At 70.6% G+C, this 114,067-nt stretch carries 96 protein-coding genes, 1 tRNA gene and 4 pseudogenes (1 of these 101 cut by a window edge); 53 read left to right on the top strand and 48 right to left on the bottom strand.

Features of this window, described 5'->3' with window-relative positions; translation table 11 throughout:
* Positions 1-108 precede the first annotated feature (108 nt).
* From ACZ4RZ_RS14610 to ACZ4RZ_RS14595, 4 genes are all read left to right on the top strand, one after another.
* The gene (locus ACZ4RZ_RS14610) at positions 109-903 is read left to right on the top strand and encodes an MIP/aquaporin family protein (protein WP_467744640.1); all 795 of its coding nucleotides are present in this window, start codon (positions 109-111) and stop codon (positions 901-903) included.
* 112 nt (positions 904-1,015) lie between these two features.
* Complete coding sequence (gene glpK, locus ACZ4RZ_RS14605) at positions 1,016-2,554, top strand: glycerol kinase GlpK (RefSeq protein ID WP_467744638.1); 1,539 nt, start codon at positions 1,016-1,018, stop codon at positions 2,552-2,554.
* 8 nt (positions 2,555-2,562) lie between these two features.
* Positions 2,563-4,179 (top strand): glycerol-3-phosphate dehydrogenase/oxidase, encoded by a 1,617-nt coding sequence (locus tag ACZ4RZ_RS14600; protein ID WP_467744637.1) that lies wholly within the window; start codon positions 2,563-2,565, stop codon positions 4,177-4,179.
* A 216-nt stretch (positions 4,180-4,395) separates the two neighbouring features.
* Positions 4,396-5,067: a FadR/GntR family transcriptional regulator gene (locus ACZ4RZ_RS14595; protein WP_399076672.1), complete on the top strand. Its 672-nt coding sequence runs from the start codon at positions 4,396-4,398 to the stop codon at positions 5,065-5,067.
* A gap of 33 nt (positions 5,068-5,100) precedes the next feature.
* Here the strand turns inward: ACZ4RZ_RS14595 and ACZ4RZ_RS14590 are convergent, their stop codons facing one another.
* Genes ACZ4RZ_RS14590 through ACZ4RZ_RS14575 form a run of 4 tightly spaced genes read right to left on the bottom strand, consistent with a single transcriptional unit; the run spans position 5,101 to position 9,986 of the window.
* Positions 5,101-6,120, bottom strand: a complete 1,020-nt coding sequence (locus tag ACZ4RZ_RS14590) for an ABC transporter permease (RefSeq protein ID WP_467744635.1) — start codon at positions 6,118-6,120, stop codon at positions 5,101-5,103.
* Positions 6,117-7,640: a sugar ABC transporter ATP-binding protein gene (locus ACZ4RZ_RS14585; protein ID WP_467744633.1), complete on the bottom strand. Its 1,524-nt coding sequence runs from the start codon at positions 7,638-7,640 to the stop codon at positions 6,117-6,119. Before ACZ4RZ_RS14585 ends, ACZ4RZ_RS14590 begins: the two co-directional genes overlap by 4 nt.
* Positions 7,641-7,644: 4 nt before the next feature.
* A complete protein-coding gene (locus tag ACZ4RZ_RS14580) occupies positions 7,645-8,676 on the bottom strand; it encodes a sugar ABC transporter substrate-binding protein (protein WP_467744631.1) in 1,032 nt (343 codons plus the stop codon).
* The gene (locus ACZ4RZ_RS14575; protein WP_467744629.1) at positions 8,673-9,986 is read right to left on the bottom strand and encodes an enolase C-terminal domain-like protein; all 1,314 of its coding nucleotides are present in this window, start codon (positions 9,984-9,986) and stop codon (positions 8,673-8,675) included. Before ACZ4RZ_RS14575 ends, ACZ4RZ_RS14580 begins: the two co-directional genes overlap by 4 nt.
* A 270-nt stretch (positions 9,987-10,256) precedes the next feature.
* Here ACZ4RZ_RS14575 and ACZ4RZ_RS14570 point away from each other — a divergent pair, with 270 nt between their 5' ends.
* Entirely contained in the window at positions 10,257-11,345 is a 1,089-nt protein-coding gene (locus tag ACZ4RZ_RS14570; protein WP_467744628.1) for a PAC2 family protein, read from the top strand.
* 54 nt (positions 11,346-11,399) lie between these two features.
* On the opposite strand, the gene ACZ4RZ_RS14565 is transcribed toward ACZ4RZ_RS14570, so the two are convergent.
* Positions 11,400-12,335: an SMP-30/gluconolactonase/LRE family protein gene (locus ACZ4RZ_RS14565; RefSeq protein ID WP_467744626.1), complete on the bottom strand. Its 936-nt coding sequence runs from the start codon at positions 12,333-12,335 to the stop codon at positions 11,400-11,402.
* Between the two features lie 376 nt (positions 12,336-12,711).
* Between ACZ4RZ_RS14565 and ACZ4RZ_RS14560 the strand changes: the two genes are divergently transcribed.
* Together ACZ4RZ_RS14560 and ACZ4RZ_RS14555 are read left to right on the top strand one after the other, a co-directional pair.
* Positions 12,712-14,463: a S8 family peptidase gene (locus ACZ4RZ_RS14560; RefSeq protein ID WP_467744624.1), complete on the top strand. Its 1,752-nt coding sequence runs from the start codon at positions 12,712-12,714 to the stop codon at positions 14,461-14,463.
* A gap of 75 nt (positions 14,464-14,538) precedes the next feature.
* Positions 14,539-15,198 carry a hypothetical protein gene (locus ACZ4RZ_RS14555; protein WP_467744622.1) on the top strand — a complete coding sequence of 220 codons (660 nt, stop codon included), beginning with the start codon at positions 14,539-14,541 and terminating at the stop codon, positions 15,196-15,198.
* A gap of 95 nt (positions 15,199-15,293) precedes the next feature.
* Here the strand turns inward: ACZ4RZ_RS14555 and mshC are convergent, their stop codons facing one another.
* The 4 genes from mshC to ACZ4RZ_RS14535 form a co-directional block, all read right to left on the bottom strand.
* Complete coding sequence (gene mshC / locus ACZ4RZ_RS14550) at positions 15,294-16,523, bottom strand: cysteine--1-D-myo-inosityl 2-amino-2-deoxy-alpha-D-glucopyranoside ligase (protein WP_467744620.1); 1,230 nt, start codon at positions 16,521-16,523, stop codon at positions 15,294-15,296.
* 240 nt (positions 16,524-16,763) lie between these two features.
* Positions 16,764-17,582: an SCO1664 family protein gene (locus tag ACZ4RZ_RS14545; protein ID WP_467744619.1), complete on the bottom strand. Its 819-nt coding sequence runs from the start codon at positions 17,580-17,582 to the stop codon at positions 16,764-16,766.
* Entirely contained in the window at positions 17,546-18,136 is a 591-nt protein-coding gene (locus ACZ4RZ_RS14540; protein ID WP_189187836.1) for a DUF3090 domain-containing protein, read from the bottom strand. Before ACZ4RZ_RS14540 ends, ACZ4RZ_RS14545 begins: the two co-directional genes overlap by 37 nt.
* Before the next feature lie 121 nt (positions 18,137-18,257).
* The gene (locus ACZ4RZ_RS14535; protein WP_467744617.1) at positions 18,258-18,944 is read right to left on the bottom strand and encodes a histidine phosphatase family protein; all 687 of its coding nucleotides are present in this window, start codon (positions 18,942-18,944) and stop codon (positions 18,258-18,260) included.
* 62 nt (positions 18,945-19,006) lie between these two features.
* On the opposite strand from ACZ4RZ_RS14535, the gene corA reads away from it, so the two are divergent.
* The gene (corA, locus tag ACZ4RZ_RS14530; RefSeq protein ID WP_467744615.1) at positions 19,007-20,005 is read left to right on the top strand and encodes a magnesium/cobalt transporter CorA; all 999 of its coding nucleotides are present in this window, start codon (positions 19,007-19,009) and stop codon (positions 20,003-20,005) included.
* 58 nt (positions 20,006-20,063) lie between these two features.
* On the opposite strand, the gene ACZ4RZ_RS14525 is transcribed toward corA, so the two are convergent.
* Both ACZ4RZ_RS14525 and ACZ4RZ_RS14520 read right to left on the bottom strand, forming a co-directional pair.
* A complete protein-coding gene (locus tag ACZ4RZ_RS14525) occupies positions 20,064-20,852 on the bottom strand; it encodes a ferritin-like domain-containing protein (protein ID WP_467744614.1) in 789 nt (262 codons plus the stop codon).
* Positions 20,853-21,081: 229 nt separating this feature from the next.
* On the bottom strand, positions 21,082-22,137 hold the full coding sequence (locus ACZ4RZ_RS14520) for an LLM class F420-dependent oxidoreductase (protein WP_467744612.1): 1,056 nt from the start codon (positions 22,135-22,137) through the stop codon (positions 21,082-21,084).
* A 151-nt stretch (positions 22,138-22,288) separates the two neighbouring features.
* Here ACZ4RZ_RS14520 and ACZ4RZ_RS14515 point away from each other — a divergent pair, with 151 nt between their 5' ends.
* Both ACZ4RZ_RS14515 and ACZ4RZ_RS14510 read left to right on the top strand, forming a co-directional pair.
* Entirely contained in the window at positions 22,289-23,272 is a 984-nt protein-coding gene (locus ACZ4RZ_RS14515; protein WP_467744610.1) for an aldo/keto reductase, read from the top strand.
* Entirely contained in the window at positions 23,269-25,482 is a 2,214-nt protein-coding gene (locus ACZ4RZ_RS14510; protein WP_467744608.1) for a helix-hairpin-helix domain-containing protein, read from the top strand. The genes ACZ4RZ_RS14515 and ACZ4RZ_RS14510 overlap by 4 nt, the downstream gene beginning before the upstream one ends.
* 178 nt (positions 25,483-25,660) lie before the next feature.
* On the opposite strand, the gene ACZ4RZ_RS14505 is transcribed toward ACZ4RZ_RS14510, so the two are convergent.
* Complete coding sequence (locus ACZ4RZ_RS14505) at positions 25,661-26,347, bottom strand: hypothetical protein (RefSeq protein ID WP_467744606.1); 687 nt, start codon at positions 26,345-26,347, stop codon at positions 25,661-25,663.
* Positions 26,348-26,394: 47 nt separating this feature from the next.
* On the opposite strand from ACZ4RZ_RS14505, the gene ACZ4RZ_RS14500 reads away from it, so the two are divergent.
* Positions 26,395-26,583 carry a DUF5703 family protein gene (locus tag ACZ4RZ_RS14500; protein ID WP_467744604.1) on the top strand — a complete coding sequence of 63 codons (189 nt, stop codon included), beginning with the start codon at positions 26,395-26,397 and terminating at the stop codon, positions 26,581-26,583.
* A 103-nt stretch (positions 26,584-26,686) separates the two neighbouring features.
* Here the strand turns inward: ACZ4RZ_RS14500 and ACZ4RZ_RS14495 are convergent, their stop codons facing one another.
* The 3 genes from ACZ4RZ_RS14495 to ACZ4RZ_RS14485 all read right to left on the bottom strand — a co-directional run bounded on the left by ACZ4RZ_RS14495 (position 26,687) and on the right by ACZ4RZ_RS14485 (position 29,392).
* Positions 26,687-27,484, bottom strand: coding sequence for a chaplin (locus ACZ4RZ_RS14495; RefSeq protein ID WP_467744602.1), 798 nt, complete (start codon positions 27,482-27,484; stop codon positions 26,687-26,689).
* A 149-nt stretch (positions 27,485-27,633) separates the two neighbouring features.
* A complete protein-coding gene (gene chpH / locus ACZ4RZ_RS14490; protein ID WP_467744600.1) occupies positions 27,634-27,867 on the bottom strand; it encodes a chaplin ChpH in 234 nt (77 codons plus the stop codon).
* A 199-nt stretch (positions 27,868-28,066) separates the two neighbouring features.
* Complete coding sequence (locus tag ACZ4RZ_RS14485) at positions 28,067-29,392, bottom strand: M20/M25/M40 family metallo-hydrolase (protein WP_467744598.1); 1,326 nt, start codon at positions 29,390-29,392, stop codon at positions 28,067-28,069.
* 186 nt (positions 29,393-29,578) lie between these two features.
* Here ACZ4RZ_RS14485 and ACZ4RZ_RS14480 point away from each other — a divergent pair.
* From ACZ4RZ_RS14480 to ACZ4RZ_RS14465, 4 genes are all read left to right on the top strand, one after another.
* Positions 29,579-29,663, top strand: a tRNA-Leu gene (locus tag ACZ4RZ_RS14480).
* 353 nt (positions 29,664-30,016) lie between these two features.
* Positions 30,017-33,892 (top strand): Pls/PosA family non-ribosomal peptide synthetase, encoded by a 3,876-nt coding sequence (locus ACZ4RZ_RS14475; RefSeq protein WP_467744596.1) that lies wholly within the window; start codon positions 30,017-30,019, stop codon positions 33,890-33,892.
* A 77-nt stretch (positions 33,893-33,969) separates the two neighbouring features.
* Positions 33,970-35,349, top strand: a complete 1,380-nt coding sequence (locus ACZ4RZ_RS14470; protein WP_467744594.1) for a M1 family metallopeptidase — start codon at positions 33,970-33,972, stop codon at positions 35,347-35,349.
* 22 nt (positions 35,350-35,371) lie between these two features.
* A complete protein-coding gene (locus ACZ4RZ_RS14465; protein ID WP_467744592.1) occupies positions 35,372-35,749 on the top strand; it encodes a YchJ family protein in 378 nt (125 codons plus the stop codon).
* A 3-nt stretch (positions 35,750-35,752) separates the two neighbouring features.
* Here ACZ4RZ_RS14465 and ACZ4RZ_RS14460 read toward each other — a convergent pair whose 3' ends face one another.
* Entirely contained in the window at positions 35,753-36,454 is a 702-nt protein-coding gene (locus tag ACZ4RZ_RS14460) for a FadR/GntR family transcriptional regulator (protein ID WP_399096665.1), read from the bottom strand.
* A 130-nt stretch (positions 36,455-36,584) separates the two neighbouring features.
* On the opposite strand from ACZ4RZ_RS14460, the gene ACZ4RZ_RS14455 reads away from it, so the two are divergent.
* From ACZ4RZ_RS14455 to ACZ4RZ_RS14435, 5 genes are all read left to right on the top strand, one after another.
* Entirely contained in the window at positions 36,585-37,112 is a 528-nt protein-coding gene (locus tag ACZ4RZ_RS14455; RefSeq protein WP_467744590.1) for a gluconokinase, read from the top strand.
* A 54-nt stretch (positions 37,113-37,166) separates the two neighbouring features.
* A complete protein-coding gene (locus tag ACZ4RZ_RS14450) occupies positions 37,167-38,564 on the top strand; it encodes a GntP family permease (protein ID WP_467744588.1) in 1,398 nt (465 codons plus the stop codon).
* A gap of 10 nt (positions 38,565-38,574) precedes the next feature.
* Entirely contained in the window at positions 38,575-39,333 is a 759-nt protein-coding gene (locus ACZ4RZ_RS14445) for an SDR family oxidoreductase (RefSeq protein ID WP_467744587.1), read from the top strand.
* Between the two features lie 13 nt (positions 39,334-39,346).
* A complete protein-coding gene (locus tag ACZ4RZ_RS14440; RefSeq protein ID WP_467744585.1) occupies positions 39,347-40,372 on the top strand; it encodes an L-idonate 5-dehydrogenase in 1,026 nt (341 codons plus the stop codon).
* A gap of 378 nt (positions 40,373-40,750) precedes the next feature.
* Positions 40,751-42,397 (top strand): adenosine deaminase family protein, encoded by a 1,647-nt coding sequence (locus ACZ4RZ_RS14435; protein ID WP_467744584.1) that lies wholly within the window; start codon positions 40,751-40,753, stop codon positions 42,395-42,397.
* A gap of 436 nt (positions 42,398-42,833) precedes the next feature.
* On the opposite strand, the gene ACZ4RZ_RS14430 is transcribed toward ACZ4RZ_RS14435, so the two are convergent.
* The 5 genes from ACZ4RZ_RS14430 to ACZ4RZ_RS14410 form a co-directional block, all read right to left on the bottom strand.
* Complete coding sequence (locus ACZ4RZ_RS14430) at positions 42,834-43,469, bottom strand: cytochrome b/b6 domain-containing protein (protein WP_467744582.1); 636 nt, start codon at positions 43,467-43,469, stop codon at positions 42,834-42,836.
* A complete protein-coding gene (locus tag ACZ4RZ_RS14425) occupies positions 43,453-44,184 on the bottom strand; it encodes a molybdopterin-dependent oxidoreductase (protein WP_467744580.1) in 732 nt (243 codons plus the stop codon). Before ACZ4RZ_RS14425 ends, ACZ4RZ_RS14430 begins: the two co-directional genes overlap by 17 nt.
* Before the next feature lie 242 nt (positions 44,185-44,426).
* Entirely contained in the window at positions 44,427-45,992 is a 1,566-nt protein-coding gene (locus ACZ4RZ_RS14420) for an APC family permease (RefSeq protein WP_467744578.1), read from the bottom strand.
* A gap of 71 nt (positions 45,993-46,063) precedes the next feature.
* Positions 46,064-47,014 carry a hypothetical protein gene (locus ACZ4RZ_RS14415; protein ID WP_467744576.1) on the bottom strand — a complete coding sequence of 317 codons (951 nt, stop codon included), beginning with the start codon at positions 47,012-47,014 and terminating at the stop codon, positions 46,064-46,066.
* A 173-nt stretch (positions 47,015-47,187) separates the two neighbouring features.
* Positions 47,188-48,843 (bottom strand): FAD-binding dehydrogenase, encoded by a 1,656-nt coding sequence (locus tag ACZ4RZ_RS14410; RefSeq protein WP_467744574.1) that lies wholly within the window; start codon positions 48,841-48,843, stop codon positions 47,188-47,190.
* A 311-nt stretch (positions 48,844-49,154) separates the two neighbouring features.
* Between ACZ4RZ_RS14410 and ACZ4RZ_RS14405 the strand changes: the two genes are divergently transcribed.
* A complete protein-coding gene (locus ACZ4RZ_RS14405) occupies positions 49,155-50,048 on the top strand; it encodes a DMT family transporter (RefSeq protein WP_467744572.1) in 894 nt (297 codons plus the stop codon).
* A 66-nt stretch (positions 50,049-50,114) separates the two neighbouring features.
* The gene (locus tag ACZ4RZ_RS14400; RefSeq protein ID WP_467744570.1) at positions 50,115-50,672 is read left to right on the top strand and encodes an NUDIX hydrolase; all 558 of its coding nucleotides are present in this window, start codon (positions 50,115-50,117) and stop codon (positions 50,670-50,672) included.
* Here the strand turns inward: ACZ4RZ_RS14400 and ACZ4RZ_RS14395 are convergent.
* Complete coding sequence (locus tag ACZ4RZ_RS14395) at positions 50,654-51,442, bottom strand: hypothetical protein (RefSeq protein ID WP_467744569.1); 789 nt, start codon at positions 51,440-51,442, stop codon at positions 50,654-50,656. The two genes, ACZ4RZ_RS14400 and ACZ4RZ_RS14395, sit on opposite strands and share 19 nt — an antisense overlap.
* A gap of 65 nt (positions 51,443-51,507) precedes the next feature.
* On the opposite strand from ACZ4RZ_RS14395, the gene ACZ4RZ_RS14390 reads away from it, so the two are divergent.
* Positions 51,508-51,900 carry a YidH family protein gene (locus ACZ4RZ_RS14390; protein ID WP_467744567.1) on the top strand — a complete coding sequence of 131 codons (393 nt, stop codon included), beginning with the start codon at positions 51,508-51,510 and terminating at the stop codon, positions 51,898-51,900.
* Positions 51,897-52,223 (top strand): DUF202 domain-containing protein, encoded by a 327-nt coding sequence (locus ACZ4RZ_RS14385; RefSeq protein WP_467744565.1) that lies wholly within the window; start codon positions 51,897-51,899, stop codon positions 52,221-52,223. Before ACZ4RZ_RS14390 ends, ACZ4RZ_RS14385 begins: the two co-directional genes overlap by 4 nt.
* 43 nt (positions 52,224-52,266) lie before the next feature.
* On the opposite strand, the gene ACZ4RZ_RS14380 is transcribed toward ACZ4RZ_RS14385, so the two are convergent.
* Positions 52,267-53,202, bottom strand: coding sequence for an NADP-dependent oxidoreductase (locus ACZ4RZ_RS14380; protein WP_467744564.1), 936 nt, complete (start codon positions 53,200-53,202; stop codon positions 52,267-52,269).
* Between the two features lie 114 nt (positions 53,203-53,316).
* On the opposite strand from ACZ4RZ_RS14380, the gene ACZ4RZ_RS14375 reads away from it, so the two are divergent.
* From ACZ4RZ_RS14375 to ACZ4RZ_RS14365, 3 genes are all read left to right on the top strand, one after another.
* Positions 53,317-53,613 carry a hypothetical protein gene (locus tag ACZ4RZ_RS14375; protein ID WP_467744562.1) on the top strand — a complete coding sequence of 99 codons (297 nt, stop codon included), beginning with the start codon at positions 53,317-53,319 and terminating at the stop codon, positions 53,611-53,613.
* Between the two features lie 137 nt (positions 53,614-53,750).
* Entirely contained in the window at positions 53,751-54,773 is a 1,023-nt protein-coding gene (locus ACZ4RZ_RS14370) for a phosphotransferase family protein (protein ID WP_467744560.1), read from the top strand.
* Positions 54,774-54,779: 6 nt separating this feature from the next.
* A complete protein-coding gene (locus ACZ4RZ_RS14365; RefSeq protein WP_467744558.1) occupies positions 54,780-55,994 on the top strand; it encodes an acyl-CoA dehydrogenase family protein in 1,215 nt (404 codons plus the stop codon).
* Between the two features lie 174 nt (positions 55,995-56,168).
* Here the strand turns inward: ACZ4RZ_RS14365 and ACZ4RZ_RS14360 are convergent, their stop codons facing one another.
* The 3 genes from ACZ4RZ_RS14360 to ACZ4RZ_RS14350 form a co-directional block, all read right to left on the bottom strand.
* Positions 56,169-56,762 (bottom strand): TetR/AcrR family transcriptional regulator, encoded by a 594-nt coding sequence (locus tag ACZ4RZ_RS14360; protein WP_189187803.1) that lies wholly within the window; start codon positions 56,760-56,762, stop codon positions 56,169-56,171.
* 80 nt (positions 56,763-56,842) lie between these two features.
* A complete protein-coding gene (locus ACZ4RZ_RS14355) occupies positions 56,843-58,504 on the bottom strand; it encodes a class I adenylate-forming enzyme family protein (protein WP_467744556.1) in 1,662 nt (553 codons plus the stop codon).
* Positions 58,501-59,265, bottom strand: coding sequence for an SDR family oxidoreductase (locus ACZ4RZ_RS14350; RefSeq protein WP_467744555.1), 765 nt, complete (start codon positions 59,263-59,265; stop codon positions 58,501-58,503). The genes ACZ4RZ_RS14355 and ACZ4RZ_RS14350 overlap by 4 nt, the downstream gene beginning before the upstream one ends.
* A gap of 213 nt (positions 59,266-59,478) precedes the next feature.
* On the opposite strand from ACZ4RZ_RS14350, the gene ACZ4RZ_RS14345 reads away from it, so the two are divergent.
* A complete protein-coding gene (locus tag ACZ4RZ_RS14345; RefSeq protein ID WP_467744554.1) occupies positions 59,479-60,717 on the top strand; it encodes an exo-beta-N-acetylmuramidase NamZ family protein in 1,239 nt (412 codons plus the stop codon).
* 93 nt (positions 60,718-60,810) lie between these two features.
* Positions 60,811-62,133: a serine-threonine protein kinase gene (locus ACZ4RZ_RS14340; RefSeq protein WP_467744552.1), complete on the top strand. Its 1,323-nt coding sequence runs from the start codon at positions 60,811-60,813 to the stop codon at positions 62,131-62,133.
* Positions 62,134-62,244: 111 nt separating this feature from the next.
* Here the strand turns inward: ACZ4RZ_RS14340 and ACZ4RZ_RS14335 are convergent, their stop codons facing one another.
* Complete coding sequence (locus ACZ4RZ_RS14335) at positions 62,245-65,040, bottom strand: penicillin acylase family protein (RefSeq protein ID WP_467744550.1); 2,796 nt, start codon at positions 65,038-65,040, stop codon at positions 62,245-62,247.
* Positions 65,041-65,324: 284 nt separating this feature from the next.
* On the opposite strand from ACZ4RZ_RS14335, the gene ACZ4RZ_RS14330 reads away from it, so the two are divergent.
* The 3 genes from ACZ4RZ_RS14330 (at position 65,325) to ACZ4RZ_RS14320 (ending at position 67,987) form a co-directional block, all read left to right on the top strand.
* Positions 65,325-65,927: a hypothetical protein gene (locus tag ACZ4RZ_RS14330; RefSeq protein ID WP_467744548.1), complete on the top strand. Its 603-nt coding sequence runs from the start codon at positions 65,325-65,327 to the stop codon at positions 65,925-65,927.
* A 137-nt stretch (positions 65,928-66,064) separates the two neighbouring features.
* Complete coding sequence (locus ACZ4RZ_RS14325) at positions 66,065-66,793, top strand: 3-keto-5-aminohexanoate cleavage protein (protein WP_467744547.1); 729 nt, start codon at positions 66,065-66,067, stop codon at positions 66,791-66,793.
* A gap of 126 nt (positions 66,794-66,919) precedes the next feature.
* Entirely contained in the window at positions 66,920-67,987 is a 1,068-nt protein-coding gene (locus ACZ4RZ_RS14320) for an RNA ligase (ATP) (protein WP_467744545.1), read from the top strand.
* 73 nt (positions 67,988-68,060) lie between these two features.
* Here the strand turns inward: ACZ4RZ_RS14320 and soxR are convergent, their stop codons facing one another.
* Positions 68,061-68,570 (bottom strand): redox-sensitive transcriptional activator SoxR, encoded by a 510-nt coding sequence (gene soxR, locus ACZ4RZ_RS14315; protein ID WP_467744543.1) that lies wholly within the window; start codon positions 68,568-68,570, stop codon positions 68,061-68,063.
* 107 nt (positions 68,571-68,677) lie between these two features.
* Here soxR and ACZ4RZ_RS14310 point away from each other — a divergent pair, with 107 nt between their 5' ends.
* Entirely contained in the window at positions 68,678-69,139 is a 462-nt protein-coding gene (locus ACZ4RZ_RS14310) for a MaoC family dehydratase (protein ID WP_467744541.1), read from the top strand.
* Positions 69,140-69,281: 142 nt separating this feature from the next.
* On the opposite strand, the gene ACZ4RZ_RS14305 is transcribed toward ACZ4RZ_RS14310, so the two are convergent.
* The 3 genes and pseudogenes from ACZ4RZ_RS14305 to ACZ4RZ_RS14295 all read right to left on the bottom strand — a co-directional run bounded on the left by ACZ4RZ_RS14305 (position 69,282) and on the right by ACZ4RZ_RS14295 (position 71,455).
* On the bottom strand, positions 69,282-69,908 hold the full coding sequence (locus ACZ4RZ_RS14305) for a TetR/AcrR family transcriptional regulator (protein WP_467744539.1): 627 nt from the start codon (positions 69,906-69,908) through the stop codon (positions 69,282-69,284).
* Between the two features lie 77 nt (positions 69,909-69,985).
* Positions 69,986-70,201: pseudogene (locus ACZ4RZ_RS14300) on the bottom strand (YiaA/YiaB family inner membrane protein); the annotation flags it as partial.
* A 102-nt stretch (positions 70,202-70,303) separates the two neighbouring features.
* On the bottom strand, positions 70,304-71,455 hold the full coding sequence (locus tag ACZ4RZ_RS14295) for an acyl-CoA dehydrogenase family protein (RefSeq protein ID WP_467744538.1): 1,152 nt from the start codon (positions 71,453-71,455) through the stop codon (positions 70,304-70,306).
* 125 nt (positions 71,456-71,580) lie between these two features.
* On the opposite strand from ACZ4RZ_RS14295, the gene ACZ4RZ_RS14290 reads away from it, so the two are divergent.
* From ACZ4RZ_RS14290 to ACZ4RZ_RS14280, 3 genes and pseudogenes are all read left to right on the top strand, one after another.
* Complete coding sequence (locus ACZ4RZ_RS14290; protein ID WP_467744537.1) at positions 71,581-72,222, top strand: TetR/AcrR family transcriptional regulator; 642 nt, start codon at positions 71,581-71,583, stop codon at positions 72,220-72,222.
* Positions 72,223-72,449: 227 nt separating this feature from the next.
* Positions 72,450-73,175, top strand: coding sequence for an ArsR/SmtB family transcription factor (locus ACZ4RZ_RS14285; protein WP_467744535.1), 726 nt, complete (start codon positions 72,450-72,452; stop codon positions 73,173-73,175).
* A 150-nt stretch (positions 73,176-73,325) separates the two neighbouring features.
* Positions 73,326-74,292 (top strand): annotated as a pseudogene (locus ACZ4RZ_RS14280) (DMT family transporter).
* Positions 74,293-74,314: 22 nt separating this feature from the next.
* Here the strand turns inward: ACZ4RZ_RS14280 and ACZ4RZ_RS14275 are convergent.
* From ACZ4RZ_RS14275 to ACZ4RZ_RS14225, 11 genes and pseudogenes are all read right to left on the bottom strand, one after another.
* Positions 74,315-75,640: an MFS transporter gene (locus ACZ4RZ_RS14275; protein ID WP_467744533.1), complete on the bottom strand. Its 1,326-nt coding sequence runs from the start codon at positions 75,638-75,640 to the stop codon at positions 74,315-74,317.
* Positions 75,641-75,832: 192 nt separating this feature from the next.
* The gene (locus ACZ4RZ_RS14270) at positions 75,833-76,915 is read right to left on the bottom strand and encodes a Zn-dependent alcohol dehydrogenase (RefSeq protein ID WP_467744532.1); all 1,083 of its coding nucleotides are present in this window, start codon (positions 76,913-76,915) and stop codon (positions 75,833-75,835) included.
* Positions 76,916-76,931: 16 nt separating this feature from the next.
* Positions 76,932-78,320, bottom strand: a complete 1,389-nt coding sequence (locus ACZ4RZ_RS14265) for an aldehyde dehydrogenase family protein (RefSeq protein WP_467744530.1) — start codon at positions 78,318-78,320, stop codon at positions 76,932-76,934.
* A 125-nt stretch (positions 78,321-78,445) separates the two neighbouring features.
* Entirely contained in the window at positions 78,446-78,901 is a 456-nt protein-coding gene (locus ACZ4RZ_RS14260; protein WP_467744529.1) for a DUF3574 domain-containing protein, read from the bottom strand.
* A gap of 20 nt (positions 78,902-78,921) precedes the next feature.
* Positions 78,922-80,265 carry an ABC transporter ATP-binding protein gene (locus ACZ4RZ_RS14255; protein ID WP_467744527.1) on the bottom strand — a complete coding sequence of 448 codons (1,344 nt, stop codon included), beginning with the start codon at positions 80,263-80,265 and terminating at the stop codon, positions 78,922-78,924.
* Positions 80,266-80,538: 273 nt separating this feature from the next.
* A pseudogene (locus ACZ4RZ_RS14250) lies at positions 80,539-80,874 on the bottom strand (sortase domain-containing protein); the annotation flags it as partial.
* A 103-nt stretch (positions 80,875-80,977) separates the two neighbouring features.
* The gene (locus ACZ4RZ_RS14245) at positions 80,978-82,213 is read right to left on the bottom strand and encodes an MFS transporter (RefSeq protein ID WP_467744525.1); all 1,236 of its coding nucleotides are present in this window, start codon (positions 82,211-82,213) and stop codon (positions 80,978-80,980) included.
* Between the two features lie 167 nt (positions 82,214-82,380).
* Positions 82,381-83,808, bottom strand: coding sequence for a CitMHS family transporter (locus ACZ4RZ_RS14240; protein ID WP_467744523.1), 1,428 nt, complete (start codon positions 83,806-83,808; stop codon positions 82,381-82,383).
* A gap of 121 nt (positions 83,809-83,929) precedes the next feature.
* Positions 83,930-86,197 (bottom strand): molybdopterin oxidoreductase family protein, encoded by a 2,268-nt coding sequence (locus ACZ4RZ_RS14235; protein ID WP_467744521.1) that lies wholly within the window; start codon positions 86,195-86,197, stop codon positions 83,930-83,932.
* 135 nt (positions 86,198-86,332) lie between these two features.
* Positions 86,333-86,950, bottom strand: coding sequence for a TetR/AcrR family transcriptional regulator (locus tag ACZ4RZ_RS14230; protein ID WP_369245479.1), 618 nt, complete (start codon positions 86,948-86,950; stop codon positions 86,333-86,335).
* Positions 86,947-87,546, bottom strand: coding sequence for a hypothetical protein (locus ACZ4RZ_RS14225; protein WP_467744519.1), 600 nt, complete (start codon positions 87,544-87,546; stop codon positions 86,947-86,949). The genes ACZ4RZ_RS14230 and ACZ4RZ_RS14225 overlap by 4 nt, the downstream gene beginning before the upstream one ends.
* Positions 87,547-87,763: 217 nt before the next feature.
* Between ACZ4RZ_RS14225 and hmgA the strand changes: the two genes are divergently transcribed.
* The 3 genes from hmgA to ACZ4RZ_RS14210 are packed head-to-tail and all read left to right on the top strand — an operon-like array spanning position 87,764 to position 91,088.
* The gene (gene hmgA, locus ACZ4RZ_RS14220) at positions 87,764-89,092 is read left to right on the top strand and encodes a homogentisate 1,2-dioxygenase (RefSeq protein ID WP_467744518.1); all 1,329 of its coding nucleotides are present in this window, start codon (positions 87,764-87,766) and stop codon (positions 89,090-89,092) included.
* 49 nt (positions 89,093-89,141) lie between these two features.
* Positions 89,142-89,891 (top strand): GntR family transcriptional regulator, encoded by a 750-nt coding sequence (locus tag ACZ4RZ_RS14215; protein WP_467744516.1) that lies wholly within the window; start codon positions 89,142-89,144, stop codon positions 89,889-89,891.
* Between the two features lie 12 nt (positions 89,892-89,903).
* On the top strand, positions 89,904-91,088 hold the full coding sequence (locus tag ACZ4RZ_RS14210; RefSeq protein ID WP_467744514.1) for a type ISP restriction/modification enzyme: 1,185 nt from the start codon (positions 89,904-89,906) through the stop codon (positions 91,086-91,088).
* On the opposite strand, the gene ACZ4RZ_RS14205 is transcribed toward ACZ4RZ_RS14210, so the two are convergent.
* The gene (locus tag ACZ4RZ_RS14205) at positions 91,085-91,798 is read right to left on the bottom strand and encodes a TetR/AcrR family transcriptional regulator (protein WP_467744512.1); all 714 of its coding nucleotides are present in this window, start codon (positions 91,796-91,798) and stop codon (positions 91,085-91,087) included. The two genes, ACZ4RZ_RS14210 and ACZ4RZ_RS14205, sit on opposite strands and share 4 nt — an antisense overlap.
* Positions 91,799-91,861: 63 nt before the next feature.
* Between ACZ4RZ_RS14205 and ACZ4RZ_RS14200 the strand changes: the two genes are divergently transcribed.
* Together ACZ4RZ_RS14200 and ACZ4RZ_RS14195 are read left to right on the top strand one after the other, a co-directional pair.
* Positions 91,862-92,830 carry an ATP-binding cassette domain-containing protein gene (locus ACZ4RZ_RS14200; RefSeq protein WP_467744510.1) on the top strand — a complete coding sequence of 323 codons (969 nt, stop codon included), beginning with the start codon at positions 91,862-91,864 and terminating at the stop codon, positions 92,828-92,830.
* Complete coding sequence (locus ACZ4RZ_RS14195) at positions 92,827-93,609, top strand: ABC transporter permease (RefSeq protein WP_467744509.1); 783 nt, start codon at positions 92,827-92,829, stop codon at positions 93,607-93,609. Before ACZ4RZ_RS14200 ends, ACZ4RZ_RS14195 begins: the two co-directional genes overlap by 4 nt.
* Positions 93,610-93,651: 42 nt before the next feature.
* Here the strand turns inward: ACZ4RZ_RS14195 and ACZ4RZ_RS14190 are convergent, their stop codons facing one another.
* A complete protein-coding gene (locus tag ACZ4RZ_RS14190; protein WP_467744508.1) occupies positions 93,652-93,903 on the bottom strand; it encodes a hypothetical protein in 252 nt (83 codons plus the stop codon).
* Positions 93,904-94,354: 451 nt separating this feature from the next.
* Here ACZ4RZ_RS14190 and ACZ4RZ_RS14185 point away from each other — a divergent pair, with 451 nt between their 5' ends.
* Positions 94,355-95,563, top strand: a complete 1,209-nt coding sequence (locus ACZ4RZ_RS14185) for a CaiB/BaiF CoA transferase family protein (RefSeq protein ID WP_467744506.1) — start codon at positions 94,355-94,357, stop codon at positions 95,561-95,563.
* Positions 95,564-95,740: 177 nt separating this feature from the next.
* On the opposite strand, the gene ACZ4RZ_RS14180 is transcribed toward ACZ4RZ_RS14185, so the two are convergent.
* The 3 genes from ACZ4RZ_RS14180 to ACZ4RZ_RS14170 form a co-directional block, all read right to left on the bottom strand.
* The gene (locus tag ACZ4RZ_RS14180) at positions 95,741-96,010 is read right to left on the bottom strand and encodes a hypothetical protein (RefSeq protein WP_467744505.1); all 270 of its coding nucleotides are present in this window, start codon (positions 96,008-96,010) and stop codon (positions 95,741-95,743) included.
* A 115-nt stretch (positions 96,011-96,125) separates the two neighbouring features.
* On the bottom strand, positions 96,126-96,914 hold the full coding sequence (locus ACZ4RZ_RS14175; protein ID WP_467744503.1) for an anti-sigma factor: 789 nt from the start codon (positions 96,912-96,914) through the stop codon (positions 96,126-96,128).
* On the bottom strand, positions 96,911-97,453 hold the full coding sequence (locus ACZ4RZ_RS14170) for a sigma-70 family RNA polymerase sigma factor (RefSeq protein WP_189191544.1): 543 nt from the start codon (positions 97,451-97,453) through the stop codon (positions 96,911-96,913). The genes ACZ4RZ_RS14175 and ACZ4RZ_RS14170 overlap by 4 nt, the downstream gene beginning before the upstream one ends.
* A gap of 289 nt (positions 97,454-97,742) precedes the next feature.
* Here ACZ4RZ_RS14170 and ACZ4RZ_RS14165 point away from each other — a divergent pair, with 289 nt between their 5' ends.
* The 4 genes from ACZ4RZ_RS14165 (at position 97,743) to ACZ4RZ_RS14150 (ending at position 104,316) form a co-directional block, all read left to right on the top strand.
* The gene (locus ACZ4RZ_RS14165; protein ID WP_467744501.1) at positions 97,743-99,281 is read left to right on the top strand and encodes a DUF4331 domain-containing protein; all 1,539 of its coding nucleotides are present in this window, start codon (positions 97,743-97,745) and stop codon (positions 99,279-99,281) included.
* A gap of 134 nt (positions 99,282-99,415) precedes the next feature.
* Complete coding sequence (locus ACZ4RZ_RS14160) at positions 99,416-100,909, top strand: tetratricopeptide repeat protein (RefSeq protein ID WP_467744500.1); 1,494 nt, start codon at positions 99,416-99,418, stop codon at positions 100,907-100,909.
* On the top strand, positions 100,906-102,630 hold the full coding sequence (locus ACZ4RZ_RS14155; RefSeq protein WP_467744499.1) for a nickel transporter: 1,725 nt from the start codon (positions 100,906-100,908) through the stop codon (positions 102,628-102,630). The genes ACZ4RZ_RS14160 and ACZ4RZ_RS14155 overlap by 4 nt, the downstream gene beginning before the upstream one ends.
* Positions 102,631-102,675: 45 nt before the next feature.
* On the top strand, positions 102,676-104,316 hold the full coding sequence (locus ACZ4RZ_RS14150; protein WP_467744498.1) for a serine/threonine-protein kinase: 1,641 nt from the start codon (positions 102,676-102,678) through the stop codon (positions 104,314-104,316).
* Positions 104,317-104,324: 8 nt separating this feature from the next.
* Here the strand turns inward: ACZ4RZ_RS14150 and ACZ4RZ_RS14145 are convergent, their stop codons facing one another.
* Positions 104,325-105,134, bottom strand: a complete 810-nt coding sequence (locus tag ACZ4RZ_RS14145) for an SGNH/GDSL hydrolase family protein (RefSeq protein ID WP_467744496.1) — start codon at positions 105,132-105,134, stop codon at positions 104,325-104,327.
* Positions 105,135-105,430: 296 nt separating this feature from the next.
* Here ACZ4RZ_RS14145 and ACZ4RZ_RS14140 point away from each other — a divergent pair.
* The 7 genes and pseudogenes from ACZ4RZ_RS14140 to ACZ4RZ_RS14110 form a co-directional block, all read left to right on the top strand.
* A pseudogene (locus ACZ4RZ_RS14140) lies at positions 105,431-105,667 on the top strand (S8 family serine peptidase); the annotation flags it as partial.
* Positions 105,668-105,843: 176 nt separating this feature from the next.
* Positions 105,844-106,269 carry a hypothetical protein gene (locus tag ACZ4RZ_RS14135; RefSeq protein WP_467744494.1) on the top strand — a complete coding sequence of 142 codons (426 nt, stop codon included), beginning with the start codon at positions 105,844-105,846 and terminating at the stop codon, positions 106,267-106,269.
* Position 106,270: 1 nt separating this feature from the next.
* On the top strand, positions 106,271-107,365 hold the full coding sequence (locus tag ACZ4RZ_RS14130; RefSeq protein WP_467744492.1) for a GNAT family N-acetyltransferase: 1,095 nt from the start codon (positions 106,271-106,273) through the stop codon (positions 107,363-107,365).
* Between the two features lie 373 nt (positions 107,366-107,738).
* Positions 107,739-108,557, top strand: coding sequence for a glycosyltransferase family 2 protein (locus ACZ4RZ_RS14125; protein WP_467744491.1), 819 nt, complete (start codon positions 107,739-107,741; stop codon positions 108,555-108,557).
* Complete coding sequence (locus ACZ4RZ_RS14120; protein WP_467744490.1) at positions 108,554-109,558, top strand: glycosyltransferase family 2 protein; 1,005 nt, start codon at positions 108,554-108,556, stop codon at positions 109,556-109,558. Before ACZ4RZ_RS14125 ends, ACZ4RZ_RS14120 begins: the two co-directional genes overlap by 4 nt.
* Positions 109,555-110,352 carry a polysaccharide deacetylase family protein gene (locus tag ACZ4RZ_RS14115; protein WP_467744488.1) on the top strand — a complete coding sequence of 266 codons (798 nt, stop codon included), beginning with the start codon at positions 109,555-109,557 and terminating at the stop codon, positions 110,350-110,352. Before ACZ4RZ_RS14120 ends, ACZ4RZ_RS14115 begins: the two co-directional genes overlap by 4 nt.
* Positions 110,345-114,067, top strand: partial view of a lipopolysaccharide biosynthesis protein gene (locus ACZ4RZ_RS14110; RefSeq protein WP_467744487.1) — the 5' portion only. It continues 117 nt past the right edge of the window; the window shows 3,723 of its 3,840 coding nt (coding positions 1-3,723); the start codon lies at positions 110,345-110,347; its stop codon lies beyond the right edge, outside the window. The genes ACZ4RZ_RS14115 and ACZ4RZ_RS14110 overlap by 8 nt, the downstream gene beginning before the upstream one ends.

Below are 114,067 nucleotides of genomic sequence, written 5' to 3'. Positions count from 1 at the left end.
GAGTGTGCAAAGCCAAGGGGCCGATATCGCTCTCACTCCCCGAGAGCACGAACCACCGGAGGGACCCGGGGTTCGGCTTCCCCTGGACGAAGGACAAAGGAGTCGCGGGTGTCCAGCTCCGACATCTTCATCGGCGAGACCATCGGTACCGCCGTACTCATCCTGCTGGGCGGTGGCGTGTGCGCCGCCGTCACACTGAAGGCCTCCAAGGCGCGCAACGCCGGATGGCTCGCCATCACCTTCGGGTGGGGCTTCGCGGTACTGACCGCGGTCTACATCTCGGCGCCCCTCTCGGGTGCGCACCTCAACCCGGCCGTGACGCTCGCGCTCGCGATCAAGGACAACGACTACAGCAACGTCGCGACCTACTTCGCCGGTCAGCTGCTCGGCGCCATGATCGGTGCCGCGCTGGTCTGGGTCGCCTACTACGGTCAGTTCCACGCGCATCTCACCGACCGCGAGATCGTCGGCGGTCCGGGTGCGCAGGCCACCAAGACCAAGGCCGTCGAGGCCCAGGAGACCGGCGCGGGCCCCGTGCTCGGCATCTTCTCCACCGGCCCCGAGATCCGCAACGTGCTGCAGAACCTCGCCACCGAGATCATCGGCACCATCGTGCTCGTTCTCGCGGTCCTCACCCAGGGCCTGAACGACAACGGCAACGGCCTGGGCACCCTGGGCGCCCTGATCACCGCCCTCGTGGTGGTCAGCATCGGCCTCTCGCTGGGCGGCCCGACGGGCTACGCGATCAACCCGGCCCGTGACCTCGGTCCGCGCATCGTGCACGCCCTGCTCCCCCTGCCCAACAAGGGTGGTTCCGACTGGAGCTACGCCTGGATCCCGATCGCCGGTCCGCTCATCGGCGGCGCGGTCGCAGCAGGCATATACAACGTCGCCTTCGCCTGAGAGCAACCGCTGAGAGCAAGGCCTCCCCAAGCCGTACGCCTCACAGCACGACTCCTCACAGCACAGCGCCGTAAATAGAGCCCCTTTCATACGGAACTACCAGGAGCACACCGTGACCGACGCACACACCGCCGGCCCCTTCATCGCCGCGATCGACCAGGGCACCACCTCGTCCCGCTGCATCGTCTTCGACCGCGACGGACGCATCGTCTCCGTCGACCAGAAGGAGCACGAGCAGATCTTCCCGAAGCCGGGCTGGGTCGAGCACAACGCCGCCGAGATCTGGACCAACGTCCAGGAGGTCGTCGCCGGAGCCATCGAGAAGGCCGGCATCACCCGCGACGACATCAAGGCCATCGGCATCACCAACCAGCGTGAGACCACGCTGCTGTGGGACAAGAACACCGGTGAGCCCGTCCACAACGCCCTCGTCTGGCAGGACACCCGCACCGACGCGCTCTGCAAGGAGCTCGGCCGCAACGTCGGCCAGGACCGCTTCCGCCGCGAGACGGGCCTCCCCCTCGCCTCGTACTTCGCCGGCCCGAAGGCACGCTGGCTGCTGGACAACGTCGAGGGCCTGCGCGAGCGCGCCGAGGCCGGAGACATCCTCTTCGGCACCATGGACACCTGGGTCATCTGGAACCTGACCGGTGGTGTCAACGGCGGCAAGCACGTCACCGACGTGACCAACGCGTCCCGCACCATGCTGATGAACCTGCACACCATGGAGTGGGACGAGAAGATCGCCGAGTCCATCGGCGTCCCGCTGGCGATGCTGCCGGAGATCCGCTCCTCCGCCGAGGTGTACGGCGAGATCACCGGCGGCAAGCTGGGTGACCTGCTCGGCGGCATCCCGGTCGCCTCCGCGCTCGGCGACCAGCAGGCGGCCCTGTTCGGCCAGACCTGTTTCTCCGAGGGCGAGGCCAAGTCCACGTACGGCACCGGCACCTTCATGCTGATGAACACCGGCGACAAGATCATCAACTCGTACTCGGGCCTGCTGACCACGGTCGGCTACCGCATCGGCGACCAGGCTCCGGTCTACGCCCTCGAGGGCTCGATCGCCGTCACCGGTTCGCTGGTGCAGTGGATGCGCGACCAGATGGGCCTGATCAAGTCCGCCGCCGAGATCGAGACGCTCGCGTCCTCCGTCGAGGACAACGGCGGCGCCTACTTCGTGCCGGCCTTCTCCGGTCTGTTCGCCCCGTACTGGCGCTCCGACGCCCGCGGTGTGATCGCCGGTCTGACCCGGTACGTCACCAAGGCGCACATCGCGCGCGCCGTCCTGGAGGCCACCGCCTGGCAGACCCGTGAGATCACCGACGCCATGACGAAGGACTCCGGCGTCGAGCTCGCGGCCCTCAAGGTCGACGGCGGCATGACCTCCAACAACCTGCTGATGCAGACCCTGGCCGACGTCCTGGACGCCCCCGTGGTGCGCCCGATGGTCGCCGAGACCACCTGCCTCGGCGCTGCCTACGCCGCCGGTCTCGCCGTCGGCTTCTGGTCCAACACCGAGGACCTGCGCGCCAACTGGCGCCGGGCCGCGGAGTGGACCCCGAACATGGCCGCGGAAACCCGCGACCGTGAGTACAAGAGCTGGCTCAAGGCCGTCGAGCGGACCATGGGCTGGATCGAGGACGAGGAGTAAGAACCCGCATGACCAGTCAAGCCACCCTGCAGTCCGTGCCTGCCCTCGGTACGCACCCGGCCTCCGGCTCGAACCCGAGCCGCGCCGAGACCCGGGAGCAGCTTTCCAAGGCGACGTACGACCTCCTCGTCATCGGCGGCGGCATCCTGGGCATCTCCACCGCCTGGCACGCCGCGCAGTCCGGGCTGCGGGTGGCTCTGGTCGACGCCGGCGACTTCGCCGGCGCCACCTCTTCCGCCTCCTCCAAGCTTCTCCACGGCGGTCTGCGCTACCTGCAGACCGGCGCGGTGAAGCTGGTGGCGGAGAACCACTTCGAGCGCCGTGCGGTCTCCCGCCAGGTGGCCCCCCACCTGGCGAACCCGCTCACGTTCTACCTCCCTGTGTACAAGGGCGGGCCGCACGGCGCTGCGAAGCTCGGAGCGGGCGTCTTCGCCTACTCCGCCCTGTCGGCGTTCGGCGACGGCGTGGGTCACCTGCTCAGCCCCTCGAAGGCCGCGCAGGACGTGCCCGAGCTGCGCACCGACAACCTGAAGGCCGTGGCCGTGTACGGCGACGACCAGATGAACGACTCCCGGATGGCCCTGATGACGGTCCGCGCGGCGGTCGAGTCCGGCGCCGTCGTCCTCAACCACGCCGAGGTCACCGGCCTGCGCTTCACCAAGGGCCGGGTCACGGGTGCGGACCTCAAGGACCGCACCAACGGCGAGGAGTTCGGCGTCAACGCGCGCCTCGTGCTCAACGCCACCGGCCCGTGGGTCGACCACCTGCGCAGGATGGAGGACCCGAACTCGGCGCCGTCCATCCGCCTCTCGAAGGGCGCGCACCTGGTCCTGAAGCGCACCGCCCCCTGGAAGGCCGCGCTCGCCACCCCGATCGACAAGTACCGGATCACCTTCGCCCTCCCGTGGGAGGACATGCTGCTGCTCGGCACGACCGACGAGGAGTACGAGGGCGACCCGGGCGAGGTCGCGGTGAACGAGAAGGACATAGCCCAGATCCTGGACGAGGCCGCGTTCTCCATCCGGGACCAGCAGTTGTCGCGTGACCTGATCACGTACTCCTTCGCGGGTCTGCGGGTGCTGCCGGGCGGTCCCGGCGACACGTCCAAGGCCAAGCGCGAGACGGTCGTCACGGAAGGCCGTGGCGGAATGCTGTCCGTCGCGGGCGGCAAGTGGACCACCTTCCGGCACATCGGCCGTACGGTCATGAAGAAGCTGGAGTCGCTGCCGGGCCACCCGCTGGGCGAGGACTTCGAGCCGATCTCCGAGCTGCCGAAGAAGCTCCCGCTTCCCGGCGTCGCCAACCCGCGCGCGGTCGCCCACCGGCTGCTCGTCGACGGCCCGGCGCCCGGCCCGCGCATGGCGGCGGACACCGCGAAGCACCTGGCCACGCACTACGGTTCGCTGGCCTTCGACATCGCCCGCCTGGCGAACGAGAACCCGGAACTGGGCGAACGCGTCCACCCGGACGCGCCCGAGATCTGGGCGCAGGTCGTCTACGCCCGGGACAACGAGTGGGCCCAGACGGCCGACGACGTGCTGCGTCGCCGTACGACGCTGACGATCCGCGGGCTCGCCACCGACGAGGTACGGGGCAAGGTGCAGGACCTGCTCGACAAGAAGTAGGCATCCGGCGGCACTGGAGGGGCGGTTCCCACGGGGGGGAGCCGCCCCTCTCGCGTGTCCGGGCACCTGGGGAGGCCGGACACTTCGCCCCCTCCGCCGCTGCCCCGGCCTCACGGCCCTCACCTGAGCAAACATCGGCTTCTCCGCCCCGTTCAGCCCACTGAACCCCCATAATGGCGTGAGACATCGGATGTCTGAGCGACAAGGAGGCCCTCCATGGCAGTCACCGATGAGGCGATCGAGAAGATCAAGGGAATGATCGTCTCCGGCGCGCTGCGCCCCGGCGACCGACTGCCCAAGGAGAGCGAGCTCGCGGCCGAACTGGGACTGTCCCGCAACTCCCTGCGGGAGGCCGTACGCGCCCTGTCGCTCATCCGCATCCTGGACGTACGGCAGGGCGACGGCACCTATGTCACCAGCCTGGATCCCCAACTCCTGCTGGAGGCGCTGAGCTTCGTCGTCGACTTCCACCGCGACGACACCGTGCTGGAATTCCTCGCGGTGCGCCGGATCCTGGAGCCCGCCGCCACGGCGATGGCGTCCTCGCGCATCAGCGAGCAGCAACTGGACGCGCTGACCGCCCAGTTGGATGCCCTCGGCGCGGCACCCTCGGTGGAGGAACTCGTCGCCTGCGACCTGGAGTTCCACCGGGGCATCGTGCAGAGCTCCGGCAACTCGGTGCTGTGCTCCCTCCTCGACGGGCTGTCCGGGCCCACGACCCGGGCCCGCATCTGGCGCGGCCTGACTCAGGAGGACGCGGTCAGCCGCACCCTGCACGAGCACCGGGCGATCATCGCGGCCCTGCGGGACCGCGACGCGGAGGCGGCCCGCTCCTGGGCCACCGTCCACATCGCCAGCGTGGAGCAGTGGCTGCGCTCGACGCTGTAGTCCCCGGGGAAGGCTCGTGGTCCGCTGGAAGCCTCAGTCCTGCTTCTCGCCGCTCGCGAACCGCGAGATCACCAGCGCCACGATGATGATCGCCCCGTTGAGGAACTGGTTCCACAGCGCGGGCACTCCGCCCAACGTCATGACGTTGACGACGAGTTGCAGGGTCAGTACGCCGGTCAGCGCGCCGAAGAGGGTGCCCCGGCCGCCCTTCAGACTGATCCCGCCGATCACCGCCGCGGCGAAGACCTGGAAGATCCAGCCGTTGCCCTGCGTCGCCGCGACCGAGCCGTAGTGTCCGGTGTAGAGGACGCCGGCGAAGGCGGCGAGCAGGCCGCCGACCCCGAGGACGATCCAGGTGATGCGGTCGACCCGGATTCCGGCCGCGCGGGCGGCCTCCGGGTTGCCGCCGATCGCGTACAGCGCGCGCCCGTGCCGGAACCAGGCGAGCGCACAGCCACCGACCGCGAAGAGCGTGAGACAGATCCAGACGGCGGCGGGCGCCCCGAGCCAGTCCGTCTTGCCCAGGTACCGGAAGGATTCGGGCACATCGGTGATCGACTTGCCCTCGGTGATGCCGATGTGGAGGCCACGCAGCATGGTGAGCATGCCGAGCGTGGCGATGAAGCCGTTGACGCGCAGCTTGAGCATCAGAAAGCCGTTGACGCAACCGATCAGCAGACCGGCGAGCAGACAGACGGGAATGGCCGTCCAGACCGGGAGCAGGCCGAGCCCGGCGAAACGGCCCCCGTGCGTCGGCAGCACCAGCCACATGGCGATGACCGGGGCGATGCCGATCGTCGACTCCAGGGAGAGGTCCATCCGGCCGCAGATGAGGATCAGCGCCTGACCGAGCACGAGCAGGCTCAGCTCGCTCGACTGCTGTACGACGTTGATGAGGTTCGTGGAGGTCAGGAAGACCGGCGAGACGATGTAGCCGATCACCATCAGGACGAGGATCACCGGGACCAGCGAGAAGTCGCTCCAGCGCACGTACCGTACGAACTGCAGAGATCGTTCCTTGGCGGCGGTCGGCGGCCGCAGGGTCTCCGTCATGCTCCCTCTTTCTGCCCGGCCACAGGGGACTCCCGTTCGCCCACACCCTCCATGGCGGTCACCAGCTCCCGGTCGGTCCATCCGGCGCCGTACTCCCCCACCACCCGCCCGTGGAAGAGCACCAGCAGCCGGTCGCAGACCCGCAGATCGTCCAGCTCGTCGGAGACGATCACCGCCGCCCGTCCCTCGTCGGCTACCCGTCGTACGACGGAGAGCAGGGCCTCCTTGGAGCGGACGTCGACCCCGGCGGTGGGGCGCAGCGCCACCAGGGCGTGCGGGCGGCGGGCCAACGCCCGTGCCACGACGACCTTTTGCTGGTTGCCGCCGGACAGCCCCGACACGGGCTGGTCGGGTCCGCGGGTCTTGATGTCCAGCGAGCGGATCATGGAGGCCGCGAACTGCCGGGTACGGGACGGGAGTACGGTCCCCCAGGGGCCCAGCTGGTCGGCGACGGTGAGCGTGGCGTTCTCGGCGACACTGCGGCCGGTGACGAGTCCCTGACGGTGCCGGTCCTCGGGGATGTAGCCGATGCCCGCCTCCAGGGCGTGCGGCACGCTGCCGGCCCGGATCGCCCGTCCACGGACGCGGATCGCGCCCGCCGTCGGCGTCCGCATGCCCACCAGCGTCTCGCCGAGCGCGGTGCACCCGCTGGCCGCCGCTCCGGCGAGACCGAGCACTTCACCGGGGCGCACGGTGAAGCCGACGGGCTCGAACTGGCCCTCCAGGGCGAGCCCTTGCGCCTCGAGGAGCGGCTCGACATCGGCGCTGCCCGTCCGTCGCGGCTCCCAGTCGGCCACGGCCGACGCCTCCTGCCCCGTCATCGCCGCGACCAGGTCCGCCTTGCCCAGGCCCGCCACCGGCGCCGTCAGCACCCGACGGGCGTCGCGCAGGACCGTCACGGTGGAGCAGAGCTCGTACACCTCCTGGAGATGGTGCGAGATGTACAGGAACGCGACCCCGTGCGCCTGGAGGTCGCGGAGCTTGTCGAACAGACGCTGGATGCCGTGCGCGTCCAGCTGCGCGGTCGGCTCGTCGAGGATGATGAGCCGGGCGCCGAAGGAGAGCGCCTTGGCGATCTCGACGAACTGCCGCTGTTCGACGGTGAGTTCCCTGGCCCGCGCGCCGGGGTCCACATCCACCCCGTACTCGGCGAGCAGCGCCCGGGCGCGGGAGCGCAGCCGCGGCCACCGGATGAACCGCTCGGCGAACCGGTTGAGGAACAGATTCTCCGCGACGGTGAGTTCCGGCACGACCATCGACTTCTGGTAGACACACGCCACCTTGGACTGCCAGGCCGCCGTGTCCCCGTACGGCGGCGCCGGCTCCCCGTCGAAGCGGACGGTCCCGGCGTCCGGGCGGTGCAGCCCGGTCAGCACACTCACCAGTGTCGACTTGCCCGCGCCATTGCGCCCGACGAGCGCGTGCGACTCGCCGGGCCGTACGGTGAGGTCGACGCCGTCGAGCGCGAGGGTCGGCCCGAAGCGCTTACGGACGCCCTGCGCGTGAACTGCCGCCGTCACCACGCTACTTGCCCAACTGGTTGGCCCAGAGCTTCGGATCGTCCACGTTGTCCTTGGTCACCAGCGGCGCGGGCAGCTGGTCCTCGTACCCGTTGGGGATCTTGATGATCGTGGAGTCGTGGTCGGTCCCGCCCGTCTTCACCTTGACGCCGTCCAGGGCCTGCTTCGCCCAGTAGAGCGCGTACTTGGCGTACAGGTCGGCGGGCTGCGAGACGGTCGCGTCGATCTTTCCGGCGCGGATCGCGTCCAGCTCCTGCGGGATGCCGTCGTTGGAGATGATCGTGATGTGGCCCTTGGTCCCCGCGGACTTGAGCAGCTTCTTCTGTTCCAGCAGGGCCAGGGTCGGCTCCAGGAAGACACCGCCGGCCTGCATGTAGATCCCGCTCAGATCCGGGTTGGCGGCCAGCGTCGACTGGAGTTTCGCCGAGGCGACCTCGCCCTTCCACTCCGTGGCCAGTTCGAAGACCTTGATCTTCGGATAGTTCTTGGTCATGCACGACTTGAACGCCTCGGAGCGGTCCCGCCCGTTGATGGACGCCAAGTCGCCCTGGAACTCCGCGACTTTGCCCGTCCCCTTCAGCTGCTCGCCGAGATACTCGCAGGCCTTCTCACCGTAGGCGCGGTTGTCGGCCCGTACGACCATGTAGACCTCTCCCTTGTCGGGACGGGTGTCGACGCTGACGACCGGGATGTTCTTCTCCTGAAGGGTGTTGAGCGTCTCGGCGACCGCGCCGGTGTCCTGCGGGGCCATGATCACGGCCTTGGCGCCCTGGTCGGTGAAGGTCTGGACGTTGGCCGCGAGCCGCCCGATGTCGTTCTGGGAGTTGGTCAGCGGCAGCGTGGAGAGCTTGTCGGCCTTGATGTCCTTCTTCACATAGTCCTGGTAGGAGTTCCAGAAGTCGCTGTCGTTGCGGGGCATGTCGATGCCGATCTTGTCGCTCGAAGAGCCGCCGCCCGAGTCCCGGTTGCAGGCGGCGAGCACGGTCGAGGCCAGCAGGGCGACGCAGGCCAGCGTGGTTGTCGTACGCAGTCTCATCGGGTGCCACTCCCTTTCGACGTCTGCCAGACGGGCCCGTCCGGATAGGAATGCGCGGCGATCGACTCGGGTCGCATCCGGGCCGAGAAACCGGGGGCGCTCGGCGCCCTGTAGCGGCCCGCCACGACGACCGCCGGGTCCGTGAAGTGCTCGTGCAGATGGTCGACGTACTCGATGACCCGGTCCTCGCGGCTGCCGGAGACCGCCACGTAGTCGAACATCGCCAGGTGCTGGACCAGCTCGCACAGCCCGACCCCGCCCGCGTGCGGGCAGACGGGGACCTGGAACTTGGCGGCGAGCAGCAGGATCGCGAGGTTCTCGTTGACCCCGGCCACCCGGGCCGCGTCGATCTGCACGAAGTCGACGGCGCGGGCCTGCAGAAGCTGCTTGAAGACGACGCGGTTGGCGACGTGCTCGCCGGTGGCGACACGCACCGGCTGCCCGTCGCGGACGGCCGCGTGGCCGAGTACGTCGTCGGGGCTGGTGGGTTCCTCGATCCAGTACGGCTCGTACGGGGCCAGGGCCGCCATCCACCGGACCGCCTCTCCGACGTCCCAGCGCTGGTTGGCGTCGACCGCGATCCGCACGTCCGGACCGACCGCCTTGCGGGCCAGGCGCATGCGCCGGACGTCCTCCTCGATGTCCACGCCGACCTTCAGCTTGATCTGGGTGAAGCCGTCGGCGACGGCGTGCTCGGCGAGGCGGACCAGCTTGGCGTCGTCGTAGCCGAGCCAGCCGGGGGTGGAGGTGTACGCGGGATAGCCGTCCTCGATCAGCTGCTCCGTCCGCAGGACGCGGCCGGGCTCGGCGGCCCGTAGGACGGCCAGCGCCTCGTCCGGGGTGAGGGCGTCACTGAGGTAACGGAAGTCGACCAGCGAGACCAGTTCCTCGGGGGTCATGCCCGCGAGGAAGCGCCACACGGGCAGTCCCGCGCGCCGGGCCGCGAGGTCCCAGGCGGCGTTGATCACCGCGCCCGCCGCCATGTGCATGACCCCCTTTTCGGGCCCCAGCCAGCGCAGCTGCGAGTCATGCGTGACCGCGAGATGGACGGCGGCGAGATCGGCCGCCGTACGAGGGACCGGACGCCCGACTACATAGGGGCGCAGCGCCTCGATCGCCGCGGCCACGACCTCGTTGCCGCGGCCGATGGTGAAGCAGAAGCCGTGGCCCTCCGATCCATCGGAGGTCTGCAGGACCAGATAGGCGGCGGAGTAATCCGGATCCGGATTCATCGCGTCCGAGCCGTCGAGCTGCTCCGAAGTGGGAAACCGGATGTCGTGCACCTCGAAGCCGGTGACGGTCTCGTCCATGCGTGCCCCTTGTCGCCCACTGAACATCGGACCTCTCGCGGTCATCCGACGTATAGCGCGGCCGCACGACAACGTCCAGGGTCCTCGGTGAAGTTGACCAAGGACAGCTCGGATGACTGCGGGGTGGCCCGGGGTGGCGATCAAGAGTGTTTCCGGGCCCTCGGCGGGGCAGTGATCCGTTCACTCCCCCGTGCAAGGGGGCTGCGGAGGCCCCCTTGGAACGCCGTAAGGTTGGGGCGTACGCGAGGGCACGTCGGAAGGAGGCGCTGGGTGATCGAGCTGGAGGGGGTTCCCGAGCTGATCGACCCAGTCATGGTGGCCGCGTTCGAAGGCTGGAACGATGCCGGCGACGCCGCCTCCACCGCGGTCGCGCATCTGGACAGGGAGTGGAAGGGCGAGGTGTTCGCGGCGCTGGACGCCGAGGACTACTACGACTTCCAGGTGAACCGCCCCACCGTGTGGCTGGACGCCGGTGTACGCAAGATCACCTGGCCGACCACGCGGCTGTCGGTGGTCCGGGTCGGCGGCGAGAAGCCGCGCGACCTGGTGCTGGTCCGCGGTATCGAGCCGTCAATGCGCTGGCGCTCGTTCTGCAACGAACTGCTCGGCTTCGCGCACGAGCTGGGTGTCGAGCTGGTGGTGATCCTGGGCGCCCTGCTCGGCGACACCCCGCACACACGTCCGGTGCCGGTCAGCGGGGTCACGTCCGATCCCGATCTGGCCCGCACCATGGACCTGGAGGAGACCAAGTACGAGGGCCCCACGGGCATCGTCGGCATCCTCCAGGAGGCGTGCACGCACGCGGGCGTACCGGCCGTGTCGCTGTGGGCGGCCGTACCGCACTATGTCTCGCAGCCGCCCAACCCGAAGGCGACGCTGGCCCTCCTCAACCGCCTGGAGGACCTCATCGACCTGCGCATTCCGCTGGGCGAGCTGCCCGAGGACGCGCGCGCCTGGCAGCTCGGCGTCGACCAGCTGGCCGCCGAGGACAGCGAGGTCGCCGAGTACGTGCAGACGCTGGAGGAGGCCCGGGACACCGCCGAGCTGCCCGAGGCGTCCGGCGAGGCGATCGCCCGCGAGTTCGAGCGCTATCTGCGCAGACGGGACGGCGGGGGTCCGGCGGCGGGGGCCGGGGGCCACGCCACGGAGAGCGGCGACACCGCCTCGTACCTCCGCGACAGCCCCAGCGGCCGCACCAGGCCGCCGAAGCCGCAGCGGCCGGAGACGGACGCCGGATCCGGGTCCGGTGTCGGACCCGATGCCGAGGCCGACACCGGACCCGGCATCGGGCCCGATGCCGACACCGGGCCCGATGGCGACGGCCGGGAGAGCTCCTCCGAGGACTCCTCGGAGGACTGAACCAGCAGGGGCGGTACGCACGACGCGTACCGCCCCTGAATCATCGGAGGCCCATCAGTCCCGGTCCACCGCCACCACGTCGTACTCCGTGTCGGGCGTCGGCTCGGCGTCGAAGCGGGCATTCGGCAGATACAGCCGGTCGTCCCACGCCGCGACCGTCGTCGGGATCCTGAAGCGCGGGTCGGTGATCCGGGCGATCGCCTTGCCCTTGGTGCCGGAGGCGTTCAGGCGGAAGACGTCGATCAGGTTCTGTTGCTGCTGAACGGCGTAGAGGGTGCGGCCGAGGAGCAACAGGCCGTCTCCGTTGGGGAGTCGGGAGGCTCCCAGGTCCACGGCGGTGGCCACCCCCGTACGCGGGTCGACCCGCATGAGTCCGCCGCCGCCCGCGACCGTGTTCACCACGAGCAGCGCGCGGCCGTCGGGCGTGCGCTCGATGCCATTGGCGGTGAAGTCCGGTCCCTGCTCCCAGTCGCCGCTGAGCGGCACGGTCGTGACGGGCCCGGGCTCACCGTGACTGCCGAGCGCGAGCCGGTAGAGCCGCGCCTGGTAGGAGTCGGTGAACCAGGCGGCGTCCGGCGTGAGGATCACGTCGTTCACGAAGGTGCCCCCGACGGCGTACACCTTCTCGATCTCGCCGCTGCGGGCGTCGACGGTACGCAGCTCGCCGCTGCCGCCGCCGGCGAGGAAGAGCCTGCCGTGGCGGCCGATCTTGAGGCCCACGGTGGGGTGTTCGGCCCCGAGGCCCTTGCTGATGATGCCGCCGCGCCCGGTGTTCAGGCTCGCGCGGTAGATGTCTCCGTTGGCGAGCGATCCGAAGTACGCGAACGGGGCGGAGCCGATGGTGATGCCTTCGGGCTGGAAGCCGTTCGGCAGAGGGAACTGAGTGGGCCGACGCTGTTCGGCCGCGTGGGCGGTACCGCCCAGCAGTGCCGCTCCTCCCAGCGCGGCGGTCCCGGTGAGCAGTCTTCGACGTGCGAAGGAACGGTGCATGGAACGTCCTTCCGCGGGGGCCGGCTCGGGCCGGCCAAGGGGTCAACAGCCGCTGCCACCCCATCACATGACATACGCCTCCGCAGCCTTTGGCCGGATTGCGACGTGACATCTGTTTCAAGACGGATTGCACAGGGTTCCCCATTCAACTTGTTTTCAAACCAAGTTGGCGAAGACGGGGTGGACGAGTCGCCGCAGCCGTGCCAGGTTGTGCTCCGAAGGCGCGGCCCGGGGACGGGACATGGCAGCGCGTCGTCCCGCGGCACAGCGCCGCAAGGATTCAAGGCACGGCAGTGGACAGGGCACGGCAGTAGACAGGCACGGCAGAGCACACGCATGGACCGGCACCCGCATGGACCGAAGGGAGCGGTACGCGATGACCGACCAGGTACAGCCGACGCAGGGCCCGGGAACGTCCGGGCCGGGGCCCGACGGAGCGGGATTCACCTACCGAGGAGCCGAGCAGGAGCTGATCGTCGTCGCACGCCCCGAGGCCCGGCTCCGCGCCCGGGCCGAGGGCGTCCGCTCGGCGGTGGGCGCCGACGTATCGGCCCTCAACATGTTCCTCAGCGACGAACAGCTCACCCTGGAACCGCTGTTCGGCAGCGAGGAGCGACTCCAGCAGTCGCAGCAGCAGTCCGCGGCGGCGGGCACCGAGAGCGGGCCCGACCTCGCGCTCTTCTACCGGGTGCGCGGCGTCGAGAGCCGCGCCCAGGAACTGCGCTCGCGCATCGCCGCACTCCCGGAGATCGACACGGCGTACGTGAAGCCCGGCGCCGTACCCGCTTCCGTGGGGTCGGTCGGGCAGAGCTCGGACGACAGCCGGCGGATGAAGGAAGGGGCGCCCGTCACCCCCGACTTCACCAGCCGCCAGGGCTATCTGCGCCCGGCGCCCGAGGGCATCGACGCCTACTGGGCCTGGCAGCGGCCGGGCGGTACGGGCCAGGGCGTCACGGTGATCGACGTGGAGGGCGCCTGGCAGCTCGGGCACGAGGACCTGGCCGCGAAACTCGCCGGTGTCGTCGTCGGCACCCCGCTGACGGACCTCGCCTGGCGCAACCACGGCACCGCCGTCATCGGGGTGATCGGCGGCGACCAGGGCGAGTACGGCATCACCGGCATCGTGCCGGACGCCGTGACCGCGGCCGCATCCTTCCAGGGCATCGGCACGGCGGCCGCGATCCACGCGGCGGCGGACCGGCTCGGCCCCGGCGACATCCTCCTGATCGAACTGCACGCCCCAGGACCGCGGTTCGACTTCGAACAGCGCGACGACCAGCAGGGCTACACAGCGATCGAGTGGTGGCCGGACAACTTCACGGCCATCCGGTACGCGACCGCCAAGGGCGTCCTCGTCGTGGCGGCCGCCGGCAACGGCGCCGAGTCGCTCGACGACGCGGTGTACGAGCGCCGCCCCGCCGAGTTCCCTGAGTGGTGGCGCAACCCCTTCAACCCCTCCAACCAGTCCTCCGGCGCGGTCCTGGTCGGCGCGGGCGCACCGCCTCCCGGCACACACGGCCGCGACCACGGCCCGGACCGCTCACGGCTCGCGTTCTCCAACTACGGGGCACGCGTGGACGCGCAGGGCTGGGGACGCGAGGTCACGACCACCGGCGGCTTCTGGGACCGGCCCGGCGATCTGCAGGGCGGTGCCGAGGAGATCGGCTGGTACACGGACACGTTCTCCGGGACCTCCTCCGCCTCCCCGGTGGTGGTCGGCGCCCTGGCCGCGCTGCAAGGCATGCTCAAGGCGGCGGGCCAGGAACCGATGTCCCCGGAGCGTGCCCGCGCGGTGCTGCGGGCCACGGGCTCCCCGCAGCAGGACGCGCCGGGCCGACCCGCATCCCAGCGGATCGGCAACCGGCCGGACATCAAGGCGGCGGTCACCCATCTGCTGCCGGAGGCGGTCGGCTCGGGCCAGGCCGAGCGGTACTGGGACGAGCTGCTGCCGTATCCGCGTGAACTCCCGCCCAGGCTCCGGCTGTACGTGTCCGGCGCCTGGCGCAACCTCAACAACCCGTCCCCCGAGACCCGTCAGGCGGTGCACACCGCGTTCGCGGGGGGACGGCCCGACGTACGTGTCTGGTTCTCGGACGACGAGATCGTCGGCCTGGTGATCACGGGCTGACCGTTCACGGGCCGACCGTTCACGGGCCGACGGAACCCAACCAATGCTCAACCAATGAGGGAAGGTGGCACCCGCATGAGCACCACCCCGCAGATGAGCCAACTGGGACAGCAGCAAGGACAGCACATGGGCCAGCAGGGCCCCAGCACGGCACCGCCGCAGCAGTTCGGGCAGCAGCAGGGCACCGGCCAGCAGCAGCCGTTCGGGCAGCAGCAGGGCATCGGCCAGCAGCAGCCGTTCGGGCAGCAGCAGGGCATCGGCCAGCAGCAGCCGTTCGGGCAGCAGATGATGCAGCAGCCGTACGGGCAGCAGGGCATCGGCCAGCAGCAGATTCCGTCGCAACAGATCCCGCAGCAGATTCCGCCGCACCTGCAGCAGCAGCTGCAGCAGCTCGGTCAGCAGCAGCCCTTCCAGCAGCTGCTCCAGCAGCTCGGTGGGCAGCAGCTCGGTGGGCAGCAGCAACAGCAGCTGGGCCAGCCGCTGGTCCTGCCGAGCGCCGTCGAGAGCTTGGCGCTGGTGAGTGGCGTGGCCACGCGCTTCTGGGACGTCGTCACTCCGCTCCCGGGCCAGCCGTCGATTCTCTACCTGCTCATCAACAACGTGTGGCACAGCCTGGTCAACCCCAACCAGGTGACGCATGACGAGGTCCAGGAAGCCTTCGCCTACGGGCAGCAGGTCATCGGGATCTACGACTCCACCAGCGGCGCCATCCAGGCCGTCATCGTGAACAAGTAGCGGCGGACGGCTCCCCGCACAGAGGGCGCCGGGCGGGTGAGAACCCGCCCGGCGCCCGGCCGTTGCTGTTGGTGATGCGGTTGCGGTTGCGGTTGTTAGAGAGCCACTCCCAGGAGGGCGTCCACGGCGCGCGAGACGACGCCGGGGGCGCCCTCGTCCGTGCCGCCCCGCTCGTGCTGGAGCGCGGCCCAGCGGTCGACCGCGAGAAGCGCCGCCGGCGCGTTCAGGTCGTTCGCCAGGGCGTCGCGGATCTCCTCGACGAACGCGTCGGCGGACGGGCCGTCGGGCCGCGACACCGCCGCCCGCCAGTTCTCCAGACGCGCGACCGCCTCTTCGAGGACGGAGTCCGTCCACTCCCAGTCGGCCCGGTAGTGGTGCGCGAGCAGCGCCAGCCGTATGGCGGCCGGGTCGACCCCGTCGCGCCGGAGCTTGGACACGAAGACCAGGTTGCCCTTGGACTTCGACATCTTCTCGCCGTTGAGGGCGACCATGCCGGCGTGCACGTACGCCTTGGCCATCGGGAACTCGCCGGTCAGCACCTGGGCGTGGGACGCGCCCATCTCGTGGTGCGGGAAGGCGAGGTCGGAGCCGCCGCCCTGAACGTCGAAGCCCATCCCGAGGTGGTCGAGGGCGATGGCGACGCACTCGATGTGCCAGCCGGGCCGGCCACGGCCCAGCGAGCCGCCGTCCCAGCTCGGCTCGCCCTCGCGGGCCGCCATCCAGAGCATCGGGTCGAGCGGGTTCTTTTTGCCCGGACGGTCCGGGTCACCCCCGCGCTCGGCGGACAGCAGGCGCATCGCGGCGGCGTCCAGGTTGGACACCTGGCCGAAGTGCGGGTCGGACTCGACGGAGAAGTACACATCCCCTTCGAGCTCGTACGCCGCTCCCGCGTCCCGCAGCCGCTCGACGAGCGGCACGATGCCGGGTATCGCCTCGACGGCGCCGATGTAGTGCTGCGGCGGCAGCATCCGCAGGGCGGTCATGTCCTCGCGGAAGAGGGCGGTCTCCTTCTCGGCGAGTCCCACCCAGTCGACGCCGTCGCGCTCCGCGCGCTCCAGGAGCGGGTCGTCGACGTCGGTCACGTTCTGGACGTAGTGAACCTGCCGCTTGGTGTCGAGCCACACGCGCTGAACGAGGTCGAACGCGTTGTAGGTCGCCGCGTGACCCATGTGGGTCGCGTCGTACGGCGTGATGCCGCACACGTAGATACGGGCGACGGGACCGGGGTCAAGGGTGACGAGCTCACCGGTCGCGGTGTCGTGGATCCGGAGGTCGCGGCCCTCACCAGGCAGGGCGGGGACCTCAGAAGCGGGCCAGGCATGCATGTCATGAGCCTAACCGGACGGAAGTTCCGTATACGAACCGGCCAGCACGTGATGGCCGAGAGGGCACTCTTGCGCGACACCGGGCGGCGTGCCTCTGGACGCCTCGCTGGGGCGGCAGCCCACCCGTCCCAGCCGCGGGCAATCGTGCCGCTGGGGCGGCACCCCTGCCCAAAGAGAGCGGCACGCTGCGAGCGCCGGTGAGCGCGCCCGCCCCAAGCTCAGCCCCGGGACGCGGTCATCTCACACCGGCGGCCAGGGAATCGCAGGCCACTCCCCACTCGGCTCCGGGTGCTTGCCGGAGGCGAGCATCGCCGAGACACGCGCGCGCGTGGCATCGATCTCCGCGGCGGTGATGAGTTCGGCCAGCCGCGTGGAAAGCAGCGCGCCCGGTGCCAAGCCGTCCCGCAGGGACGCGAGCACGGACACCGCCTCCGCCGTCAGCGTTTCCCCCGCCCACCCCCACAACAGCGTCCGCAGCTTGTTCTCGGCGTTGAAGGTGACCCCGTGGTCGATCCCGTACAGCCGCCCCTCACCGGCGGGCAACAGATGCCCGCCCTTGCGATCGGCGTTGTTGATCACGGCATCGAGCACGGCGAGCCGCCGCAGCCGCACATCGTCGGCGTGCACCAGCAGCGCCGTCTTCCCCTCACCGACCTCGGCGAAGCCAATCGCCTTCCAGCCCTCCTCGGGCTCCTCACGGTCGACCAGAGCGAGCAGCTCGGCCTCCGGGGAACCCTCGATCCACAGCTGGCACATGCCCTCCCCGTACGGCCCGTCGCGCAGCACGGTGGGCGGCACGAGCCCCCACCCGGTCGCCTCGGACACCTCGTACGCCGCGACCTCGCGCTGCGCCAGCGTGCCGTCCGGGAAGTCCCACAGCGGCCGCTCCCCGGCGACCGGCTTGTAGACGCAGAACGCGTCCCGGCCCTCGTACGACACGGAGCAGTAGAGCACCGCGTTCGACGCCTCACGGATCCGTCCGCGCACCTTCAGCTCGCCCTTGGCGAGCAACTCGGCCGTGGTCACGCTCCCCGGCGGTATCCGTTCTGGCGCGGACATACGTGTCCTTCCGGGTCGAGCGGGAGGCTGCACAGCGGGCAGGGCGGCCGGCCCGCGTTGACGACGTCGAGGGCGCGCTTGGCGAAGGCTCGGGCCTGCGCGCCGGTGAGCCGGACCCGGAGCATCGGCGGACCGTTCTCCTCGTCCTGGAGCAGCCGCTCCTCGGCCTCGGCGAGGTCCTCCTCGGAGTCCGCGTCGAGCTCCACGAGGGCCTGCGCCTCGACGATCATGCGCTGCTCGTCACCGTCCCAGGCCAGCGCCATGGTGCCGACTCGGAACTCCTCCTCCACGGGGGTGTCGAGGGGCGCGGTGTCGGACACCTCGGTCGGGGCCACGGCCGGAACGGGCGCGCTGCCACCGGTCCGCCGTACGACCTCGTCGAGGAGCTCGTCCATGCGCTCGGCAAGCGCGGCGACCTGGGTCTTCTCCAGGGCCACGCTGGTCACCCGGGGTCCTGAGGAGGCCTGCAGGAAGAAGGTACGGCGCCCGGGCAACCCGACCGTACCGGCCACGAAGCGGTCCGGGGGGTCGTAGAGGAACACCTGACGGGACACGTCCTGTCTCCATTGAAATCGACATGAGGACCGGCTGACTGCGCCGGCCCGCATCGGCTGCTGAGTACCTGCTGACAACTACTGTGCTGCTTCGACCGCTTCACCCTACTGCGGCCGACGATCACGGTGCGCCCGCGCCGCCCCCCACCGGGGCGTCTCCGCCCGGGGGTTCCTCGCGCGGCGCCAGGGACTCGAAATCACCGGTGTCGCCGAGGCGTACGAGAAACGGCCTCAGGCGTGTGTAACGGATCGCGGTGATGGAACACGGTTCAACAGAGATCCGCTGGAAGAGGTCGAGATGAAGTCCGAGTGCGTCCGCGACGAGGGACTTGATGATGTCGCCGTGCGAACACATGAGGTAGACGGCGTCACTGCCGTGATCGCGCTCCACGCGCGCGTTCCACTCGCGCACCGCCTCGGCGGCCCGTGTCTGCATGGCCCGCATCGACTCGCCGCCGGGGAACGCGGCCGCGGACGGATGCGCCTGTACGACCTCCATCAGCGGCTCGTCCTTAAGCTCCGCGAGCTTGCGGCCGGACCAGTCCCCGTAGTGGGCCTCCCCGATGCGCTCGTCGGTGTGCGCGCTCAGCTCGGGACGGGCGTCGAGCAGCGGCTGGACAGTCTCCTGGCAGCGCTGCAGGGGGCTGGTGACGACCTCGGAGATCGGCAGCCCGGCGAGCCGCCCGGGCAGGGCCGCGGCCTGCTGGGCACCGCGCTCGTCGAGGGCGACGCCGGGGGTCCAGCCGGCGAGCAGTCCCGCGGTGTTGGCGGTGGAACGTCCGTGCCGGACGAGGATCAGGGTGGGCATGCGGTCCAGCCTAGGCGCCCTCCGGAGTGCGTCTCCGGCCGGACGGCGGGACAATACTCTCCGTGATCGTCGACTGCGCCATCTACCGCGACGGGCGCCGCACGGAGGGCCCCGACGACCTCTCCGACGCCTTGGCGCAGTGCCGTGCCGGACATGACGCATTCGTCTGGATCGGCCTGTACGAGCCCACGGAGAAGGAGTTCGACCGGGTCACGGAGGAGTTCGCGCTGCACCCGCTGGCGATCGAGGACGCCCTCAAGGCGCATCAGCGCCCCAAGCTGGAGGTGTACGACGACTCGCTGTTCATGGTCCTCAAGCCGGTGGCGTACGACGCGGAGCGCGACACCGTCTCGTCCGGCGAGGTCATGGTCTTCATCGGGGACTCGTTCGTCGTCACCGTGCGGCACGGTGAGGAGTCGCCCCTCGCGGCCGTGCGGCACCGGCTGGAAGCGGAGCCCGAGATGCTTCGGCACGGTCCGACGGCGGTGCTGTACTCGATCGCCGACGCCGTGGTCGACCACTACGTGGACGTCGCGGGCGAGCTGGGAACGGACTTGGAGGAGCTGGAGGCGGAGGTGTTCTCGCCGTCCGGTGGCGGCTCCCGGAGCAGCGCGTCCCGGATCTACAACTTCAAGCGGCAGATCCTCGAGTTCCGCAGGGCCACGGGCCCGCTGGCCCAGCCGCTGGTCCGGCTCGCGGGCATCGGGCCCTTCCTTGCCTCGCTGCCCTTTGTGCACGACAAGGCACAGCCGTTCTTCCGGGACGTCAGCGACCATCTGACCCGGGTGAACGAGTTGGTCGAGGGTCTGGACCGGCTGGTCACCGACATTCTCTCGGCACATCTCGCGCAGATGACCGTGCGGCAGAACGACGACGTGCGGAAGATCTCCGCATGGGCGGCCATGGCCGCGGTCCCCACGATGATCGCCGGGATCTACGGGATGAATTTCGACCACATGCCGGAGCTGCACTGGCTGTGGTCGTATCCGGCACTGATCCTGGTGCTGGTCATGCTGGAACTCGGCCTGTACCGCCTCTTCAAGCGGCGGGGCTGGCTGTGACAGAACACATCACGCTTCCCATGGGTCGCGATGTGTTCCACGCACGCGTGAAGGCCGATCACGCGAACTCGGGAGCGGCCGACGCGGGCCCGCCCAGTGCGTCGCGCCGCTCGGGCATCTTCAGGGAGACCATCCGGCGCCAGCCGACGGCCCGCTCGTAGGCGTAGACGGCGTGGATGGCCGCGGCGAGCGTCGCCGCCTTGGCCCTGGGCCACCCGAGAATGCGTCCCATGTGGGCCATCACGGCGAGGCTGACGTCCCGGTAGATGCGGATCTCGGCGTGCGCGCACTCGCGCAGCGTCTGCTGGATGGCGCGGCCGTGTCCGGCGTACGCGAAACGCAGCAGCTCCTCGTGGCAGTAGGCGAGGTGGTTGTCCTCATCGTTGGAGATCATCTTCACCGCGCGGCCGATGTCCGGGTGATCCGCGAAGTGCTTGCGCACCAGCGTCATCTGCTCGGAGGCGCGCTGTTCGGTGACCCGGCTGTGGGCGAGATACATGACGATGTCCTGCACGGTGAGCGGCTGGTCGTCCTTGAGCTTCTCGTGTGCGAGGCCGATGCCGCGCCCCTCCAGGAGCATCGTGTAGTCGGTGTCGGGGGGGACCTCGACGGGTTCGAGACCGCGCTTCTTGATGAGGGCGTTGAAGATCCGCCCGTGTTTGTCCTCGTCGGCGCCATGTCGGGCGATCTTTGGCGCGAGCGCGCGCTCGCTCTGTGGAGCGAGCGCCGCGATCCGGGCGTTCTCCCAGCCGCCCTGCGATTCCCCACTGGCGGCGATGGAGCAGAACAGCCGGAACGACTCGTCGTTGTCGAGGATCTCCTGGAAAAGACTCTTGGCCGAAAGCATCACTGACACCTCTCTGCAGGGCTGCGCAGAAAACGAGTCAAATGGGATGTCAGGGGCGCGGCAACCGATGTGTCGGACAAATCCGCCAAACGGCGGATGACAGGGGAGGCCCGGGCGCGTAACCAAGAAGGCTCCGACGCGTTGTTCCCCGTGACGGCCGTGGCGGGGAAGACCCCCCGAGCCCCCACCACGGCCGCAGAAACTCTCCGCCGACCCGTTACTCCGCGCGTTACGCGAGCCCCGCCCGCTCCAGCGCGTCGGAACCGGCGCGGAGCGAGGCGATCCGGTCGTCCAGCGCGAATCCCGCTGGTGCCAGCGTGAGCGTGGTGACCCCGGCGGAGGCATACGCCTTCATGCGGTCGGCGATGCGGTCGACGGAGCCGAGCAGGGTGGTCTGGTCGATCAGAGCGTGCGGGACGGCGGCGGCCGCGCCCTCCTTGTCGCCGGACAGATACTTGTCCTGGATCTCGGCGGCTTCCTTCTCGTACCCCATGCGCTGGGCGAGCTGGTTGTAGAAGTTCTGCTTGCGGCTGCCCATGCCGCCCACGTACAGCGCGGTGTACGGGCGGAACATGTCGGCGAGCGCGGTCACGTTCTTGTCGTCGCCGAGGGCGAGCGGCAGCGTCGGGCAGACGTCGAAGCCCTCCATCGTCTTGCCGGCCTTCTCGCGGCCCGCGCGCAGGTGCTTGATCGCGGTGTCCTCGAGGTGGTCGGCGGAGGGGAAGATCAGCAGCGCGCCGTCGGCGATCTCGCCGGTCTGCTCCAGGTTCTTGGGGCCGATGGCGGCGACGTACAGCGGGATGTGCTCGCGCTCGGGGTGCACGGTCAGCTTGATCGGCTTGCCCGGGCCGCCGGGCAGCGGCAGCGTCCAGTGCTCACCCTCGTACGAGAGGCGCTCGCGCGTCATCGCCTTCCGTACGATCTCCACGTACTCGCGGGTGCGCGCCAGCGGCTTGTCGAACTTGACGCCGTACCAGCCCTCGGAGACCTGCGGTCCGGAGACGCCGAGGCCGAGGCGGAAGCGGCCGCCCGACAGCGAGTCGAGGGTGGCGGCGGTCATCGCGGTCATCGCGGGCTGGCGGGCCGGGATCTGGAAGATGGCCGAGCCGACGTCGATACGCTCGGTCTGGGCGGCGACCCAGCTGAGCACGGTCGCCGCGTCGGAGCCGTAGGCCTCCGCGGCCCAGCAGACGGCGTATCCGAGCCGGTCGGCCTCCTGGGCGACGGCGAGATTGTCCGCGTCCATTCCGGCGCCCCAGTAGCCGAGGTTGATCCCGAGCTGCATGGCCGATCCCCTTACCGATCAGTAACGTCCCTTGTTCCGGAGACCCTAGCGCGCTGGTGGGCGCGGCGGCAGGGACGGACTCGCGCTTGCCCGAACCTCGTTGTCCACAGGGCCCCCACGTACCGAGTCCTGGCCAGTAATCTCGGCGTCCATGGAGCAGAGGCATCTCGGCCGTACCGGCCTGCGTGTGTCCCGAATCGGACTCGGCACCCTCACATGGGGGCGGGACACGGACGAGCATGACGCCGCGGACCTCTTGAAGGTGTTCTGGGAAGCGGGCGGGACCCTCGTCGACACCGCGGACGTGTACGGGGACGGGGATGCCGAGTATCTGCTCGGACGCCTCATAGAAGGGCTCGTGCCGCGCCGGGACCTGGTCATCTCGACAAAGGCGGGGAGCGTGCCCGACCCCGACCGCCGCTTCGACGGCTCGCGCGGCCATCTGCTGTCGGCGCTCGACGCCTCTCTCGACCGCCTCGGCACGGACTACGTGGACCTCTGGCACGTCCACGCGTACGACCCCGGCACTCCCCTGGACGAGACCCTTCAGGCGCTCGACCTCGCGGTCAGCAGCGGTCGCGCGCGCTACGCGGGAGTGTCCAACTTCTGCGGCTGGCAGCTCGCCAAGGCGGCGACCTGGCAGCTCGCAGCGCCCGGGACACGGACGCGCCTCGCCAGTACGCAGATGGAGTACTCCCTGCTCCAGCGCGGCGTCGAGCGGGAGGTACTGCCGGCCGCCCTCGACCTGGGCGTCGGCCTGCTGCCCTCCTCGCCGCTCGGGCGGGGTGTGCTCACGGGCAAGTACCGGGGCGGGACACCGTCCGACTCCCGGGGCGGCTCGGAGCACCTCGCGCCCTTCGTCGCGCCGTATCTGGACGACACGGCCGGCAGCATCGTGGACGCGGTGACGACCGCCGCGGACGGTCTCGCCGTGACCCCGCTCCAGGTGGCTCTCGCCTGGGTCCGCGACCGGCCCGGCGTCGCCGCCCCCATCGTCGGCGCGCGCAACGCGCAGCAGCTCACGGCGGCGTTGTCAGTGGAGACCCTTAGTCTTCCTGACGAGATCTGCCGGGCGCTCGACGACGTGTCGGCGCCGGTGCACCACTATCCCGATCACGACTGGAGCACGCTGTGAGCACGGAGCCCGAGACCACGGGGGAAGCGGAGCCGGGGGCGCCGGGCGCGGACACGGCCGACGGCGCCGCCGAAGGCGCCGAGGCCGCCGCGGGCGACGCGACCGCGCCCTCCGAGGGCGGGGACGCGGACGCGGCAGCCCCCGAAGGCACCGAAGCCTCCGAAGGTGCCGCCCAGTTGTCCGAGGCCGAGGCCGAGCTGGCGGCCCAGCGCCTGGAGCGGGAGCGCATCGAGCGGCGGAAGGCCGAGAAGCAGGAGCCGATCGAGGCCGGAGCCAAGCTCAGCGGGAAGGCCGCGGATCTGCTCGCGGCGGTGCGAGCCGTCGAGAGTGGCGAGAAGCCCGTGGCCACCGCGTTCCGCGAACCCGAGCCCGCGCCGCGCAGGGTCGCGCAGGAGCCCGTGCGGCGGCCGCAGCCCATGGTCTCCCCGGCCGCCGCGCCTTCGGCCGCCGCACCCGAGACCGTCGAGGCCGTACGGGCCGTACTGACCGAGGGCGGCGCGCCCGACGCGCTCGCGGCCCAGGCCGTCGCGGCCCTGGGCGAGGGCGCCGACGAGCAGCTGCGCGACGATCCCTGGCAGTTGCTGCGCGTCGCCGGGGTGCGACCCGAGCAGGCCGACGGATTCGCCCGCGCGCTGCTCGGCGCGGAGTGCGGCCCGGACGACGAGCGGCGCGGCCGGGCGCTCACCGTCTGGCTCCTGGAGCAGGCGGCGCTCGCCGGACACACCGCCCTCGACGCCCCGGCGCTCACCGCCGCGCTCGCCCAGCGCTCGGTACCGGACCCGGACGCGGCCGTGCAGAGCACCCTGACGGAGGGCGAGGCCCTGGTCTTCCAGGACGCGCTCGACACGGCGGCGCCCGTTCAGGAGGAGGGCGCCGAGGAGGGCGAAGAACGCCCGGTCCGCGTCCTGGTGGGCCTGGAGCGGTACGCCCTGGCGGAAGAGAGCCTCGCCGACGGACTGGCCCGGGTGATGAACTCCGTGCCGAAGGAGGACGGTTCGGCCGCCGACTGGGAGCAGGCCGCCTCTTCGGCCACGCGGTCCGCCGCCGAGCTGATCCGCGCGGTCGCGGGCCACGGCCTGGTCCTGCACACGGGCGGGGACGCGTCCCAGGCCGAAGCAGCGGCGCTGCTGCACGCCGCGCGCGGTCTCGGCCTGCGCGGCTGGGCCGCCACGCACACTCCTGGCGGCCGCGACCACTTCACGGCCCAGCCGGCCCTCCGCGACCTGCCGGACGGCGCCGAAGACGGCGTGGGCACCGGGGTCGCCACCGTCGCCGGGCTCCTCTCCGGCGCCGAGGGCCCGGGCCGGGACGCGGACGGCGCCTTCGATCTCGACCTCCTCGTCGTCCTGGACGCGCCGCAGCTCGACATCGAGACGGCGGCCGTGCTCGCCGAGTCGCTGCCGGACGGCGCACGGCTGGTGCTGAGCGGAGATCCCGGGGTGCTGTGGTCGGCGGGTCCGGGGAGAGTCTTCGCGGATCTCCTCGCCGCCCGTGCGTGCCCGCAGGTGGCCTCCCGGACGCCCGACCCCGGGCCCATCGGCGAGCTGGTCTCCGGGGTCGGGATCGGCGAGCTGAACCAGGTCGAGGCACCCGGCAAGGAAGTCGTGATCGTCCCGGTGCGCGACGCCGGCGAGGCGGTGCACCGGACCGTGCAGCTGGTCGCGGACTCGGTGCCGCGCGCGATCGGCATCCCGGCCGAGCAGACGCAGGTGATCACGCCGGGGCACGGCGGTGCGGTCGGTACGCGCGCGCTCAACGCCGCGCTCAAGGAGCGGCTGAACCCCGGTCCCGGCCGCTTCGGCGGCTTCGACCCGGGCGACCGGATCGCGTACTCCCCCGCGCCGGGGCGTTCGGTGCCGGGGCACGTGGTGAAGGCCGACGCCGAGGGGCTGCACCTGGAGTGCGCGGGGCTCCCCGTCGTCGTATCGAAGGAGCGGGTGGAGCAGTCCGTGCGGCACGGGTGGGCGCTCACGGCGCACCAGGCGGTCGGCTCGCGCTGGCCCGCCGTGGTCGTGGTGCTCCCCGGCGATGCCGCGCAGTCCCTGACCAGGCCCTGGGTGTACACGGCCTTCGGCCGCGCCGAGCGTCATCTGTCCGTGGTCCACGGGGTGGAGGGGGCCTTGCAGCGGGCAGTGGCGGAGGTGCCGCAGAAGCCGCGCACCACACGCCTGCCGGCCTTGCTCAAGGCGCAGGTCCCGGCGGCCGGCTGAACCCCGGAGCCGGAGTGCACCACCGCTTGTGTGGGGCACCCGGCGCCGGGGGGACCGGGTGTGGGTGCGCTGCTCGGCGCCCACGAGGTGCCGCTCTCTGCGGGACGGGTGCCGCCCCAGCGGCACGACTGCCCACAGCTGGGACGGCTGCGCGGCCAGGGCGGCTGCGCGGCGAAACTCAGCGGTCCGCGTCCATGGGCTCCAGGTCGCCGTCGGGGCCGAGGTCGTCCTCCAGGTCGTCGTCCGACTCGTCGTCGAAGACCGCGCTGACGTCGAAGCGGCAGACCACGCGTTGCGGGTCGACCGAATCGAACGGGGTCTCCAGCCACTCGCCGGGCTCGGCGGGTTCGTCGGCGGCGGTCACCCAGAGTGTGGAGTCGCCCTCCTCCAGGCCGAACTCCTTGTGCCGGGAGGCGATCTCGTCCGGTTCGAACTCGCCGAACAGGACCCCGAGCGCCCCATGGATCGTGCCGGCCGCCGCGTCGAAGCCCGCGGTGGCGGTGGCCCCCTCCTCCTCCACGGCCTCCACCCGCTGGGCCTGTGCCAGCAGTCGCTGGGGTTCCACCACCGCGTAGTCCCGGCGGATCAGTACGCTCAGCGCATTCGGCTCCTCGGGGCCCGTGTACGGCGGCAGCGTGTCCTCGCTGCCAGGGATCTCGAAGGGCGTGACCTCGTCGTAGCGGTCGTAGAGGAGCTCGTCGTACTCCTCGGCCGCGGCGGCCAGCTCATTGAACGCCTCGTAGACACCCGGGTCGTCCTCACCCGTCCTGCGCTCGACCGCGGCCAGGTGGCGGTCGAGCGCGGTCTTGACCGCCTCGGCGGCGGCGCGTACCTCGGCAGCGGTGGGCTGCACAGCATCAGACATAGTGCAGACGCTATCCGTACACAGGCTCTGCCCGCACAATAGATGCGATGCCGGAATACGAATTTGTCGACGTGTACGTACCGCGCGGGGTCTCCCGCAAGGAAACGACGCGCCTGCTGACGGACCATGCCGAGTACGGACACTGGGAGTTGGACCGCCTGAGCCTGCTGCGCGACGGCAGCCGCAAGGTGCGGCTGCGCCGGCGGATCATCCGCCAGGCACGCGCCACGTGGTGACGTAAGGCGACTGAAAACGGAGTGGGGCCCGCACCGGCGGGGCCCACTCCGTTCTCCACGCCACCGGGAAAGTTTGTGGCGTTGTGATCGGGTTCGTACCGTTCTACGCCGCCGATCGTGCCTTGCGGTAGAGCACGGCACCGGCCAGCAGCGCGCCGGCGCCGACGGGCACGACCACACCGAGCGGCAGGTCACTGCCGGTGTGGGCGAGCTGTGCGGTGCCCTGGGGCTGGGCGACGGACTGCGCCCCCGGGTGGTTGGCGTGCGAGGAACCGCCCGGCGTCTTGCCTCCGGGGTGGGACGGCTGGCCCGGGTGACCGGGATGACCCGGAGTACCCGGCCGGCTCGGCTCACCGGGCTGCCCCGGGTGTCCGGGGTGCCCCGGCTGACCCGGCTGGCCCGGCTGACTCGGCTGGCCCGGCTGCCCCGGAGGCGGCGTCTCGTGACCGCCGCCGGGCGGAGTGGTGGAGTGACCGCCGCCCGTCCCGTTGGCGCAGTCGTTGCCCGCCGCCGCGTTGCCGATGCCGATCACGTTGACGCTGTTGCCACAGACGTTGACCGGTGCGTCGATCGGCACCTGCACGTGGTTGCCGGAGCCCACGCCCGGCGAGTCACTGGCGTGGCCGCCGGCCTGGGAGCCGCCGCCGGAGCTGCCGCCGCCGTGGTTGACGCATGTGTTGCCCATCGCCGGGTTGAGCACCCCGACGACGTTCACGGTGTTGCCGCAGACATTGACCGGCGCGTGCACCGGCGCCTGCACCGTGTTGCCCGACAGCACGCCGGGCGAGTCCGAACTGGAGCCGTTCGCACCCGAATCGGCGTGTGCGTAGCCGCCTGTCACGGCGAGTACGCCGGTCGCGGCCGCCACGGTCATCAGGCCCTTGCGGGTGACCTGTCGCATAGCTGTATCCCTGCCTTAGCCCTGTGTCTTGGACCGTTCGGAACCCGCACGCACCCCCAGTGCGTGCGCGGAAAGCCGGTCGGCCCCGGAGCGCATGGCACGCACTCCGGGGTCGACGGGCTCAGACCCTCATGGGGTGAGGCACAACGTCACTTGTTGATGCAGGAGTTGCCGAAGGCGGGATTCAGCAGCCCGATCACGGAGACCGTGTTGCCGCAGACGTTCACCGGGACGTGAACGGGCACCTGGATGACGTTGCCGGACACAACACCCGGGGAGTGCACGGCGGCACCCTGGGCACCCGAGTCGGCGACGGCCAGGCCCGCACCCGCGAGAACCAGACCACCAGTGGCAGCCGCAGCAGCGACGACCTTCTTGATCATTATTCCTCCTTGTTGGCACATGCGATCCCAAGCAGCGGATCACGACACCTGTAACGAGGAGGGAGTAGTAGAGCTACGAGCTTATGGTCGCATTCACTCTTCTCAGTCAGTGCCGCACAGGCTGGCGAATACTGAAGTTTCGTTTCAGTGGGCGAATTCAGGATGCCCGGAGGGCGATTGCAGGACGCCTCAGCACACGTCAGGACGCATCGATGAAGCGGTCGAGCACGCGTACGCCGAACTTCAGCGCATCCACCGGCACCCGCTCGTCGACGCCGTGGAACATGCCCGCGAAGTCCAGCTCCGGCGGCAGCTTCAGCGGGGCGAAACCGAAGCAGCGGATGCCGAGGTCCGCGAAGGACTTGGCGTCGGTGCCGGCCGAGAGCATGTAGGGCACGGCACGCGCGATCGGGTCCTCGGCGGACAGCGCGGTCTGCATCGCGTCGACGAGGGCGCCGTCGAAGCTGGTCTCCAGCGCCTTGTCCGCGTGCACGTCCTCACGCTTCACGCGCGGGCCGAGAATCCGGTCCAGGTCGGCGAGGAATTCCTCTTCGTACCCCGGCAGATAACGCCCGTCGACATGCGCGGTGGCCTGCCCGGGAATCACGTTGACCTTGTAACCGGCACCCAGCTGGGTCGGATTGGCGGTGTTCTGCAGCGAGGCTCCGATGAGCTTGGCGATGCCGCCGAGTTTGGCGAGCGTCTCGTCCATGTTCTCCGGGTCGAGTTCGGTGCCGAGCGCGTCGCCGAGTTCGTCGAGGAAGTGCCGCAGTGTCTTGGTGACGCGCACCGGGAACTTGTGCCGGCCGAGCCGCCCCACGGCCTCGGACAGCTCGGTGATCGCGTTGTCCTTGTGGATCATCGACCCGTGACCGGCGGTGCCGTCCACGGTCAGCTTCATCCAGTGCATGCCCTTCTGGGCGGTCTCGACGAGATACAGCCGCAGCTTCTCGTTGACCGTGAAGGAGAAGCCGCCGACCTCGCCGATCGCCTCCGTGACGCCCTCGAAGAGGTCCGGGTGGTTGTCGACCAGGTGCCGCGCACCCCATGTGCCGCCCGCCTCCTCGTCCGCGAGGAAGGCCAGGACGATGTCGCGCGGGGGCTTCCTGCCACTGCGCAGCCGGTCCCGTACGACCGCCAGTGTCATGGCGTCCATGTCCTTCATGTCGACCGCGCCGCGGCCCCACACCATGCCGTCCGCGATCTCGCCGGAGAAGGGGTCGTGGGTCCAGTCCGCCGCGTTGGCCGGTACGACGTCGGTGTGGCCGTGGATGAGCAGTGCGGGCCGCGAGGGGTCGTCGCCCTCGATACGGGCCACGGTGGAGGCGCGGCCCTGGTGCGACTCGAAGATCTGCGGTTCGAGCCCCACCTCGGCGAGCTTCTCGGCCACGTACTCCGCGGCCTCGCGCTCGCCGGGCCCGGAGTGGTCCCCGTAGTTGCTGGTGTCGATCCGGATCAGCTCGCGACAGAGGTCCACGACCTCGTCCTCGCCAGAGACGCTCCTGGCCGTGTTCGACTCGCTCACGCTGCTTCCTCCCACTGTCACCGCTGGTGGTCCCCCTCATCCTCTCTCCGACCCCCTCCCCTCCCCAAGGCCGGTCCCGGCCCGTCACACCCCGTTCACGCGGGAACAGGGCGTGATCAGGAGCCATCGAAAGCCTGGTAATGTTTCCTCTGTCGCCGCGAGGGAAACCCGCGCGACAAACACCTTGTCCGGGTGGCGGAATGGCAGACGCGCTAGCTTGAGGTGCTAGTGCCCTTTATCGGGCGTGGGGGTTCAAGTCCCCCCTCGGACACATCGAACGAGCGAGGGCCGCGACCATCAGGTCGCGGTCTTCGCTCGTTGCGTTCATCGCCCCCTCACGGAGAGTGCCGGTCGACCCCTCGCTCGTTGTGTTCGCAGCGTTACGGGCAGATGTGGGGCAGATCTCGTCAGGATGACATATCCCCATGTCAGAGCACCGTCATCACTGCGGAACCGGTGGTTCCGGTGCCCCGGGAGGCCTCCTCGCATGGCTGACGACCAGGTACGCGGTTAGCGTCGTACTAAAATTTCACGCTTGTTTGGAGCTGGACCGGAATATCCCCAGGCATACCTGCGGGCCCACCAGCGTCCCGGACGCTCCGGGAAACAACACGTGAGGACCCGATGGCAGCCCTCGAGCAAGGCCCCGCACTCGCGCTGTTCGACGAGGAGGTGCGCGCGGAGTTCGGCGACCCCGCACGCTTCTCCGCCTCCTCCGCCGCCTCGCCCCGCACCCTCGTCGACATCCTCGACGCCTCCGTCCGGGCGTACCCCGAAGAGCCCGCGCTGGACGACGGGCACCGCTGTCTCACCTACCGTGCCCTGGTCGTCGAGGTCGAGGCCCTGCGGCGGCGGCTGAGCGCCGCCGGGGTCGGCCTCGGCGACCGGGTCGGTGTCCGGGTCCCCTCCGGCACCAACGAGCTGTACGTCGCGATCCTCGCCGTACTGGCCGCCGGCGCCGCCTATGTGCCGGTGGACGCCGAGGACCCGGACGAGCGGGCCGAGCTGGTGTTCGGCGAGGCGCAGGTGCGCGCGGTCGTCGGGGCCGGGCACGAGCTGACCGTCAACGGCCGGTCGCAGGCTCCCGCCGCGCGGCCCGGTGCCGAGCACGACGCGTGGATCATCTTCACCTCCGGATCCACGGGCAAGCCCAAGGGCGTCGCCGTCAGTCACCGCAGCGCCGCCGCGTTCGTGGACGCCGAGGCCGAGCTGTTCCTGACCGAGGACCCGATCGGGCCCGGTGACCGGGTCATGGCAGGGCTTTCCGTCGCCTTCGACGCCTCCTGCGAGGAGATGTGGCTGGCCTGGCGCTACGGCGCCTGTCTGGTACCCGTGCCGCGTGCGCAGGTCCGCAGCGGCGCGGACCTCGGGCCCTGGCTGGTCGAGCAGGAGATCACCGTCGTCTCCACCGTGCCCACGCTCGCCGCCCTGTGGGAGCCCGAGACGCTCAACGAGGTCCGGCTGCTGATCTTCGGCGGTGAGGCCTGCCCGCCCGAGCTGGTCCAGCGGCTGGTGACCGAGGGCCGCGAGGTGTGGAACACCTACGGGCCCACCGAGGCCACCGTCGTCGCCTGTGCCTCTCTCATGACCGGCGAGGAGCCGATCCGGATCGGCCTGCCGCTGAACGGCTGGGAGCTGGCCGTGGTCGACGAGACCGGCGAGCCCGTGGCCATGGGCGACAGCGGCCAGCTCGTGATCGGCGGGGTCGGGCTCGCCCGGTATCTCGACGCCGAGAAGGACGCGGAGAAGTACGCGCCGCTGGAGTCGCTGGGCTGGGAGCGGGCGTACCGCAGCGGTGACCTGGTCAAGGCCGAGCCGGAGGGGCTGATCTTCCTCGGGCGGGCCGACGAGCAGATCAAGCTCGGCGGGCGCCGGATCGAGCTCGGTGAGGTGGACGCGGCCCTGCAGGCCCTGCCCGGAGTCGCCGGCGCCGCCGCCGCGGTGCGCACCGCCCGCGGCGGCAACCAGTTGCTCGTCGGCTATGTGGTGACCCAGGACGGCTGGGACCCGGCCACCGCCGTGGAGAAGCTGCGCGCCGAGCTGCCCGCCGCCCTGGTCCCGCTGCTCGCCCCGGTCGAGGACCTGCCGACCCGGACGTCCGGCAAGGTGGACCGCAACGCGCTGCCCTGGCCGCTGGAGGGCCTGGAGACCGGCGGCGCGAAGGAACAGCTCTACGGCACCGAGGCCTGGCTCGCCGAGCAGTGGAGCGAGGTGCTCGGCATCCCCGTCGCGGGTGCCTCCGACGACTTCTTCGCGATCGGCGGCAGCAGCCTCGCCGCCGCCCAGCTCACGACCAAGCTGCGCACCCGCTATCCGAGCGCGGCGGTCCTGGACATCTACCAGCAGCCCGTCCTGCGCAAGCTGGCCCGGCACCTGGAGAAGTCCGCGCAGGACGACGGCGCCGAGCGGATCGTCGCGCCGGTCCCGCTGCGCACCAAGGCGACCCAGCTGCTCCTGCTGATCCCGCTGTTCACACTGCTCGGGCTGCGCTGGACCGTGGCGCTGGCCGCGCTCGGGAACGTACTGCACTGGTTCGGGCCGTATCCGTGGGCGCCGAGCGCGTCGTGGTGGCTCGTCGCCGCCGGTGGGCTCGTCTTCTTCAGCCCGCCGGGGCGGCTCGCGATCGCGGCGGGCGGGGCGCGGCTGCTGCTGCGGGGCGTGAAGCCCGGGCGCCACCCCCGCGGTGGAAGCGTCCACCTCCGGCTCTGGACGGCCGAGCGGATCGCCGAATTCAGCGGCGCGACCTCGCTCACCGGTTCCTGGCTGGAGAGGTACGCCCGCGCCTTGGGCGCCAAGGTCGGCCAGGACGTGGACCTGCACTCGCTGCCGCCGGTGACCGGCATGCTCAAGCTCGGCCGGGGTGCGGCTGTCGAGTCCGAGGTGGACCTGTCGGGGCACTGGCTGGACGGTGACCGGCTGGAGATCGGCCCGGTCAAGGTGGGCGCGCACGCGGTGGTCGGCACGCGCAGCCTGCTCTTCCCCGGTGCGCGCGTGGGCAAGCGGGCCGAGGTGGCCCCCGGTTCCGCCGTGGCGGGACACATTCCGACCGGGCAGCGCTGGGCCGGAGCGCCCGCGGGCAAACTCGGCAAGGCGAAGCGCGCGTGGCCCAAGGAGCGGCCGCAGCGCGGCACGTACTGGCGGGCGATGTACGGCGCGACCGGGTTCGCCCTGACCGCGCTGCCCCTGCTGGCGGGCGTCGCCGCGCTGCTCGTGGCGCATGTGTTCGTGAGCGCGGACGCCGGGCTCGGCGCGGCCCTGCGCGGTGCCGCGCTCGCCCTGGTGCCGGCGACGCTTGCCTTCGGTCTCGCGTACGCGCTGCTGCTCCTGGTCGCCGTACGCCTGCTGAGCCTGAGGCTGCGGGAGGGCACGCATCCGACGCACAGCCGGATCGGCTGGCAGGCCTGGACGGTCACCCAGCTGATGGACCGCTCCCGGGAGACGCTGTTCCCGCTGTACGCCGGGCTGATCACCCCGGTGTGGCTGCGGCTGCTCGGCATGAAGATCGGGCGGGGCGCCGAGGTCTCCACCGTCCTCGCACTGCCCAGCCTCACCACCGTGGGTGAGGGTGCCTTCCTCGCGGACGACACGTTGACCGCGCCGTACGAGCTCGGTGGCGGCTGGATGCGGATCGGGCGGGCCGAGATCGGCCGCCGGGCGTTCCTCGGCAACTCCGGGATGACCGCGCCCGGCCGCAGCGTGCCGGACGGCGGTCTGGTCGGCGTGCTGTCGGCGACGCCGAAGAAGGCGAAGAAGGGCAGTTCGTATCTGGGGCTGCCGCCGGTGAAACTGCCGCGTTCGACGCAGGACGGCGACCAGAGCCGTACGTACGACCCGCCCGCGCACCTGCTGTGGGCGCGGGGCCTGGTGGAGCTGTGCCGGATCGTGCCGGTGTTCTGCTCGGCGGCACTGGCCGTACTGACGGTGGCCTCGCTCAGTGCGCTGGGGGCGTGGGCCTGGGCGCTGTCCGGGGTGGTGCTGCTCGCCGTGGGCGCGGTCGCCTGCCTCGTCTCCATCGTGGCGAAGTGGCTGCTCGTGGGCCGGCACCGGAGCGGTGAGCACCCGCTGTGGAGCGGATTCGTGTGGCGCAACGAGCTCGCGGACACGTTCGTCGAGGTCGTCGCCGTGCCGTGGCTGGCCGGATCCGTGCCCGGTACGCCGCTGATGACGGCGTGGCTGCGCGGGCTCGGCGCCCGCATCGGCCGGGGCACCTGGGTCGAGAGCTACTGGCTGCCCGAGACCGACCTGGTCACGCTGGAGGACGCGGCGACGGTGAACCGGGGCTGTGTCCTGCAGACCCACCTCTTCCACGACCGGATCTTGCGGACGGATACTGTAGTTCTCCGTGAGGGCGCCACCCTGGGCCCGGGCGGAATCGTCCTGCCCGGCAGCACCGTCGGGGCCCGCTCCACCCTGGGTCCCGCGTCGCTGGTGATGGCGGCGGAGTCCGTTCCCGACGACACCCGCTGGCTGGGCAACCCGATCGAGGCATGGCGTTCATAGAAAACATGACCGGATCGGATACGAAGGGCGGTACAGCGGCACGTCGTACGAGCACAGGGCAGGGAGCAGTCGCAGCGGTGAGCGTTCAGCAGACAGTGGGATCGGACCCGTACTTCCCGGCCAACGGTGATCCCCGCTACCGGGTGCACCGGTACGAGCTCGCGCTGGACTACCGCCCCGGCCCGAACCGGCTCTCCGGCACCGCGCGGCTCAACGCCATAGCCGGCCGGGCGCCGCTCACCGAATTCCAGCTGAACCTGGCCGACTTCCGGATAGGCCGGGTCCGCGTCGACGGCAAGGCGCCGCACTACACGCACCGCGGCGGCAGGCTGCGCGTCCGCCCGGCGAAGCCGATCCGGGCCGGTGCCGCCTTCACCATCGAGGTGCACTGGTCGGGCAACCCGAAGCCGGTCAACAGCCCCTGGGGCGGGCTCGGTTGGGAGGAGCTGGAGGACGGGGCGCTGGTGGCGAGCCAGCCGACCGGGGCGCCCTCCTGGTACCCGTGCAACGACCGCCCGGCCGACAAGGCCTCGTACCAGATCTCGATCACCACCCCCTCCGCCTACTCGGTGGTGGCGGGCGGGCGGCTGCTGACGCGTACGACGAAGGCTTCCACGACCACCTGGGTGTATGAACAGGCCGCGCCGACGTCCAGCTATCTGGTCGGGCTGTCGATCGGGAAGTACCAGACGGTGCTGCTCGGCGACCCGGGTCTCGGCGGCGTACCGCAGTCCGGTCATCTGCCCGCGCATCTGCTCTCGGAGTTCTCCCGGGACTTCGCGCGGCAGCCCGCGATGATGGAGCTGTTCGAGAACCTCTTCGGGCCGTATCCCTTCGGCGAGTACGCGGTGGTCGTGACGGAGGAGGAACTCGACGTCCCCGTCGAGGCACAGGGGTTGTCGCTGTTCGGCGCCAACCACGTGGACGGGGCGCGGGGGTCGGAGCGGCTGATCGCGCACGAGCTGGCGCACCAGTGGTTCGGCAACAGCGTCTCCATCGCGGACTGGCGGCACATCTGGCTGAACGAGGGCTTCGCGAAGTACGCGGAGTGGCTGTGGTCGGAGCGGTCCGGCGGCCGCACGGCGCAGCAGCTGGCCGCCGCGGCGCACCGGAAGCTGTCCGCGCAGCCGCAGGACCTGGTCCTGTCCGACCCGGGCCGCAAGCTGATGTTCGACGACCGGCTCTACGAGCGCGGCGGTCTCACGCTGCACGCGCTGCGCTGCGCGATGGAGGACGACGCCTTCTTCCGCATGCTGCGCGGCTGGGCCACCCTGCACCGGGGCGGAGCGGTCACCACGACGGCCTTCACCGCGTACGCCGCCCGCTACGCGGCGGAGCCCCTGGACGACGTGTTCGCGGCCTGGCTGTACGAGTCCGCCCTCCCTCCGCTGCCGACGCTCGCCACGCCGGTCCCCGCCCGGCCCACCTACCCGCCGACGAACGCCGACTCGGCCTAGTGCCTCGGCAAGAATGGCCATCATGACCAGTCGTTCCTGCGCCTGCGGGCTTCCCGAGCCGTACGCGAAGTGCTGCGGGCGCTTCCACCGCGGCGAGGCCGCGGCGCCGACCGCCGAGGCCCTGATGCGGTCGCGGTACTGCGCCTTCGTGAAGGAGGAGGAGGAGTATCTGCTGCGGACCTGGCATCCGCGGACACGGCCGGCGCGGGTGGAGTTCGACCCCGGGATGCGGTGGACGGGGCTGGAGATTCTCGGTACGAGTCAGGGGTCGGCGTTCCACTCCGTGGGAACCGTGACCTTCCGGGCCTCCTACCGGGGCGGCTCGCTGCACGAGCGCAGCCGCTTCGAGCGGGTCGGCGGGGCATGGGTGTACGTGGACGGGGACTTCCTCGACCAGTAGGGCCTACGGCGCCAGGATGTCCAGCTCCTGGAGCGCGCCGACCGTGATCTCGCGGGTGAGCTCCTCGGCGCGGGCCGCGTCGCCTTCCCGTACGGCCTCCGCGACCTGGACGTGCAGGGTGACGGCAGCGGGGTCGGGATCCTCGAACATGACCTCGTGGTGCGTACGGCCCGCCAGGACCTCCGCGACGACGTCACCGAGACGGGCGAACATCTCGTTGCCCGAGGCGTTGAGAATCACCCGGTGGAAGGCGACGTCGTGGACGAGATACGCCTCCAGCTGGTGCCCGCGTGACGTGGCGACCATGCCCAGGGCGCACTCGGTGAGTTCGGCGCACTGCTCGGCCGTGGCGTGCCGGGCGGCCAGGCCCGCGGCGATCGGCTCGACGGCGGAGCGCAGCACGGTGAGCGAACGCAGCTGGTGAGGGCGGTCGGCGCCGGCCAGCCGCCACCGGATCACCTGAGGGTCGTACACGTTCCACTCGGACTTGGGGCGGACCGTGACGCCGACGCGGCGGCGGGACTCGACGAGGTGCATGGACTCGAGCACCCTGACCGCCTCGCGCATCACCGAGCGTGACACCTCGAAGCGCTGCGCGAGTTCGTCTGTGCGCAGCACGCTGCCGGGCGGGTACTCGCCCGCCGTGATCGCCGGCCCGAGGGTTTCCAGTACATGTCCGTGCAGCCCCCGGCCCCGTGTGGTCATGAGGTCAGCGTACGAGGCCATCACTGTGAACAAAAAGTCAGACTTATACGTCACAGACTCTTGAATTCGTCGTACCTAATGAGTTTCAGTGTCGTCGACATCAGATGTCGATGAAGACAGCGAGAGCACGATGCAGCTGACGCGTACCCCCCATGTCGTCGTGGTCATGGGCGTGGCAGGAACCGGCAAGACCACCATCGGTCCCCTGCTCGCGGCCCGGCTCGGCGTTCCGTACGCCGAGGGCGACGACTTCCACCCGCAGGCCAACATCGCCAAGATGACGGCCGGCACACCCCTGACCGACGAGGACCGCTGGCCGTGGCTGGACGCCATCGGCGCCTGGGCGCACGAGCGGGCCGGACTCGGCGGAGTGGTCAGCAGCTCGGCGCTGAAGCGCAGTTACCGGGACCGGCTGCGGGCGGCGGCACCCGGAGTCGTGTTCGTGCACCTCACCGGTGACCGCAAGCTCATCGAGGACCGGATGTCGCACCGCCAGGGGCACTTCATGCCGACGGCGCTCCTGGACTCCCAGTTCGCCACCCTGCAGCCGCTGGAGGCGGACGAGACGGGTGTCGCCGTGGACGTGTCGGGCGAGCCCGCAGAGATCACCGAGCGGGCCGTGGCCGCGCTCCAGGGTCTCGCCCAGCCCTCGCAGTAACCCTTCGCCGTACCCCTGTCCCCCTTCCTACCTTTCTCAAGCAAGGGATCAACCGTGACCAGACTCAGCGTCGAGATGCTGGCAGCGGACGCCGTCGAGCCGATCACCTCCGCGGGGCATGCCCAGTTGGGCATCGCCGTGCTGGCCGGCATCGCCGTCATCGTCCTGCTCATCACCAAGTTCAAGCTGCACGCATTCCTGGCCCTGACCATCGGCTCGCTCGCCCTCGGCGCGTTCGCCGGGGCACCGCTCGACAAAACCATCACCAGCTTCACGACCGGACTCGGGGCGACCGTCGCCGGCGTGGGTGTCCTGATCGCGCTGGGCGCGATCCTCGGCAGACTGCTCGCCGACTCCGGCGGCGCCGACCAGATCGTCGACACGATCCTCGCCAAGGCGGGCGGGCGCGCCATGCCGTGGGCGATGGTCCTGATCGCCTCCGTGATCGGTCTGCCGCTGTTCTTCGAGGTCGGCATCGTGCTGCTGATCCCGGTGGTCCTGATGGTCGCCAAGCGCGGCAACTACTCCCTGATGCGCATCGGCATCCCGGCGCTCGCGGGTCTGTCCGTGATGCACGGCCTGATCCCGCCGCACCCCGGTCCGCTGGTCGCGATCGACGCGGTCAAGGCCAACCTCGGCCTCACGCTCGCGCTCGGTGTCCTGGTCGCCATCCCGACGGTGATCATCGCGGGCCCGGTCTTCTCCCGGTACGCGGCCCGCTGGGTGGACGTCCCCGCCCCCGACCGCATGATCCCGACCCGCGCCTCCGAGGACCTGGAGAAGCGCCCCGGCTTCGGCGCCACCCTCGCCACCATGCTGCTGCCGGTCGTGCTGATGCTGGCCAAGGCGCTGGTGGACATCATCGTCGACGACCCGACGGACATGACTCAGCGCGTCTTCGACATCGTCGGCGCTCCGCTGATCGCGCTGCTCGCGGCCGTGATCGTGGGCATGTTCACCCTGGGCCGGGCGGCCGGCTTCACCAAGGAGCGTCTCTCGACGACCGTCGAGAAGTCGCTCGCCCCGATCGCCGGCATCCTGCTGATCGTCGGCGCCGGCGGCGGCTTCAAGCAGACCCTGATCGACTCCGGCGTGGGCCAGATGATCCTGGACATATCCAAGGACTGGTCGATCCCCGCGCTGCTGCTCGCCTGGCTGATCGCGGTGGCCATCCGGCTCGCCACCGGTTCGGCGACCGTCGCGACCATCTCGGCGGCCGGTCTCGTCGCGCCCCTCGCGGCCGACATGTCGACCGCGCACACCTCGCTCCTCGTCCTGGCGATCGGCGCGGGCTCGCTCTTCTTCAGCCACGTGAACGACGCGGGCTTCTGGCTGGTCAAGGAGTACTTCGGCCTGAACGTCGGCCAGACCATCAAGACCTGGTCGGTGATGGAGACGATCATCTCGGTGGTCGCCGGAGGACTGGTCCTGCTGCTGTCCCTCGTGATCTAGGAGTAGCCAGATGAGTCACCCGCTCTTCGACATCAGCGGCCGTACGGCTCTCGTCACCGGCTCCAGCCGCGGCATCGGGCTCGCGCTGGCGCGCGGTCTCGCGGAGGCCGGCTGCACGGTCGTTCTCAACGGGCGCGACGCCGAACGGCTCACCAAGGCCGCCTCGGAGCTGCCCGGTGACGTCCACACCGCGGTGTTCGACGTCACCGACGGGCCCTCGGTGGCCGCCGGTATAGCGGACGTCGAGGAGCGGGTGGGCCCGCTCGACATCCTTGTCAACAATGCGGGCATGCAACTGCGCGCCCCGCTCCTGGAGTTCACGGACACGGACTGGCACCGGATCCTGAACACCAACCTGACGAGCGCGTTCCTGGTGGGCCGCGAGGCCGCACGGCGGATGACCGAACGCGGCCACGGCAAGATCGTCAACATCTGCTCGCTGCAGAGCGAGGTCGTCCGCCCGGGCATCGCCCCCTACGCGGCCACCAAGGGCGCACTGAAGATGCTCACCAAGGGCATGTGCGCGGACTGGGGCCCGCACGGCGTGCAGGTCAACGGGCTCGGCCCCGGCTACATCGAGACCGAGCTCACCAGACCCCTCGTGGACGACGAGGAGTTCAGCGCCTGGGTGCGGCGGCGTACCCCGGCCGGGCGGTGGGGGCGTACCGACGACCTGGTCGGCGGCGTGCTCTTCCTCGCCTCCCCCGCGGCGGACTTCGTCAGCGGGCAGGTGCTGTACGTCGACGGCGGCATGACGAGTGTGCTCTGAAAGGGAGTCGGCGATGCTCGCTTGCGTGATCCACGGCCAGGGCGACCTGCGGGTCGACGAACTGCCCGTGCCCTCCCCCGGCCCCGGCCAGGCCCTCGTCGCCGTCCGGTACGGCGGGGTGTGCGGGTCCGATCTGCACTACTGGCGGCACGGCGGGGTCGGGGACTTCCGGCTGCGGGAGCCGATGGTGCTGGGCCACGAGGTCGTCGGGACGGTGGTCTCGTACGGTGACGGAGCCTCAGGTCCCGTGCCGGGTACGGCCGTTGCCGTGCACCCGGCCACTCCGTGCGGGGTCTGCCCCGAGTGCGTCGACGGCCGCGCCAATGTGTGCCGTGACACCCGGTACCTGGGCAGCGCGGCGCGCACGCCGCATGTCCAGGGCGGATTCGCGGCCCAAGTCGTGGTCCCGGACGGTCAGTTGCGGGCGTTGCCCGCGGGCCTGGACCTTCAGCGGGCCGCGCTCGCCGAGCCACTGTCCGTCGCGCTGCACGCGGTGCGGCGGGCCGGAGCCGTGGCCGGCCGCCATGTGCTGGTGACGGGGGCCGGGCCCATCGGCTGCCTCGTGGTGGCCGCCGCGAAGGCCGCGGGCGCCGCTCGGGTCACGGTCACGGATCTGCTGCCGCGGGCGCTGTCGTACGCCGTCTCGGCCGGCGCGGACGCGGTCGTACGGGCGGATGATCCCGCCGATCGCTCCTGGCCCGGCGAGGTCGACGTCGCCATCGAGGCGTCCGGTGTCGCCGCGGGTCTCGACACCTGCCTCCGCCTCGTGCGGCGCGGCGGTGTTGTCGTGCAGCTGGGCATGCTGCCGCCCGGGCAGAGCCCGTTCGCGGGGAACCTGGTGGTGAGCCGGGAGATCGAGCTGCGGGGCGCGTTCCGCTTCGACGGGGAGTTCGACGATGCGTTGGCGCTGCTCGCGGGGGAGCCTCGCTTCGACGAGTTGATCAGTGCGGTGGTGCCGCTCGGGGAGGCGGAGGCGGCGTTCGCCTTGGCGGCGGACCGGAGCCGCTCGTGCAAGGTACTGCTGGATTTCGGGGTGTAGTTCGCCCCCCTCCGCCCCTGCCCGTCCCGACCTGGGGCTTCGCCCTCCACCGGCTCCGGAGTCAACCCCGCAAGGACTTCCGGAGCCGACCACTGAGCCTCCGTCGGCCCTGGTGGGCGGCTGACGGAGCGTCGGCGGTGGGCGGCTCCGAAGTCGTTACGCAGACAACGCCCTATTATCTGCGCCAGCTTGATTCGTCGCCTGCGGTGACGTTCTCCGGCCGCTACATGAAACGGCCCTGTTGTCTGCGGCAAGGGGGAAACGGTGCCCACCGTCGTGCAGTTGGCGACCGGACCGGCGGGCACACGGCAGCCGGATGCGTCGCCCGGGTGACAAGCGGTATGTCGGACATTCACGCCGCAGCCCGACTGCCGGAGGATGATCACCATGCCTCTCTCAGTCCTGTCTTTCGCGCGGCGCCGCACCACCCGGCTCGCGCCGGTCCTGAGCGCCGCACTGGCGCTCGCCCTGACACCCACTCAGCTGTCCCAGGCCGCGGAGAAGGACGCGAGCGTACCCACTCGCGCCGAGGCCGGCGTCTCGGCGTACCTGAAAGGCGTGCGCGACCGCCCCGAGGCGCTGGCCGCCTTCTTCAGGGCTCTGCCCAAGGGTGCAGACCTCCACAACCACCTTTCGGGCGCGGCGACCACCGAGCTGCTGTTGAGACTCGCTGTCGAGGCCGGCTACTGCATCGACAGGACCACCCTCACCGCGAGCGCGCCGCCCTGCACGGGGAACACCCGCCCGGCGGCCGACACCGCCACCGACCCCGGTTTCCGGCGTCAGGTCATCCGCGCCTGGTCCATGCAGGACTTCACGCCCGGTCAGGGCGAGAGCAGCCACGACCACTTCTTCGCCACATTCGGAAAGTTCGGCGCGGTCAGCGGACTCCATCCCGGACGGCTGCTGGCCCAGGTCTCCACCTCGGCCGCGAATCAGCACCAGTTCTACCTCGAGACCATGCTGACCCCCGCCTACTCCGCCGCTGCCGCCCTTGCCGCCAAGGTCGGGTACGACAGTGACCTGAGTCGGCTGCGCGACAAGCTGCTGGCCGACGGCGGCATGGACGCCGTCGTCCAGCAGGCGATGAGCAAGACGGACTCGATGCTCGAGGAGTTCCGTACCGCCGCGCACTGCGACACCGACCGCCCCGACGCCGGGTGCGCGCTGCCGGTGCGGTTCATCTCCCAGGTGTCGCGAGGCGGACCGCCCGAGTTGGTTTTCACCCAGATGCTGCTCGGCGTGGAACTGGCCCGGCGCGACCCCCGCTTCGTCTCGCTGAACCTCGTGCAACCCGAGGACGGTCCGGTGGCGCTCGCCGACTACCGTCTGCAGATGCGCGTGCTGAACTACCTGCGCGGTGTGTATCCCGACGTTCCCCTCACCGTGCACGCGGGAGAGCTTGTCCCCGGCCTGGTCAAGCCCGAGGACTTGCGCTTCCACGTGCGCGACGCCGTGCTCACCGCCCGCACCGACCGCATCGGCCACGGCGTCGACATCCGCCACGAGGACGACTCCCGGGAACTGCTGCGCCTGATGGCCCGGCGGCATGTGCTGGTTGAGGTCCCGCTCACCAGCAACGCGCAGATCCTGGGCGTCACGGGCCCGGCTCATCCCTTCCCGCTGTACCGGAGATACGGCGTCCCGGTCGCCCTGGCCACCGACGACCCCGGCGTCGAGCGGACCGACATCAGCCGCGAGTACCAGCGGGCCGCGCTGACCTACCAGCTGGACTACCGGGCTCTGAAGGACTTGGCCCGCACTTCCGTGGAGTACGGCTTCCTGAAGGGCCGCAGCCTGTGGCGCGACCGCGACGGCTACCAGGTCGTCCCGGAGTGCGCCCGAGACCGCCTCGGCGACCCCGCCCCCGGCAAGCGCTGCGCCCAGTTCCTCGCGTCCACTGCCAAGGGCGCGGTGGAGTGGAAGCAGGAGGACGCTTTCCGCGCCTTCGAATGGAAATTCGGCGCCAGGGCGCCAAGGACCGCGTCCCGCACCGCCAACGCGCTCGTCGAAGCCACACGATGATCCGGCACCGACAAGACTGACGAGCAGGTCTCCCCTGACGCATCGTCCGGGAACTCCCCCGGCCGGAGTGGTTCGCGGGCGTATCCGTACGGGACAGGCCGGGGCGTCTCTCCTCCCGGCCCGGCCTTCCCCGTGATGGCTGACGCCCCATGGCACCTCCCGCCCAAAGCCTCTCCACGGCGCCCACTTCCCGCCGACTGTGGGCCGCACCGGTCACCGGCCTCGACCGTTCGGCGAAATGAGGGCCGCCTCCGGCACACCTGCCGCCCGGCCGGGGCACCCCATCTTCCGAGCGTGGGCGCCCAGGCCGTACGTGCCGGGGGTTCGGGCGGTCTGGTGTGAGGGAACCGCCTTCACCCCAGGCAGGGGCCTATCCGCTGCTTCGCGCCGCGTTCGATGTCTGGCCAGGTGAGGAGGGCGCCGCAGCGCCGCGCGGCTAAGGCCGCCACAGTGGATGCTCGCTCTCTGCCCACTCCCGGCTCACCGACCCCGTCCGCAGCCCCTCCCGGGCCTCCGGATCGCCCAGCGCCATGCCGATGTGGCCCGCGAGGACGATGCCGATCGTCAGAGCCAGCCAGTCGTGCACGAAGGTCGCGCTGGTGCGCCACATCAGAGGTGTGAGGTGGGTGAACCACATCAGCAGGCCGGTGCCCAGCATCACCAGCGAGGCCCCGGCGATCCAGGCCGCGTAGATCTTCTGCCCCGCGTTGAACTTGCCCGCCGGGCGGGACTCCGGGCTCTTGTCGCGCCGCAGCGCCGCGCGCAGCCATACCCGGTCGTGCGGCCCGAAGCGGTTCAGGAAGCCCAGGTCGGCGCGGAAGGCGCGGGAGGCCAGGCCCGCCAGGACGGGCACCGGGAGGATCACGCCCGCCACTTCATGGATCCTGACCACGAGCTCGCGTCGGCCGACGAGTTCGGCGAGCTGGGGGATGTAGAGGCAGGCCGCGGTGGCCACACACACGCCCATCAGCAGGGCGGTCACACGGTGCACCCAGTACTCGGCGCGGCTGAAGCGCCGCACCCGGGCGGAGCGCGGGGACACGGCCGGGGTGTCGTCAACTCGTGGGTGCATCGTCGCGTCCGTTCGAGCGGCCGACCCACGCGTCCACGTCGTAGCCCCGGTCCTCCCAGTAACCGGGACGGACGTCCTCGGTGACGGTGATGCCGGAGAGCCACTTGGCGGACTTGTAGAAGTACATGGGGGCTACGTAGAGGCGGACGGGGCCGCCGTGGTTGTGGCCGAGGGGCTTGTCCTGCATGCGGAGGGCCACCAGGACGTCGGCGCGGCGGGCCTGCCGCAGCGTGAGGCTCTCCGTGTACGTCCCGTCGAAGCAGGTGAACCGGATCGCCCCGGCCGAGGAGCGCACTCCCGCGGCGTCCAGCAACCGGGACAGGCGTACGCCCTCGAAGGGTGTGCCCGGCACCCGCCAGCCCGTGACGCACTGGACGTCGTGCACGAGGCGGGTCTGGGGCAGGGCTCGCAGTTCGGCGAGAGTGTAGGACCTGGGGTGGTCGACCAGGCCGTCGATGGTGAGGCGGTAGTTCGTCTCGTTCTTGTGCGGGACGGAGGACGCCACCGAGTAGTAGCGGAAGCCGCCGCCGTTGGGCAGCAGACCGGTGAGGCCCGTGGGATCCTTCTCGGAGGCGCCGGCGAGGAAGGACTCGAGGCCGCGCTGGAGCGGGGGCGCGGCGATCACGCCGAGCGCGCCGAGCCCGAGCGTGCCGAGCAGCACCCGTCGGCCGATCGGCGCTCCGCGCTCCTCGGGCCGCTCCGGACCCGTGTCCACGGGCCGCTCCGGACTCCGGCCCTTCGGAGTCAGCTCCTTTGGCCGGTTGGGACTTCGCTCTCCGGGTCGCTCCCGGGCGCGCTCGTCGGATCGCTCCGGTTCGCGCTCCTCGGGCTGTTCAGGGTTCACACACTGATTCGAGCACCCGCGACCCCCAAAAGGCCAGCGTCGGCGGGTGCCCGTCAGCGTTCCGTAATCACTTCTTACGTGCCGTTCGTCAAGCGTGCTCCAGGCAGGCCGCTTCAGGACGCGGACTCGGCCGCCTTGTCCAGCTGGAACGCCTCGTTGCCGAGCCCGATCCGGGCGTGCGCCCCGGGCTTGCGGGCGCGCAGCACCAGGCCCTGGATCACGCCTGTGACCAGAGCGGCCCCGATGATGGCGGGCAGCAGCCAGCTCAGCGAGGAGTCGGGGCCCGCACCGACGAGGACGTCGAAGTCCTTGACGGTGTAGACCGCGATGACCAGCAGCGCGACGCCCGCGACGGCGGACGCGGCAAGGCGCCAGGCCTGGGGCCGCGCGGCGCCCCGGCGGACGAAGAAGACGATGACGGAGAGCGAGGCGGCCGCCATCAGCACGATGACGCCGAGCGCGCCGATGTTGCCGCCCCAGGTGAACAGGTGCAGCACGGGTGCGGTGGGGTCGCCGGTCGGCTTGTCGTCGGCGACCGCGAAGGCGATCACGAACACCAGGGACACGGCGGTCTGCAGCAGCGAGCCGGTGCCGGGGGCGCCGCTGGTGCCGGTCGTCCGCCCGAAGGAAGCGGGCAGCAGTCCTTCGCGGCCCATGGCGAAGGCGTACCGCGCGACGACGTTGTGGAAGCTGAGCATCGCCGCGAACATGCCGGTCACGAACAGGACGTGCAACACGTCCGTGAAGGTGCCGCCGAGCCGCGATTCGGTGAGGAAGAAGAGCAGGCCCGCGCTCTGCTTCTGGGAGGCGCCGACGATCCCCGAGGGGCCGGTGGCCACGGTGAGCGCCCAGCAGCTGAGCGCGAAGAACACGGCGACACCGGCGACGGCGAGGAACATCACGCGCGGCACGAGGATGTGCGGGCGGCTGGTCTCCTCGGCATACACGGGGGCCTGCTCGAAGCCGAGGAAGGCGGCGATGCAGAAGCAGAGCGCGGTGCCGACGCCGGCGCCGGTGAGGGTGTCCGGGTTGAAGGCGTGCAGCGACAGGCCCTCCTTCGCCGGGTCGGCGACCGCGGCGATGTCGAAGATGACGACGAGGGCCACCTCGATGACCAGCAGGACACCGAGCACGCGCGCGTTGACGTCGATCTTCAGCCAGCCGAGCGCGCCGACGACGAGCACGGCCACCAACGCCGGTATCCACCAGGCGATCTCGAGGTCCAGGTAGGTGGAGAACAGCCCGGACACCTCGAAGCCGAAGATGCCGTAGATGCCGACCTGGAGGGAGTTGTACGCGACGAGGGCGACCAGCGCCGCGCCCGCGCCGGCGGTGCCGCCGAGGCCGCGTGAGATGTACGCGTAGAAGGCGCCCGCGTTGTGGACGTGCCGGCTCATCTCGGCGTACCCGACGCTGAAGAGCACGAGGACGACGCCGAGGATGACGAAGAGCAGCGGCTGGCCGACGATGCCCATCACCGCGAATGTGGTGGGCATGACACCCGCGACCACCATGAGCGGGGCGGTCGCCGCGAGGACGGACAGCAGCAGACCGCCCGTGCCCAGCCGGTCGGCGTGCAGCGCGCGCTCCTGTCCCTTGAAGGTACTGATGCCGCCGCCGTCGGCGGCCGGTCTGCCCGTGTTCGACGTACTCGATGTGCTCGAACTGCCCGTCGTCATCGCGGGGTTGTCCTTTCGGATGTTCGGATCTCGGGGGTGGTCGGGAGTCTGGATTGATCGCGCGTGGTCGTTCACACCGTGCCGAGCGCGCTGTCGCGGGCGGCACGGAAGGCGTTGTACGGGTCGCGGTCCGGGTACGACCACGGCGCCGGGGTGGCGTGCTCTCCGATGCGGTGGAACAGGGCGGCGGCCTCGGCGCCCCGGCCCTCGCAGAACTTGGCGTGGGCGAGGAAGTTGAGGTCGACGAAGCGGCGCGGGTGGTCGTCGCGCTCCCACTCCAGCCACCAGTCGAAGGCGGCCTTCATCACCTGGCGGGCCCGGCGGCCGACCCAGTGCCCGGAGGCGACCGGATCGCCGGGCTCACCGCCGGCGGTGGCGAGCACGCGGTAGCGCTCGGCGTGCGCGACGACCGGGAGGATGGCGAGCGGCGAGTCGGCGGGGGCCTGCTCGGCGGCCCAGTTGGCGAAGTCGTACACCTCGTGCAACGGGTCCTGGCCCGCTTCGACGCGACGTTCGGCGAGCCGGGCGACCATCAGGTGGTGGGCGTGGTGGTGATCGGGGTAGCGGTGGCGCACCTCGTCGAAGAGCCGGACCACGTCGTCCTCGGCGCCGAGTGAGCGTTCCAGGACGAGCAGGCCGAGCCAGGGGGTGGGGTCGGCGGGCGCGAGTGCCGCGGCGGCGTGGCAGGCCTCGCGGGCGCGCTCCGGGCGTTCCTTGCCCTTCAGGGCACGCTGGACGGCGGCGCAGCCGAGAAGTACGGCGGCGTCGGCGGACTCCGGTTCGGCGAGCTGCCAGTCGCGGGCCCAGGCGAGCGCGGCGGACTCCTGCGCGAGGACGGTGACGCGATGGCCACGCCGATCCCAGTCGTCGCCGGTGGCGGCCAGCAGTGCGCGGACCGCGATCCATCGCCCCTGGTTCAACGAGGCGCGCGCGGCGGCGAGTCCGGCGTCGTCGAGCACGGCGTCGAAGGCCTGGGCAGCGCGCTTGCGACCGCGGCCGAGGGGAGGCGGGGGTGGTGACACCGCGAGTCTTCCTCACAGGCGCGGCTCGTCAGGGGTCGATCACGCACAGCAAACCCGCAGCCATGGGTTTTCGTCAAGGGCCGACCGATTCGCTACACGTGTCAACTCCCCTTGCGAGCCGCGGAGTTGAACCCGCGACCCGCCACGCCGACGGGGATGCATGACGCCTGGGCTCAGCCCACCGCCTTGGCCGCCGCCCGCCCCGCCGTACGCCCGGAGAACAGGCAGCCGCCCAGGAACGTACCTTCGAGGGACCGGTAGCCGTGCACCCCGCCGCCGCCGAACCCAGCGGCCTCTCCGGCGGCATACACACCCTCCAGCGGATCGCCGCCCTCGGTCAGCACACGCGAGGAGAGGTCGGTTTCCAGCCCGCCGAGGGTCTTGCGGGTGAGGATGTTGAGACGGACGGCGATCAGCGGGCCCGCCTTGGGGTCGAGGATGCGGTGCGGGGACGCGGTACGGATCAGCTTGTCGCCGAGGAACTTGCGGGCCCCGTGCATCGCGGTCACCTGAAGGTCCTTGGTGAACGGGTTGGCGATCTCCCGGTCGCGCGCGACGATCACCCGGCGCAGCTCCGCCTCCTCGATGAGCGGCTCCTTGGTGAGCGCGTTCATCCCCCGTACGAGCGCGCCGAGGTCCTTCTCGACGACGAAGTCCACTCCGTTGTCCATGAACGCCTTGACCGGCCCCGGCACATCGGCGCGCGCCCGCCCGATGACGCCCTTGACGGACTTCCCCGTGAGGTCGGGGTTCTGCTCCGAGCCGGAGAGCGCGAACTCCTTGCCGATGATCTTCTGGTCGAGCACGAACCAGGTGTAGTCGTACCCGGTCCTCATGATGTGTTCGAGCGTGCCGAGCGTGTCGAAGCCGGGGAACAGCGGCACCGGCAGCCGGTTGCCGCGCGCGTCGAGCCAGAGGGAGGACGGGCCGGGGAGGATGCGGATGCCGTGGTTGGCCCAGATGGGGTTCCAGTTCTGGATGCCCTCGGTGTAGTGCCACATGCGGTCGCGGTTGATGAGGCGGGCGCCCGCCTCCTCGGCGATCCCGAGCATCCTGCCGTCGACGTGCGCGGGGACGCCGGAGATCATCCGCTCGGGCGGAGTGCCCAGCCGCTCGGGCCAGTTGGCCCGCACGAGGTCGTGGTCGCCGCCGATGCCGCCCGACGTGACGATCACCGCCTGGGCCCTGAGCTCGAAGGCACCGGTGACCGCGCGGCTGCTGGCCTGACCGCGCTCGATGCCGGACGGCTCCAGGATCTCGCCGGTGACCGTGTCGACGGATCCCGCGCTGCGCGAGAGGCCGGTGACGCGGTGGCGGAACTTCAACTGCACGAGGCCGCGGGCGACGCCGGCCCGCACCCGCCGCTCGAAGGGCGCGACCAGGCCCGGCCCGGTCCCCCAGGTGATGTGGAAGCGGGGCACCGAGTTCCCGTGCCCAGTGGCGTCGTAACCGCCACGCTCGGCCCAGCCCACCACCGGGAAGAAGCGCACGCCCTGCCGGTGCAGCCAGGAACGCTTCTCACCGGCCGCGAAGTCGACGTACGCCTCCGCCCATTGACGCGGCCAGTGGTCCTCGGGCCGGTCGAAGGCGGCCGTGCCCATCCAGTCCTGGAGGGCGAGCGCGTGGCTGTCCTTGATCCGCAGGCGGCGCTGCTCGGGCGAGTCGACGAAGAAGAGCCCGCCGAAGGACCAGTGCGCCTGGCCGCCGATCGACTGCTCCGGCTCCTGGTCGAGGAGGATCACCTTGCGGCCCGCGTCGACGAGCTCCGCGGTCGCCGCGAGCCCCGCGAGGCCCGCTCCGATCACGATCACATCTGCGTCGTAGGCCATGGGCCCGTCCTCTCGGCATTCCGACTGGTCGGATCGGTGTTGTCATGAGGGACCCTCACCAAGTTCCCCATGGGGGTGGTCATGAGGTTTGTCACGAACCGATCGGCACCGTCGCCGGTTGATGAGACATTGGTGGTGGTTGACCGCGCTGGTCGGCCACACCTTGTTACTGATCGGTCAGATCCTTCGGCAAGAAGAGTGACCGAGTCAACTGCCTGGTTCCGGGTACTCCTGGGGGCAGGCCCCGGCCCTTGGCACTACAGTCGGCGGATACGCAACCGTGGCCCGCCTGACGTCTCGAGGTACACAGCGTGTCGGTTCTCGTTCTGATCCTTGCCGTGAGCGCGGCCTGCTGTTTGGGCTTCGGCTTCGTGCTCCAGCAGAACGCCGCCTCGCACGCGCCACTGAGCGACTTCCTCTCCCCCCGTCTGCTGCTCGACCTGATCCGGGTCCCCCGGTGGCTGGGCGGCATCGGGCTCATGGTGTGCGGCATGGTCCTCGGCGCGATCGCCCTGGGCAAGGGCGAGATCTCCCTGGTGGAACCGCTCCTCGCGACGAACCTGCTCTTCGCGCTCGCGCTCTCCCGCCACCAGACCAAGCAGGCGCTGGGGCGGCAGGGCTGGACCGGGCTCGTGCTGCTCGCGGGCGGCGTCACCGCGTTCATCGTGGCGGGTCAGCCGCAGGGCGGCGACGCCGTCACCAATCCGCTTCGGCACTGGCTGATCATCGGGATCATGGTCGGCCTGGCGCTGCTGCTCACCACCTACGCCAAGCGGTCCCGGCTGAGCTCCGGGCCCGTACTGCTCTCACTGGCCGCGGGGCTGCTGTACGGCGTCCAGGACGCGCTCACCCGGGTCAGCGGGCAGCGGTTCGGCGCCGGCGGCTGGAGCGAACTGCTCACCGGCTGGCAGCCGTACGCGGTGCTGGCGCTCGGCGTCACGGGTCTGGTGCTGGTCCAGAGCGCCTTCGAGACGGCACCGCTGCGGATGTCACTGCCCGCGCTCACCGCGGCCCAGCCGCTGGCCGGGATCGTCTGCGGGGTGGGTTTTCTCGGCGATCAGCTCCGCATGGACGTGGGGGCGCTCGCCTGGCAGGCGGCGGGGCTCGCGTCCATCGTGGTGGGGATCGTGCTGCTCGGGCTGCATCCGGCGATGCCGGCCGGGACCGCGGAGGCGGAGCCGTCGCGGGATCTTCAACGGCATTGAGGCTGCCGGTCCCGGTGGCCGGGGCGGTGCCGCTCGCGTGGGGCTCGGGGCTGCTTGGATGGGGGCATGAGCGTGGATGGGGATGCGGGCACGAGCGCGGCCGGGGGCACGAGTGCCGCCGACGAGATCCTCGACATCGTCGACCAGAACGACCAGGTCATCGGGCAGTCCCCACGCGGGGAGGCGTATGCGCGTGGGCTGCGCCACCGGTGTGTGTTCATTCAGGCCCGGGATGCCGGGGGCCGCGTCTTCGTCCATCGCCGGACGCCCACGAAGCTGGTCTTCCCCTCCCTCTACGACATGTTCGTCGGCGGAGTCGTCGGGGCGGGTGAGTCCTACGACGACGCGGCGCTCCGCGAGGCCGAGGAGGAACTCGGCGTCTCCGGGCTGCCCCGGCCCGTCCCCCTCTTCAAGTTCCTGTACGACAACGGTGCCGGTCAGAGCTGGTGGTCGGCCGTGTACGAGGTGCGCTGCGAGCTCCCGGTGAACCCTCAGGTCGAGGAGGTCGCCTGGCACGACTTCCTCCCCGAGGAGGAGGTGGAGCGGCGGCTGGGCGAGTGGACCTGGGTGCCGGACGGCCTGGCCGCGTACGAGCGGCTGAGGGACTACCGGGCGACGGACTGATCCACCGGGCACCGGCCACCCGCGAGCGCGTCGGCCAGGGCCCGCTCCTGGTCCGCGGTGATGCGCGGCCCGAGCTCCACGGTTCTGGGGCTGTGGCGACCGTCGCACACCGCCGGCAGGCCGGGTCGGTCCCTGCTGCCGCTGAGCGGGCTCTGTCCCCGCACCGTCCAGGTGGGGCCGTCCCAGAACGGATGGTCCAGAAACCGCTCCGCCACCTCGGCCGCCGCGTCCCCGGACACCCCGACCGCCGTGAGCGCGCCCGCGATGCGCTCCACCGGCTCGTCCACCGGCACGTCCGCGTCGCCGAACGCCGGGAGCAGCAGGAGCAGCCGCAGGTCGGGGTCGCGTATGCCCTCGGTGTCCGCCGGGGCGGAGTCGGCGACGGCGACCAGCTCGGGCCAGGACAGCCCTGGCCCATGGAAGTGACCCTCGATCGAGGCGAGGTGGCCGTGCGAGCGCCAGTCGGGGTGAGTGATCAGATAGCTGGTGCCGGGGTCGTCCGGGAGGTTGCTGTGCACGATCCACAGGAGGTGCCCGCCGGCCATCGGTATGCGGTACGCCGGCCAGACCTCCGTCGCGTCGTACAGCGCCTCGGCGGCCGCGTCGACGTCCGCCGCGTCCGCGCCGAACAGCTCGGGCTCGCCCGCGAACTCGTCCCAGGTCGGGGCGTAGTACGCCGGCCAGAACCCGGGCAGACCGAGCAGGTGCTCCGCGGGGGCGATGCCGTACCCGGACAGCGCGTACGAAGCCAGTGACGTGGGAACATCCATGGCCCGAACCGTAACGGGCGGCACTGACAACGTCCCGTGCCAGGCGCCCCGGTAGGGTCCTGCATGTGATCGAACTCGTGCGGAATGTCCGGCTGTGGTTCGCGCCCCAGGCGGTCCGGGAGGAGGGCGGAACGCCCGACTACCGGTTCTCGTTGGCGAACGAGCGGACCTTCCTGGCCTGGCTGCGCACCGCTCTCGCCCTGATCGGCGGCGGCTTCGCGGTGGACCAGTTCCTGCCCGATCTCCGCTGGGGCTGGCGCGTCGGTCTGGCCCTGGCCCTGCTGGGTGCGGGCGTGCTCTGCTCGCTGCGCGCCGTCAATCACTGGATCCGCTGCGAGCAGGCGATGCGCAGAGGTGAAGACCTGCCGGTGTCCCGCTTCCCGGCCTTGCTGAGCATCGCCGTCGCGATCGTCGCCGTCGCGATGGTCGTCGTCGTACTCGCCGGCTGGGCAGGTTGACCGAGCCCACCCGGGAACGCGACCCGGGCCTGCAGCCGGAACGCACGCGGCTCGCGTGGCGCCGTACGACCCTCTCCAGCACCGTCGCCGCCGTGCTCGCCACGAAGACCGCCCTGCACGGCGGCCGCTCGGTGGCCGGCGTCGTCGCCTGCGCCGTCTGCTGCGCGCTCTGGCTGGGCTTCCTGGCCCTCGCCCACCGTCGTATCCGTGTGCTCGCGGCATCCGGCACGGACGGCCCCCCGGCGCTCACCCCCCGCCACGCGACAGCGGCGACCCTCTGCACCGTCGCGCTGGCCGTATGCGCGGCGGCACTCGTGTTCTGAGGGCGGCCCGGGGTTCGGTCCGCTTCTGAGGATGGGCCGGGGTTCAGTCCGCCCAGTCCACCGTCACCACGATCTTCCCCCGGGTACCCCCCTCCGCGCTCAGCCGATGCGCGTCCGCCGCCCGTTCCAGCGGAAACGTCTGGGAGACATGGACCGAGACGACGCCCTGCTCGGCGAGGTCGCACAGGCTCTGCAGGTCGTACGGGTCCGGGCGGACGAAGTAGTAGCGGCCGCCGAAGCCGACCACGTCGGGGTCGGCGATGGAGGCCAGCCGTCCCTCGGGGGCCAGCAGCTCGGCGGACATCCTCATCGTGTCGCCGCCGATCGTGTCGAAGGCCGCGTTCACACCCTCCGGTGCGAGGGCCCGTACGCGCTCGGCGAGACCCTCACCGTGGCTGACGGGCTCGCCGCCCAGGGACCGTACGAAATCGTGGTTCGACTCGCTCGCCGTGCCGATCACACGAGCCCCCAGGTGGCGGGCGAGCTGGACCGCGATCGACCCGACGCCGCCCGCGGCCGCGTGGACGAGGACGGTGTCGCCCGCCGTCACATCGAGGACCTTGGTGAGCATCTGGTACGCGGTGAGCCCCACCAGCGGCAGGCCCGCCGCCTCCTCGAAGGAGAGGTTCAGCGGTTTGCGGGCGAGGCTGCGCAGGGGGACCGCGACGTACTCGGCGAAGGTGCCGCGCGAGAGGAAGTCCTCGCGGGCGTACGCGATGACCTCGTCGCCGACCGCGAACTCGGTGACGGACGCGCCGGGTTGGACGACCACACCGGACACGTCCCAGCCGGGGATCACCGGGAAGACGGGGTCCAGGATCCCGTCCAGGTGGCCCTCGCGGCACTTCCAGTCGACGGGGTTCACGGACGCCGCGCGCACCTTCACCAGGACGGAGTCGGGTCCGACCTTGGGGTCCCGGACGTCTCCGTACTCCAGTACGTCGGGCCCGCCGTACCGGCTGTAGCTGATCGCCTTCATGCCCTCGACCCTCCGGGCTACTCGCACGGCACGCAAGCCGGAATAGCCGGAATTACTACACTTTGCCGCGTTAGCCTGAGTCGTCCTTCCACGCCACTTCCGAAGGCGAGCAGCATGACCACCCTTCACCAGGAACACCCCACCCACGAACACGCCCACGGCCCGAGCTGCGGTCACACCGAGGTGCGGCACGGGGACCACGTCGACTACGCGCACGACGGCCATCTGCACCGCGAGCACGCGGGGCACTGGGACGAGTGCGAGCCGAACGGTCACATCGCGCACGACGGGCACGGCCACCAGCACGGCGAGGACTGCGGGCACCCCGCAGTCGCGCACGGCGACCACCTCGACTATCTGCACGACGGCCACCGGCACGCCTCGCACGAGGGTCACTGGGACGACCACTAGGACTGACCGATCGGCGTCTCGCCCCGGATTTCCGACTCCGGAGCGAGACGCCGATCACGTTTGGCACACTCTCTGGACGACATACCGACTGGTCGGCATCATAGTGACGTCCCGTTTTCGTGCGCGTAGGAGCAATGATGAGCCCAGACCACCCGCCAGGTCTCGATCTCGACCAGTTGCGCGGCCTGCTCGACCGAGAGCGGCCAGGACTGGTGAACGGCCCCCTGACCGGCAGGCTGATCGAAGGCGGACGGTCGAACCTCACCTACGCGGTCTCGGACGGCGCCGCGAAGTGGGTCGTACGACGGCCCCCGCTGGGCCACGTGCTGGCCACCGCACACGACATGAAGCGCGAGCACCGGGTGATCAGCGCGCTGCACCCGACGGCCGTGCCGGTGCCCCGCCCGGTGCTGCTGTGTGAGAACGAGTCGGTGCTCGGCGCTCCGTTCTACATCATGGAGTTCGTGGAGGGCACGCCCTACCGCACCGCCGAGCAGCTCGCCCCGCTCGGCCCGGAGCGCACCCGCGACGCGGTCCTCGGGCTCGTGGACACGCTGGTCGAGCTGCACTCGGTCGACCCCGCCGAGGTGGGCCTCGCGGACTTCGGCCGTCCCGAGGGTTTCCTCGACCGGCAACTGCGCCGCTGGGGCAAGCAGTTGGACGCCTCCAGGAACCGTGAGCTCGCGGGCATCGACGAGTTGCACGCGGCCCTGGGGCGCGCACTGCCGCATTCCCCCGCGCCCTCCGTCGTGCACGGCGACTACCGGCTCGACAACGTGCTGATCGGCACCGACGACCGGATCAAGGCCATCCTGGACTGGGAGATGTCCACGCTCGGCGATCCGCTCACCGACCTGGGGCTGCTGGTGATGTACAGCGCCCCGCTCGATCTCCCCGACTCCCCCATCAGCACGACCGCTTCGGCCGCCGGGCACCCGGCCCCGGCCGAGATCGTCGAGCGGTACGCCGCGCGCTCGGGGCGCGACGTGTCCGCCGTCTCCTGGTACACGGCGTTCGCCTGGTTCAAGCTCGCCGTGATCCTGGAGGGCATCCACTACCGCTACACACTCGGCCAGACGGTCGGCGCGGGCTTCGACCGCATCGGTGAACTGGTCCCCTTCTTCATCGAGCACGGCCTGACCACCCTTCAGGAAGGCTGATCCGCCATGGACTTCGCATTCGACGCGCGCACCGAAGAGCTGCGCCAGAAGCTGCTCGCCTTCATGGACGAGTACGTCTATCCGGCGGAGGCCGTCGCCGAGGAGCAGCGCGCGCTGCTGGCCTCGCCGTGGGACACGCCGGCCGTGGTCGGGGAGTTGAAGGCCGAGGCGCGCAGGCAGGGCCTGTGGAACCTGTTCCTCCCCGACTCCGAGTACGGGGCCGGGCTCACCAACCTCCAGTACGCCCCACTCGCCGAAATCACCGGCCGCAGCCCGCACTTGGCGCCCACCGCGCTGAACTGCGCCGCGCCGGACACCGGCAACATGGAGGTGCTCGCGCAGTTCGGCGACGAGCAGCAGAAGAAGCAGTGGCTGGAGCCGCTGCTCGCCGGTGAGATCCGCTCGGCGTTCGCGATGACCGAGCCGGAGGTGGCCTCCTCCGACGCCACGAACATCACCACGCACATCGAGCGGGACGGCGACGAGTACGTCATCACCGGCCGCAAGTGGTACATCTCCGGGGCGATGAACCCCGACTGCAAGATCTTCATCGTGATGGGCAAGACGGACCCGGAAGGCGCGGACATCCGCCGCCAGCAGTCCATGGTGCTCGTTCCCCGCGACGCCCCGGGTCTCGAAGTCCGACGCGCCATGCAGGTGTACGGGTACGAGGACCACTCCCACGGCGGGCACGCCGAGGTCGTGTTCGACCACGTCCGGGTGCCCGTGAGCAACCTGGTCGGCGAGGAGGGCGGCGGCTTCGCCATCGCCCAGGCGCGGCTCGGGCCCGGGCGGATCCATCACTGCATGCGGCTGATCGGCATGGCCGAGCGGGCGATCGAGCTGATGTGCCGCCGGGCCGTGTCCCGCACGGCCTTCGGCAAGCCGCTCGCCCAGCAGGGCGTGGTCCAGAACTGGATCGCCGACGCGCGCGTGGCTGTCGAGCAGCTCCGGCTGCTGGTCCTCAAGACCGCCTGGATGATGGACACCGTCGGCAACAAGGGCGCCCACACCGAGATCCAGGCCATCAAGATCGCCACGCCGCGTACGGTCGTCGACATCCTCGACAAGGCCGTCCAGTTGCACGGTGCGGGGGGTGTCAGTCAGGACTTCCCGCTCGCCGAACTCTGGGCGAGTGCGCGGACGCTGAAGCTCGCGGACGGGCCGGACGAGGTCCATCAGCGCTCGCTGGCGCGGCAGGAGATCAAGAAGCACGTGTGAGTCGGGCGGCGGGGTGGGAGTGGGCTTTCGCCCCCCCGCCCCTGCCCGTCCCCGGGGGCTGCGCCCCGGAAAGGGGCGCAGGGGAACTGCACGACCAGCCCCCACCCATCCGCAGCCGCAAGGCTGGTACGGGACGGGCAGGGGCGGAGGGGGCGAAAACAAACCCCACCCCAGCTACGGCCGCAGCGCTCGCAGCAGCAGGTCCGCCAGATGGTCGGCGACCTGCTGGGGGGTGAGCGGGCCGTCGGGGCGGTACCACGTCGACAGGTGGTGCACGGAGCCGAAGTGGTAGTCGACGACCAGGTCGGCGGGGGTCGCCGTGGAGAAGACGCCCTTCTTCTGGCCCTCTTCGACGAGCGCACGGAACCGCTCGTGGTAGCGACGCCGCTCCGCACGCACCTGCTTGTGCTTCTCAGGGCTGAGGTGATGCATGGAGCGGAAGAAGATCGACGCGTCGTCGAGGTTGTCGATCGTGGTGACGACGACGTCGGCCGCGGCACCGCGCAACCGCTCCTCGACCGGCGCGTCGGCGTCCGCGAAGGCGTCCAGACGCTCCTGCTGGATACGCAGCACGCGCGCGTACACCTCGTGCAGGAGGTCGTCCTTGGAGCCGAAGTAGTGGTAGAGCGCACCCTTGGTGACGCCCGCCGCCTCGACGATCTCCTGCACGGAGGTGCGGTCGTAGCCCTGCTCGGCGAAGAGCCGGGTGGCGGCGGCCAAGAGCCGCTGGGGGACGGGCGTACCGTCACCGTCCGTCGTCCTGGGCACTGCCGCCACCTGCCTTCCAAGCGTTGTCGTCCAAAACGCCCCCGTGGGTCCTAGTGCGTTTCGGTGCGTTCCAGAGGGTTTTACCGGGTCTCCTGGGACCGGGAACGAAGTTCCCGACGGAGGATCTTCCCACTCGCCGTCTTCGGCAAGTCGGGCAGGATCTCCACCTGCCGCGGATATTTGTAGGCGGCCAGTCTCTCCTTGCAGTACGCGGCGAGCGCGTCGGGGTCCTCTTCGGCCCCCGGCCGCAGGCTGATGTACGCCTTGACGGTCTCTCCGCGGTAGCCGTCGGGTATCCCGACCACGGCCGCCTCACGGACCGCGGGGTGCGTGTAGAGGACGTCCTCGACCTCGCGGGGCCACACCTTGAAGCCGGACGCGTTGATCATGTCCTTCTTCCGGTCGACCACATAGAGCCAGCCCTCGGAGTCCATGAAGCCGATGTCGCCGGTACGCAGCTCACCGTCAGGGAAGGTCTCGGCGGTGGCTTCGGGGCGGCGCCAGTAGCCGGGCACGACCTGAGGTCCGCGTACCAGGATCTCGCCCTGCTCCCCGAACGGCACCTCCTGGCCCTGGTCGTCGACGATGCGTACGACCGTGTCCGGGCCCGGGACGCCGACTGCCAGCGTCCCCGAGACCGGGTCGACGGGAGCCTCCCGGCCCGGGGGCACGGAGGCGCAGGGCGCGGTGCACTCGGTGAGCCCGTAGCCGTTGCGGATGTAGGGACCGAAACCAGCCCGGAACTTCTCCACCAGGGCCGGCGGCAGCGGGGCACCGCCGGAAGAGATGATCACGAAGGAGGAGAAGTGGTCCGGCGTGACCGCCGGGTGCGCGGCCAGCGCCATGAAGGCGGTCGACGGGCCCACCGTGTACGCGGGACGGTGCTCGGCGAACGCGTCGAGGACGACCCCCGCCTCGAAGCGGTACGCGAGGACCAGCGTGCCCGAGCTGTTGAGGCAGGCGGCGAGCTGGCAGACCATCCCGGTGATGTGGAACAGCGGGGCCATCGCGAAGTAGACGGGCGCCTCGGGCAGCCCCAGGCCCGTCCGCTGCCGCTCGGCGTTGTACATGATGTTGCCGTGCGTGTTGGTGGCCCCCTTGGGGGTGCCGCTCGTGCCGGAGGTGTAGCTGATCAGCGCGACGTCGGAGGGTCCGAGCTCGCGGCCCTCGGGGGCCTTGTGGCCCTGCCGTGCGACGGCCACGAGGTCGTCGGTGCCCTCCGCGACCGGCAGCCGCTCGAAGCTCAGCACGCGCGCGTCGTTGCGGGTCTGGAGGTCCAACTCACAGGCCGTCAGCACGATGCGTACGGGTGAGTCGGCGGCCGTCTCGCGCAGATACGACTCCCACGCGCGGTCCGAGCACACCAGGGCGCTCACATCCGCGTCGTGGAGTACATGCCGGACCTCGCCCGACTTGTACATCGGGTTGACCGGCACGACCGTCGCGCCCGCTTTCCAGGCACCGAGCAGGGCCAGCACGAAGTGCGGGGAGTTCTGCAGCAGGATCGCGACCCGGTCGCCGCGCTCGAGGCCGCGGGCGGCGAGGTGCCCGGCGACCGAGTCGCTCAGCTCGTCCACCTCGCGGTAGCTCAGCCGCCCGTCGAAGTAGGCGAGCGCGGTGCGGTCCGGGGTGTGCGTCACGACCTCGCGGAGGGCGTGCACCAAGGTGTCGGCGGGGCTCACCGGACCGCGCTGGGCGTCATTGAGCAGGGCCACCCAGGGCCGCTCGGCGTAGGTGGTCACCGGCCCGCCTCCCACTTCTGCTGGATGTGGTTCATGTTGGTCAGCCAGCGGTCGGGCTCCGCGGCCCGCACCTGGTAGTACCCGGCGACCTCGGGGTGCGGCAGGATCAGGAAGCGGTCCTCCTCGATCCCCTTGAAGAGCGCGTCGGCGACGTCCTCGGGCTCGATGGCGGTCGGCTGGAGGACGAGGTCGCCCGCGCTGCCGGTGGCGTCGAGCATGTCGGTGCGCACGCCCTGCGGACAGATCGCGTGGACCTTGAGGCCCCGGTGGCGGTACGTCAGCGACAGCCACTCGGCGAAGGCGTACGCGCCGTGCTTGGTGACGCTGTAGGGCGCGGCGCCGATCATGGTGAGCAGTCCGGCGGCCGAGACGGTGGAGACGAAGCGGCCGCTGCCGCGCTCCAGCCAGGCCGGGAGCAGCTCCTGGGCCGCACGGACGTGCGCCATCACGTTGACGTCCCAGGCGAGCGCCCAGACGTTCTCGCCGGCCGCCTCCGAGCCGCCGGAGGCGACGCCGGCGTTGGCGCAGTACACGTCGACCCTGCCGCCGAGGGCGTCCCGGGCCTCGGCCACGATCGCCGACGCGTCGCCCGGGACCGCGAGGCCGCCGATCTCGTCGGCCACGGCCTTGGCCTTGGCGGCATCCAGGTCATTGACGACGACCCTGGCCCCCTCGGCCGCGAACCGACGGGCCAGCGCGGCCCCGATACCGCCTCCCGCTCCGGTGACGACCACCCCGGCATCCTGCACGGCTTCCACCATCGGTCTCCTTCGACGCGACGCGAATCGGCTCTGCTGCGACGCCAGACTAACCAGTCGGTATGTAGAGAGGGAAGGGGCGCCCCCCGCTGAAGGCGCCCCTTTGGGGGCGCGGGGAACTGCGCGACAAGCCACGATTGCCCCGCAGGCTACGAACTTCCGGCGGGAGCGCTTAGCGTGCCTGTGCCAACCTTCCGCGATCACGGAGGTCACATCATGCACTTGTCCAGACGGACCTTGCTGGCCGCCGGCACCGCCACGGCGGCTCTGACATCGATTCAGAGTGTGGCAGACAAGGACACCGGCAAGCAGCTCCGCACCGGCTTCGAGCGCTTGGCGGCAGATGGCTACGCCAAACTCCGCGGCCAGCGAACCGGCATCGTCACGAACCCCACGGGCATCACCAGAGACGTACGCCACATCGTCGACGTCATGCACGCCGACGACCGCGTGAAGCTGGTCGCCGTCTTCGGCCCCGAGCACGGCTTCCGCGGCACCGCGCAGGCGGGCGGCTCGGAGGGCCGCTACGACGACCCGGCGACCGGGCTGCCCGTCTACGACACGTACCTGAAGAGCGGCCAACCGCTCGCCGACATCTTCACCGCCTCCGGCGTGGACACCGTCGTCTTCGACATCCAGGACGTGGGCGCGCGCTTCTACACGTACATCTGGACGCTGTACGACTGCATGGAGGCGGCCCAGCTCGCGGGCAAGCGCTTCATGGTGCTCGACCGGCCGAACCCGGTGACCGGGCGGGCGGCCCAAGGACCAGTCCTGCACAAGGAGTTCGCGACCTTCGTCGGGCGGCAGCCGATCGCGCAGGCGCACGGGATGACGGTGGCGGAGCTGGCGCGGCTGTTCAACGGGGAGTTCCTGGCGGCGCCGGTGACGCTGGACACCGTACTGATGTCGGGCTGGAAGCGCTCGGAGTTCTACGACGCCTCCGGGCTGCCCTGGGTGCCGCCGAGCCCGAACATGCCGACGGCGGACACCGCCCTGGTGTACTCGGGGACCTGCCTCTTCGAGGGGACGAATCTGTCGGAGGGGCGCGGCACCACCCGTCCGTTCGAACTGCTCGGCGCGGACGGCATCGACGGACGCTGGGCCCTCGAAGCCGGTCGACTGGGCCTCCCCGGCGTGCACTTCAGGGAGGCGTACTTCGCTCCCACCTTCTCCAAGTTCCAGGGCAAGACCATCGGGGGCATGCAGATCCATGTGCACGACCGGGCGGCGTACGACCCCGTACGTACCGGCATCGCCCTGCTCGTGACCGCCAAGAAGGTCTGGAGCGGCTTCACTTGGCGGACCGACAACTGGATCGACAAGCTGACCGGCTCAACGCTGGTGCGCACGATGATCGACGCGGGGGCGACGGCCGACGAGGTCGTGGCGGCCTGGCAGGACGAACTGAAGGCATTCCAACGCCTACGGAAGGAGTACCTCCTCTACGGATGAGTGACGGATGAGTCGTGACGTATGGCCAACCTTCGCCACCGGTAGGACGATGCGCCCAGATCGCACCGCCCACGGGGGACGAGGGGGCCTGTCATGGCCGAGCCGGCAGTGAGTGTTTCTCCCTACTGGGAGCTCACCTTCGACGCGGACGGGGACGTCGACGGCCGGGAACGGGACCGGCTGCTGCAGGAGGTACCGCAGCGCAAGGTCCGTGACCTGGTCGTCTTCGCGCACGGCTGGAACAACGACCGCTCGGGCGCCACCCGGCTCTGCAGCCGCTTCTTCGAGCCCGTCCCGGGGCTCGCGCCGACCGCGCGCCTGGGATACGTGGGAGTGGTGTGGCCCTCGATGCGGTTCTCGGACGAGCCGATCCCCGACTTCCCGGCGTCGGTGGCCGCCGACGTCGCCCCGACCGCGCGGCCCGTCCTCGACAAGAACACCCGGCACGGGCTCCTGGAGGTGTTCCCGGGCCGTGCGACGGTGGTCGAGCAGATCGCGCGGCTGCTGGACCAACAGCCCGACGAGGGCGCCTCGTTGGAGGAGTTCGGACGTCTCGTGCGGCTGCTCGTCGAGGTCCGGCCGCAGGGGCCGCAGGCCGCCTTCACCGCGGACACGCTGGCGGAGGGAGTGCCGGAGAGCGACCCCGAGATGCTCTTCGGGGACACGGCGACGATCTGCGGCGAGTTCGCGCAGGCACTGGCGGAGGCCGAGACTCCGGGCGCCGCCTCGTTCGCGCTGCCACGACTGTGGGACGGCGCGCACGAACTGCTGCGCCAGGCCACGTACTACGCGATGAAACGGCGCGCCGGCACGGTCGGTGAGCGCGGGCTCGGGCGCGCGATCGGTCAACTCGCCAAGGCTGCGCCCGATGTGCGCGTGCATCTCGTCGGGCACAGTTTCGGCGGGCGCCTGGTCTCCTTCGCGCTGCGCGGACTGCCCGAGGGCGTGCGCACGGTGAAGTCGGTGACGCTGCTCCAAGGGGCCTTCTCGCACTACGCGTTCGCGGCGCGGCTGCCGCACGACGCACGGGCGAGCGGTGTGCTGGACGGGCAGCAGAACCGCATCGACGGTCCCCTGGTGTGCTGCTACTCCCACTTCGACTCGGCACTCGGCGCGATCTATCCGCTGGCCTCGCGGATGGCGGGCGATTCCCGGACGGTCGCCGCGGACTTCGACATCGGCCGCGCCCTGGGCGCCAAGTGGGGTGCGATGGGCCACGACGGGGTACAGGCGGTGGCGGGCACGAAGTCGTACACGCTGGCCAACGCCCTCAGTACACCGCTGCCCACGTCGGGCTGCGTGAACATCGACGCCGCGGCGGTGGTCAAGCGCGGCGGCCCCCCGTCCGGGGCCCACAGCGACATCTGCCACCGGGAACTGGCGCGGGTGGTGCTGGCGGCGGGCCGTATTCAGTGACCCGCCGCCCACCGGCGTTGGCCATCTGGTGTTGGCCAACCGGCGTTGACCAACGAACGTTGACCAACGAGCGTAGGAGAAACGCCCGTTGGCCAACACCCGTGGACATCGTCACCGATGCGACGTGTACTCCACCACCTGCTGATAGGTCGGCCGGTTCTGCCAGCTGATCTTGCCGTGCTTGATGCCGCCCAGCGTCCGCTGGACGATCGAGTCGGCGCACCACTGGTCGCCCGCCGAGCACTGCTCGTCGCCGGGGTACACGTCGGACGCGGTCTTGCCGGCCGCCTCCTTGAGCGTGCTGATCAGGGTGTCCCGGCAGGCGCTGAGGCTGCCGCCGCCGCAGTACTTCTGTGAGAGCCCGCCCTGCACCGACTCCCCGAGGACCGCCCGGATGTCCTTGTCGACATAGCTCCACCAGCCGTACTGGAAGGAGCTTCCGGCGTGCGAGCCGGTCGGGCCGTGCGCCGCCGACGGCGACTCGTCGATGGGGAGGTTGTTGCCGAACGCGGTGTACAGGTCGCTGCCGAGCCCCGGCTGGAACTCCGCCTTCACCAGCAGCGGCCACCAGGCGTCCAGGATGCGGATCGCGTCGGCGTTGGCGTAGGTGTGAGATCCGGACGAGGTCTCGGTCCGCTTGGCACCCGCCGTCACCCACGCGGACAGCTTGCTGACGGCCGCCGCGGCCGTCGAGTCCGTGACCGTCGAGCTGTTGATGACCTTCAGCAGGTCAGGCAGCACGTCCTCGGCCCGCAGGTCGGCGAGCGCCGCGTCGGCCATGGCCTTCACCAGCGCGGACCGGGTGACACCGCCCGCCGCGACCAGCTTCTTCACCCGGTCTTCGAGCAGGTTGCCGCGGTGGACCGAGCCGTCACCCCAGGAGGCCGTCGTGTAGTCCTTGGCCTGCTTGTTGTTCCAGGAGATGTAGTAGTCCTGGTCGACGGAGTTGGGGTGGGCGGACGCCGCCGTGTAGTCGGCGGTGTTCGTCGTCGGGTTCCAGTTCTTCCACTCGTACGCCGCCCGCGCCCACACCGGGAACTCGGCGTCGACACCGGTGGCGCGCACCGGGTTGTCGCCGCTGTTGTAGTACGCGGTGTGCGAGGAGTCGGCGTAGAACCAGTTGAAGGTGTAGTTGATGTGCTGCACCGCGCTCTGGAAGGTCGCCGGGCTCTTGACGTAGTCCGGGTCGTTGAGCATCTGGAAGCCGATGATCGAGTCGGCCTCATGCATGAAGGAGGAGCGCAGGGTGGTGTACGCGACCTTCTTGCCGCCGACGGTCGCGCGGTACTCCACCGGGCCGTACTTGGTCCGGTAGACCTGCAGCCGGTACGAGCCCGCGGCGGTGCCGTCGGCGACGGTCGGCTTCCACGAGTTGGTCTGCTCGACCTTGTCCATGGCCGTGCAGGTGCCGTGGTACAGGTAGTGGTAGTCGTCCTGGCACAGCTCGACGGCGTAGGTGTCGATGATGTCCTGGCCGGAGGTCGTCGCGCTCCAGGAGTAGTCCTGGCCGCGGCCGAGTTCCACGTACATGCTCAGACCCGCGAAGGAGGCGCCGCGGGCGCTGATGCCAGGGCCCTGGATCTCCTGGAGCATGAGCAGCTGTGGCGCGAAGTAGCCGGTTTGCGGGCCGAAGACGGCGATCGGGTGGCCACTGGCGGTGTACTTGCCGCTCACCACGAGGGCGTTGGACATGCCGCGCTTGGCCGACGTGAGGGAAGTGGTGGCCGCCGTGGCCGAGGCGCTGGTGGCGGTGGAGGTGGCGGCGCTGCCCGTACGGTCGTAGACCAGCTGCTCCTGGGTCACCGAACCGGCGTCGGGCAGGGCCTCGCCCTGCGGGGAGTCGGGCTTCGCGGCGTACGGGAAGCTCTCGCCGTTGTGGACGGTGAGGACCGCTTCGGGGTCGTTGCGCTCGCGGAAGGACTCCCAGACCTTGGTGCCCTCGGTGACGCCGTACTTGGACTGGGCGGTGAGCAGCGAGATGGCGTTGTTGACTTCGCCGCCGCCTCCGGAGCCGAAGAGCGCGCCGATGACGGAGGCCAGCGCGACCAGGTCGGTGAGCTTGAAGTGGTCAATGGTGCCGGCGTTGGTGACGGAGTCCTTGTGACCGGTCAGGACGTACTCGCCGGGGAAGTAGCGGCCACTGTCGGAGGCGTCGATGTAGGCGTTGATGCCGTCGATGTAGGCGTTGGCGTCGGCGAGGGCCTGCTGACCGCGCTCGCCGTTGCCGGCGATGGCGTTGTCGATCTGGGCCTGCAGATCGGCCTCGGTGTAGGGCGCGCTGCGCCAGAACTCCTGCTCAAGGCCCTGGTTGGACGCCGCGCCGCCCGCGAAGGTGGTCAGTCGGCCGCGCCCGACGTGCCGGAAGACGTCCATCAGCCACAGCCGGTCCTGGGCAGCGGCGTACCCGGCGCCGTACTCGGTGCCGTAGCGGGTCGTGCCGGTGATGTGCGGAACACCCGTCTTCTTGTCGCGGACGATCGTCACGTCGCTGCGCGGCTTCGTGGTCGAGGCGACCTGGCCCGAAGCGACCCCGAAGGAGGCGTCGTTGAAGAAGTCGTTGATCTTGGCGTCGGTGAGCGCGGAGTAGCCCGAGGCCAGGTTGCCGTAGGGAGCGAGCTGGTCCTCGGCGTGGTCGGGCTGGGTGCCGAAGGCCTGGTTGAGGAGGATCTGGGCGAGGGTCGCGTTGCCGTTCTCGCCAGGCGGGAGAATGTCGGAACACTGGCCGCCGCAGTAGTCGTTCGCGGCGGCCGCCGACGATGCTGCCGAGGTGTCGGCGGCCGCCGCCTGGGAAAGCGGCGACAAAAGACCCGCAATGAGCACGCATACGGATGCGGCCTTGAGGAACTTGGGGAATCTGCGGGGAGTTCTCAGTCTGTCGAGCGTGGTGCGTGGGGCGCGCCGTGGCATGGCAGCTCCTCCCGAAGGGGGTGGGCCGGACGTTACCGCCGGTATCCCCGAGATTGAAGATGAACATGCGTCAGTTTTTGGGATTCATCGCGTCCGGACAGCGCCGTCGACAGGCGGCTGACAGCGGCGGGAGGTAGGCCGGGGGCAACTCGGCGGTGGCTTATGGCGGCCATCGAAAAATGGATGGAGCCGAATCGCTTGTCGATACGTCTATTCGGCGACGTCCGTACGACGACGCCGAAGTGACCGAAGTTCAGGTGCAGGTGTGACGGAGGTGCAGGGCGATGGCAGGTTTCCGGAGTCTGGCGAGACAGGTGCGAGATCCGAGGAGCGATCTGGCACTGCGGCGCTACTCACTGCGCAAGTGCCTTGAGAAGTTCGCCCCTTACGGACATCGGGCGACCTGGGACCATCTGTGCTCCCGGGCCGGGTTCGGTCCCGAGGACCGGTCCCCCGATCCAGCGCGGCTCGTGGCCGCACTGGAGGAGTTGGAGGAGGCCCGCTCCGTCTGGCTCACCTACGAGGCCGAGTTCGCTCAGCGTCGCAAGAAGGAGAAGCACGACGGGCTGCGCAGCCCGGGCAGTGTGGACGACTGGCACCGGCTGACCTGGGGCGGCTTCGGGGTCGCATGGTGCGACGACCCGAGGATCCACCCCCGTGAACCACTGACCGAGGTGCTGCGCCGGCTGATCGCCGCGCTGGAGCGCCAGCCGGGCACGGTCTGCCCGGTGTGCGCCGGGGAGCGCCTCGCATGGAAGTACGACCTGGCGCACGAACCGTCGTCGGGTCCGGTGTGCACAAGTTGCGGAATCGTGGTGCCACGCCCCGTTCTGACGTCGGAGGCGCTGGCGGAGGCCAGGCGCGGACGGATGCTCGTCTCGGCGTGAGCACGACGGGGGTGCGCCGACGGTGCCGCACCCCCGTGCGGGTGCCCACGGCGCCCTGACCCCTGTACGGCCACCCGCGCGGCCGCTCGTCCGGTCGCTCCCGCAGGGTTGTCAGTGGCGCCTGGCACCATCGAGGCATGGTGCAGGTCTGTGTGAACGGAGCCCGCGGGGCGGCGGATGGCGCCGTCGTGCCGATGTCGCCCGCAGCGATGGCCCAGTCCGCGGCCGAGGCCGTCTCGGCCGGAGCGTCGGACATCCATGTCCATCCCAAGTCCCCCTGTGGGCAGGACACCTTGTCCTCGAAGGCGGTCGCGGCGACACTCGAAGCGATACGGGCGAGGGTGAGCGTCCCCGTCGGCGTGACCACCGGCGCGTGGGCCGAGCCGGATCCCGCCGCCCGCGTCGAGCGGGTGCGTTCCTGGACCGTCTTGCCCGACCACGCCTCGGTCAACTGGCATGAGCCGGGCGCCGAGGAGGTGGCGGCGGCGCTCCTCGACCGCGGGATCGGTGTGGAGGCGGGCATCTGGTCCGGCACGGAGGGCGCCGCGCGGTTCGCCGCGTCACCGCTCGCGCCCCGGGTGCTGCGAGTCCTGGCCGAGGTCATGGACACCTCCCCTCGGACGGCCCAGGAGTCGGCCCGGTCCCTCCTCGCCGACCTCGGCACACCCCACGGCCGTCCCGTCCTGCTGCACGGCATGGGGGACGGCACCTGGCCGGTGCTGCGACTCGCGGGGCGGCTCGGGCTCGCCACACGGATCGGCCTGGAGGACACGCTGGTCCTGCCGGGCGGGGAGCGTGCGATGTCCAACAGTGAGTTGGTGGCGGAGGGGTTGGTTCAGTACGAGGCGGCCCGGCGCTTGCCGTAGGGGAGGTGGCCGACTTCGGCGCGGGCGGCCTGACGGTACCAGCCGCAAATCCACTCGCTCCAGCGCTTTCTCCTCCGGACAGTTGGGGGCGATGAAACCCAGCTGAGGAACCCGAGGAGTCCCGCCATGTCGACGCTGCGCGTCACCGCCGAAGTGCTGACCATCCATGAGCATCCGAACGCCGACGCGCTCGAACTGGCCCAGGTGGGCCTGTACCGAGCCGTCGTCGCCAAGGGCGCCTACCGCACCGGCGAGCGCGCCGTCTACATCCCGGAGCAGTCCGTGCTCCCGGCCGAGCTGATCGAGGAGCTGGGGCTGACCGGGCGGCTGGCGGGAAGCAAGTCGGACCGGGTCAGGGCCGTACGACTGCGCGGAGAGCTGTCGCAGGGGATCGTGTGCCGCCCGAAGGCACTGGCGGACGTCGACCTGGTGGAGGCCTCCGAGGAGGGGACCGACTTCGCCGAGATGCTCGGCATCGTCAAGTGGGTGCCACCGATCCCGCCCACCATGGACGGCGAGGTCGAGTCCGCGCCCGATCTGCTGCCCTGGGTCGACATCGAGAACATCCAGCGGTACCCGGACATCTTCACCCCCGGCGAGCCCGTCGTCCTCACCGAGAAGCTGCACGGTTCGGCCTGCCTGCTGACGTACGTCGCCGACGAGGGCCGCGTGCACGTCTCGTCGAAGGGCTTCGGCGCCAAGTCCCTGGCGCTGAGGGAGGACCCGCGCAATCTGTACTGGCGCGCCGTCCACGGCCATGGAGTCGCGGAGGCCGCGGCCCGGCTCGCCGAGCGGCTGAACGCGCGCCGGGTCGGCATCTTCGGCGAGGTGTACGGGGCGGGCGTACAGGACCTGTCGTATGGGGCCGACGGCCGCCGCGAGACAATCGGTTACGCCGTGTTCGACGTGTCCGCGGAGATCGACGGCGAGGTCCGCTGGCTGGACGCGGCGGCCCTGCTGGACGGCGAACTCCCGCTGGTGCCACGGCTGTACGAGGGCCCGTACGAGATCGAGCGCGTCCTGGAGGTTGCCTCGGGCCGGGAGACCGTGTCCGGGCGCGAGCTGCATCTGCGCGAGGGCGTCGTGATCCGGCCTGCCACCGAGCGGTACAGCCCGGTGACGGGCGGCCGGGCGATGGCGAAGGCGGTCAGCCCGGCGTATCTGACGCGCAAGGGCGGCACGGAGTACGAGTAGGGGCGGGCGTACGGAGCCTCCGGGGCTACGCACGGGCGCGGTCACCGAGTCACCGTGAGCCCCGCGGCTGCGGTCAGCGGGAGTCCTCGGGCTCCCGCTGTCGCTTCTGCTGCTTCTGCCGGGCGCCGGAGTGTTCCACCAGGAGCCGGGAGCCGGTCAGGCGCTCGCCGAAGACGTCGTCCGGGTTGGAGAGCACACAGTTCTCCAGCGACAGACAGCCGCAGCCGATGCAGTCCGTGAGGTGGTCCCGAAGCCGGCTGAGCTGATTGATGCGCTCGTCGAGTTCGGAGCGCCAGGCCTCCGAGAGCCGGGCCCAGTCCTCCCGTGTCGGAGTGCGCTCCTCGGGGAGTTCGGCGAGGGCCTCACGGATGGTGGCGAGCGGGATGCCGACGCGTTGCGCGGCGCGCACGAAGGCGACACGGCGCAGCGCGTCCCGGTGGTAGCGGCGCTGGTTTCCTGTGGTGCGGCGGCTGGTGATCAGACCCTTGGACTCGTAGAAGTGCAGGGCGGAGACGGCGGCGCCGCTGCGGGCCGACAGCTGGCCGACCGTGAGTTCGTGGATCTTCTCGGGAATCTGGGGCACCCCTCGAACCTAACCCACCTCGGCACACCCGCGGTGCGTTGACAGGAGCCCTTCGCCCGACCATGCTAAGCAGTCGCTTAGACATTGCGACGCGGGAGGCCAGGGACATGGCAGAGCCGAGGATCTTCACGTCCGCCGACGAACTGAAGGCGGCGGTGGGCGAACAGTTGGGTCACAGTGACTGGCTGGAGATCGACCAGAAGCGGATCGACCTGTTCGCGGACGCCACGGGCGACCACCAGTGGATCCACGTGGATCCCGAGAAGGCGGCCGCGGGCCCCTTCGGCACGACCATCGCGCACGGCTATCTCACGCTGTCGCTGCTGCCCGCGCTGGTGCCGCAGGTGATGCGCGTCGAGGGCATGAAGATGGGCGTCAACTACGGTTCGAACAAGGTGCGTTTCCCCGCGCCGGTGCCGGTGGGGTCGCGGCTGCGCGCGACCGCGGTCCTCCAGGAGGTCACCGAGGCCGGCGGCGGAGTCCAGGTCACGGCCGCGGTGACCGTGGAGCGCGAGGGTGGGGACAAACCGGTGTGCGTGGCCGAGTCGGTGTCTCGGTACTACTTCTGAGAGCGGCACCGAAAGCTGCGGGCCGTCCGCGAACTGCGGGCTGTCGGCGAACTGCGGGCCGTCCGCGCACTGAGCTCCGTCCGCGAACTGAGGGTCGTGCGCGGCTGGTCGCGCGAATCCCGGTGCCCCCCATGGGGCAGGGTCACTCCTTGGCCCCGACCATCCGCAGGACGAGGTCGGCGTACAGCGCGCCGACCTCGTCCGGGGTCCGGGGTCCATTGACGTTGAACCAGCGGGCCACGTCGATACAGAGGGAGAGGATGGCGAGCGTGGTGCCGGGGATGTCCGGGACATCGAAGTCGCCCGCGGCCACGCCCTCCTCGATGATGCCGCGCACCTCGGCATCGACCTGGCGCCGCAGGGCGATGATCTCGGCGCGGGCATCCGGGCCGAGCGAGTCCAGTTCGTACTGCACGACCCGTGCGGTGGTGCGGCCGCCCGCGTGCCACCGAACGAAGGAGCTCACAGCGTCGGCGAGGCGCTCGGTCGCCGTGCCCTCGCCCTGGGCGGCCGTCTGCAGGATGTCGAGGGCCTTCTCGTGGCCGATCCTGCTGATGCGGTGGAGCAGCTCTTCCTTGGTCTTGTAGTGGATGTAGAGGGCGGCTGGGCTCATGCCCGCGCGGCCCGCGATGTCCCGGGTCGTCGTCGCGTGGTACCCGCGCTCGGCGAAGGCCTCCACGGCGGCGACGAGCAGCCGTCGGGCCGCGTCCGGGGTGACCTCGGCCCACGGCTGCATCTCGGCGCCGGCCGTCTCCTCCGCCGTACTCATCGCTGTTCGCCCCTTCTCCACTGCCAGGGTGAACACCATACCCCTGAACCTGAGCGAGCGCTTAGTGGACCTACTCAGCGCGCCGCCTCCTGGCGGTCCCTGATCACCTTGGCCAGCGTGAAGGACGAGGTCACCAGATAGAGGACGGCGACGCCCAGGAAGGAGCGCACCCAGGCGTCGGCCTCCAGTTTGAAGATGCCGATGGCGGTCGCGACGATGGCGACGGAGAACGAGGCGACCGCCTGGCCGTAGAAGGCCGCGGTCGACTGCTGCTTGACCGGTGTCCCATTCATGTTCATGCGGACCAGGGTCGGACGATGCGGTCGCCACCACATCCGTTCGGATACTCAGCCCACGTACTCAGAACACCGAGAGCGCCGTTCCGATGGCCCTGCTCAGAAGGCCGAGACTCCCGTCAGCGCACGCCCGACGACCAGCTTCTGGATCTGGCTCGTGCCCTCGTAGAGGGTCATCACGCGGGCGTCGCGCAGCAGCTTCCCCGCCGGGTATTCGTCGATGTAGCCGTAGCCGCCGTAGACCTGGAGGGCGTTGTTCGCGGCGCGCACGGCGGCCTCGGAGGCGAAGAGCTTGGCCTTGGAGGACTCCGTCGCGAACGGCAGGCCACGGTCGATGAGATCGGCGACCCGCCAGGTCAGCAGGCGGGCCGCGTCCACGTCGACGGCGATGTCGCTGAGCAGTTCCTGGACGAGCTGGTGATGGGCGATGGTCTTTCCGAACTGCTCGCGCTCGGTCGCGTAGGTCACCGCCGCGTCCAGTGCCGCCTGGGCTATCCCGACACAGCCCGCGGCCACGGACATCCGCCCCTTGGCGAGTGCGGACATGGCGACGGCGAACCCCTTGCCCTCGGGCGCGATCATGGCGCTCGCCGGCACGCGCACGTCCTGGAGGACCAGTTCGGCGGTGGCCTGTCCACGCAGACCGAGCTTGCCGTGGATGGTGCGGCGGGACAGGCCCGGGGTGTTCGTCGGCACAAGGAAGGCGGAGACACCCTTGTGGTCCGGGGCGTCGGTGGAGCGCGCGAAGAGCAGCACGACGTCGGCCCAGGTGCCGTTCGTGATGAACATCTTGGTGCCGTTGATGACGTAGTCGTCCCCGTCACGTACGGCCTTCGTCGACAGATGGCCCGCGTCCGAGCCGGTGCCGGGCTCGGTGAGCCCGAAGCATCCGACGTACTCGCCGGAAGTCAGTCCCGGCAGCCACCGCCGCTTCTGCTCTTCACTCCCCCAGTACGCGATCGACTTGGCGACCAGGCCCAGTGAGACGGAGACGATTCCGCGCACGGAGGAGTCACCGCGGCCCAGCTCCTCCGTGACGAGGCAGTACGCGAGATGGTCACCGCCGCTGCCTCCGTACCCCTCGTCGATGGTGAGCCCGAGGAAGCCGACCTCGCCGAGCTTCTTCACGATGGACCGGTCGACCTCTTCGGCGCGGTCCCACTCGATGACATGGGGGGCGATCTCGCGGTCCACGAAGTCCTTGGCGAGTTGCCGGACGGCGGTCTGCTCCTCGCTGAGCTCCAGGTTCATGCCGAGTCACCCCACAGATAGACGGACAGCGGCCTTCGGACGTCACACATCGAAAGCCGTACATTGAAAGCCGTACATTTAAATTAGCACTGCTAGTTTCTATGTGCAGCCCTACTATGTGCGCCATGGCCCGACCGCGCAAGCCCCTCCTCAGCACCGACCGCATCGTCCGGACGGCACGGGCCCTGGTGGACGCCGAGGGCCTGGCGGCCGTCTCGACGCGCCGGCTCGCCGCCGAGCTGGGGGTGAGCGGGCCGTCGCTCTACAACCACTTCCGCACCAAGGACCAGATCCTGGAGGCGGTCGCGGACTCGGTCAGCGCGCAGGTCGATCTGTCGATGTTCGAGGACGGCCGTGAGTGGCGTACCGCCCTGCACGACTGGGCCGTCTCCTACCGGGCGGCGCTGCGCGACCATCCGAACATCGTCCCGGTCCTCGCACGCGGGCCCGGGCGCCGCCCCGCCGGGCTCCATCTTGCCGACGCGGTGTTCGGGGCCATGGTCGATGCGGGGTGGCCGGCGGCGCAGGCCACGTCGATCGGGGCGCTGATGCGCTACTTCATCATGGGGTCCGCGCTCGGCTCGTTCGCCGGCGGTTTCGTCGACGACGCGACCGCCTACGATCCCGCCGACTATCCCCACCTCGGGCAGGCTCATCTCCTTGCCGAGCAGCAGGAGAAGATCGACGAGCGGGCGTTCGAGACGGGGCTCAGCGCATTGCTGGACGGGCTGACGCTGCAGTACGAGCGGGTGACTCGGGAGGACTGAGGTTTTTCGCTCCCTCCGCCGCTGCCCATTCCCGTCACTTGGGGGTCCGCCCCCAAACCCCCGCTCCTCAAACCCCCGCTCCTCAAACGCCGGAGGGGCTGAACTTTGCACGGGGGGTCTGGGGGCGGAGCCTCCAGGTACGGGACGGGTAGGGGCGGAGGGGGCGAACAAGCCCGACGCCCCCGCCCGCCACAACCTTTCGGTCCCCGCCGAAGCGTTCATGTCGCATGTTGGGGAGCATGACGAGGCCGAAGGATCCGGTGGGCCCGGGGCTCGCAGCGCTGGCCGGGCTGATGGCGGACGAGACGCGGGCCGGGTTCCTGCTGGCGCTGCTCGACGGGCGGGCATGGACGGCGGGTGAGCTGGCACGGTACGCCGGAGTCGCGCCGTCGACCGCCAGCGAGCACCTCGGCAAGCTGGTGACCGGCGGCCTCCTCACCGAGGAACGACAGGGCCGCCACCGCTACGTACGGCTGGCCGACGCCCGCGTCGCCCAACTCGTCGAGGACCTCGCCGCCCACGTGAGACCACATGCGGCCGAACGCCCGCGCACCCTGCGGGAGTCCAGCGCGGGCTCGGCCATGGCGCGGGGTCGCACCTGTTACGACCACCTCGCCGGACGGCTCGGCATCGCCCTCACCGATGCCCTGACCGGGCGCGGACTGCTCCGCCAGGACACCGGGTTCGCGCTCACGGACGCGGGATTGCGGTGGTTCGACACCGCGGGAATCAGCCTCGACCGCACCGGCCGCCGCCCGCTCACCCGCGCCTGCCTCGACTGGACCGAGCGTCGCCCCCACCTCGCGGGCACGGCCGGCGCGGCGCTGTGCCGTCATGCCCTGGACGCGCACTGGTGTGTACGCATCGGATCGGAACGGGCGGTCAAGGTGACCTCCGAAGGCGAACTCGCCTTCGCGGAGCTGCTGGGGATCGAACCGACGGCGCTCCACTGATCAGGCGAAACGCCCTTACTGGTGCGTCACTGACGGGTCACTCATGCGTCTCGGTGCAAAGCGAAGACGCACTACCCATGCCTACGCGTCTCACCACCGCGTCCGAAGTCCGCCAGCCCCCACCCCGCACCCCCGCCTAGCCTCAGGAGCATGATGACCAAGACCCGACTCGCCGCGCACCCCCGCCGCGCGGAACTGCTCGCCGCGGGCGCGGCGACCGTCACCGTCGTCCTGTGGGCCTCGGCCTTCGTGTCGATCCGGAGCGCGGGGGCCGCGTACTCGCCGGGCGCGCTGGCGCTGGGACGGCTGCTGGCGGGATCCGTCGCGCTCGGGGCCGTCTGTCTCGTGCGCAGAGAGGGGTGGCCTCCGCGCGCTGCCTGGCGCGGGATCGCCATATCCGGACTGCTGTGGTTCGGCTTCTACATGGTCGCCCTGAACTGGGGCGAGCAGCAGGTGGATGCCGGCACGGCGGCACTGGTGGTGAACATCGGGCCGATCCTGATCGCCCTGCTCGGCTCCCGACTGCTCGGTGATCTGATGCCGCCGCGTCTGCTGGCGGGCATGGCGGTGTCGTTCGCCGGCGCGGTCGCCGTGGGGCTGTCGATGTCCGGCGAGGACGGGTCCTCGGTCCTCGGGGTCGTCCTGTGTCTGCTCGCCGCCGTGGGCTACGCGGCCGGGGTCGTCGCGCAGAAGCCGGCGCTCGGGCGGGCGAGCGCGCTCCAGGTCACGACGTTCGGCTGCCTGGTCGGGGCCGTCGCATGTCTGCCCTTTCGCCGTGCAGCTCGTCCAGGAGGCGGCCGACGCGCCCGCCTCGGCCACGCTCAACATGGTCTACCTGGGCGTCTTCCCCACCGCGCTGGCATTCACGACCTGGGCGTACGCACTCGCCCGTACCACCGCGAGCCGGATGGGCGCGACGACGTACGCGGTGCCCGCCCTCGTGGTGCTGATGTCCTGGCTGTTCCTCGACGAGGTCCCGGGGCTGCTCACCCTGGCGGGCGGGGCTCTGTGTCTGGCAGGTGTGGCGGTGTCCCGTTCCCGTCCCCGCGCCGGGAAGGCCGCGGCCCCGGAGCGCACTCCGGAACCGCGGCCCGAGCCCGAGCGGGAACAGGCCTGATTCAAAGGTTCGCTGCCCTGCGTCAGTTCTCGTGCGCCGCCCGGCCCGCGAGGATCCTGATCGAGACGAGGGCGATCACCGCGAGCCCGATGATGTACGCGGATACGGCCATCGACGTGCCGGTCGCCTCGAGGAGCAGCACCATCACGAAGGGGGCCAGTCCGCCACCGAACACGGCCGCGATCTGGTAGCCGAGCGAGGCGCCCGTGTACCGCATCTCGGGCGTGAACAGCTCGGCGAACAGGGCGGCTTGAGGCCCGTACATGATGCTGAGGAAGCAGCTGGCGACGAAGGTGCCGACAGCCAGCCACACCAGTGAACCGGTGTCGATCAGCAGGAACAGCGGAACGGCCCACAGCGCGATGCCGGCCGCCCCGAGCGCGTAGATCCTGATGCGCCCGATGCGGTCGGAGAGCGCGGCCGACGCGGGGATCAGCACGAGCTGAGTGAGGCTGACGCAGAGCGAGACGGTGAGCACCGCGCTGCGTTTCATGTCGAGTTCGCGGGTGGTGTAGTCGAGGACACCCGTGATGAGGATGTAGAAGGTCGCCGTGTTCACGGCGAAGGAGCCGCCCGCGAGGAACACCGTGCCCAGGTGCTCGCGCAGGATCGTGCGCAGCGGAGAGTTCTTGGATCCCTTCTCCTCGGCCGCCAACGCCGCTTCCGCCGCTCGGAATTCGGGAGTCTCCTCGACACGGGTGTGGATGTACCAGGCGAGCCCGAGCACGAGCAGGCCGACCAGGAAGGGCAGTCGCCAGCCCCACGCGGCGAACGCGTTCTCACTGGTGGTCGCCCCGGCGACGAGGAAGACGGTGTTGGCCGTCACCACGCCGATGGGGACGCCGAGTTGGACGAAGCTGCCGTAGACGCCCCGCTTGCCCTCGGGGGCGTACTCGGTGGCGAGCAGCATGGCGCCGCCCCATTGCGCGCCGACGGCGATGCCCTGCACGACGCGCAGGGCAACGAGCAGGATCGGGGCGGCGATGCCGATGGTGTCGTACGTGGGGAGCAGGCCGATGCCCGTGGTGGCCAGGCCCATCAGCGTCAGGGCGAGCACCAGCATGGGTTTGCGGCCGCGCTTGTCGCCGAGGTGGCCCGCGATGACTCCGCCGAGCGGACGGGCGAGGAAGCCCACGGCGAACGTGGCGAACGCGGCGAGCACTCCGGTGGAGGAGCTGCCCGCGGGGAAGTACAGGTCGCCCAGTACGAGGGCGGCCGCGATACCGAAGACGAAGTAGTCGTACCACTCGACGGCCGACGCGAGGGCGGCCGCGGTGGCCACCTTGCGGCGGTTGCGGGTATCGGGAGCGGAGGTCGTGGCGGGGAGAGCGGAAGGTGCCGTGTCCATGCGTGCACACTCCGGTGGGTGCGGGGACGGAACAGGGGGTGGCCGCGGTTCCGGGGAACGTACTGACCGGACGGTATGGGAGTCAACGGGTCGTACAGCAGCAGTTTTTACCTGCGCATGGCAACCAGTGGTGGTCATGGGCACACCGAAGGCCCCGCCCGCGGAATGCGGCCGGGCCCTGGTGGACGCGGGCTAGAAGACGACCAGGGCGCGCCCGCCCTTGCCCGCGATCATGTTGTCGAAGGCCGCCGGGATGCCGTCGAGGGCGATCCGGTCGGTGACCAGGCCGCCGAGGTCGAGGCGGCCGGCGCGGATGTGCTCCGCCAGCACCGGCAGATCCCGCGCCGGATCGGAGTTGCCGTACACGCAGCCCGAGAGCGTCCTGCCCCAGTGGAAGATCTCCAGCGCGTTGAAGGTGACCTGCTGGTCCTTGCCGCCGATGCCGACGACCGTGGTGCGGCCGCCGCGCCGGGTGGAGTCCCAGGCGGTGCGGATGGTCACGGCGCGACCCACGCACTCGACGGCCACGTCGACGCCCTGCTTGCCGGTCAGCGCGCGGATCTCGCGTGCGGTGGTGTCGGAGGCGACGACGTAGTCCGTCGCGCCCGCCTCCCGCGCAAGGGACTCCTTCGCGGGCGAGACGTCGACCGCGACGATCTTCGACGCGCCCGCGATCCGGGCGGCCTGGAGGGCCGCGAGCCCGACCCCGCCGGCCCCGAACACCGCGACGGTCTCGCCCTGTCGGACCTGGGCGGAGTGGTGGACGGCGCCGTATCCGGTGAGGACGGCGCAGCCCAGGAGGGCCGCGTCGGCGAGGGGCACGCCGTCCGGTACAGGGAGGACGCATCCGGCGGCCACGACGGTCTCCTCGGCGAACGCGGCGACGTTCAGGCCGGGATGGAGGTCACTCCCGTCGGAGGCGCGGCGCGCGTACACGTCTGCGGCGCCGGTCAGCGCGTTGGCGCACAGCCAGACCTCGCCGAGCGAGCAGGCGTGACAACTTCCGCAGGAAGGCGCCCAGTTGAGGATGACACCATCACCGGGGACGACATGGGTGACGCCCTCACCGACGGAGACGACGGTGCCGGCGCCCTCGTGGCCCAGGACGGCGGGGACGGGCACCCGCATGGTGCCGTCGGACAAGGAGAGGTCGGAGTGGCAGACTCCGGCCGCGGCGAGCCGGACGCGGACCTGCCCGGGGCCGGGTTCCGGCAGGTCGATCTCGGCGATCTCCAACGGAGCGCCCACGGCGGGAAGTACGGCAGCGCGAACCACGTGAATGCTCCTGGGCCTAGAACTGAAGGGACTTGGTCTGGAGGTACTCGGACAGCCCGTGCGAGCCCAGCTCGCGCCCCACACCCGACTGCTTGTAACCACCGAACGGGGCAAGGGGGTTGAAGCGTCCGCCGTTGATGTCGACCTGCCCGGTGTCGAGCCGCCGCGCGAAGGCGACCGCCTCGGCCTCCTCGCCCGCCCACACCGCGCCCGCGAGCCCGTACACCGTGCCGTTGGCGATCCGGACGGCGTCCTCCTCGTCCTCGTACCGGATGATCGACAACACCGGTCCGAAGATCTCCTCCTGAGCGATCGTCATATCGGGTGTGACGTCGGCGAAGACGGTCGGGCTGACGAAGTACCCCTGCTCGCGGGGAGATTCGGGGCCGCCCGCGACGAGCCGGGCGCCCTCCGCGACGCCCTTCTCGATGTAACTCCGCACCCGCTCTCGCTGCTTGGCGTTGACGACCGGGCCGATGCGGTCGCCGTACTTCGCCGCGGCGGCCGCGGCCAGCCCGACCGCCTCGTCGTACCGCGCGCTGTGCACCAGCATGCGGGTCCAGGCGCTGCACGTCTGGCCGGAGTTGGACATCACGTTGGCGACGCCGACATTGACGGCCTTGGCCAGGTCGGCGCTCGGCAGGACGACGTTGGCGGACTTTCCGCCGAGTTCGAGGGCGACCCGCTTGACCGCGGCGCCGGCGGTCGCGCCGATCCGCTTGCCGACCGCGGTGGAGCCGGTGAAGGAGACCAGATCCACGTCCGGGTGTTCGGCGAGGGCCTGTCCGGCGACCGGGCCGAGGCCGGTGACGAGGTTGAAGACACCGGCCGGGACGCCCGCCTCGGCCACGGCCTCCGCGAAGAGCTGGGCGGTGAGCGGGGTGTCCTCGGCGGGCTTGAGCACCACCGTGCAGCCCGCGGCCAGCGCCGGGGCAACCTTGGCCACGATCTGGTGCAGCGGGTAGTTCCAGGGCGTGATCGCGCCGACGACACCGACGGGCTCCTGGTAGACGGCCGAGTTCCCGACCTTCTCCTCGAAGGCGTACGTCGCCGCAAGTTCGGCGTACGAGCCCGCCACCGCGATCGGCACGCCCGCGTGCACCATCTGCGAGAACGCCAGCGGCGAGCCGAGCTCGGCGGTGACGGTCTCGGCGATCTCGTCCTTGCGGGCGACGAGCACGTCACGCAGGGCGCCGAGCCTGGCGGCCCGCTCGGCGGGCGGAGTCGCGGCCCAGCCGGGGAAGGCGGCACGTGCGGCCCGTACGGCGGTGTCGACGTCCTCGGCGGTGCCCGCCGGGACCCGGGCGATCACCTGCTCGTCGACGGGGTTCACGACCTCGATCGTGTCCGCGCCGGCGGCGGGGCGCCAGGCGCCGTCGATGTACATACCGTCGTGTGCCTTCATCGTGTTCCTCCCGGGCGGGGCCGCGTCGTCCGGACCCTAAACTAGCGATGATAGTTTTCGGGCGCCAGAGGGACCCGGCGGAACCGGCCCGACCGGCCCCCAGGGGCATCCTCGGACCGGGCGGCTCAGAAGTCGACCCTAGTCCGATCGTCCACCCTGGCCACGGACTCCTGGGCGAAGGCCTTCTCGTACGCGCGCCGGATCTCCTCGATCTTCTTGTCGCTCGCGCCCGCCTGCGCCACCGGATACATCAGGATCAGCTCGTACGACCGCTCGCGCTCGATCGCGCCGTGCGCGTCCCGCCACTGGCCGCGCCCGTTCTGCACGGTGAGCCCGTCCGGAAAGTCCGGCGTCACCTCCTTGTCGACAAAGGCCATGAACTGCCGGTCGGTGACGGCCGCGCCGCCGTCGGGCCGTTCGGTGCCGAAGAAGAGCCGGCTCTCGATGTACGCCTCGCCACGGACCGGGGCCTGCGGGTCCGGGTCGTCGAGGAGGGCGTACGCCGTCGGGGCGCCGGCGGCGAGCAGGGCGGTGGCGGTCACGGCACCCAGACGGGAGCGGGTGCTGCTGTACAGGGTCATGCCCGCCTGCCTAGCGGAACTTACTCCTCCAGATCCGGCAGCCGCGCCGGAGCCGGGCAGATGCGTTCACCGTGCTGGTCGAAGACGAACAGATGGGCGATGTCGACGAGGAGGGGAACCTGCATGCCGTGGCGGAGTTCGATGTCGGGGGTGGTGCGGACGACGAGGTCACCGGGCAGGCGGCCGTCCGGCGGTGCCGGTTCGGGGTCGTCGGGTCCCGCGTCCCCGGGATGCTCCAGGACCACGACCGGCCCGGCCCGCAACGCTCCGGCGCGCTCCCGCAGCCGGTCCAGGACAGTGCCCTCGCGGCGCCGCCGCCGGGCCGGACGGGTCGGGCGCGGTGCCTCCAACTCCGGTACGACGGCGGGCCGCGAGCCGGTGTTGAAGTGGACGAGGACCTCGTGCCCCTGGAACTCCACATGCTCGACGAGCCCGCTGATCGCCACCTCGCCCGGCCGCGCGGCGGACGGCTTGGCGAGCCGGATCGCCTCGGAACGCAGCCCGACGATGACCTCGCGGCCCTGTTGCACCCGCAGCAACTGGTGGTCCAGGGAAAGCGGTTCGGGCAGCCTCAGGTACTGCTTGCCGAGGCTGATCGACATGGCTCCGTCGAGCGGCGCCCGGACGAGGCCGCGCAGCAGGTTGATCCGCGGGGTACCGATGAAGGCGGCGACGAAGACGTTCGCGGGCAGCCCGTAGACCGTGCGCGGCGTGCCCAGCTGCTGCAGAACTCCGCCGCGCAGCACCGCGACCCGGTCGCCGAGCGACATCGCCTCGGCCTGGTCGTGGGTGACGTACACCGTCGTCGCGCCCAACTCCCGGGTGAGCTTGGAGATTTCGGCCCGCAGGTGATTACGGAGCTTGGCGTCGAGGTTGGACAGCGGCTCGTCCATCAGGAAGGCGGAGGGGTGGCGGGCGATCGCCCGGCCCATGGCGACACGCTGGCGTTCGCCGCCGGAGAGCTGGTTGGGAAAGCGGTCGAGGAGGTCCTGGATGCCGAGCATCCGGGCGGTGGCGTCCACGCGCGGACGCGGATCCTCGCCGGGCGTCTCGATACGCAACGGGAAGCCGATGTTGTCGCGGCTGGTCATGCTCGGATAGAGCGCGAAGTTCTGGAACACCATCGCCATGTCCCGCCCGGACGGCGGCAGATCGTTGGCGTACTCGCCGTCGAGGCGCACCTCGCCCTCGGTGACCTCCTCGAGCCCGGCGATCATTCTCAGCACGGTCGACTTGCCGCAGCCGGACGGCCCGAGCAGCACGAGGAACTCGCCCGGCCGGATGTCGAGCGACAGCCGCTCCACCACGCGGACACCGCGAGTGTACGACTTGCTGACGTTGTGCAGAGTGATGGCGCGTGTCATGACGGATGCCCCCGGGGGCTCACGGGACTCTGGTGCTCCGCGGTCGAACGTCCCGTGCGGGTCGAACGGGACGTATGAGTCACGGAAGTTAACGGACCGCGCACGCCCGGGGGAAGATGCGCGGCGGGATCGGACGGTCCGGTTCGACACGGGCGGAAACGGACGATCGCGTACCGGTAGAGCGCAGGACCGGGTACCGGGGGAAGCGGAAGATCGGATACCGGGGAACCGACACCTCCATCGCACGCCGCCGGGCTCGACGCGGTGCGTGCCTCACGTGGTGCGCGTCCGCCTCCGGGTCTCGGTGAGGTGGGCGAACACGACGACATTGGCGGCGTAGCCCCTCTTGCGGCCGCACACACCGCCGCACGTCATCAGACGCAGTTCGGGGCGCCCCCTGTCGCCGTACAGCTCCTTGTCGGGGAAGTGCGCCTTCTCGTACGTCTTCACGGCGTCCACCGTGTAGACGGCGGCCCGCCCGTCGACGCGCCGGACTTCGACGAGCCTGCCGGGCCGGAGTTGGCCGAGCGCGACGAAGACCGCGGGCCCCGTCCTGGTGTCGCGGTGGCCGACCACGCCGGCCGTGCCCGACTCGCCCGGCGTCGGCCCGGCGGCCTTCGGGTCGTCTCTCTGCTCGTCGACCAACGTACCCGAGTCGTGGATCTTGACGTCGCCGTTGTCTCCAGGCGCGGCAACAGCGCCCTACGCCCCGTCAGATGTCGCTCTTCCTGCGCAACGGCACCCTGGCCCGCGGAGTCTCAGCCTCACCGCTGACTCGCGCAGACTTCTCCGGCGAGCGCAGCGCGATCCCCGACGACAGAAGCAACAACGCGCCGAGCATCACGAACGGCGCGGCCACGCCCGCGACACCTGCGACCAGACCCGCCGTGGCGGGGGCGGCGACCTGACCGAGCCGGTTGCCGGTCAGGCGCAGGGCGAGGGCCGTGGAACGGGCGCCGTCGGGGGCGGCCTGGACGACCGTCGTCATGGAGAGCGGCTGACCGACACCGAGACAGAAGCCGAGGGCGATGAGCATCAGGGCCAGCGCCCACACCGGCACCGGCAGCGCGATGCCGGCGCACAGCACACCCCCCAGCAAACACGTCACGGTCAGCAGCAGAGACCGGCCGAGCAGCCGCAGCAGCGGCGTCAGCACCAGGCGGCAGGCGATGGTGGCCGCCGCACGCAGACTGAGCAGCACACCGATCACCGACGGCGCGATACCCCGATGCTCGCCGACGACCGGCAGATACGCGGTGAGGACATCCGTCGCGGACAGCACGGCAAGGCTGATGAAGATGCCCGCCGGCACGCCCCGGGCCCGCAGGATGCGCTGGACGGGCACGCGTTCGCCCGGTGCAGTACGGGACTTGACGGCCGTACGATCCTCGATGCGCCACAGCGAAGTGAACGAGACCGCGGCGACCACACCCGCCACGAGCAGCGCGAGCGCGCTGCTGCCCGCCATGTCCGGACCGCCGATCAGAACACCCGCCGCGATCGGGCCGATCAACTGGCCGAGCGAGACCCCGATGGTGAAGTGGCCGAAGTTGCGGTCCTGTTCGTGCGGGGCGGACTGGCGGGCGACGAGCGACTGGCCACCGATCACGAAGCAGAGGTGGCCGAGGCCCATGACTCCGCTCCACGCCGCCATCGCGGGCAGCGAGTCCGCCGTACCGCTCAGCGCACAGCCGCCGGCTACGAGCACGACACCGGCGGGCAGCAAGGGCGCACACCGGCCGTGGTCCGTGCGACGGCCCAGCGGTACGGCGGCGAACAGCGGCAACAGCGCGTAAACGGCCGCGATCACACCGACCGCGCGCTCGTCCGCGCCCAGCGCGAGGGCCCGGTAGGAGACGGCGGGCCGGGCCATCGACACCGCTCCCTGTGTGAAGGTGAAGGCGATGACGAGGCGCAGCAGCCAGCCTCGGTTCCGACCGGGCCCCACAGTGATCCTCCATCCGATGACGGACGACAGATGACAGAAGACGGGTGACGGGTGGCAGATAACAGATGACAGATTTCAGCTGACAGATAACAGATATCGACGTCTGTCATCCGTCATCTGTCACCTGCTGGCCGTTCAGCCGATACCTGCCACCCGACAACCGTCGATCAGATGATGCCGAACAGAATTCCGGCCCCCAGCACCACCAGCGACGTGAGCGCCGCCCACTTCACCACGAACCTCGTGTGGTCGCCGAACTCCACCTTCGCCATGCCGACCAGGACGTATACAGCCGGCACCAGCGGGCTCGACATGTGCAGCGGCTGACCGACGAGCGAAGCGCGGGCGATCTCCAGGGACGAGACGCCGTGCGCCTGACCCGCCTCGGCGAGCACAGGAAGGATGCCGAAGTAGAAGCCGTCGTTCGACATGAAGTAGGTGAGCGGGATGCTCAGGACGCCGGTGACGAGGGCCATGTGCGGGCCCATTCCGTCCGGGATGTTGGAGACCAGCCACTTGGCCATGTGGTCGACCATGCCGGTGCCCTGCAGGACGCCGGTGAAGACGGCGGCGGCGAAGACCATGCCGGAGACGTTGAGGACGTTCTCGGCGTGGGCGCCGAGGCGGGCCTTCTGGTCGGGCATGTGCGGGAAGTTGACGGTGAGCGCGAGCGCGGCGCCGAGCAGGAAGAGGACCGGGATCGGCAGCCACTCCATGATCATGGCGGTGAGCAGGGTGACCGTCAGGAGCGCGTTGAACCAGTAGAGCTTGGGGCGCAGGGTGGCGCGGTTCGGGTCGAGCCCCTGGAAGCCGTCACCCTCGGAGGAGTCGGCCTCGGAGGAGTCCGCGTCCGTACCGGATCCCGAACCGCCGGTCGCCACCGCCTTCTTGCCACCGGAGCCGGTGCCTGACCCGCCGGAGCCCGCGCCGACCAGAACCGTCTCCGCCTCCTGCGGCTCCAGCACCTCGTCCAGCGTCAGGACGCCCAGACGCTTGCGCTCGCGGCGACCGAGGACGTACGCGAGGGCGAAGACGCCGAGCAGACCGACGGCGAGGGCAGGGATCATCGGGACGAAGATGTCGCTCGCGTCGAGCTTCAGCGCGGTCGCGGCGCGGGCGGTCGGGCCGCCCCAGGGCAGCGTGTTCATCACGCCGTTCGCCATCGCGGCGACACCGGTCATCACGACCAGGCTCATCTTCAGGCGCTTGTACAGCGGGTACATCGCCGAGACCGTGATCATGAAGGTGGTCGAGCCGTCCCCGTCGAGGGAGACGATCGCGGCGAGGACCGCCGTGCCGACCACGATCCGCAGTGGGTCGGCCTTACAGAACTTGAGGATCCCCCGGACGATCGGGTCGAAGAGACCGACGTCGATCATCACACCGAAGTAGACGATCGCGAACATCAGCATCGCCGCCGTGGGAGCGAGGCTGGTGACGCCGTCGATGACGTAGTCACCGAGCTTGGCGCCCTTTCCGACGAAGACACAGAAGAGTGCCGGGATCAGCACGAGCGCCGCGATCGGCGACATCTTCTTCAGCATGATCAGGACCAGGAAGGTCGCGATCATGGCGAAGCCGAGGATGGTCAGCATGAATGAATACCTAACGTTCGCCCTTGAACTCCCACCAGGGCCGGCGGTAGGGCGACGTTAGGTCGGGCCCGCAAGCGTTAACAAGATGTTGACACGCGAGCAATAAGCGCAAAACTCCAGGTCACAGGCTTGTCTCGGTGAGCGCGAGCTCCACGGGCACGCCGTTGAGCACCGCCGTGCCCGACAGCGGATCGAGGAGCGAGCCGTCGAGGAGCTGATTGACGTTGACGCCCGGGTCCAGGGCGGCGTGGCTCATCCGGGTGCCGGGGCGGTTGTGTCCCCAGCCGTGCGGCAGGCTCACCACACCGCGTCGTACGGCGTCGGTGATCTCGGCGGGGGCCGTCACCTCTCCCCCGGCGCCCTTGACGCGGACGGCAGCTCCGTCGATGAGCCCGAGGCGTTCGGCGTCCTCGGGGTGGATGTGCACGGTGCAGCGGTTGGAGCCGCCGGTGAGGGCGGGCACGTTGTGCATCCAGCTGTTGTTGGAGCGCAGATGGCGGCGGCCCACCAGCACCAGGGCCGCCGGGCGCTCACGCAGGGCGTCGCGCAGGCGCGGCAGATCGTCGGCGATCGGGCCGGGCAGCAGCTCGATCTTCCCGCTGGGCGTCTTCAGTGGCTGCGGCAGGCGCGGCCGCAGCGGGCCGAGGTCGATGCCGTGCGGATGGGCCAGCAGCTTCGCGAGGCTCAGCCCGTCCGGCCTGGCGCCGAAACCGTCGCCGTACGGGCCCAGGCGCAGCATCATGTCGAGCCGCCGCTCGGAGCCGTTGTCACCGGTGAGTTGGTCGGCGAGTTCCTTCGGGTCGCGGCCGTGCACCGAGGAATGCGCCTCGGTGACGGACTTGCCGAGGGTGGTGTCGATGACCATGGCGTCCACGGCGGACGGGTCGGCGCCGTGCATGCCGGTCGCGGCGAGGACGAGCCGCGCGAGGATCTCGGTCTCGGCCATGCGGCCCTGCTCCAGCGGGACGGCCGGGCGGTTGTAGCGGACCTGGTTGCGTACGGCGAGGGTGTTGAAGGCGAAGTCGTGGTGCGCGCTCTGCGAGGGCGGGGGCGGCGGCAGAACGACGTGGGCGTGGCGCGAGGTCTCGTTCAGGTAGGGGTCGACGCTGACCATGAAGTCCAGCGAGTCCAGGGCCTTGTCGAGGCGGTCGCCGTCCGGGGCGGACAGTACGGGGTTGGCGGCGACGGCGATGACGGCGCGGACCGGGCTGCCGTCCTGGGTGGCGGTGTCGATCTCCTCGGCGAGGGCGGAGAGCGGCAGTTCGCCCTTGGCTTCGGGATAGCGGCTCACCCTGCTGTGCCAGCGGCCCAGCGCGAAGCCGTGTCCGGGGCCTGCGGGCCGGGGTGTCTTGTCGGTCGCGGCCTGCGGGAAGAGGGCGCCGCCGGGCCGGTCGAGGTTGCCGGTGAGGATGTTGAGGACGTCGACGAGCCAGCTGGCGAGCGTGCCGTGCGGGACGGTGCAGCTGCCGATGCGGCCGTAGACGGCGGCGGTGGGCGCGGCGGCGAGCTCGCGCGCCAGTACCCGGATGGTGTCCGCGTCGACGTCGCAGGCCTCGCTCGCGGCCTCGGGGGTGAAGTCGCGTACGGCGTCGGCGAGTTCGTCGACGTCCTGGACGTGCGGGGCGAGCGCGCCGAGGTCGACGAGCTTCTCCTCGAAGAGGACGTACGCCATCGCCGCGAGCAGCAGTGCGTCGGTGCCGGGTCGGATCGCCACATGCCGGTCGGCGAGCTTGGCCGTACGCGTCCGGCGCGGGTCGATGACCGTCAGCGTGCCGCCGCGTGCGCGCAGCGCCTTGAGCTTGCCGGGGAAGTCGGGGGCGGTGCACAGGCTCCCGTTGGATTCCAGGGGGTTGGCGCCGATGAGCAGGAGGTGGTCGGTGTGGTCGAGGTCAGGTACGGGGATCGCGTTGGCGTCGCCGTACAGCAGTCCGCTGGAGACGTGCTTGGGCATCTGGTCGACGGTGGAGGCGGTGAAGAGGCTGTGGGTGCGCAGCGCGGTGAGCAGGACGGGCGGGTAGAGGGCGCCGGCCATGGTGTGCACGTTCGGGTTGCCGAGGACGATGCCGACGGCGTGCGGCCCGTACTGCTCGACGACGGGCCTCAGTCCCGCGGCCACCGCGTCGAACGCCTCCTCCCAGGTCGTCTCCCGCAGCTCGCCGTCCTTGCGGACGAGGGGAGCGCGCAGCCGGTCCGGATCCCCGTCGACCGCCCCGAAGGAGGCGCCCTTGGGGCAGATGAACCCCTTGCTGAACACATCGTCGCGGTCGCCCCGGGCTCCGGTCACCCGGATGCCCTCGATGGTGAGCGTCAGCCCGCAGGTGGCCTCGCAGAGCGGGCACACGCGCAAGGCGGTGCGGGAGTCGGGGGTGGTGCCGGAGGTGCGGGACACGGGTCCTCCCGGAGGGCGGTGACGGCGATGGCACGCGGACTGGGGCCGAGCATACCGACCGGTACGCATGGAGGGGAGGGGTCAGTGGGGGTGCGGTCGGAAATGTGCGAGCGGCCCACCGCCCACGTGAACCCTTCAGTCCAGGACCCTGGCCAGGTACGCCCGCAACAGCTCCCGCGCCTCCTCGATAATCCGCTCGTCCCCCTCCGGCGCGACCCGGAAGGCCAGGTGGACCAGGGTGTCCGCGGTCTCCACGGCGATCAGGAAGGTGCGGCGGAGGTCCTCGTCGGGGGTGCGGTCGAGGTAACCGGAGAGCAGTTCGGTGAGGCGGTCGGCAACTCGGGTGTTGGGCTGAGCGGTTCCGGAGCCGACGGGGATCTGGTTGCCGAAGTCGACGAGGGAGAAGCCGGGCGCGGTGCGCTTCATGGCGAGGTATTCGTCGAGCACGGCGTCCATGGCGGCGCGCCAGCCACCGCCTCCCGTCTCCAGGAGGCGCTCGGTGACGCGCTCGGCATAGCGCTCCAGGTTGCGCTGGGCGAGCGCGTCGGCCATGGCGCGCTTGTTGCCGAAGAAACGGTAGACGGAGCCGATGGGCACACCGGCCCGCTGGGCCACGGCACGGGTGCTCAGGGCGTCGTAGCCGACCTCGTCGAGGAGGTCGGCGCAGGCGTCGAGGATTCTGGTCAGTCGTTCGGCACTGCGCCGTTGTACGGGCGCTCTGCGCAGCGAGGTCGCATGGGGCACGGGCTTCATGATGCCTTTCCGCCGGGGTCCGGTGAACCTCCCGTATCAGTACGGGCCCCGGTGCCGGTCCCACTCATGGTCGGGGTCGCGGTCGGTGGCGCCGCCGACCCGGCCTTCGACGCCGTGATGTCGGCGGTGCTCTCGACCGGCTTGCTGTGGACGGCCCACACGGTGCCGTCGTCCGCGTACAGACGCGCGGTGACATGGTGCGTGCCGCGCGGGACGAGGTCGCCGGCGAGGTGGTACTCGGCGGTGCGGAGCCGGGCGATGGTCCGGCCGTCCACGTACAGGTGGGCGATGCCCCGGCCGGCCATGGGCACGGGGCGCGTGCCGGTGGGCGAGAAGCGGAAGTGGTGGACGGTCAGTGTCACGTCCCAGCTGTCGTCGGAGTCCGGCTGGACCTCGATCTCGACTTCCGGTGCACCCTTTTTGTCCACTTCACGGTAGAGCCGCCCCTCCTCGTCGGTCTCGTCCAGCAGCTTGCCCACGGGCGAGGCCGACGTTCCGTCCTTCCGCTCGTGCGCGTCGCTGGTGGCGCAGCCCGCCGATCCGCCGAGCAGGGCGCAGACCGCGAGCGCGGCGAGCAGTCCACGCGTCCACGACATGCCGGGGAGCGTAGAACACCGCTCTGACAGTCGGATCCCCCTGGAGTCGGGTTCTTGGGTGGTACGCCGAGCCCTGAGTGGTACGCCGGGAGGCGAATTCGGCCACCTCGGCGCGCCGGCCATGGCCGATCCCGCGCGACGCGCGGAGTCGACCCCTTGCGCGCGGAAAACCTGAATCCTACGGTGATGCATAGGAATCAGGCGCGAGGGAGCGATCATGAGCGGGGACGCGAGGAAGACGGCCGAGGGGCTGACCTACCTCTCCGGTTTCGGCAACGAATTCAGCTCGGAGGCGGTCCCGGGGGCACTGCCGCACGGCCGCAACTCGCCGCAGCGGGCACCGCTCGGGCTGTACGCGGAGCAACTGAGCGGTACGGCGTTCACCGAGCCGAGGGCGCACAACCGGCGCTCATGGCTGTACCGGATCCATCCGTCGGCCGCGCACCCCGCGTTCACCCGCGTGGACAACGGCGCGCTCCGCACGGCTCCCTTCACGGAGACGGCGCCCGACCCGAACCGGCTGCGCTGGAACCCGCTGCCCGAGCCCCCGGCCGGGACGGATTTCGTACAAGGCCTGTGGACCCTCGGCGGCAACGGCGACGCGACCCAGCGCACCGGCATGGCGGTGCACCTGTATCACGCCAACTCCTCGATGGAGCGGGTGTTCAGCGACGCCGACGGTGAACTGCTGATCGTTCCGGAGCGCGGCGGGCTGCTGCTGCGGACCGAATTCGGCCTGCTGCATGTGGAGCCGAGCCAGGTGGCGGTGATTCCCCGTGGTGTCCGCTTCCGTGTGGACCTCCTGGACGATTCCGCCCGGGGCTATGTGTGCGAGAACTATGGGGCGCCCTTCCGGCTGCCCGACCTCGGCCCAATCGGTGCCAACGGTCTCGCCAACGCCCGCGACTTCCTCGCGCCCGTCGCCGCGTACGAGGACGTCGAGGGCCCGGTGGAGGTGGTGAACAAGTTCTGCGGCAACCTCTGGACGGCGACGTACGACCACTCGCCGCTGGATGTGGTCGCCTGGCACGGCAACCATGTGCCGTACATCTATGACCTGCGCCGTTTCAATGTGATCGGCACCATCAGCTACGACCATCCGGACCCGTCGATCTTCACGGTGCTGACGTCCCCGTCGGACACCCCGGGCCTGGCCGGCGTCGACTTCGTGGTCTTCGCGCCGCGCTGGCTGGTGGGCGAGAACACGTTCCGGCCGCCGTACTTCCACCGGAATGTGATGAGCGAGTACATGGGGCTCGTCGAGGGCGCGTACGACGCGAAGGCAGAGGGCTTCGTTCCGGGCGGCGGCTCGCTGCACAACATGATGTCCGCGCACGGGCCGGACCGCGAGACCTTCGACCGGGCGAGCGCCGCGGAGCTGCGCCCGCAGAAGATCGACGACGGGCTCGCCTTCATGTTCGAGACGCGCTGGCCGGTCACCGCGACGGCCCAGGCGGCGCGGGCGGAGCATCTGCAGCAGGGGTACGACGACGTGTGGCAGGGCCTCCAGCGGCACTTCCGACCGGACTCCCGCCCGGTGGACTGAGATTCACCGCCCGTTGCATTCACGGCCCGCGACCGGTACGGATACCCTCGTGACCTCCTTCTCACCGGACTCGATCGTCCTGAACCGCAAGCTGCCGCTCTGGTATCAGGTCTCGCAGTCCCTGCGTGCCTCGATACTCGGCCGTTCGCCCCAGGACCCGCTGCGGCTGCCCACGGAGGAGCAACTGGCGGGGCACTACGGGGTGAGCGTGCTGACCATGCGGCAGGCGCTCAAGGAGTTGGAGGACGAGGGGCTCATCACGCGCCATCGCCGGCGGGGCACCTTCATCGAGCCGAGCGCTCAGCGGGGCGCGCCCGTGCGGCTGCTCGGCTCGGTGGACGCGATTGTCGCCCAGCAGTCCGGCATGGCCACCGAGCTGCTGGAACAGGGGAAAGCTCCGGTTTCAGGGGAATTGGTGGAGTATTTTCCGGACTTGGACGAGGTCGCGACGTATCACCGGTTGCGCGGCGACGAGAAGACGGGCGAGCCGACGAACCACGCGCGCAACTACATCAGGCCGGAGCTGGCGGAGCGCATCGACCGGGAGGATCTGATCCGCTGGCCGATGACCAAGGTGCTGCGGGACGTGATCGGCGTCAGCATCAGCCGCATCACCGACACCGTGGAGGCGCGGCTCGCGGACCCGGAGACGGCGCGGCTGCTCCAAGTACCGCTGCTCAGCCCGATCCTGCGCTACACGGGCGTCATCTACGACCAGGACGGGCGGGCCCTCGACGTGGCCGTCATCCACTACCGGGGCGACCGCTTCTCCTTCACGGTCACCCTCGACACCCACTGATCACGTCGTACGATGCCGAGCGTGACGCACGACGACGCTCCGCTGCTCGCGGACCTCATGCCGTGGTCCGTCGCACCGCCGAGGCTGGGCCGGGGGTGGCCGACGGCCGCCGACGCCGCGACCCTGAGGGCGCGCTGGGACGCCTTGATGAAGACCGAAGGGCCCGACCGCGAGACGCTGTTCGGCCCGACGCGCTCGCGCACGACGCACTCGGCGGTGGCGCAGCTGCCGGGGCAGTCCACGGGGACGGGCCGTCTTGCGCGCGAGTCGGGTCCCTGCGCTGAGCCGGTACGCGTCCTGCGCGGGCCTTTCGACGAGCAGTGGCTGATTCCCGACCACCGGCTGATCGACGCGGCGCGCCCCGAGTTGTGGCGGGTGGCCGACGAGCAGCAGGTGTTCGCGGTCGAGCAGACGGTGGTTCCCGATTCGTCGGGGCCGGTGCTGCTGGCCGCCTCCGTCCTGCCCCTGAGCGCCGGTCGCGCGGGCCGCGTCCGCCCCCTCTACCGGCGCCCCGCCGGCCTCGAACCGAATCTGGCCCCGGGCCTGTTGGAGCACCTCGGCACTCGCCTGGGCCACTCCCCAACCCCCGGCGACGCCCTCGCCTGGACGGTTGCGGTCGCGCGCGCCGGGCGCGACGGACGGGCCGTCCCGCTCACCGCCGACCGCGAAGTATGGGCGCACGGCGTCGAGTTGGGCCGCCGGATGCTGTGGCTGATGCGCCGCGACGGCGAGCGCCCCAAGCTTCCCGGCGGCCGCCGCCCCTATGTCCGCGCCCCGCTCCCGACCCGCCCGCTGGAGTTGCACTACGACCGTGACGAGGAGGCTCTCCACCTCGACGAGGGCCGGATCTCGCCCGTACCCCCGGAGGCCTGGGACTTCGAGGCGGGCGGCGTGCGCGTGCTGGAGCAGTGGTTCACGGCCAGGACGGAACTGCCGCCCGAGCCGGGCACCCTGGAGGCGATCCGGCCCGCCACATGGCCGCAGGCCTGGACGTCCGAACTGCTGGAACTCGTCACGGTACTGGCACTGCTAGCGGAACTGCGGCCCCAGCAGGCCGAGTTGACGATCGAGTCACCGATCACTCAGGCCGAGCTGCGCAAGGCGGGCGTGCTCCCGGTTCCGGACACGGCGCGTCGGCCGGCCTCCGTCCTCGACCACCACGAAGAAGGCCCGGAAGGGCAGTTCGCGCTGATCTAGCCCTTCGGTTCGAACGCGTCGAGGACCCGCCCCAGCGCCCGCTCGAACACCGCCTCCAGATCGATGGGCCCGGCGTCCTCCATGAAGGCCGCGGCCATGCGCGGATAGGCACCGGTCGCCACCTGCGACCCCAGATAGGCGATCCGGACCGCGTTCTCCTGCTCCTCCGACCAGGGCAGCGAACGCGTGCGTTCGGCGGTGGCCAGTTCATTGCCGACGTAGGTCGTCACGACCCCGTTGAGCATCGCGATCAGCTCGATCTTCGTGCCGTACCGCGCCTCGAGCGGGTCGAGGCAGGTCAGGCAGTGCTCCAGGTAGCGCAGGGCGTTGGGGCTGAAGCCGTAGACCGGGGACATGAGACCCGGCAGCCAGGGGTGACGGTGCATGAGGGCTCGGGTCTGACGGGCGACCCGGAGCATGTCGGCGCGCCAGTCGCCCGAGGGCTCCTGGATGTCGTGCTCGCCGCTGATGGCGTCGACCATCAGCTCGTACAGGTCCTCCTTGCGCGGCACGTAGTTGTAGAGCGACATCGTGCCGCAGCCCAGCTCGGCGGCCACGCGCCGCATCGAGACCGCGTCGAGCCCCTCCGTGTCCGCGATCCGCACGGCGGCGGCCGCGATGTCCGCACGGCTGTACGCCGGCCGCGGACCACGGCCCGCGCGCTCGGGACGGGCCCAGATCACTTCGGGTACGGCGTTGCGCCCTGCCATTGGTCGATCACCTCGCGACCATCCTAGTTACGTACAGCGTACGTAGTGCGTTATGGTCGCCCCATGGCTACTACGTACGCTGTACTTAGTGAGGGTCTGGAGAAACGCTTCGGGGACGTCCATGCCGTGCGCGGCCTGGATCTGGCCGTGGCGGAGGGCACGGTCTGCGGAGTGCTGGGGCCCAACGGCGCGGGCAAGACCACGGCCGTACGGCTGCTCACCACACTGCTGCGACCCGACGCGGGGTCCGCGCGTGTCGCCGGGCACGATCTCGTGCGGGAGGCCGCGGCCGTCCGCCGGAGCATCGGGGTCACCGGGCAGTACGCCTCGGTCGACGGCGACCTCACCGGACGCCAGAACCTGCGGCTCTTCTCGAAGCTGCACCGCGTGCGGGACGCGGGGGCGCGGGCGGCCGAGCTTCTCGACCGCTTCGGGCTGGCCGAGGCCGCGGACCGCCCGGCGTCCACCTACTCGGGCGGCATGCGGCGCCGCCTCGACCTGGCGGCAAGTCTGATCCGCCGCCCCGCGGTGCTCTTCCTGGACGAGCCCACCAACGGGCTCGACCCCGCGAGCCGCAATCAGATCTGGGCGGCCGTGCGCGCGCTGAAGGCCGAGGGCACGACCGTGCTGCTGACCACGCAGTACCTGGAGGAGGCCGACCAGCTGGCCGACGACATCGTCCTCGTGGACCGGGGAAGGGTCGCCCACACCGGCTCGCCCGCCGAACTCAAGGCGCTCATCGGCTCGTACGCCGAAGTCGTCGTCGCCCACGCGGACGCCATGGCCCAGGCGGCCGCCGTCCTGGACCAACTCACGGGCCGCGAACCCACGTTCGCCGAGGAGCGGCACGCGGTGGGCGCCGTCACCACCGACTTGACGCTGACACTGCCCCGTCTCGTCCGCGAACTCGACGCGGCGGGCGTGCCGTTGCTCGACGCGAGCCTGCGCCCACCGACCCTCGACGACGTCTTCCTCCGGCTCACCGACGGCCGGAACCAAGCCCCGTCCGACCACAAGGAGCTCGTGACATGAGTACGTTGGCGTACGACGGGACCGCGATGCTGGGCCGCCAGCTGCGGCGGATCCGCAACAATCCGGGCCTGGCGATCCTCACCCAGACCATGCCCATCACCATGCTGCTGTTCTTCGGGTACGTCTTCGGCAGCGCACTCGCGATCCCCGGCGAGGAGTACCGGGCCTTCCTCGTACCGGGGTTGCTGGTGGCGACCGCGGCCAACGGGATCATGACCGGCATGTTCCAGGCGGCCCAGGACTCGCACCGGGGCGTGATGGACCGCTTCCGCACCCTGCCGATGAGCCGGGCGGCCCTCCCGCTCGGGCAGGCGGTGGCGGACCTGGTCGTCACGGCCGTCGGGACGATGCCGCTGCTGCTCGTCGGACTCGCGGTCGGCTGGCGGATCGAGGGCTCGGCACTCGAAGCGGCGTGCGCCGTCGGGCTGTTGCTGCTGTTCCGGTTCGCGACCACGTGGATCGGAATCTTCCTCGGCCTCCTCTCCCGGAGCGAGGAGGCCGCCGGCCAACTGGGCAGCGCGACCTTCATGCTGCCGCTGCTGTCCAACGCGTACATCCCCACCGACAATCTGCCGGGCTGGCTGCGCGCGATCGCCGAGTGGAATCCGATCAGTGCGGTGACCACGGCGCTGCGAGACCTGTTCGGGAACGCCCCCGTGCCCGAGGGGGCCGCCTGGCCGGTGGCTCACCCCGTCGCCGGATCGCTGGCGTGGTCCTGCGCGATCATCGCCGTGTTCCTGCCGTCGGCCGTCCGCCGGTACGCGACCGGCGGACGGTGAGCGGCGTGCGCAATGCCCACATTTGGTCGCCGAACTCGGCGGTCATCGCGGTGGTGGTGCCCCAGCCGGTGGCGTTCGCGGTCGAGGGGTGCCACTCGAGGAACGCGTGAGGCCGTCGTACACGCCCTTGCCGACCGCGTACGTCTTGCCGATCAAGGTCTCCTCGGCGGTGGAGCCGAAGAACTTCACGGCGACGGGGAGTTTGTGCCTCCTGGCGGCCTGCGCGACGGCGGCGGCTGCCGCTGCGGCCGCCGTAACCAGGGCGCTGTGGCCGCGGCCCCTGGCCGGGGCCACAGCTGGGGGCTGGGGGGTCCCCAGGCGTTAGGCACTGCGGGAGGGCCGTGGAGGTACTCGCGCGGGTCGTGATGGCCGACGCCCTTGTGCCGCAAAGGGCAGGGCAGCGCGTCGTACTCGCCGCTGAAGCCGAGGACCGGGCCGCCGCTGCCGTACGTGAAGGTCGCCGTGAACGCGGCCGGAAAGCCCGCGGTGCCGAACTCGAAGTGCAATCCCGCCTTTGCGAGGAAGCCGGCCTCGGCGAGCGAGGGCTTCCACTCGCGCAGGCTGAGCTCGGCGTTCTCCCAGACCTCGGAATCGAGGCCGGTGATGGGGTCGGCGTGGGACTTGATCCACTCCAGAGCCGCCTGACGACGCCGCAGCCGATGACTCGTGTAAACGATCAGCCGGCCTGGCCACAGAAGATTGCCCCGTCAACATCCATGCATGACAAAGGTGTTACGCACAGGCCATGATCCAGCGCATGCAGCCACTTCCCCTGCCCTTGGAGGGCATCACCGTCGTCGCCGTCGAGCAGGCCGTAGCCGCGCCCTTCGCGACCCGCCAGCTCGCCGATCTCGGCGCCCGGGTCGTCAAGGTCGAGCGGATCGACGGCGGGGACTTCGCCCGCGGATACGACACCGCGGCCGCCGGACTCGCCTCGCACTTCGTGTGGTGCAACCGGGGAAAGGAGTCCGTCGCCCTCGATCTGAAGGACCCGCGGGGGCTCGACGTCGTACGCCGTCTGGCCGCGGACGCGGACGTGTTCGTGCAGAACCTCGCGCAGGGTGCGGCGGCGCGGCTCGGCCTGGACGCGGCGACGCTGTGCGCCGCGCATCCACGGCTCATCGCCGTGGACATCTCGGGGTACGGGGCCTCGGGACCGTACGCCGACAAACGCGCGTACGACATGCTCGTGCAGTGCGAGGCCGGGATGGTGTCGGTGACGGGGACGCCGGAGCAGCCGGTGAAGGCGGGGATTCCGGCGGCGGACATCGCGGCGGCCATGTACGCGTTCTCGGGGGTGCTCGCGGCGCTGGTGCGGCGCGGCACGACCGGGCGCGGGGGGCCGGTGGAGGTGTCGATGCTGGAGTCGCTCGCCGAGTGGATGGGGCATCCGCTGCACCATGCGATGCACGGGGGAACGCCCCCGGCGCGCACGGGCCTCGCGCACGCCGTCATCGCGCCGTACGACGCCTATCCGACGGCGGACGGCGGGCGGGTGCTGCTGTCGGTGCAGAACGACCGGGAGTGGCGGCGGCTCGCCCAACGGGTACTGGGCGAGCCGGAGTTTGCGGACGATCCGGCGTACGCGACGAACGCGGCACGGGTCGAGAACCGGGAGCGCACGGACGCGCTGGTGGCGAAGGCGCTGGGCGTGCTCGGTGCCGACGAGGCCGTGGCCCGGCTGGAGGGGGCGGGCATCGCCTGCGCCCGCCTGAGGGACGTACGGGACGTGGCGGAGCATCCGCAGCTGGCGGCCAGGGACCGGTGGCGGGAAGTGGGGTCACCGGTGGGGCCGCTACGGGCGCTGCTGCCGCCGATCACGCTGCCGGGTGGGGAGGAGGCGCGGATGGGGGCCGTTCCCCGGCTCGGAGAGCACACCGGGGCGGTGTTGCGGTCGCTGGGGATGACGGATGCGGACGTCACGGAGTTGGTGCGGGACGGGGTGGCCCGCTGAGCGTGGCGGCCTACCGGGCGCACCGACCTGCCGAGTGTGGTGACCCGCGCCCCGGCATGGTGACCCACCGGGCGCCGCTGCCTGCCGTGGGGATGACGGACGCGGAAGTGCAGCGCTGCGCCGGGTCGGTGGGATCGCCGGAGCGCGGGTCGTGGAACGCCGGTGTCGAACCGCTGCTCAGCGGCCGCCGAACAGCGTACGGCGCAGCCGCTTCAGCGGTGCGAACAGCGAGACCCGCCGAACTCGCGCGCCCCTGCCGCTGCTGTCGTGCGCGGTGTCACGCGCCGTGAGCTCACGCATCAGCGAGGTGGCCTCGGCCGTCTCGCGCTGCGGGACGGCAGGGCCGCCCAGCACAGCGAGATGGCGGTCGAGGCGCGAACTTGTCGCGCTGCTCCCGCAGGTGATCGCAGGGACACGTGCCCTGCTGCGCACTGTTATCTGTTCCATGTCACTCCCCACCCGTACGAGTCCACCCGGCCCGGGCAGGCTAACCCTATCGCTCCCTCGCGGCACTCGTGTATCGCGGGCACAGGATTCACCTTCCCTGTAAGGGTGTTGACGATCACTCTCCGAATCCAACAGTTTCCAGGGCGAGTTGGACAACTGGTGTGGTGGTGGGCTGTACTGAGCCCCCATGAGGTTCGACGGTCACAGCGAGTGACGTCGCATTCGTATTCAGTCCGTCGGCGACCAAGGGCGTGTCGCCCTCGACGAGCCCGAGGGATCGCGGATTCTCGTTGGGGCGCATGAGCCACAGCTGGTGCACCCGCCCTCCTGAGGGAGTACCGAGTCCGCTCACCGTCACGACGGCGCGCCGCTCCGATGCGGAGGCGACAACTCCGATTCCGCGCCCCTGTGCGTCCCGTTCACTGGTCGCGCGTGCGTCGGGCGCCGCGAGAACGTGGGCGATCTCACGTGCCTGGGCCCGCTCCTGGTCGAGCTTGTCCTGGGTCTGCGTCGCCTGCACGGCGAACAGGGAGGCGACGACGAGGGCCGCGGCGGCCGTGGTGGTGGCGAGCGGGGCGAGAAGGGGACGGAAGCGGGGGGCACGCGCGCGTGAGGGCTGCTGGGGGGCACGCGGGCGTGGTGCCTCCTGGCGCGGCGCCTCCTGCGGTGTGGTGCGTACGGCGGTCAGCACCCGGTCCCGCAGCGCGGCCGGAGCCGGTGCCGCCGTCGACCAGGCGAGCCGCACCGCGTCCTCGGTCAGCGCCCGCACCTCGGCGGAGCAGCGCACACAGCCACTGAGATGGCGTTCGAAGCGGCGGCGCTCGTCGGGTTCGAGGGCGTCGAGGGCGTAGGGGGCGGCGAGGGAGTGCAGATCGCGGCGAAGGAGGCGGTCAAGCAGGCTCATGCGGCACCTCCCAGGCATTCGCGCAGGCGCGTGAGGCCGTCGCGCATACGGGTCTTGACGGTGCCGAGGGGCAGTTTGAGCCGTTCGGCCACTTCACGGTACGTGTAGCCGTCGTAGTAGGCGAGGGTGACGGACTGGCGTTGCAGGGCGGTGAGCCGGTCCAGGCAGCGGCGCACCCACTCGCGTTCGAGCCCGGCCTCGACCTCCTCGGCGACCTGGTCGAAGGCGGGGTGATGTGCCCGCCGCCCCTCGCGCTGCTCGCGTTCGGTGGCCGCACGGGCGCTGCGGACCCGGTCGACGGCGCGGCGGTGCGCGAGGGTGAGGATCCAGGACAGGGCGCTGCCGCGTCCGGGGTCGAACCGCGCGGCGGAGCGCCAGAGTTCGAGCAGCACCTCCTGGGCCACCTCCTCCGTCTGGGCCGGGTCCCGGACCACCCGGCGCACCAGTCCGAACACCGGCCCGGACACCAGTCCGTACAGCTCCTCGAATGCCTTCTGGTCACCTCCGGCCACGAGTACCAGAAGTTCGTCCGCCTCCACCCGTCCCCCTCTCCGGCCGCACACGGCCCGTCCTTTCCCCTACGTGTTCGCAGCGAGCCTGTCTATGGATGGGGTTACGGATCAGCGAACCGAAAACGCGGGTCCGTCTCCGAACAGTTCTGAGACTGCGGCCGAACAGTTCCCGGGTCCGCCGCCGAACAAACAAACGAGCTCGTCGATGAAACAAGCCGACCAAGCCGCCGTAAGAACGTTTGGGATTCGACCAATCCACCCCGGCGACCGCTCCGAATGGCGTGCGTCAGGCAATTGGGACGTGAGGACGGACGGCATGACACCTTTCTCCAGGAGCGGCGCGGGACGCAGGAGTCTCGCGACCCTCGTATGTGGTGCGCTGGCCGCCGGGGGGCTCGCAGCCGCCGGCATGACCGCGCTGGAACCGGGGGCGGCCTCCGCCTCCAGCCACCGGGAGGCCCCGCTGATCTCGGGGCAGCCCCAGTACGACAACACGGACGTGTACGCGTTCGTGAGCCCCGACAAGCCCAACACCACGACCATCGTGGCCAACTGGATCCCCTTCGAGGAACCGGCCGGCGGACCCAACTTCTACACCTTCGCCGACGACGCCCAGTACGACATCCACATCGACAACAACGGCGACGCGCAGGGCGAGCTGGTCTACCGCTACACCTTCAAGACGCACCGCAAGAACGGCAACACCTTCCTGTACAACACGGGTCCGGTCACCAGCCTCGACGACCCCGACCTGAACATCACGCAGTCGTACGACATCGATCTGCTGCGGCTGCACAACCAGAAGCTGGTGTCGCGGACGAAGGTCGCCGACGACGTTCCGGTGGCCCCGTCGAACGTCGGCAAGGCGTCGATGCCGGACTACGGCAAGCTGCGCGACCAGGCCGTCTACAAGCTCGCGGGCGGTTCGACGACGTTCGCCGGGCAGGCGGACGACCCGTTCTTCCTGGACCTGCGCGTCTTCGACCTGCTGTACGGCGGGAACCTGACCGAGGTCGGGCGGGACACCCTCAAGGGCTACAACGTCAACTCGATAGCCCTGCAGGTCCCGAACGACATGATCCGCGAGTCGGCCGGACAGCCGATCGTCGGCATCTGGTCCACCACCCAGCGCAAGGACGCGCACGGTGACTGGACGCAGGTCTCCCGGCTCGGCATGCCGCTGGTCAACGAGGTCGTCAACCCACAGAAGGACAAGGACAAGTTCAACGCGTCCGCGCCGTGGAACGACGGTCAGTTCCTGAAGAACGTGACCAACCCGGAGCTGCCGAAGCTCATCGAGGCGATCTACAAGATCAAGGCTCCCGCGGAGCCCCGCAATGACCTGGTCGACGTGTTCCTGAAGGGCGTGAAGGGCCTCAACCAGCCGCCCAACGTGCGCCCGGCGGAGGAGCTGCGGCTCAACACCTCGATCAAGCCCACCATGCATCCCAAGCGGCTCGGTGTGCTCGACGGCGACAACGCGGGCTTCCCGAACGGACGTCGGCTCACCGACGACGTGATCGACGCCTCGCTGCAGGTCGTCGAGGGCGAGCTGGTCGGTTCCAAGAACGACTTGGGCGACGCGGTCGACAAGAACGACAAGAAGTTCGAGAACTACTTCCCGTACGTGGCCGAGCCGACCTCGGGTTCGCGCGGACCGCTCGCCAAGGGCACCACCAGCGGGACCGACGTGCGCAACCAGCTCGGTGACGCGCTGAAGCCCGCGGGCTCCTCCGGCAGCGGCACCGACACCACGCTGATCGCGGCCTCCGCGGCGGCGGGCGCGGCCGGGTTCCTGCTGATCGCCACCGGCCTCATGTGGTGGCGCCGACGGATGCACAACCGGGCCTACTGACCCGGCGGCGCAGCCGGGCCCTGCGGCCCGGCGCAACGACTGGCGCGGCCCGTACGTACTCATCCCCCACGGTGCGGGCCGCGCCGCCCCACCCCCGCAACGACCGTTTCCGCCCAGGACTTTGAGGAGAGGGCATGTCCCCGCGTACGAACGAGAGCGCGACGACGGACGCCGAGGAGGCCACGCCCGACACAGGCACTGTGAGGGCCGCGGAAGCGCCCGACACAGGCACCGCGGGGGCCAAGGAAGCGCCCGCCGACGAGCGCGTCGCCGCCGTGCGACGGCTGTCGGCGTCCCAGCGACGCTGGCGTGTGGCCCAACTCACGGCCTGCTCCGCCGCGTTGGCCGTCGCGCTCACCGCGGGGGCGGTGGTGCTCGGGGCCGTCCGGGACGGCGGAACCACCTCCACCGTGGCATCCGCGCCCACCGGCGTATCGCCACAGCTGCTCGCCAGTGGGGATCTGGACGCGAGCATCACCTCTCTGCAGGCCCATCTCAAGGCTCAGCCCAAGGACTTCGGCGGCTGGGCGACGCTCGGGCTCGCGTACGTGGAGCAGGCCCGCACCAAGGGCGATCCCTCCCGGTATCCGCAGGCCGAGCAGGCGCTGGACCGATCCCTGGAGCTGCGCCCCGACAACGAGTCCGCGCTCGCGGGGCGCGCCGCCCTCGCCGCGGCCCGGCACGACTTCACCGGCGCCCTGAAGTACGCGGACAAGGTGCTGAAGGAGAACCCGTACAGCGAGCGCGCCCTGTGCTCCCGTATCGACGCCCTGGTCGAACTCGGGCGCTACGACGAGGCGTCGAAGGCCGCCGACGTGGCCGACTCGCGCCGCCCGGGCGTGCCCGTCTTCACGCGGTACGCCTATGTGCACGAGCTGCGCGGCGATGTGAAGACCGCGCGCCGGGTCCTTCAGCAGGCGCTCAGCACGGCGACTTCCCGCGGCGACGTCTCGTACGTGGCGACCGCGCTCGGCCAACTCGCATGGAACCAGGGCGAGTACGGCACGGCGCTCACGTACTACGCGCGGGCGCTCGGCGCCGACGACACCTACCTCCCCGCGCTCGAAGGCCGCGCCCGCGCGCAGGCGGCGCGGGGGGACCGCGTGACGGCGATCCGTGGCATGGAACAGGTCGTGGACCGCTATCCGCTGCCCCAGCCCCTCGTGGAACTGGGAGAACTGTACGAGGCGCGCGGCAAGAAGGGCGACGCCCAGCGGGCCCGTGACCAGTACTCCCTGGTGAACGCCTGGGTCTCGCTGGCCCGCGCCAACGGCGTCAACGCCGACCTCGACACCGCTCTGGCCGCCGCCGACCACGGCGACCGCGAGGCCGCGCTGAAAGCGGCCCGCGCGGAGTGGGCCCGCCGCCACACCGTGCACACCGCGGACGCCCTCGCCTGGGCCCTGCACGTCAACGGCCGCGACGCGGAAGCCCTGCCGTACGCCCGCCGGGCCACGGCCACCGGATACCGCAACGCCTCCTTCCTCTACCACCGCGGCGTGATCGAGCGCGCCGGCGGCCACGCGAAGGAGGCCCGCGCCTCGCTCACGTCGGCCCTCGACCTGAACCCGGGTTTCTCACCGCTGGGCGCCCGTGCGGCCCGTGAGGCACTGGAGGCCGCGAAGTGAAGCCCCGTCGCGTCCTCGCCTCCTGCGCCGCCGTCCTCACGGCCGCCTGCGCGCTCGTGCTCGTGCCCTCCGGGACCGCGGGCGCGCACCCGCTCGGCAACTTCACCGTGAATCGGTACGACGGACTCGTCGCCGCCCCAGGGCAACTGCGGGTCGACCACGTCGAGGACCTCGCGGAAATCCCGGCCACGCAGGCCCAGCCGCAGATCAAGAAGCTCGGCATGACGGACTGGGCCCGCGAGCGGTGCGCGTCGGCGGCGCGCGGCAGCGAGGTCACCGTGGGCGGGCGCGAGGTGCCGCTCACCGTCGGCGCGAGCCACGCGCGCGTGCGGCCCGGGCAGGCGGCTCTCAACACCCTGCGTGTGGAATGCCGGTTGACGGCACGGCTGCCCAAGGGGGACACGGTTTCCCTCGGTTTCCACAGCGCCGGGGCCGACCGGGGGCTCGGCTGGCGCGAGATCACCGCGCGGGGCGACCGGATGACGCTCACCTCCTCGGACGTACCGAAGAAGTCGGTGTCCAAGGAGCTGACCGACTACCCCAAGGCGCTGCTCTCCTCGCCGGCCGACACCGCGACCGCGTCCCTGCGGATCCGCCCCGGCGGCCCCGCCCTTGTCGAGGAGCGGCGGGACGCGCCGGCCGCCTCCGTGCTGCCGCGCGGCGCCGACCGCTGGACCCAGGCGCTCGACGGGCTGGTCGCCCGCCATCATCTGACGTTCGGTTTCGCCGCGCTCGCCCTGCTCATCTCGGTGGGCCTGGGCGCGATGCACGCTCTCGCGCCGGGCCACGGCAAGACCCTGATGGCCGCGACGGCGGCGGCACGCGGTGGCAGGGCGCGCCTGAAGGACGTCCTGCCCCTGGCCGCCTCCGTGACAGTCACGCACACCCTGGGCGTCGTCGCCCTCGGGCTCCTGGTCACGGCCGGTTCGGCGGCGGCGCCTTCCGTGATCGCATGGCTGGGCATCGCGAGCGGCGTCCTGGTGACGACCGCGGGGGTGACGCTCGTACGCCGGGCCTTGCGCAACCGCGCACACGGGCAGGGCCACGGGCACGGGCACGGGCACTCCCATGGTCACGGACATACGCACGACCACGGCCACGGACGCACGCACGATCACGCCCACGATCACGAAAGCGGACACACACACGACCACGACCACGGACACGCGCCAGACCACGACCACGCACACCACGCTCACGAGCACGCGGAAGAACACGAGCGCCCCCTGGTCCTCGCACACGCCCACGCGTCACCGACGACGGACACCAACAGCGGGCCCCACGCCCACGGCCGCCCGCATACGCACACCCCCACCGCCCCCTCCCCCACCCTCGAACACACCCACGGCGGCTTCACCCACACCCACTCCACCGCCCCCACCGTCCGCGGCACGATCCTGCTCGGCTTCGCCGGAGGGCTCGTGCCCAGCCCGTCCGCCGTCGTCGTGCTCGTCGGCGCCGCGGCCCTGGGACAGGCGTGGTTCGGTCTGCTCCTCGTCCTCGCGTACGGCGTCGGGCTCGCCCTGACGCTCACGGCGGCCGGGTTCGCCGTCGTCAAGCTGGGCGGCGGGATGACCCGGGCCCTGGCCAAGCGTCCGCGGTGGGCCGAGGGACGCGTCGCAGTCCTGATGCGCAGGTGCGCACCGCTGGGATCGGCATTCGTCGTCGTAGCGCTTGGGGCTGGATTGGTGTTCAAGGGGGCGGCATCCGCACTCGGCTGAGCTACGTTTGTGGAGAAATCGCGCGGATGCGAATGGGGGACGCACGTGTCCGAAGATCCGGGCAGTGAACGTGTGATCGCGGGGCGCTACCGTCTGTTGTCGCCCTTGGGCGAGGGCGGCATGGGTACGGTGTGGCGCGCCCGCGACGAAGTGCTGCAGCGCGAGGTCGCCGTCAAGGAGGTCCGCGCCCCGGCCGGGCTTCCGGCGCACGAGGTCGAGCGGATGTACGCGCGGCTGGAACGCGAGGCCTGGGCCGCCGCCCGCGTCTCGAACCGCAATGTGGTGACGGTGTACGACGTGGCCACCGAGGACGGCCGGCCTTGGATCGTGATGGAGCTGATCCGTGGCCTCGCCCTCTCCGATCTGCTGGACGCAGAGGGCCCGCTGCCCCCGCAGCGCGCCGCGCACATCGGCGCCGAGGTGCTCGCCGCGCTGCGTGCCGCGCACGAGGCGGGGGTCCTGCACCGCGATGTGAAGCCGGGCAACGTCCTGATGGCGAACGACGGACGGATCGTCCTCACGGACTTCGGTATCGCGATGGTCGAGGGCAGTTCCGCGCTGACGATGACCGGAGAGGTCATCGGCTCGCCCGAATTCCTGGCTCCGGAGCGGGCGTTGGGCCGCACGCCGGGACCCGAATCGGACCTGTGGTCACTCGGGGTGCTCCTGTACGCGGCCGTCGAGGGCAACTCGCCCTTCCGTCAGAACACTCCGCTGAGCACACTGCGGGCCATCGTCGACGAGCCGCTTGCGACGCCCCGCCGTGCGGGCTCCCTCGGACCCGTCATCGAGGGGCTGCTCGCCAAGGACCCGGCCGAGCGGTTGGGCGCCGAACAGGCCGAGCACGAACTGCGGATCATCGCCGCGGGCGGCACACCGCCCACCCCGACCCGGGGCGTGCCGTCCCCCGGCCCGCTCAACGCGGAGACGCGCGCGGCGTTCCCCCAGCCTGCGCCCGGACCCACGCCACAGCCTGGGTTCGGGCCGGCCCCGGCGACTTTGCCCGCGACCGCCACCACCCCCGAGCCCGCTCGCAATCGCCGCGCCGCCGTCGTCCTGATCGCGGGCATGGTCGTGCTCGCACTCGCCCTCAGCGGACTGACGTATGCCCTGCTGAACCGCGACAGTGGCGGCAACGACAACAGCGGGCGCGGCAGCACCAGCAACAGCGGTGGCCCCAACAACGCTTCCAGCGGCGGAAGTTCCGATGGAGGAAAGAGCAGCGGGAGCGGCAACACCGGCGCGGCCGGCGGCGGAAGTCCCTCCACGAGCGCGCCCGGCGGCGACCATACGACCACCCCGCCCGCCCAATCCGTGCAGGTGACGGTCACGGGCCGGCACACCGACTACTCCGGTGCCTGTCCGCCGCCCGCCGACCAGGCACCCGCCTTCACCGCGACATTCACGGTCGGCCGCGTGCCGGTGGACGTCGAGTACCGCTGGGTGACGAAGACGGGCGATGTCACCGACCCGGCCTGGAAGACGCTCTCGTTCCCCGCCGGCGGCGGCAGGACTCAGCAGAAGACGGTCGTGGCGACGACGTACGACACGAGCGGGACCTTCCAGAACGAGATCAGCGTGGAGGTCCGCAGTCCCGTCCACGTGACGTCCAACTCTGTGCCGTTCTCGATCACTTGCGCGACGGAGACCCCGACGGACGAGGCCTCCGCTTCCACGTCACCCTAGGTGGGTGATCAGGCCACGCCGTTGAAGACCGGCAGATACCCGCCGGACTGGCCGGCCGCGGTCGGGTGGTACGACTCGCCGATGTTCAGCCAGTTGAGACTGTGCAGCCAGGCGTTGCTGGAGCAGATCTCATGGCCGGTGAAGGTGCCCCTGACGTCGCCGAACGTGAAGCCGTGGTCGGCGGCGCGCTTGGCGATCGCGCTGTCCAGGTAGTCGGCCGCGCCGTTGATCGCGGACCGTTTGGTCTCCGAGAGGCCTGCCACGCAGGAGCCGCTCAGCTTGTAGAAGCGGGGGTAGCCGATGACGACCACATGGGCCGCCGGGGCTTTCGCGCTGATCGCCGAGTAGACGGTGTCGAGTTGGCCGGGGAGCGTCGAGTCGACGTACGCCTTCGCCGTGGCGATCCGCGCGAGGCAGGAACTGTCGGACTGGAGCACACATGTCGTCATGACGTCGGAGAAGCCCGCGTCGTTGCCGCCGATGGTGATCGAGACGAGGCCGGTGGAGGAGTTGAGCGGGCCCAGCTGGTTCGCCATGACATCACCGGTACGAGCACCCGAGCAGGCGGTGAAGTCGAAGGTCGAGGGTGAATTGGCGGCAGCCCAGAGGTAGGGGTACGCCTTCGTGCTGCGCTTGCAGTCGCCGCTGGAGCTGAGGTAACTGCCCGCGCCGACACCGGAGGAGTAGGAGTCGCCCAGGGCCACATAGCCGGTGGTCGCGGCGGTTTGGGACGCCTGCGCCGTCGCTGCCCCGGTGAGGGCGAAGCCGACGGCGAGGAGGAGTGAGGTCACGTATGCCGTAATTCGGGAACGTCTCATGGAACCTCCCTTTAGCAGGATCTCTGCCACAACTGTCGTAGCAGCTACGCGTGTTGACAGGAAGTGTCCATGCCAAGACTTTTCGGCTCCTACCGGCCCCCACCCAGTGCGTTCACCATGTGTGCGGCGCCGAACAGCGACGGCATACGTCATCGACACCGGCGTCCGCATCACGCACACCCGGATCAGCGGCCACGCCTCGTACGGCTACGACGCCGTGGACGGCGACACCACCGCCTCGGACGCCCGCGGTGGTGCCGGAGCCGCTGTTGTCGAGCACCCGCACGGCCACGATCGCCCCCGGCTCCTCGATCCTGGCGGGCTACAACACCAGCGACACCGCCACCGCGACGCTCTCGGGTACCTCGATGGCCACCCCGCACGTAGCGGGCGCGGCCGCCGTCTACCTCGCGGGCCACACCCCCGCCACCCCGGCGCAGGTCGCCACGGCCCTGGTGAACGGCGCCACCTCCGGCGTGGTCACCAGCGCGGGCACCGGCTCGCCGAACAAGCTCCTGAAGATCGTGTCGTAGTGCGCCAGCTCGCTTGATCTGAACGGCAGTTCCCCGGAGGCAGCCGGCGCCTCCGGGGAACACATGTTTAAAGACGGCCGAGAACCCGCAAGGGCGTCTTCCGCATCTTGACTACCCCCCGCCCGCTGCGCGACATTGAAGCCCGGCATCCGGCGCTTCAGGGGGCAAAGTCGCCAATGCAGACCATACGTATCAAGACACCTTCATCAGGTGACGCGGAGCGGTCGGGACAGGATCCGGGGAGGGACCTGTTGCCGCTGCTCGCGGGTGCCGCGACCGTGGTCGGGGTGGTCGGTGCGGTCCTTGCGCTCGCCGACGTGGACTCACCGCTGCGCGGACCATTCACGTTGTTCTTCCTGCTCGCGGCGCCGTCGGTCGCCATCGCGGCCGCGCTGCGCGGGCTGGAACCGTTCGGCCGCATCCTGGCATCGGTCGCGGGCGCGGTCGCCGTGAACATGCTGGTGGCCCAGGGCATGCTGGCCGTGCACCGCTGGTCGGTCCGCGGCGGGATCGCGGCCGTGACCGCGATCAGCTCCGTCATTCTCCTGCTGGTGCTGGTACGGCGCATGCGCGGTCGTACGGCGGGAACACGGGCCTCCTGACGTGGACATCACCGTGTACCGCCCCGGCGAGCTGAGCGCAGCCGACCGGGCGGCCTGGACCGGCTTCCAGTCGAAGGCCCACCTGAGCGGCTCTCCCGGGCTGGCGAACCCGTTCCTGTCCCCCGAGTTCACACTCGCGGTGGGCCGCTGCAGACGCGGCGTACGGATCGCGGTCGTGCGCGAGGACGGCGAGCCCGCTGCGTTCTTCCCCTTCCGAAGGACGACCACCGGCATCGGACGGGCCGTCGGCCTCGGCGTCTCCGACTGCCAAGGCCTCGTGCACCGACCCGGTTTCACCTGGGAAGCCCACGACCTGCTGCGGGCCTGCGGGCTCGCCGTCTGGGAGTTCGACCATCTGGTGGAAGGCCAGGAGCCGTTCGAGGTTGGAGCCTCCGGCACCTTCCCGTCCCCGGTCGTGGATCTCGACCAGGGCTACGACACGTATCTGCGCCGACTGCGCGCCCGGTCGCCGAAGTTCACCCGGACCACGCTCGCCAAGGAGCGCAGGCTCGGCCGGGACGCCGGCGGAGTGAGCTACGTGCACGACGAGCGCGACCCGGCGGTGCTGCGCACGCTGATCGACTGGAAGTCCGCGCAGTACCGCAGGACCGGGCGCAGCGACCGCTTCGCGCACGCCTGGATCAGCCACCTGGTCCAGCAGCTCTACCACACCCGCTTCGAACCCTTCGCGGGGATCCTGTCGGTGCTGTACGCGGGCGGCAGGCCGGTCGCCGCGCACTTCGGGCTGCGCACCGAAAGGGTCATGGCGTGCTGGTTTCCGGCGTACGACCCGGAGTTCGCGAAATACTCCCCCGGCTTGATCCTGCATTTACGCATGGCCGAGGCGGCCGCCGCCGACGGAATTGCGTATGTGGATCTTGGGCGGGGCCAGAAGGATTACAAGGACTCCCTCAAGACACGGGATCTCTCCGTGTCCGAGGGGTGGGTGACACGACGTCATCCCGTCGCATTCGGGCACCGGGCGCACCGCGCGCCGGCCCGGGCACTGCGCAATGCGGTGCTGTCCCGGCCGGAGCTGTTCGAACCGGCTGACAAGATCCTCAAACGGATGGGGAAAATCCGTTCGAGGCGTTAGGTAACGGCCATACCAACAAAAACGTGAGGCCTCGTTCCAGGTCTTGCCATAGGGACGCAATCGTCAATACCGTCATACATCTCACCCGCATCGGTCCATCTTGCTCATGCGATCTAGGGGAGGGCTCAAGATCGCGAAGAGGGCCCGGCGCGGGGCGCGGTAGGGGGGTGCCGTGCTCGGTGACCACATCTGTGCCGAGTCGTGCCGCGCGACCGGCCTCCGCTTTTCCGAAAGCCGGCCAGCTTTGCCAGCTCACCCGGCAGGCACGGAGATCTATTTCGTCATGCCGTAAGTGAGAACCCCCCTTTCGAACCGGACAAAGAGCCGGACTGCCCAGGGGCGGGCGGTCCACCGGACGAGAGGGACCAGACTCATGAGCTCAGTCCTGCGCCCAGCCATTTCGGGCCAAGATCCGTTAATGGCCAACAAGTACCGGCCCATCTCCTCTCACCTGGCCATAGCGCCACCGGTGAGTGTCGTGATTCCGGCCATGAATGAGGCCGAGAATCTCCCGTACGTCTTCAAGACCCTTCCCAGCTGGATTCACGAAGTGGTTCTTGTGGACGGCAATTCCACCGACAACACCGTCGAAGTGGCCCGCGAGCTGTGGCCGGACGTCAAGGTCGTCGAACAGCGCGGAAAGGGCAAGGGCGACGCCCTGATCACCGGATTCGAGGCGTGCACCGGCGACATCATCGTGATGGTCGACGCGGACGGCTCGGCCGACGGCAACGAGATCGTGTCGTACGTCTCCGCGCTGGTGTCCGGGGCCGACTTCGCCAAGGGCTCCCGCTTCGCCAACGGCGGCGGCACGTCCGACATGACGCCGATCCGCAAGCTCGGCAACCATGCGCTGTGCGCGATCGTCAACACCAAGTTCGGCGCCCGCTACACCGATCTCTGCTACGGATACAACGCGTTCTGGCGGCACTGCCTCGACAAGATCGACCTCGACTGCACCGGCTTCGAGGTCGAGACCCTGATGAACATCCGGGTGGTCAAGGCGGGCCTCAAGGTGCAGGAGATACCCAGCCACGAGTACCTCCGCATCCACGGCACGAGCAATCTGCGCGCCGTGCGGGACGGGTTCCGGGTGCTCAAGGTGATCCTCAAGGAGCGCTCCAACCGGCGCGCGCTGCGCCGCAGGCCGCATGCCGCGCAGATCAACTCGGGCCAGGGAGAGGTGTCTTGAGCAAGCCGGACATCTCCGTGGTGGTCTGTGTCTACACCGAGGACCGCTGGGAGGACATCCTCGCGGCGGTCTCCTCGGTGCGGGCGCAGTCCCTGCCCGCCCTGGAGACGCTCCTGGTCGTGGACCACAACGCCACGCTCCTGGAGCGGCTGACCAGGGAGTACAAGGAGACCGACGGGGTGCGGGTGCTCGCCAACGCGGGCCCCCGCGGACTGTCCGCGGGCCGCAACACCGGGATCGCCGCCTCCCGCGGCGAGATCATCGCGTTCCTCGACGACGACGCCGTGGCCGAGCGGGACTGGCTGCGGCACTTCGCGGCCGGGTACGCGGACCCGCGGGTCATGGCCGTCGGTGGCCGTACGATGCCGATCTGGGCGTCGGGCCGCCGCCCGGCCTGGTTCCCCGAGGAGTTCGACTGGGTGGTGGGCTGCACGTACAAGGGGCTGCCGCCGGGCCGCGTACAGGTCCGCAACGTCCTCGGCGGAAACGCTTCATTCCGTCGAACGGCGTTCGACGCGGCGGGCGGCTTCGCCACCGGCATCGGCCGCGACGGCGACAAGCGCCCGCTGGGCTGCGAGGAGACGGAGCTGTGCATCCGCCTCACCCGGGCCCGGCCGGACGCGATCCTGCTGATCGACGACCGGGCGGTCATCCATCACCGGGTGCCCGAGGCGCGCGAGCACTTCGGGTACTTTCGCACGCGCGCGTACGCCGAGGGCCTGTCCAAGGCGCTCGTCGCCCGAAGTGTCGGCTCCGACAAGGGACTTGAGTCGGAGCGCCGCTATGCGACCCGCGTCCTGCCCGCCGGGGTCGCGCGCGGGCTGCGAGACGCGGCGCTCGCCCGTCCGGGCGGCGCGGGCCGCGCCGGTGCCATCGTGGCCGGGGTTCTGACGGCGGCCGGTGGGTACGTACTCGGGAGCGTCCGGGCGCGCAGGGGTGGCGCCACCTTCTCGGTGGCGGAGATCGAGGGGGTCCCGGACGACGAGGGGGCTTCAGCATGAGCGAACCTGTGCCGATTCTCATGTACCACTCGATCGCGACCGCGCCCAATGACGCGACCCGCGCGCTCTCCGTCGCGCCCGAGGCCTTCGCCGAGCAGATGGCGCTGCTCGACGACCGGGGCTTCACCCCGGTCAACACAGCTCAACTGGCGGCCAGTTGGCGATCCGGGAGCCCGCTGCCGGCGCGCCCCGTCCTGATCACCTTCGACGACGGCTACGAGGGCGTGCACCGGCACGGCCTGCCCGTGCTCGCCAAGCACGGCTTCGCCTCCACGCTGTTCGTCTCGACGGGGTGGCTCAAGGGTGCGTACGACACCGGAGGCGGCCTCGACACCATGCTGGACTGGGACCAGGTGCGCAAACTCGCCGAGGAGCGGGTGGAGATCGGCGGGCACAGCCACACGCACCCGCAGATGGACCAGCTCCCCGACGACGCGCTCTGGTTCGAGCTGCTGCGCTGCAAGGAGATCATCGCCGACGAACTCGGCGCCCGCCCCGTGTCGTTCGCGTACCCGTACGGCTACTCCAGCCGCCGGGTGCGCCGTACGGTGCGCGAGGCGGGGTTCGCCCAGTCGCTCGCCGTCGGCAACGGCCTGGCGCGGCGCCGGCAGGGCCCTTTCGCCCTGCAGCGCGTCACCGTGCGCCGCAGCACCGGTATCGAGGAGTTCGCGCGACTGGTCGAAGGCCGTGCGATCGCCCGCAACTTCGCCCGGGACCGCGCCCTCACCAAGGGGTACGCCATGGTCCGAAGAGCACGACAGGTCCGCCGGAAGGCCATCCGTTCCCGTGTCTGACACGACGACCACAACCGAGGCTTCCACACCCACGACCGAGGCACCCGAGCAGCAGTCGGGGCGCCGCCTCCGTCTGCCCGGCAGGAGCCGCAAGGGTGCCGGAGGGGGCAACCAGCTGTTCCGCAACGCCTACGCCCTGATGCTCAACACCGGGATCTCCGCGGTGCTCGGGCTCGGCTACTGGCTGGTCGCCGCCCGCTACTACTCCGAATCGGCGGTCGGCCAGGGCTCCGCCGCGATCGCCGCGATGAAGCTCCTCGCGGGCCTCACCGCAGTGACGCTGACGGGCGCCCTGGCCCGCTTCATCCCCGTCGCCGGGCGCGCCACCGGACGGCTCATCCTCCGTACCTACGCGGGCAGTTCGGTGGTCGTGGCGCTGGCCGCCGTGGTCTTCCTGCTCACCCTCAACCTGTGGGGACCCTCGTACCGCTTTCTGCACGGGTCCCTCAACGGCCTCGGCTTCATCCTCGCGGTCGTCACCTGGTCGCTGCTGACGCTCCAGGACGGTGTGCTGACCGGGCTCCGCCGCGCGCTGTGGGTGCCGGTGGGCAACACCGTGTTCTCCGCGGCGAAGCTGCTGCTGCTCGTCGGCCTCGCCGCCGCGATCCCCACCACGGGCGTCTTCGTCTCCTGGGTCGCGGCGATCACCCTGTCGGTGGTGCCGCTCGGACTGCTGGTCTTCCGGCGCCTGGTGCCCCGGCACATCAAGGCGACCGAGGAGCGCGCGAAACCGCCCTCCTTCAGGGAGATCGGCCGTTTTCTGGCCGGCGACTACACCGGATCCCTCTTCTCGCTCGCCGTGGTCTACCTGGTCCCGGTGATCGTCGCCTCGCAGGTCAGCTCCGCCGACAACGCGTACTTCTACATCACCACCACGATCGGCGGCACGGTCAACCTGCTCGCCATCAACATGGGCGCCTCACTGACCGTCGAGGGCTCGCACGACCCGGCGCGCCTGGCCGCCAACACCCGGGCCGCGCTCAAGCGGATGGCCCGGATCATGCTGCCGGTGTGCGGGCTGCTGTTCCTCGGCGCGCCGTTCATCCTGCACGTCTTCGGCGACGGCTACGCGCACGCGGCGACCCCGCTGCTGCGCTGGTTCGCCGTCGGCGCGGTGCTGCGGGTGGTCATGGAGACCTACTTCGCGGTGCTCCGCGCCCAGAGCCGCACCTCCGGACTCGCCTATCTGCAGGGCCTGTTGTGCGTGCTGGTGCTGAGTCTCACGGTGATCCTGCTGCCGCGCATGGGCCTGACCGGCGCGGGCGTCGCCGAGATCTCCAGCCTCGCGGTGATCGTGGCGATCGCCGCGCCCAAGCTGTACAAGATCGTGCGGACCGCGCCGCCCGCGGAGATCCCCGAGGATGCGGCGCCGGACGGGGACCTCGCCGACCTGGGGGCGCGCGAGGTCCCCGCGACGAAGAGCGGTCCTTCCTGGGCGAAGAAGCTGGACGCCGACACCCTCGCGCTCGGCATCCACGTCGACTTCGACCACCAGGAGCGCAGGCCGGACGTACGACCGGGACCGGGCACGCCGCCCACCGGGACACCCTCGGTACGGCCGGACCACCGCCCGACATGGGCGCTGCGGCCGCAGGTGGGACTGCCGGTCGAGGCGCGGGAGCCGGGTTCGGAGGCGTCGCTGGGACCCTCCGAGGCACCGGAGATCGACGCCCCCTTCGAAACGAGCGGCCAGGAGAGCGCCCCTCCGGGGGCGCGGGGCGTGACATCAAGCGGCTCCGCCGCGGGGGCGCGAGCAGCCACCGACGACCCGCAGTCGGCAGACGACCAGGCACCCCCCTCCCTCCGCGAACGCCTGCGGCACCCGACCAAACCCGGCGTGGTGCTGGGCTGCCTACTGTTCTCGGCCCTTCTCCTCTACTGGGTCCCCGCACTGGGCCTCAACGACGGCTCCCTCGCCCGGATGGGCGGCCTGGGCCTGATCTCCGTCCTACCGCTGCCGACCCTGGTCGGCGCGGCCCTACTGATCACGGTCTTCGCCTCGCTGCTCTGGATGAACCGCGAGCACAAGGGACTCCTGCTCATCACCCTGCTCGCCACCGTGGTCTCGCTGCACGCGCTCCCCGCGGTGATCGAGACCGAGCCGCGGTTCGCCACGGCCTGGCAGCACCTCGGATTCCTCGACTACATCGACCGGACGGGCTCGGCCGTACCCGACCTGGACGCCCGCTGGAGCTGGCCCGGCTTCTTCGCCGCGGCCGCGTTCATCGCGAAGGCCTGCGGGGTCAGCGACCTCACCGAGGTCATCCGCTGGTGGCCGCTGACCATCCAACTCCTCTACCTGGCACCGATGTTCTTGCTCGTGCGCTCGATGCGGGCGAGCTGGCGCGCCAAGTGGACCGGCATCTGGATCTTCGTGCTCAGCGGCTGGGTCGGACAGGACTACTTCTCGCCGCAGGGCTTCACGTATCTGCTCTATCTGGTCTTCGTGGCGGTCCTGCTCGTGTGGTTCCGGGCGCCGCGCGTGCTGTGGGCGAAGGCGCGCCCCGGCGAGGTGGAGGTCGAGCCGACGAACCGCCGTCAGCGGGCCGTCCTCCTCATGATCCTCATCGGGCTGTTCGCGGCGACCGTCCCGGCGCACCAGCTCACGCCGTTCGTGATGCTGGGCGTTCTCGCGGTCCTCGTCCTCATCGGCCGCTCCGAACTGCGCGGCCTGCCGATCCTGTTCGCCGTGCTGGTCTCGGTCTGGATCTCCTTCATGGCCGAGCCGTACTGGTCGGGGCACTTCAACGACCTGTTCGGCGGAGTCGGCGGCGTCGGCGGCAATGTGTCGTCGTCCGTCTCCGGCCGTATCCAGGGCGGCAGTTCGACCCACAAGCTCGTGCTCTACACGCGCGTGCTGCTGGCCGGCGGCGTGATGGCCTTCGCCTGCTGGGGCTGGTGGCGCCGACGCGACCACAAGTACCGCGAGCGCTCGCTGCTCGTCCTCACCTTCGTACCGTTCCTGGGCTTCGGCATGCAGTCCTACGGCGGCGAAATGGCCCTGCGCGTCTTCATGTTCGCGCTCCCGGGTGCGGCCCTGCTCGCCGGTCTCGCCCTCTTCCCGCGTACCGGCGTCACCGCGAAGGAGCGGGAGAAGGACCGGGTGAGCCTCGCCCCGCTCGCGGCCCTCATGGCGGGCCTGCTCCTCATGGGCGGCTTCCTGGTGGCCCGTTGGGGCAACGAGCCGTTCGAGCGGATCAGGCCGGGCGAGGTCGCGGCCATGAACTACGTGTACGAGCACGACGACCCGACCGTACGGCTGCTGTGGCTGAGCAACGACACGCTCAACAACGTGACGCCGGCGATGCCGTGGGGCACACGGGACATGGAGAAGGTCAACTACGTGCCCACGCTGGCGCCCGCCGACCCGGTCCTGGTGTCCGGGCTCGTCAAGGCGCTCAAGGACGCGGGCCCGAACTCGTATCTGATGATCAACCGCAGTCAGGTGGTCTACCTCGAGATGGACGTGGGCTATTCGGCGAGTTGGGAGTCGAGGCTGATCACCAACCTCGACGACCGGCAGGAGCTGAAGAAGGTGCTTGTCAACGACGACGTGACGATGTACGCGCTGCGCAAGCAGCCCGCGGGCAAGGTCCCGAAGGCCGATCCGGGGGCGATCGGGCCCCAGGTGACCTGGACGCCGTGGTCGGTCGTCGGCGGTCTGGCCGCGATCGCGCTCATCGTGCTGCTGACGGCACGGGAGGTCGTACGGGTC

It is taken from the genome of Streptomyces sp. NPDC027189 (genome assembly GCF_055566975.1).
This window is presented reverse-complemented; position numbering and strand designations above follow the sequence as displayed.

Bases quoted from the DNA above. Each gene is read 5' to 3' on its own strand.
- ACZ4RZ_RS14600 (WP_467744637.1), top strand. From the start codon at position 2,563: ATGACCAGTCAAGCCACCCTGCAGTCCGTGCCTGCCCTCGGTACGCAC.
- ACZ4RZ_RS14595 (WP_399076672.1), top strand. From the start codon at position 4,396: ATGGCAGTCACCGATGAGGCGATCGAGAAGATCAAGGGAATGATCGTC.
- ACZ4RZ_RS14590 (WP_467744635.1), bottom strand. From the start codon at position 6,120: ATGACGGAGACCCTGCGGCCGCCGACCGCCGCCAAGGAACGATCTCTG.
- ACZ4RZ_RS14580 (WP_467744631.1), bottom strand. From the start codon at position 8,676: ATGAGACTGCGTACGACAACCACGCTGGCCTGCGTCGCCCTGCTGGCC.
- ACZ4RZ_RS14575 (WP_467744629.1), bottom strand. From the start codon at position 9,986: ATGGACGAGACCGTCACCGGCTTCGAGGTGCACGACATCCGGTTTCCC.
- ACZ4RZ_RS14565 (WP_467744626.1), bottom strand. From the start codon at position 12,335: ATGCACCGTTCCTTCGCACGTCGAAGACTGCTCACCGGGACCGCCGCG.
- ACZ4RZ_RS14560 (WP_467744624.1), top strand. From the start codon at position 12,712: ATGACCGACCAGGTACAGCCGACGCAGGGCCCGGGAACGTCCGGGCCG.
- ACZ4RZ_RS14555 (WP_467744622.1), top strand. From the start codon at position 14,539: ATGAGCACCACCCCGCAGATGAGCCAACTGGGACAGCAGCAAGGACAG.
- mshC (WP_467744620.1), bottom strand. From the start codon at position 16,523: ATGCATGCCTGGCCCGCTTCTGAGGTCCCCGCCCTGCCTGGTGAGGGC.
- ACZ4RZ_RS14545 (WP_467744619.1), bottom strand. From the start codon at position 17,582: ATGTCCGCGCCAGAACGGATACCGCCGGGGAGCGTGACCACGGCCGAG.
- ACZ4RZ_RS14535 (WP_467744617.1), bottom strand. From the start codon at position 18,944: ATGCCCACCCTGATCCTCGTCCGGCACGGACGTTCCACCGCCAACACC.
- ACZ4RZ_RS14525 (WP_467744614.1), bottom strand. From the start codon at position 20,852: ATGCTTTCGGCCAAGAGTCTTTTCCAGGAGATCCTCGACAACGACGAG.
- ACZ4RZ_RS14520 (WP_467744612.1), bottom strand. From the start codon at position 22,137: ATGCAGCTCGGGATCAACCTCGGCTACTGGGGCGCCGGAATGGACGCG.
- ACZ4RZ_RS14515 (WP_467744610.1), top strand. From the start codon at position 22,289: ATGGAGCAGAGGCATCTCGGCCGTACCGGCCTGCGTGTGTCCCGAATC.
- ACZ4RZ_RS14505 (WP_467744606.1), bottom strand. From the start codon at position 26,347: ATGTCTGATGCTGTGCAGCCCACCGCTGCCGAGGTACGCGCCGCCGCC.
- ACZ4RZ_RS14500 (WP_467744604.1), top strand. From the start codon at position 26,395: ATGCCGGAATACGAATTTGTCGACGTGTACGTACCGCGCGGGGTCTCC.
- ACZ4RZ_RS14495 (WP_467744602.1), bottom strand. From the start codon at position 27,484: ATGCGACAGGTCACCCGCAAGGGCCTGATGACCGTGGCGGCCGCGACC.
- chpH (WP_467744600.1), bottom strand. From the start codon at position 27,867: ATGATCAAGAAGGTCGTCGCTGCTGCGGCTGCCACTGGTGGTCTGGTT.
- ACZ4RZ_RS14475 (WP_467744596.1), top strand. From the start codon at position 30,017: ATGGCAGCCCTCGAGCAAGGCCCCGCACTCGCGCTGTTCGACGAGGAG.
- ACZ4RZ_RS14465 (WP_467744592.1), top strand. From the start codon at position 35,372: ATGACCAGTCGTTCCTGCGCCTGCGGGCTTCCCGAGCCGTACGCGAAG.
- ACZ4RZ_RS14460 (WP_399096665.1), bottom strand. From the start codon at position 36,454: ATGACCACACGGGGCCGGGGGCTGCACGGACATGTACTGGAAACCCTC.
- ACZ4RZ_RS14455 (WP_467744590.1), top strand. From the start codon at position 36,585: ATGCAGCTGACGCGTACCCCCCATGTCGTCGTGGTCATGGGCGTGGCA.
- ACZ4RZ_RS14445 (WP_467744587.1), top strand. From the start codon at position 38,575: ATGAGTCACCCGCTCTTCGACATCAGCGGCCGTACGGCTCTCGTCACC.
- ACZ4RZ_RS14440 (WP_467744585.1), top strand. From the start codon at position 39,347: ATGCTCGCTTGCGTGATCCACGGCCAGGGCGACCTGCGGGTCGACGAA.
- ACZ4RZ_RS14435 (WP_467744584.1), top strand. From the start codon at position 40,751: ATGATCACCATGCCTCTCTCAGTCCTGTCTTTCGCGCGGCGCCGCACC.
- ACZ4RZ_RS14430 (WP_467744582.1), bottom strand. From the start codon at position 43,469: ATGCACCCACGAGTTGACGACACCCCGGCCGTGTCCCCGCGCTCCGCC.
- ACZ4RZ_RS14420 (WP_467744578.1), bottom strand. From the start codon at position 45,992: ATGACGACGGGCAGTTCGAGCACATCGAGTACGTCGAACACGGGCAGA.
- ACZ4RZ_RS14410 (WP_467744574.1), bottom strand. From the start codon at position 48,843: ATGGCCTACGACGCAGATGTGATCGTGATCGGAGCGGGCCTCGCGGGG.
- ACZ4RZ_RS14400 (WP_467744570.1), top strand. From the start codon at position 50,115: ATGAGCGTGGATGGGGATGCGGGCACGAGCGCGGCCGGGGGCACGAGT.
- ACZ4RZ_RS14395 (WP_467744569.1), bottom strand. From the start codon at position 51,442: ATGGATGTTCCCACGTCACTGGCTTCGTACGCGCTGTCCGGGTACGGC.
- ACZ4RZ_RS14380 (WP_467744564.1), bottom strand. From the start codon at position 53,202: ATGAAGGCGATCAGCTACAGCCGGTACGGCGGGCCCGACGTACTGGAG.
- ACZ4RZ_RS14375 (WP_467744562.1), top strand. From the start codon at position 53,317: ATGACCACCCTTCACCAGGAACACCCCACCCACGAACACGCCCACGGC.
- ACZ4RZ_RS14370 (WP_467744560.1), top strand. From the start codon at position 53,751: ATGAGCCCAGACCACCCGCCAGGTCTCGATCTCGACCAGTTGCGCGGC.
- ACZ4RZ_RS14365 (WP_467744558.1), top strand. From the start codon at position 54,780: ATGGACTTCGCATTCGACGCGCGCACCGAAGAGCTGCGCCAGAAGCTG.
- ACZ4RZ_RS14350 (WP_467744555.1), bottom strand. From the start codon at position 59,265: ATGGTGGAAGCCGTGCAGGATGCCGGGGTGGTCGTCACCGGAGCGGGA.
- ACZ4RZ_RS14345 (WP_467744554.1), top strand. From the start codon at position 59,479: ATGCACTTGTCCAGACGGACCTTGCTGGCCGCCGGCACCGCCACGGCG.
- ACZ4RZ_RS14340 (WP_467744552.1), top strand. From the start codon at position 60,811: ATGGCCGAGCCGGCAGTGAGTGTTTCTCCCTACTGGGAGCTCACCTTC.
- ACZ4RZ_RS14335 (WP_467744550.1), bottom strand. From the start codon at position 65,040: ATGCCACGGCGCGCCCCACGCACCACGCTCGACAGACTGAGAACTCCC.
- ACZ4RZ_RS14330 (WP_467744548.1), top strand. From the start codon at position 65,325: ATGGCAGGTTTCCGGAGTCTGGCGAGACAGGTGCGAGATCCGAGGAGC.
- ACZ4RZ_RS14325 (WP_467744547.1), top strand. From the start codon at position 66,065: ATGGTGCAGGTCTGTGTGAACGGAGCCCGCGGGGCGGCGGATGGCGCC.
- ACZ4RZ_RS14320 (WP_467744545.1), top strand. From the start codon at position 66,920: ATGTCGACGCTGCGCGTCACCGCCGAAGTGCTGACCATCCATGAGCAT.
- ACZ4RZ_RS14310 (WP_467744541.1), top strand. From the start codon at position 68,678: ATGGCAGAGCCGAGGATCTTCACGTCCGCCGACGAACTGAAGGCGGCG.
- ACZ4RZ_RS14305 (WP_467744539.1), bottom strand. From the start codon at position 69,908: ATGAGTACGGCGGAGGAGACGGCCGGCGCCGAGATGCAGCCGTGGGCC.
- ACZ4RZ_RS14295 (WP_467744538.1), bottom strand. From the start codon at position 71,455: ATGAACCTGGAGCTCAGCGAGGAGCAGACCGCCGTCCGGCAACTCGCC.
- ACZ4RZ_RS14290 (WP_467744537.1), top strand. From the start codon at position 71,581: ATGGCCCGACCGCGCAAGCCCCTCCTCAGCACCGACCGCATCGTCCGG.
- ACZ4RZ_RS14285 (WP_467744535.1), top strand. From the start codon at position 72,450: ATGTTGGGGAGCATGACGAGGCCGAAGGATCCGGTGGGCCCGGGGCTC.
- ACZ4RZ_RS14275 (WP_467744533.1), bottom strand. From the start codon at position 75,640: ATGGACACGGCACCTTCCGCTCTCCCCGCCACGACCTCCGCTCCCGAT.
- ACZ4RZ_RS14265 (WP_467744530.1), bottom strand. From the start codon at position 78,320: ATGAAGGCACACGACGGTATGTACATCGACGGCGCCTGGCGCCCCGCC.
- ACZ4RZ_RS14260 (WP_467744529.1), bottom strand. From the start codon at position 78,901: ATGACCCTGTACAGCAGCACCCGCTCCCGTCTGGGTGCCGTGACCGCC.
- ACZ4RZ_RS14255 (WP_467744527.1), bottom strand. From the start codon at position 80,265: ATGACACGCGCCATCACTCTGCACAACGTCAGCAAGTCGTACACTCGC.
- ACZ4RZ_RS14240 (WP_467744523.1), bottom strand. From the start codon at position 83,808: ATGCTGACCATCCTCGGCTTCGCCATGATCGCGACCTTCCTGGTCCTG.
- ACZ4RZ_RS14230 (WP_369245479.1), bottom strand. From the start codon at position 86,950: ATGAAGCCCGTGCCCCATGCGACCTCGCTGCGCAGAGCGCCCGTACAA.
- ACZ4RZ_RS14225 (WP_467744519.1), bottom strand. From the start codon at position 87,546: ATGTCGTGGACGCGTGGACTGCTCGCCGCGCTCGCGGTCTGCGCCCTG.
- hmgA (WP_467744518.1), top strand. From the start codon at position 87,764: ATGAGCGGGGACGCGAGGAAGACGGCCGAGGGGCTGACCTACCTCTCC.
- ACZ4RZ_RS14210 (WP_467744514.1), top strand. From the start codon at position 89,904: ATGCCGAGCGTGACGCACGACGACGCTCCGCTGCTCGCGGACCTCATG.
- ACZ4RZ_RS14205 (WP_467744512.1), bottom strand. From the start codon at position 91,798: ATGGCAGGGCGCAACGCCGTACCCGAAGTGATCTGGGCCCGTCCCGAG.
- ACZ4RZ_RS14200 (WP_467744510.1), top strand. From the start codon at position 91,862: ATGGCTACTACGTACGCTGTACTTAGTGAGGGTCTGGAGAAACGCTTC.
- ACZ4RZ_RS14195 (WP_467744509.1), top strand. From the start codon at position 92,827: ATGAGTACGTTGGCGTACGACGGGACCGCGATGCTGGGCCGCCAGCTG.
- ACZ4RZ_RS14185 (WP_467744506.1), top strand. From the start codon at position 94,355: ATGATCCAGCGCATGCAGCCACTTCCCCTGCCCTTGGAGGGCATCACC.
- ACZ4RZ_RS14180 (WP_467744505.1), bottom strand. From the start codon at position 96,010: ATGGAACAGATAACAGTGCGCAGCAGGGCACGTGTCCCTGCGATCACC.
- ACZ4RZ_RS14175 (WP_467744503.1), bottom strand. From the start codon at position 96,914: ATGAGCCTGCTTGACCGCCTCCTTCGCCGCGATCTGCACTCCCTCGCC.
- ACZ4RZ_RS14165 (WP_467744501.1), top strand. From the start codon at position 97,743: ATGACACCTTTCTCCAGGAGCGGCGCGGGACGCAGGAGTCTCGCGACC.
- ACZ4RZ_RS14160 (WP_467744500.1), top strand. From the start codon at position 99,416: ATGTCCCCGCGTACGAACGAGAGCGCGACGACGGACGCCGAGGAGGCC.
- ACZ4RZ_RS14145 (WP_467744496.1), bottom strand. From the start codon at position 105,134: ATGAGACGTTCCCGAATTACGGCATACGTGACCTCACTCCTCCTCGCC.
- ACZ4RZ_RS14135 (WP_467744494.1), top strand. From the start codon at position 105,844: ATGCAGACCATACGTATCAAGACACCTTCATCAGGTGACGCGGAGCGG.
- ACZ4RZ_RS14125 (WP_467744491.1), top strand. From the start codon at position 107,739: ATGAGCTCAGTCCTGCGCCCAGCCATTTCGGGCCAAGATCCGTTAATG.
- ACZ4RZ_RS14115 (WP_467744488.1), top strand. From the start codon at position 109,555: ATGAGCGAACCTGTGCCGATTCTCATGTACCACTCGATCGCGACCGCG.